Source organism: Acidianus infernus (genome assembly GCF_009729545.1).
GTDB classification, from domain to species: domain Archaea; phylum Thermoproteota; class Thermoprotei_A; order Sulfolobales; family Sulfolobaceae; genus Acidianus; species Acidianus infernus.
The window spans coordinates 955,801-1,071,143 of the sequence record NZ_WFIY01000004.1 but is presented as its reverse complement, the minus strand read 5'-3'; the positions used below and the strand labels follow the sequence as shown (position 1 = coordinate 1,071,143).

The window sequence follows — 115,343 nt, the reverse complement described above, 5'->3', positions numbered from 1 at the left end:
TTTTTTAGCAAATTCGAAAGTGCTTGTTCCTCCATTAGATAACATTGCAAATAAGTTTCCTTTAAATCCTCTATTTCTAAACTCTCTTTCTATTTTATCTAAGTATTCATGAATTTTTGGCATAATATAGGTGTTCAGTACTGCAGTATTAGTTCGCTCATATTCTTTCCATTCTCTCGTAATGTCACTAGATAAAGTAACGAATACCTTGTCATCAATTTTTTTAATTAACTCATATACTTTCTTTTCATGAATTGGGTTAATATATGAGTTAATTAAACTTACAGCTATTGAAGATACTTTCATTTCCAACAGCTTTTGGACGACGTCATTTACTTCCTCCTCATTTATTGGTCTTAGAATTTCGCCATTAGACTTAATCCTCTCACTTATTTCTAACCTTAAATATCTCGGTACAAATGGTTCAGGTTTTTTATATCTAAAATTATACATGTCACGCCTATTAGCTCGCTGAATTTCTAGAATATCTCTAAATCCTTTAGTTGTAATTAAGCCTACCTTTGCACCCTTTCTCTCTATTATTGTATTAATAGCCAATGTCTGCCCATGTATGATTAAATCCGCATTTTTTAGATCAAGGTTTAAACTTTCCACGCCTTTGATAACTCCTACGGAAGGGTCGTCTGGCGTAGTTTCTACTTTAGTCCATAGTAAGTCTCCAGAATTTTCGTCAAAAACTACTACATCAGTGAATGCTCCTCCAATGTCTATTCCAATTCTCACGCAAATACTAGTGATTGAATGAATATAAGTATTAAGTTTTTAATTTCTACGTCATGGATAGTCTATTAGAAAATTTTTGCTTACCTAAAGACTAGTTATTATGCTATGAAGAATTCTAATAGGCTACAAATTTTGTATGTCAAAAGAAAATGATAAATAATAGTTCTGCTTATAAAGCATAAAATGGTATGGGAAGAGGTATTTGGTAATAAGCTAGATGATAAAGATATTAAAATACTAAAAATACTTAATGAGGACGCAAATATCTCAGATGCGAAAATAGGAAAGCTAATAGGACTATCCAAGACTAGCGTTAGAGTTAGAAGAATAAGACTACAAAATAGTGGGATATTAAAAATTGTTGGAGTAGTAATATTACAGAATCTTAATATTCCATATGCTGATATCCTAGTCAAATTGAGAAATGATCTGGGCATGAGAAACGATTTCTTGCGTAGATTATTGGACAATGACTTAGTTTATGAAGTAACAGAATACATGGGAGATTGGGATCTTCTTATAAGAATATTCCATAAAGATGCTTCTAGTCTAAAGGAAGAAGTACTTAAGATAATAAATGACAAGGCAGTTGTAGATTATAGACTAAATTTAGCCGTAAAGACATACAAGGCGTGGGGAAAATCAGTCCTAATTTCTTCTATATAAGCTTTTCTCTAATTTGCATAGTCTATAGGGTATTGATGTTATAATCCTTTAAACCAAATAAAGATTACAAAAGAAGATTGATAATGCTAGGTTATAGTTCATTGTGTTTATCTAAAATCTTCTTCAAACTATAAAATACTTTTATTCTAAATTTATACTTTAGGATATATGGCAGGAGAAGAGAAAACAAAATCCAGATTCGATGATTACTCTATTAGACCAGTTCCCAAAGAGTCTAGATATGGATTCTACAATATCTTTCTAGTATTTTCTTCAGTATACGGAGCCATAGCGGTAATTTGGGCTGGAGGCGCTCTAGGCTACGAGCTAACGTTCTCTCAAGCAATATTGGCTGTAATCTCTGGAACAATAGTATTAGCTATATTAGGAGCTTTAATCGCTGCAGTAGGCTCTTACAGTGGTCTGTCAACTTATGTTATGTGGAGATTCCCTCTTGGTAGATGGGGCGGAAAAATTGCAGGGTTATTATTAATTACAATAACCACTGGAATAGGTTGGTACGCTGTAGAAACCTGGTTATTCGGTATAGTTATGAGTGAAATATTTCCTAATAACCCACTCTTCTCAGTAGGTGTGGCATCGATATGGGGCGGCATATTAATGATAATAATGACGTATGTAGGGTATAGAATGTTATCGTTCCTAAGTTATTTTACCATTCCATTTCACATATGGTTAATAGGAATAGGCATTGCAATAGTTTTAGCATTAAAAGGAGGAATACCTGCAGTATTTGCAGCATCCCCTGCTCACGAAACTAATTTGCTATATGGAATTTCTTCGGTAATTGGACTATATATTGCGGGAACAATAATTTCTCCAGATATAGCTAGATTTGCTAAATCGCCCAAAGACGCAAGCACTGCCTGGATATCACATATAATATTCCTTTATCCGTTCTTAATACTAGGCGGTGTGGCCATAGTATTAGTTACAGGATCGTATTTAATAACGAATGCAATGTTAGATTTGGGAATGGGTATAGGTGTACTACTAATAATAGTTTTTGGTCAATTTATTATAAACACCGACAATTTATATAGCGGGTCATTATCTTTAGTAAATTTATATCCAATAAGGCGTGAAATTGCTTCAATAATTAACGGAGTTATAGGTACAGCTATAGCGGCATATATAGGCTTTACTGCAGGCTCATCTATAGTTCCTTTTGAGAATTTCATATCATTACTGGGAGACTTCCTACCTGCAATGGGAGGAATATTAATAGCAGATTTTTACGTTGTAAAAAGCTTTCTAACTAAAATGAGGAATCCGCATGAAAGATATCAATTCATGCCGGGAAACATATATTACAACTTAAATATTGCAGGAGTTCTCGCATTAGCCCTTGGCTCCATAGTAGGATACTTTGTTAGCGTAGGAATACCCGCAATAAACTCCTTATTAACAGGATTCCTATCCTATATTATAATATATTACGTTTTCATAAAAATGGGTAGAAAACCCGAGATATTTCCATATGTTTATAGAGGTGGAGACTTAAAATGAATCTTAACATTCTTTTCAAGGACTATATAATTTATAATATAATAGCAGGTATAATTTTCTCAATATTGTACATGTTAGTTGATGGATTTGCAAAATATTATAATCTAATTTACGGCATACTTATCATTGGAATAGCAGCATGGAGTTTAGGTAGATATACGTTAAATAAGATTGAAGACGATAAAATAAGATCAGGAGTTCAGGCGGCTTGGTTGCTAGTGTCATTCGCACTAGGTTATGTTTCCATAATTTACGCCCCAGTACTATCTAGCTCTATTCAGATAACTGTTGTGGAAACCATATTGTCCCTAGTACAGATCGTATGGGGAGCAATATTATTAGGCATGTCTTATAAGAACGGGTATTCCATTATAAAGGTGTAACTAATGGAGACGTATTACATAAGAATAAATGACGTTGATAACCTAACAACTGGGGCGTCATTTTTAGGTTCAGGAGGTGGAGGGGACCCCTATATTGGCGGATTAATGTTAAAAAGAGAGCTTAAAAGTAAAGGGGAATTAGAAATCATAAGAAGACCAAAATCCAATAAAGCGTTCGTTCTAGGAAGTGCAATGATGGGTGCACCAATAGTTATGATAGAGAAAATTCCTAGTAGTTCTGAGGCTAAGAAAGCTCTCGAAATTTATTCATATGTAATGAATAAGTTGATCGATTATATAACGCCTTTAGAAATCGGGGGTGTAAATTCAACTATACCACTCATAACTTCAGCAAAGACGGGAATTCCGATAGTCGATGGAGACGGAATGGGAAGGGCATTTCCAGAATTACAAATGACTACGTTTTACTTTTACGGTGTAAGTCCTTCTCCTATGGTAATATTTGATGAAAGAGGAAATACTAGCGTGATACAAGGAATTGATGGATATTGGACAGAGAAAATTGCCAGGATAATAACAGTTAGATTTGGAGGAAGTGCATACATAGCACTTTACGGCATGAATATGGAAGACTATTTAAAAAATGCTGTACTTGACACGTTAACGTTAGCCTTAGAAATAGGTGAACTGCTAAATGATAAAAAATTAGATCAGGTTCTGGATAAGCTTAAGGCTGAAATCTTATTCAAAGGCAAAGTAATAGACGTATATAGAAAGGTTGAAAAAGGATTTTCAAAAGGATATGTAGTAATAGAAGGAATAGAGAGCTATTATAATAAAACTTTACAAATAGACTTTCAAAACGAATTTCTAATTGCTAGAACAAATAATGAGATTCTAGTTACTGTACCAGATTTAATAGTCGTACTTGACTTGTTTAATCAAAAGCCCATCACCACTGATAGACTAAAATACGGACAAAAAGTTATTGTAATCGGAGTTCCTGCCAATGAAAAATTAAGGACTGAGGAGGCTTTAAAATATATAGGTCCGAAAGCTTTTGGATATAATATAGAATACATTCCTATAGATAAGAGGTTATGAAAGTATGGGAATCAAAATCGGGATTGACATAGGCAGTACCCACACAGACGCAGTTGCCTTAGAGGGCAGGAGCCTAATAGCTGCAGATAAAGTAATGACAACTCAAGACTTAACTGAAGGTTTGATAAATGCTCTAAGGTCTATAATATCTAAATTAGGAGAGAGGAAAAACGAAATAACTTCATTAATGATAGGGACGACTCACGGGCTTAACGCATTACATCAAGCAAGAAACCTTAATAGAGTTGCTATAATTAGAATAGGTCTCCCTGCAGGAGAAGGAATACCACCTACGTTTGACTGGCCTGAGGCACTAGAAAGATACGTGACCTTTAAATTTATGGTTAGAGGAGGTCACGAGTACACTGGTGAAGAAATTACGGAGTTGGATACTAATAAAATAAGAGAAATTGCTGAAGAGATAAAAGACAAAGTTGACGCAGTAGCAATAGTATCAATCTTTTCTATAGTTAACAGAGATCATGAAATACGAGCTATGGAGATACTTAGAGAAAAAGGAATTACTACTCCCATAATACTATCTCATGAAATAGGTGGCTTAGGTTTACTTGAAAGGGAAAATGCTACAATTCTTAACGCATTAATATTGAACATTTTCAATAATCTTATAAGTAAACTAAAGAGCGTACTTAGTTCCATGGGACTGGAGAGCGTCAAAATTTATTTTGCACAAAACGATGGAACAGTAGCCTCAGAAGATTTTATAAGAAATTATCCAATTTTCACAGTGGCAGGACCAGTATCTAATAGTATTAGAGGGGCATATTTACTAACCGGAATAAAGAATGCAGTAGTTATGGACGTTGGAGGCACCACGACTAATGTAGGAGTTCTAAATAATGGGTACCCTAGAGAATCCTCAGTAGCAGTAGAAATAGTAGGTATAAGAACTAATTTCAGAATGCCAGATATTTATACTATAGCATTAGGTGGAGGCACTATAATTAACTGTAATAAAATAGGGCCAGAAAGCGTAGGCTATGCCTTATTTGATAAGGGAATTTCATGGGGTGGAAATATTCTGACTGCTACTGACGTCGCTATGGTTATAAAGAATTTTTCATTACCAAATGCAAATCCTAAGCTAGTCCTTGAAAAATACTCTGCGGAATACCTCAGTAAAGTCTACGAAAACATGAAAAGAATGTGGGAAGACGCAATAGACCTAATGAAAACTGAGAAAGGAGATGTGGAAGTTATAGCTGTAGGCGGTGGAAGTATAATGATTCCAGAAAAAATGATAGGCGCGTCAAAAATAGTTGTACCGCAAAACGCTCAATACGCTAATGCAATAGGAGCAACTCTCACTAAAGTCGGTGCTACTGTGGAGAGGACCTTCTCCTATGAGACAATAAATAGGGAAATTGCAATAAAATCTTTAATAGACGAAGCAAAACAACTAGCAATAAGGGCAGGAGCTATTGAGAATACAGTAGAAGTAAGAGAAATAGAGGAATTGCAAATGCCTTATTTACCTGGTAATGCGGTAAAGGTTAAGGTGAAGGTAGTGGGAGAATTCTCTTAATCTCATTCATAACGATTTTTTGCATAATTTCATAACCTCCTATTTCCCTCCATTTCTTATCAACGGAAATTGTAACAACTACTACTTTTAGTCCATATTTTAAAGAATCTGAAGTAATTACGTTACGGTGATTATAATCTAACAATGTTATTATCTCAGGGGATAGTACTTCACACTTAGAATCCTTCACGAAGCACAAATATTCATTTTTAAATATTATCGTTGCAGTACTCCCCTTAAATTCTTCTAAACCTTCTAACGAGATAAAACCAATATTAAAACCGGATACATTAAATTTCCTAACGTCAATTATCTTACCTTGAAAGACAATTCTGCCATTAGCATAACTTAGCATTTCGTCCAGTCCTTCTTCTGCTAACTTATTACCTATTTCGTAAGCCAAACTTACTGAACCCAATATAGCACCTTTAGTGTAATCTTCTCCATTTGTTGGATATATTGAAATGTATCCCCTACCACCAAATCTAACTGTAATATCCCTAGCTATTTTCTCTGCTAGTAAATTATCAGCAGTACTTATGATTGCATAATTACCCCTTTCATCAGTTATAGCCATTGGAGTAGCAGAGAACCCAGAAAAATGCATTGTAGTCATATATAATTCAGGGAAAGCCCTTCCCTCATAATCACCATCTATTACTGGAACCTTAGCAAATATAGACGCCATAAAAGGTACTAGTGAATTTATACCGCCAATTTCTATTGGACTAATCTTAGTAAACCTCTTCCTCATAAACTTAGATAATATGAGCATGGAGTTATAATATTCGTAACCTGCAGGTAATTTTTCAATTCCTATTAACGGAGATCCCATTCCCCCAACACCTATTATAAAATCACTATCGTCGATATCGTCAGTGGTTTCTACATAACTAAGATTATATTCTAACATTTTAGCTTTAAGAAGTTTATATCCCAAAAAAGGATTACCTCCTCCGCCAGAGCCTAATATTGCACTACCTATAGCGAGTTTGTATAAATCATTAATATAAAATCGCATAATATATTTTTCAAAACTAACATTAATAAGCCTTAAACTTTCTCATATACTCATAAACGGTATCTTAAGTCTCATTTTCCTACTAATTATATCCTTGTTCTTATGTATTACAGTTCTAAAGGTTATCACGGTATAGCTCATGTTACTAAACTCATTACGTCCTTTCCCGCCAAAACTAATCCCTTCCTATCTGGTTCGTCTTTAGGTAGAGAATACTCTTCATTCTCTTTCTCAATAAATCCCATGTTCACTAACCTATTTAAAATCTCGTAAATTCTTGGCTCCGGTACCTCACTTAATATTGAGCTAACAACCTTTGTTACATCGGCTACACTTCCTTTTCCTCCAAGCCTATCAAGAGCGAGTATTGCTGCTGAATACCTCTCGGGAGATTGCGTTCCTAAAATGAAGTCCTTTGCTTCCTTCCTCACTTCCTCTACAGCCATCTTCTCTATATCGTCCACATTTACTTGTTTTTCACCATGCCTAATTCTGAAAGAATATTCAGAACCGAAAAAGGTTAACCAGCCCGGAATTCCGTCAAACCTCCTCAACGCGTCGTTTATTACGTCTTCCTGCACTGTAATGCCTTCTTCTGCGAATCCCTTAAGCAGGAAATCTCTAGAAAGCTGTTCGTTAAACCTCTCTATCCTTATCCTTCTTATAAACCTGCCAAAGAATGGTTTTTCGTATTCTAGGCTTTTTAGCATGTTTTCCAGTATACCTACACTACTCCCCGTAAATATAACAGTAGTATTTCTGCAATAATCATAAATGTCGTGAAAAACTGAGGAGAAATTTATCCCGTTAACTTTCATCAACTCTTGAGCTTCGTCAAAAATAAGGACTAAAGTCCTCTTGTTGTCTCCAGCTAACAAGTCCAGTTCCCTAATCGTAGAGCTAACGTCCTCTCCCCTAAATTTCTTAAGCCTAGGCCTTATCTTGACTAGGTTAAAATCTATGAACGAATTCTCGTCTACGCCTAATACGTTAGAAACAAACCTAATTAGCCTACCGCCTAAAGTGTACTTCTTTACAGCCTCGTTAATGCTCTCTAGGAATAAGGACACGAAGAAGGTCTTAGGATATTTCTTCTTTTTAGGATCGTAGATCCTCATTAGGTTTAATTTAATTACTATGTATCTGGGGTCATTAACTGCAACGTTTACAACGCTAGTCTTTCCTACCCTCCTCATTCCGTATACTGCAATCCATACTTTCCTATTGACGCTTTCCTTTACCTCATCTACCTCTTTGTCCCTATCGTACAAGTCCTTCTTATCTTCCTTAGGTCTAACGTCAAATAGCATTATTACGCCTCCGTAATTATTACACCGGCGTAACATAAAAATTTATTGAGAAAATGATGAGTTAACCGCTCTCGATAAACTTCTAGCTCACTAAACTTAAAATGTCCCATCCCCGCAGTTGCATATCTCTCCTTTTTACTTCTTTATATTATTCAAAATATGTAATACAGAACTTAATATGAGTGAAGCTGTTAAAAATGTTCATCAATTCTCCTAAAGATTCTAAATAAAATTTACCATAATCTTGAAAGAAGAAAGGCTACGCCTATAATAAATTTTTCCCCAATAAACAAAGGCTTAACGTCTTATACTCATCTCTTGTTCTCGAGGAAAAATGATAAACATCTATAAACTAAACCTCGGAATAAGGTATGTAATAATCCTTTTAGGTTTAGGACTAGCAGCGCTCGGTTTAGCTCATTTGGTTACTAATGCAGAAATTAGCAATTCTGCAGGTATAGTATAAACACCTTACAAAGTTTTTAGATATTATAAGATCAATCTTTTTTAGTTTGAGTTTGAATTTTCCTCGTGTTAATCGAAAAGGAATATTTTAAGCTTTCTGAGATTTTGTATTATTTACAGAGATTTGGTGATTTAAATCCAAAGATAATTAGTGCCATTTCCAGAATAAGAGATGCGGATAAATTAATTCAATGGTTAAGGGAAAATTACCATTATAGGCTTGCCCCTATTCCTAGGTACGAAGCCTTGGGATTAAAGAAGTATTATGTCACAATTTACTCAAATTATTATAGGCTACCCCTCCTAGATTTTTATAACGTATTTGATGGTATAACAACTTTCATATTTAGAGACATTAATAATCCTCTTGTTATCAACATGACAATTTATTTTACATCAACTAGTTTTGATAAAGTTTTAGATTACCTACAAGACGAAGGAATAATATTCCATTATGACGTACACAAAGTCGATGAGGAGAAATCCTACCCGATAGAGTATTCTACTTTTAATTTTAATAAAGGAGTATTCGAAGGACTCTTAAGCTCATCTAGAGAGCCCTTTGAGTTACCTGATTTAACTGAAGGCTTCTCTCCTGACGATCTTGACGTAAAAATTTTAGGAAAGAAACAAGCAAGAGCCGATATTTCGCTTAAGGATTTGTCTTCACTGCTAGGGGTATCTTTTAAAGACACGCTTTATCACACTCAAGCGCACGTAATAGGTAAGGGATTAATAAAATTCTATAACGTTTATCTTTATAAGCCAGATTTTAGACTTGAGGTCAATTTTAAGGAGGAAGAAGTTCTGGAGGAGCTTACTAGAATTCCTTCCATGTACCACGTTTATAAGTTGGACGATAAAAGTTACGTAGCCCATATCCTAGACTCTTCGTCTACGTTACTTTCCTACCTTAAGTTTATCTCATCACTAAAGGAGAAGGATACAATAGAAACCTACTTACATCCTTACGATCAACAATATATGATAACTGCCTCAATTCCTTATGAGCACTTTGAGAAAGGAAGGTGGAATTTCAACACGGAAGTTATGATATTAAGGGCAGAGAAGTTAGTAAAGTTACTTAACAATGAATAAAGAAATAAAATACTCAATCTCCTTTTTGGAGTTATAAATTTTGAATCATCAATTGAAAACTGGCTTACATTATTTATAGGAAAAATTAAAGCTTAAAAATGAATTTACTTTAATTAAATATTGCACTTGTAGTATATTTTCAGGACGCTTCCAAATCTCTTAAAGCAATTTCAGGTTTCATTGGAACTTCTGTATTGTTTTCTACGGCTTTCAAAAACTCTCTGAGCTCAACCTCTATAGGATCGACCTTTTCAACCTCAATTCTTTCTCCGTTAAAAATTATGTCTCCGTACGGTTTACCTGGAACTCTACTGTTGGGATCTTCTATGAGGCTCCCATTCTCTCCATATATTTCGAAGGCAGGAACTCTAGGAGGGTTTTTAGTAGACCAACTATAAATTAATAATCCTAAATGTCCTCCCGTGAATTTAAATGACGCTATCGTAGTATCTTCTCCTTCCATATTTGAGAAATAATTTCCACAGAAAGACTTAATTTCCTCGTATTCTCCTCCAAAGTTAAGTAAAGTGTCAATGAAATGCACTCCACCGTCAATTAATGCTCCACCTCCCATTTTTTCCTTTACTGCCCTCCATCCCTTTGGTTGATTAAAGTGGGTTGACCTAACAAGTATTAGAGCCAGCTTACCCAAGTTGGGTAATAATTCCTTAGCTTTTCTAACCGTAGAGTCGAAATAATACTGTTCTAAAACCATTAACTTTACACCTTTCTCCCTAGAGAAATTTATTAATCCTTTAGCCTCTTCAACTGTTCTCGCAATAGGCTTTTCAAGCATTAAATGTTTACCGGCCTTCATGGCTTCTATTCCCATTTCAAAATGCTTATCGTGGCTTACTACTAAGTCTATTACGTCTACGTCTGACTTCAATACATCCTCGTATTTAGTGAAGTAAGCTTTTGCGTCGTATTTTTTCATGCATTCCTTGGCTTTCTCTTCGTCTCTGCTAAATACATAATATTCTGCCCCTATTTTCCTTAATGCGTGTAGATGAACTTTGCCCCAACCGTTACACCCTACTACTGCAACCTTCATAATATAATATTTTCTTGGACATTTATTAACTGACTGTATACAGAAGACCGGATACGTATTGTAGAAAGTGAGTTATAACTTATGACCAACTGAAGCGAATTTTAAACATATCCTATACGTAAGAGGAGGGAACAGTGGAAATTGATCAGTAAACCTCAAGTGAAAAACTTGTATTTAACTGAGAAAAAATGAGGAAGGATATTAAACAATTAAGTAGCTTGCGAAATAAAAAAGGTGTATTATTCTTTTACGTAAACCAAATAATGATAAAGGTTTATTGCGTAACCCCAGAGGAATAGTATTACTCCCAGATCGATCCCCGCATAAGTACTTTGTATACCTACGCTTGGTATCCTTGTAAGTAGGATAAATAGGAATATTGTTATTACGAATATTACTGGAATTCCTACGAATGCTGCTTTCTTACTTAGGGAATATCCTCCTCCCAGGTTTGCCGAATTAATTATCCTAACCATCCTCGTCACGTAATGATAAACCATTACACCTAGAGGTAGTAACATTAGCAAGCCGAGTAGTGAAGGATATATTAAGAAATCTCCTAAAGTCCCTGCAAAAAGCAATACTGAGACCGAAGTACCCAGAATTGATAAAGGCCCAAAAGGTTTGGTGGCACTTACTTCCTTCTTCTTCTTAGACGGTATTAAGTAAATTATGATAGCGAGAATGATTGCAGGTATTCCAATGATCTCTACCTGTTGGGTAAAAGGTGCAGGGACTCCGGGCTCTAGGTAACCCCAGATTGATAATGCAACTAGCGAATAAGCTAATACTGACATAACCCACGTCCAGAATTTTCTACTGCTTATGAACATTAGTTCGCTGTTCTCGAAAAATGGAATTAGCATTAATACTACAAGTCCTATAATAAGAATTGCTATGACCATTGACGGCAATAACGGCAGACCATTAGGCAATAGGAAGTCTACGAACTTGTAAAGGAATAGGAAGAACCATGGCGGGTATGGAGCAGTATGCTCGGCGGCAGTAGTAAAAGCTTGAGGAGCAGGATACGGGTTAATTACCAAGGGAAGAGTTATTTTATGCCCTAGAATTGTTGCCCCGTTTATGTTAGCTAAAACGTTAGGAACTATCAATATAACTCCCCAGGTCATTAAAACTACAGATAGCATGTAAACGAAGTTCCTAGGCCACCAGGGGTTAAACTTTTCCTGCTCTTCTTTAGTATAAAAAGCCGGGACTCTAGGCTTCTCCTTTGCTGAAGGTGTCATTCCGTACCTCTCTGCTAACATTAAATGGAACGCGAAGAGTAGGCCTATTAATGCTACCATTATAATGTGCCAACCCAATATCCTATCGAAGAACTCACTCCTCACTATTGGGTTGCTCGATTGCACGGCATCAATGCCCGGGCCGAATAGCCAACCAACTATAGTAGTTGCACCGGGGAAGCCCGTACCTATTAAAAGCGATGAGCCTATATCCACTGCGTCAATTCCCAGAACATCGCCTACTAGGCTATAACCGAAGAACGACGCCCCTAAGGTTAGGGCAAGTAGTAATACTCCGGTAACCCATTGTAATTCTCTAGGCTTCTTATAAGCTCCCTTGTAAAAGTTCCTGAACATGTGTATGTAAACTAGGACTATCATTATGTAAGCTCCGTAGAGGTGACTGAATAAAAGTACTGGGCCGTAAGGTACGTGATATATTATGTTTTCCGTCGAACAGTAAGCAGCTGCTGGCTCGTAAAGGAGGAGGAGAATTAATCCAGTTATTACAGTGTAAGCGAAAGCAGCAGTAACTAATGCCCCCAGCCAATAGGATACGTTATACATGTAATCCGGAGTCCTAAATAGAGGGGCTTCGTTTATTCCTATTCTATCTAATATTGAATCTAGAAATCCTTTCTTCCTCTCCATTTTTATCGCCTCATTACTCCAGGGGGAAATACTTGAGCAGAGATTGAGGTAGACGTGCTGACCTCGCTTTTGACGAACTCTCCTAGCGCTGTGGAGATTGTTAAGACTAAACCTGGGATTCCCACCTCCGCTAAAAACGATATTAACTCCATGTAAGGTACAAACATTGCTGGATAAGCTATTACTCTCCTTATTAAGCCTAAGTAACCTTCAATGCTCATTAAATATCCTATTGCAACGAATGGCACAGTCCACCATATTAAGCCTGCAACCATCAGTTTTCTTGCCTTAAGGCTGAAGTTTAGTGAGGGGTTTGTGCTCTTTAGCAAGTCTAGGAATACTCCAGTAAATCCTACCAGGATGAGAGTCCAAATTACTAAGTGAAAGTGACCTACTACGTAATATGTGTTGTGAACTACTCCGTTAATGATGTTTATCGGTAAAGGTAATGCCTGCACTCCGCCTATTATAAATCCAATTAAAGCTACAAGGAAAGCCATTCCTATTGGGTCTCTCCAATTATAACCTTTGGAGAAGAGGATTGTTAAGCCCAAGTTTAGGACTGTTAACCCTGAACCAGAAGCTAGGACAAGGGTTGAGACTGTTATCCAAGCCCTTAAGCAAACTGGTAACGGGAAAGTTTGTAAGTGGTGAACCCAAATTAGCATTGAACCTATTGCTAGTAGGAATATGTTCCACCTAGCCCACTTTTCACTGTAAAGAGGTCTTCCAGCGTATATTGGAATATAATAATATAAAGCCCCAAAGAGGGGGAAAGGAACGTAATATACTACCGGATGGCCGTAAAACCAGAATAGGATAACCCATAATAGTGGATCTACCTTAACCGAACCCCATATCGCTAGAACGTACCAAAGTTCTGAGGCAGTTAATGCAGGTAAAGTTAACGCAATGATTAACGCAAATGCCACGCCATAGGCGGCGAATATGTTGATCTTCTTATCTTTGGGTTTTGTTTGTACCGCATCTACTACAAGGATTATTGAAGCTATTGAGGCCGCGGCGCTGTTTACTGCTAACGCTAAGTATCCGGCACCCATTAGAGCTCCGTGGTAAAGCCTGAAAGCTTGGAATAATGAATTATCCTCTATAGCTAACGGAGGGTACATGTACCAACCCATGTCAGGACCGCCGAAAAGTGCAAAAGCTAAGCCTAAATTTGATGCCCAGAACATTGCAGTTATTTCCTTTGTGTGTACTATACTTAGCCCGGATTTATACATTGAATAAGCTATGATACCTAATGCGGCATCAGGAACTAAGCCTAGCATTGCCGACCATCCGTGAATTGTTAGCAATGTATAGTAAATTACTCCTACTTGTGGCGAATTTTGATTGTAAACTAGGTAAGTCCTCATGTTCATTGCTGCCGTTCCTAGAATTATTAACCATGCAAGTCCGCCTAGTAAGTAAAGCCAAACTACTCCTAATGTATCCTTTGGATAAGCTACTTTTGTAGCTCTCTCTTTAAATTCACTTAAGTTTATTCTAATAATCTTTATGACCTTGTTAATTACGGGATTCATCTCAACTCACCTCCAGCGTACCGGTCCAGTAGGAGTAATTATAGCAAGCGTACTCCGGTTCTCTCCAAGTGTAATTACCCGGGGAACTGGGTGCAACGAAATAGACGTAGCTAACGTATCCTGGGACTGCGTTAACGTTAACTACGCCGTCTGGTAGCCTTAAGAAGAATCCGGTAATAACTTGCGGCGAATTTAAAATTATTACAATAGGTTCATTTGGTTTTGCCTTTATCACGTCGGGGTGAAAGCCGTCAGGTTGGGTTACTGTCATGTTTACTACTAATATTCCGTTGATAACTTCACAAGAACTGTTAACTGGTGGATGAGAATCGAAGTATTTTACGGCGGTCTGGGCATCTTTCGGCATACCGGAGAGTAATGGTAGGCCGTATCTATAACTTGTACTGCTTCCGCTTATTATTCCTCTTATGTTCCATGCTACGAATACTGCAACTAGGATCATCATTACTATGAACCAACTTAGCTCTGCATGTTCCTTTATTTTGCCCATCATTTTTATCATGATATTTCTTGCTATGCAAACTTATAAACATATTTTTTAATAACTATGAAGTTTTCAATAACATCAAGAATATATTAAGAAATAAACTTTTCTAAATTTAATATATTAACTTTGGATAAGTAGATTAAACTGATTAAAACATTTTTATTTTTCAAAATTATCTCTATAAACCTAAATTAGATAAAATACGAAAAGTAGAAAAGTTTTTATTATCATAAAAAATAGTTGATCATGATGAACCCAGTTAAAATTATCATAAAAAGGGATGACTTCATCTTTGCCAAGAGACTTTTGTGGAAAATGAGGAATAAGGAAACAAGGTTCGACGAAAAGAAGTTCATGAAGGAGGGCAAGGATTACCTTATAGATTATGCGGAAAAGAACGTAGGCCCTCTAGACCCCTCAAAGAGGGCTTTCCTGAAAGGTCTATTAATTGGAATTGGTGTAATAGCCGTGGCCTCTGCAGTTCCGTTAATTAATTCCTTAAATCCTGAGGAAGTTACGCTGAAGAAGTTCCCTTGGATGATAATAGTAAATTCTGATGGAGTTCCTATAGAGGCTTCAAAGATTCCGGTAAACGATCCAGAAATATTACTTTTTGAATATCCGATGCTAGGCGATATAACTTTCCTAATCAACATGGGTGACGAGAATAATAACCCGGTAGAAATCCCGCCAACTAACGTTCTTATACCGCAGACCGGTAAGACGTATTATTTCCCTGGAGGGGTAGGGCCTCATAAATCGATAGTTGCATATAGTGCAATTTGTCAGCATTTAGGTTGTACTCCTCCTGAAATTCACTTTTACCCACCGCAGTATTTTAAGCCTGGAGGGGTAGTTCCAGACTTCCTACCTCCTTCAGCATATCAAGCTGCAATAAGTGTAGGAGCCAAGAGCGTAATACACTGCGATTGTCACGGTTCCACTTACGATCCTTGGCACGGTGCTGCAGTCATAACTGGACCAACCGTTAGACCTTTACCTTACGTTCAACTTTACTGGGATCCTAATACTGATTATTTATATGCGATATCAATGAATACTAATGCCCCGCCTATAATGGATCACACTTCGGATCTAGAGGGGGCAGCTTACTTAGATTCTTATAATGAAAATACCGAATGCCCAAAGTTTTTACTTTCAAAGGGTAAAAAGCCTACTGATTGTTATACTAAAATCCAGGATTATGGTAATCCATTCCAAGGTGAGTGACATGAGCAGGTTGGGTATTGCAATAGTTTCCCTAATATTCCTTGCAACTGCGGCTTTAGCAGCTTTCATAATTTATACTATCTTATGGGATTCGTCTCCAGTAAATCTGATCGCAACTCTTTTATAAGAAAATCTTATAAGTAACTTTATTTTTATATCTTTTTATGAATTTGAGACTTAATTTGGTAATAATTGTCATGATATTCTTCTTCATTATATCAATACCGCTTAACCTATTCCTGCCTTCACTGATAGGAGCCAATGACGCTACAATTGTTGATGCGGCAATTTATATAATTCTAGCATCGTTATCGTTTTTCTTTATATTCTTTAAAGATTTTTACTAACTTTTGAAACTAGACTTTTTAAGTTTAAATTCGATAAATATAATGATGAGCTCAAGGATATTAAACATGTACGAAAACGTGAGTAGTTTATTGTCTAGAAATTATTATACTCCGGCTTTAGCTTTAGGGGAATTGCTTAGCTTAATAATAACTTACGTTGCAGGAATGGAAATTGCAGTGTACAAATTACCGTTGTCAGGTTATCCTATAACTGCGCACATTTACGCTGCTGCTATAGATACTGTGCTGGCAATCTCATTATACGGCTCTACTACTAGGAGCAATAACTTAATTTTAAGGATTCTTGCAGTTCTTGATATCTTATCTGTCTTAGGTGCGGCGTTTGAAGGTCTATTTTACTTCGGAGGATTTTCTACTCCGTGCTATGCAATAGGCATGGGTACAGGGTTTGTTTTCACAATAGCATTTACTTCTGCATTATTCTTTTATTCTTTAAGAAGATAAATCTTTTTTAATTCGAAATTTTTGATGGAAGATTTATTTAATGGTTAATACAATTTTATCTAGAGGAGACATGGCTTCGCAAGTTAGTAGAAATAACCCAGTATTAATTGCTTCAACTATAGAAACAATCTTACTCATGGGGGCTTTCATAGCTGGAGTAACAACTTTACTCAACGACCAATTTCCAATAAAAGAAGCATGGATGGCTGCAATACTTTCTGCTCACTTAAGCCTTGCCTTACTTAGCGGGTTAGGTGCAATTCTTTTATTTTCTTTAACTTACTTGAGCAATAGGAAGGATTTATTTTACTTTGGATTAATAACCGCAATATTTGTTGGCTTAGCTGCTGCAGGCGGTTTAGCTTTTTACGCTACCTATAATTACGACTTCTCTTACTTAATGGCTATATCTTTCATGATTGCTATAATCTCTTCCGTAGGCGCATTAGTATATTCTCTTTAGGCGATAGGTTTGGTTCCAATAAATTTTATTTTAAACGTAATTCACGGTTTTTTCGGTATGATATATTATGGAGCGATCTTACTCTTTGGATTATTCTTTCCAAAATTGGAAAAGTTAGAAAGAGAGGAGGAAATTTTAACTTCATTGTTTCCGTCTCTTGTTTCATTTATAGAATCTACCGGTATGATAACAGTAGTTTTCGGAGCGGGAGAATTCATTCACTATATGATAGGATACTATAAAGACGGAGGTGTACAGGAAGTTCAGAAAGCTTTGCTTACTGGATGGGGATTTTCAATACTTGTAGGAGGTATTCTAGGTTTGGCAGGGTTTTTTATTGGGCTTAATATTGCATTTCTATTTGAGAGAATATTTAAGGCTTACAGGTCAATAGACCCTTCTTCAATTGAAGAGCTTAACGTGCTGAAGAGTAAATTATCTTTTTACTCTAAGCTCGGGGCAATATTACTAACTTTATCAGTAATTTTCATGATTCTAGGAGTATCTTTCTTACCATTACCTCAAATTAAATGAGAAAAAGAAAAAGAGTATCTTCACTACAGCCTATAGCTATACTTCGATTTTGATAAGACTAGCATAAAGACAGAAATTAGCAATAATATTGTGGGCGTGTAAAATCTGGGTTCTGGAGCGAAGTAATCCATATAGGGAGTAAATATTGCAAGGTAATACAATATTAACGACAAGACGAGTAATGCTATTCCTCCTATGAGCCATGATTTTACGTATGTATAGGTGGTAAATAGTTCCTGCCAATCGGCCTTTTTATTATCCACTAGGAGTGCTGTATCTTTCATAAAGGTTAAACTTTTTGTTGAGCCGAACATTGCGAAGCCGTTGATTTTATTAAATCCTAATTCTTTAGCTTCTTGATTACCTTTTTCTACATTAAATTTTAGAATTTTTGCAATTTCCTCAGCGTTATCTACGTTAGACTCTATAACCTTGCCTTCCTTATCTATTTTTACGTGACCTAAATAACCCTTAACTCTTTTCATACATTATCCCCTCCAAGGTTTTTATAACTAAATCCCAGTTGGTTTTAATTGCGTCTACTACTAGCAATACCCCGTTAATATAAGCAAATCCTGTATCATCTAAAATCATGGCAAAACCTTGTAAGGAACCCAGTCCTATTTTTTCTGCTTCTTCTTCTCCTATCCTCATGTTTTCCATTACTATATTGGTTAGTTTTTCTACGTCAACGTTAATACCTTCTCCTTCGACCTTAGTGAACTTGCCTTCTTGAAGTTTGTAAACTCCTAGTAATCCGGGTATTCTTGAGTAGTCCATGTCTACCAATATGTATATATGTATACTAAGTTAATAAATGTTATTATCATAAGTTTATCAGTTTAATAAGAAGAATTTAATAAACATTTTTTCTTGATTTTTAGATCTATCAATGATAATGAAATGTATAAAACTTTATATTTTTCGAATATAAATAAATCAAGAAAAGTTTAAATTCTTAACAGAGAATATTGTAATGATAATCATGATAAAAGCTTCCTTCGTTGGTATAGGAAAAATAGGTCAAACAATAGCTTATTCGGCAATAACTAGGGGAATATTTGATGAAGTAATCCTTTATGATATTATTCCAGAGCTTCCAGAAAAATTTGAACACGAACTTAGACATGCACTTGCTTCACTTAGAATTGACACTGAAGTTATAGGCACTAATTCAATAGACGACGTCACCGGCTCGGATATAGTGGTAGTTTCTGCAGGAAAGCCGAGAAAACCCGGAATGAGTAGGAGAGATTTGTTTGCCGATAATGCAAAAATTATTATTAACCTAGCTAAGGAATTGCCAAAAAGGAATCCAGGGGCAGTGTACGTAATGGTAACTAACCCTGTTGACATGATGGCTTCGGTATTTGCAAAGTATTCTAAGGAATACGTTATAAGCACTGGAGACCAAGTTGAGAGCATGAGGTTAAGGGCTTATATTTCAAAGATTCTTCACGTTCCAGTCAGTCAAATTGACGGTTTCGTGGGAGGAGAACATGGAGAGGATGCTGTAGTATTATGGAGCACGGTAACTGTTAACGGTAAACAAGTTGAAGATCTTCCTAAAGAACAGATAGAAAAGTACGTAAAAAGTATCCCAGGGGATATAATAAGGGTAATGGGCGGAACAACTTGGGGACCAGGAACGATAATTGCTGACATAATTAAGGCTATTGCGCTCAATGAAAATAGGGTAATGAGTATTGCAGTACCAAGACAGTACGAGGACGAGATAATTCATATTAGTATTCCTACAGTAGTTGGAAGTAAAATAGGCCCAACGCTAGAAGACCATTTAAGTGAGGATGATAGGTGGCATCTAATTGCTGCAATGAAGGACTATTATAGCGTATATAAGGATATGCTAAAGAGCATCAAAACTGAAGGAGAAATAGCAAGTTAAAAAGAGAAGAAGAGAAGAAATAATTTTTATTATTTTCCCTCTTTTCTTTCCTTCTTACTTATTTTACTCTTTCCTATACCTTTGTATTAAGCATTTGGTCTGCACATCTTTTTAAATCACTCTCAATTTTTTCTTCTATTCCTACTGGCAAATAATATATGTAGGTAGGTCTGCCTATTTTTCCGTTTTCCGATTTTTTCCTTATTACTAGACCTATGTCGACTAGCCTTTTCAAACTTCCGTCAATGGTAGTTTTACTAACCTTTAACATCTTTGATAATTCTTGCGAAGTTATAGGTCTTCTTACTTCAAGGATTTTTAGGAAAACATCTACGTCTGATTCACTAAGCTTATAACAACATTTAATATTGTGCCTTACATCTATTTGCGTTTCCATACGTTATATTTGTTAATCAACCTAAAAAACTTTTTTATCTTTTTTATTGAAGATTATACTAAGATAAATTATAAAAAATAATTTTTAACTAAAGTTAATAGTGGTCAGTAATAATTTAAAAAGTGATATGTGCCTTCACTTCAATATCTCTCTGGAAATTATCAACTTCATAATATTCAACGCACCTTCTGCACCTACTAGGTAAGACATAAGTCCCCTCATCCCTGACTCAATTAACGCATCCTTAGTATACCCATACGCACCAAACCATATCATTACGCTCTTGATTACTTCAAACGCCGTTTGAGGAGCAATTAATTTGGCCATTGCTGAGAACTTTGGTATTTCATCCTTGAACTTCTCTTCGTGATCTAACAGCCAAGCTGATTTATACACAAGTAGCCTTGCAATTTCTAATTTAGTATATAACTCCGCAGCCTCAAAGGCAATTGACTGTAAATCTTTCAGTTTTACGCCAAAAGCTTCCCTTTCTTTTATGTATTTTAAACCTTCCTCAAGTATTGCCTCAGCTGAACCAATACACGCAGAAGCAACTAAAACTCTTGCGTGATTAAAGCCGTCCATTGCGTAATAAAATCCTTTGTTTTCCTCTCCAACTAGGAATTTTTCATCAATCCTTACATTATCGTATTTTATTATGCCAGTAGATATTCCCATTCTCCCCATGTTTTCAATTTTTGAGACCGTTATTCCTTCAGAATTTATAGGAACGTAAAGCATTGATATTCCCTTATGTCCTTTACCTCCCGTTCTAACAAGCGTTAAGTGACCTCCCCCCATTTCTTTTGCTTCCATAACCCCGCTTATGTAAGCTTTTTCTCCGTTGATCACGTATTTCTCACCTTCTTTTTTAGCTGAAGTTTTTAGGTTTGCTACGTCACTTCCTCCGGAAGGTTCCGTAGATGCTATTCCGAGAAAATTCTCTCCGCTAGCAACTTTAGGCAAAACTTCCTTTCTTAGTTCTTCTGAACCGTATTTATCTAAGATGTAGCCCCAACTATTTTCTAGTAGGAAAAATACTGCAGTAGCCATAGTAAAATCTGCTCTTGCAATTTCTTCCGCTGCAATTGACGCTAAAGTAAACGATGCATGTTGCCCTCCCACGTCTTCTGAAAACGTTAAGGACCATAAACCAATTCTGGAGGCATCTAGTATGAAATCCTTTGGAATTCCTTTTTCATCGATTTCCCTTATTCTTGGTCTTAGAGACTTTGAAAAATAATCCCTGAGGTTTTCTTGGAATATTTTTTCCTCATCAGAAAATTCGAAGTCCATATCAAAAAGTAGTTTTGAAAATTAAATATTCATCCAATGCGAGTATAACTTTCAGACTCAGTCTACTTAGAGGAGAGGTATGCTCTTAACAATATAAATTGTAAAAACAACCTTCTCTATAAAAAATTATCTCTTAAGTTCAATCGTATTTATATACTCTATATATAATATAATATTATAAATTACTTATTTTTAAAATAAAACAATTCTTTTTACTCTCTATATTTCAACGGTATAAAATCCCTTTTTATTGGCCCAACGTATAGTGCCCTAGGCCTAATTAGCCTATGTTGTTCCTCAACGTACTCTATTATGTGAGCAAGCCATCCCAAAACTCTGGATAACGCGAATAAGGTAGTAAACATATATTCTGGAAATCCAAGAGAGTAAAATACTATCCCCGAATAGAAGTCAACGTTAGGATAAATTCTCTTCTCAGCAAAGTGTTTAATTCCCAATTCTTCCAGCTTTGTAGCTATCCTTAAGTACTTCTTTGCCTCAGGAGTTTTTGCAATTTCTTCAGCATATTTCTTGAATATTTTTGCCCTGGGATCGTAAGTCTTGTAAACTCTATGACCGAAGCCCATTAGTCTGTTCTTTTCCTTAATTATCTTTCTATCAAACCATTCTTCAATCTTACTTTCGTCTCCTATTTCCTTAAGTTGTTCAAACGTAGCCTCTGCTGCACCTCCGTGAAGAGGACCCTTGAGTGCAGCCAAGGCCGAAACCATGCAGGAATACATGTCTGAAAGAGTTGACGCTGTTACCAATGCAGCAGTAGTTGATGCTGGAACTTCATGGTCGGCATAAATTATTAGCGTAGCGTTCATCGCTTTTACTTCCTCATCCGAAGGCTTTCTTGAGAACGCAGTTTCTAGGAAAGTCCTTGCATAACTGTCTGAAGGTTCCGGCAATCTAGGCCTTAATCCCTCTTTTATCCTATAAATATTGGAAACTAAGGTAGAAGTCTTGGCTATTATTTCTATAGCCCTCCATTTGTTTTCATCTTTCTTCCAAGGATAATTGTAAAATGAACTTAGCATACTAAATGCAGTCTCCAACATTCCTACTGCATCGGCGTCGTGAGGAAGTTTTTCTAAAACCTCAAATACCTGATAAGGCACATTATAGCTCTCGTTTATCTTTTCCTTTATCTTCTGTAGTTGAGAAGCTGTAGGTAAATCTCCGAACAGCATGAGGTGAATTATTTCCTCGTATTCGCAATTTTCCACTAAATCGTTAATGTCGTACCCTCCGTAACGTAAAATCCCTGCCTCTCCGTCAATGTAAGTAAGTGACGTAGCCTTTATGAAAACGTTTTCTAAGCCTTTACTCACTTCACTCATTTTAATCGCTTCCTAACCATTCTTCCTGTGAAACGTTGGCCAATGCCTTTAGAACGTAACTTTCTCTAATGAGGTCTCTAATTGATATTACGCCCTTGAAATTACCTTCTTTATCTATAACGACAAGATGCCTTATGTTATATTTGTTCATCTTCTCTGCAGCTGTGTAAATGCTGTCGTCCTCGAATACTGTAATTAAATCCATTGTTCCAACCTTCTCTATTTTCTCAGTGAGTGGAATTCCCTTTGCGAGAGCTCTTATTATGTCTCTTTCAGTGATTATACCAACTGGTTTCTCTTTATCGGTAATTATAACAGAGCCTATGTTCATTGAAGCCATAATCTTAACAACGTCCTCTAACTTTGTTCCTTTTTCAGCTGTTACCGGTGTTTTAGATATTAGGAATTTAACTTTACTTGTCATAAATTATAATATACTTTTAGATAATTATAAAATTATCGCTAATTAACTATTATAGGAATTATTTTATACTTAATAAAAAGAAGGAAGAAAAATTAGCGTATTTCGTTTAATGAAGCGTAGAGAACATCTCTCTCAGTCACTATCCCCTTAATTCCGTCAACTAAAAGCGAACCTATTCTTTTCTCGTTCATTATTCTCACTGCCTTCATTATAGGGTCGTCACTCCTAACTCCTATTGGGTTTCTTGTCTCAATTTCGTTTACCATATGAAGACCTTTTGCTAACGCTTTAACTATATCCGCTGCTGTAATTATTCCTTCAACTTCTTTTCCTCTCACTACTGGTAACCTCCTAACGCCTTCGTATTCCATAAGTTTAGAAGCAAAAAGCAAGTCCACGTCTGAAGGAATAGTTATAACGTCAGTGCTCATTATTGATTCTACTAATCCGGAGAAGGTCATCCTTGAAAGAATCCTTATAACGTCCCTTTCCGTAAAGATCCCTCTCAATACCTTACCAGAGGTTATTACCAAACTGCCTATCTTTTTACTTGCCATAATCCTTACCGCATTTCCTACTTCCTCATTTTCGTCAGCAGTAATTACTCCTCTTGTGGCAATTTCGTCAGCTCTTGCATCAAAAACGTTATCCTCCATTTTTGAATATGCCTTAACTACGTCTCTGGAGGATATTATGCCCACCGGTTCATCTCCGCTCATTACTATTACTCTTCCAGAGGGCGTTGACGAAAGAGCTTCAATAACTTCTTTTCCACTGTCCTCAGGCCTCACCGTTACGACTATTTTACTCATTACTTCTCCTACTTTCATAATTATAATTATCTTTTTCCTCATTCATAAACTTTTATTTAATCAAGAGTTTAGTACAGTCCATTTATATTGAGATCTTAATTACTATTACCATAAAGTGCTAGCCATAATTCATTTTTTAAAATTGTTTAATCTCTAACTATCTTGGAATTTTAGGACATTAAGGTTTATGAAAAGGAAATCGCTGTTATTGATAATAATGCGTATCTCAACATTTTCCTTAAGATGTGTGAGTTTCCCCAAATTCTTGACGGATGTGGGTTGGGATTATCCCGCTAAATAGACAGAGGGGTTACTCTAATGAAGCCAAGGACTGAGGATTGGATACAAATTCATGTTTAATGAAGCCCAAACCCCGAAGTTAGAAATGAGTTTAGAGAAAATTATAAAATAGGAAGGCGAGCTCAAGGGTGTTATTAGCGCGCAAACTTTCCTCAAGAGGTTTATGAAGGGGAAGGAACTTACTACTATTTCCATATCTGAAAGACTAAGAAAAAGCTAGAAGCGATAAAAGGAAGTATGAGTTGGGATGAATTACTACTTAATCTAGCTGAGGATTAGAAAAAGAGAATAAAGGAGGGAATAGATGAGCTAAGAGAAATCATTTCAGAAGAGGATATAAAATTGAGGCGAGTCACAAAAAGATGCATGAGGAGTTTAAGCTATGACATTAATTGACACGTTGGTGTTAATAGATATATTAAAAGGGGAATTAAATGTTATAGGAGATTCTATATGTATAATCACACTCATGGAAATTATTAGGACATTAGATAAAAATAAAAGGCTAAAGTTTTAGAGCAATTAAAAAAGAAGACTTATCCAATATATCCGAATGTCGCTTTAGAGTATTCTGAACTATAAAATGAAGGAAAAAGGTAGTTTAATGTCCGAGATAGACTTAATAATAGCTTCGACTGCTAAGGTCATGAAGAAGAATTAATTACTAAAGATAAAGATTTCTTGCCTTTAATTGATTTAATAAAAATAAATTTGGTTAAGTAAATTGCAGAAACCTTCTGCGTAAAACGGTTTTCATCATATCGATTTAAATCGAGTCATGCAAAACAATTAATAGAGTCGATATTACTAAGATGGAGGATAAATTCTCTACTTGTGGCAAATTTAGCCTTATAATCTTTAGGAAGAGAGGCTTGAAATTTCTAATGATTATAATCGCTATCATTCTTGTTATTAACCCAACAAGTATGAACACCAGCAGGTAATTTAGTCCAAGTAGAGAAATGTACATAGGAAGTATAAAGTCCATTTTTATTATATAATTTATGACGTACCATTTCACAGCATTAGTTAGGCTAGGAATATAATTACTTGAGTAGTGATAATATTTCCAAAGAATTATCTTAGGTAAGTAAGATAACGCAAGGATTACACCAAGAACTAATAATTCGCTTTGCACAACAAGATAAAAGGAGAAGAAAATAAATAACACAGGGAGTAAAGAAGCTACTAGAATAAAAACCAAACCTTGTACTCTTTTTCCAAAATCTATCAAATAGGAAGAAAAAAGTATTCCCTTATATATGTTAATTCCCTCGATTACGCTAAGGGTAGCAGTAAGAATCAGAAGAAGCATCTCCACCACTTAACCTAACTTGGTGAGCCCTTGCTTCTCCAAAATCCACAAAGAAGTCCTTATCTTGGCTTAAACCTTCTTCGGAGTTAAGCTTTATCATCCACCCTCTTATTCCTTCAGGATAAAACTGGTTATCCCAAGTGCTGTATAACGAATTTGTTACGTAAATCCTTTTTCCGTCTCTACTTATTTCGAGCATTTGTGGGCCTCCAGTTTTACCGCTACCAATACCTCCAATTTTCACTTTACCTATGAGGACAGGTTTGAACGGATTACTTACGTCATATTTTCTAACTTCTCCTGTCCCCCAACAGCTTACGTAAAGATATTTGTCGTCAAGCGAAAGATCTATGTCAGTTACCAATGGAGGAATCATCTTAAACGGTTTTAAAATTTCAGGCAAGTTTCCTTCGCTTTTCTCTGCAGGAATCTCTATAACCTTTTCGGCGTTCCATTTCTTATCTTCATAATACCATAACCAAACGGAACTACTAAGATCTTTTGTGCTAACTACAATGTTTACAAAGCCCATTAATTTGGTAGGATCGTGGAATGGCCTTAATTCTAGAGCCATTCTATTTTCTTCTCCTAAAGTTAGGCTCTGTATTTTTCTCCTCTTATGTAAATCCCAAAAATGTATCCTATTTCCATAACCTTCCTTGAGGTCTTCTAACTTTAATCCGTTTTCTATAGTATTAGGCACTCCCCATTCGCTGGTAACCATTACTTCATTTGGCAAATTCCACCAGAAGTCATATGCAAAGTATTGGTCTCCTCTATCCATTTCCCATTTGCCTAAAACGTCAAAAGTGAAATGATCTAAGACTAGTATTCCTCCTGGGCCCTCACCTTCAGAATTACCTAGTGCACTTATATATATCCCGTTGGGTCCACAATGGACAGTGTGTAGCCTACTATATCCCGACCTTTCAATTACTTCTTTAGGTTCAACGATCTTAACTATTTTTGGCTTTACAGGATTTGTCTTTACGTCAATTATATATATTCTAGAAGATCTTAAACCAGGTACTACAAGATATCTTCTCTCCAAAGCCGGATTTCCGTTTGGGCATAACGATGAACTGCAGGCGTTCCAACCAAAGTGGTGCAATTCATCACCCTTATAAGGCATTTCTACTTTACCTATTATTTTCGAGTAAGTTGGAGACTTCTCGTCAACGTCGATTACGGCTATAAAGTCGTTCTTATCAACTCCAGTTCCTTCATATAGGCACGCAACGTAAGCTAGTTTTTCTCTTGGAGCTTTCATTGCTAATTTTGGCGACGGATAGAACGTTGGATCCAATTTTATGGGTATCATCAATTATATCTTTTAAAACCTAGCTTAAATATAATATGATTAGTGCAATTTTTGCATGTATTAAAATAAAAGATATATTTTTGTGGAGCAATTTTTCCTCGACGTTAACCAAGGACGAATCAAGAAAAATTAATTAATAAAAAATGATAGTAGCTTATACTCTTTGATCCGGGGGTAATTCTTCGTATTTCTTAAAGGCTAAATACCAAGCCTTTGCATTTGGTAATTTCATTCTTAATTCTGCTTCATCTAAAGTAGTTGGTGCAGGTATTATCACATCATCTCCTGGCTCCCAATCGACCGGTAAGGAGACTTTTGCCTTGTAATTTACTATTGCTGCTTTGGTTATTCTTAATAGCTCTTCTATTTTTCTTCCATATTCTATTGGATAATATGCCATAAACCTTATTGTACCTTCTGGATTGACTAGGAATACTGCTCTAATTGTTACTCCGGAGTTCTCATCGATAATGTCCAATGTTCTAGCTAACTTCTTATCGGGATCAGCGATTAGAGGGAAAGGAATTTTAATTCCATACCTTTGTTCTATATCGCTTAGCCAAGCTATGTGAGAGTATATGCTATCAACGCTCATTCCTACAAGTTCTACATTTAATCTCTTAAATTCCTCGTACGCCTTTGCGAAAGCTACAAATTCTGTAGTGCATACTGGTGTAAAATCTGCGGGATGAGCGAAGAGGAATAACCATTTGCCTTTACCGAATATGTCCTTATAAAAATCTATAACTCCTTTTGTAGTTAATACTTGAACGTCCGGGAACTTTTGATAGAGTTTCATGCTCTCTAGTTTATATAACACTTGTTAATAATATAAATTAAACTATTTGTGCAAATTTTGCATTAATCAATGTATGGATAAAAATGAAAGAATTTTATGTGGATTGCAGCTATTTTATACCACGATTTTTACAATCAACGTTATAAATGAAAAGTATAAAACATTAGTTTAAATCTCCTAAAATAGAGTTAATAGTATGGACAAAAAGTTTGAAGACCTCCCTTGCTCAGCCAAGCTTGTCTTAAAAGTAATAGAAATGAAAGGAAGGACTACGTTTAAGGAATTGAAAGAGGAAACTCTCTTACCAGATAGAACCTTAAGAGAAGCAATAAGGATATTAAAAGAAAGGGGCGCAATAAGGAGTAAGATCTGCCTAGACGATACCAGGACAAGGTACTATGAGATTTCGTGCTTAGAATTAACAGAACTCGTGGAGAAAGAAGATGAAAGAGAAATAATGGGAGAAGAAAGAAGAAAAATATGAAATTAGAATAAGTAAAAATTACTATATTACTAAACTTCTTTTTCCTTCAATATCTCATCAATTATGGTAGTAGGTTTTCCTTCTTTCTCTATTCTAACCTTTGCCGGAGGCAATATCTTATAACTTGGGCTTGCAGAAGATATCCTCTCCTCGAAGGTATCTCTTTCTTCCTTATAGAATATTCCTATGGGTATCCTATCACCCCATTCTAATGCCTTTTCCATTGCCTGCAAGAACTTTTTCTTCTTATCTTCTTCACTTCTCACTACCGGATCCCAATCAAGTTTGTAAATTCTCTTATCATACCATTCCTTAGTATTTATATCATTATAAGTTGGACAGGGCTGGAGAACATCTACCAAAGCCAATCCCTTGTGCTTTATAGCCTCCTTTATTAACTCCTTAAGATGTTTAACGTCGTAAGCGTAACCTCTTGCAACAAAAGTGTAACCGGAAGCCAAGGCAACGGTTAAAGGATTAATATCGTCATTTATATTAGGCTTAGGCAAGGATTTTGTTTTTACACCTTTCTTCAACGTTGGTGAAGCCTGCCCCTTTGTTAGTCCATATACTCCATTATCGTGAACAATCACAGTTATATCCACGTTTCTCCTACCTGCACTTACAAAGTGACCTACTCCAATGCCAAGTTGATCTCCATCTCCAGCGTTAACTATTACCTCAAGTTCTGGATTAGCTAACTTTATTCCTATTGCAAACGGCAAAGCTCTACCGTGGAGCGTATGCACTCCTGAAATTGGTATCCTAACGAAATGAGGTAGCTTCCCTGAACAACCTATTCCCGAGACAAGCACTACCTTCTTTAAGTCTATCCCTAGCTCGCTTATTGCTTGTTGTTCTGCATTAAGTATACCGAAATTACCACAACCGGGGCACCAATCGTTCCATTCAGCTACCTGCATTTAACACCACCCTCTTTTCTCCTTTAATTGCAGATAAAATTCCATCCTTTACTTCGTCCCTACCCATCGGCCTCCCGTTCCATTTAAGTATATAGTTAGTAACTTCTACTCCATGCAGCTTAAGTAAAGTACCTGCCTGAGCCTCGTAATTTCCTTCCACATCTATAATGAGATCCTTGTCTTCAAGCAATTTCTTTACACTCTTAGGGAATGGGTTGAACATCCTAAGTTGAATTACCGCAAACTTTTGATCCAACTCCTCAACGGCATCCAATACTGCACCCTTGGGCGAGCCCCAAGTTACTATGGCGTATTTTGAGTCCAAATCTCCGTAAACGTTATACCTCTTTTCTTCTGGAATTTCCTTATCTGCAGTCTCCAACTTTCTCATTCTCTTCTCGTACATTTTTACCCTATTTACCGGATCTTCCGATATGTGACCGAAAGTATTATGTTCATCTCCTGTATAATATACCGTGGATTCACCTAAAAGGAGCCTAGGAGAAATTCCGGAGTCAGTAAACTTAAACCTCTCATTATCATCGCCTATAACGCTTCTCTCAATTTCTATGTCTCCTCCCAACTCATCCATATCAACAATGGAGTATGCATTGGCCAACGCTTTCTCAACTAAATGAATTACCGGAGTCTGATATTTTTCTGCTAGATTAAAAGCCCATATAGCGTCCTTTAATGCCTCTACGTGGTCTCCTGAAGCTATTACTATTCTAGGAAATTCTCCATGGCTGACGTGCATAGCGAAAAGTAAATCTGCTTGAGAAGTCCTAGTAGGTTGACCAGTTGACGGCCCGCCTCTCATGTAGTAAGTTATTACTATAGGAACTTCGTTCATGCCAGCCCAACCTATTCCCTCGGTCATCAAGGAAAACCCTGGACCTGAAGTGGCCGTAGCAGCCCTCACTCCCGTCAAAGCTGCTCCAGAAGCCATATTCACCGCAGCAAGCTCGTCCTCTGCTTGAACCACAACTATTGTCCTTTTCCTCTTATCTCCAGTAACTGGATCTACATATAGGACTTCCTGATGAGCCTCTATAAACGTGCTTTCGTCACTTGCTGGAGTAATTGGATAATAAGATTGGAAACCGATACCGGCATATATTTTACCTATTGCAACTGCAGTATTACCGTCTATTTGAACTCTCCTTTTCTTCTGAGGTAATTCCTTCAGATCGAAAATGGGTGATAATTTAACTTTATCTGCTGCGCTAAGGTTTAGCTTTACGAAAGTTTCTTGTTTAAAAGTCCTTTTTAAAGCCTCGTATAAGTAATCTTTCCTTAAGCCTAAAAGATCGTAAGACGCTGATATAGCAACAGTATTCCTTGCTCTGTCTACAACGGAAAGCGGTAATTTCATTTCTTCAGCAACTTTCTTCAATATTTCGTCATAATCTATACCTATAGTGGTCACTCCTTTACTCTGCAAGTAGTCTATTACTTCCTTTACTGTCTTAAATGGTATTCTCTCTGCAGTTTCCGGTTCAATGCTTTGTATCCTGTCTTTCTCTACATTAAGTACTCCTTTATTATATATAATCACCTTCTGAACGTCTTGATAATGTTGAAAGACGGTCTCAGCGTCAAAAGAGGCTAAGATATCAACCTTATGCGAAATACTCCTAGCTTTTTCATCGCTTATTGTCAAGTTAAAATACGAGTGCCTGCCCTTAATATTGGAATAATACTCTCTATTACCGTAAATGTAGTAACCGGCTCTTGCTATTGCGTTACCGAAAATATTTGCGGAAGTGTCAACTCCAGTGCCCTGTGCTCCTCCAATCATCCAAGTAATTTTCATTGCTCCTCATCTATAATTATGGAAAAAGAATTATTTAAAACAATGTAATGAATGATGAGAAGTTTACTAAAAAAGTTTAAATAAATAACTATTATTACCAGACAATCTTAAGGTAAAATATACAGATATTATATTATATAAATAGACAAAACTTGATTAAAAAGAGTTAGATAGGACGAAGTAATGCGCCTATTTCCTTCATTCTCAGATAAAATCGAGTTCTATCATTTTATACTCCCCGTAACTTTCTTCACAAGACCCTTATTTATTAACTATTTGACAACTCAAGCTCATTCTCAGTCAAATTATTCATTTTCATAGCTACCCCACAAGCATATACTTGGATTTTAGGATCTGTTCTTTTCTTCGTTTTTAAAACTCCAAAAATTCCTGTTTCAGAATATACCACTTTCAACGTCTTTTTGATTAGCCATATTTTTTACTGCAACAAACGATAAAGGAATCTTTTCGCTTCCAGATATCTGAAATACTATTTTTATATTATACTATATACATTGAAGAAATATAAAGTTGCCTATAAGAATAAGGAAAAATATAGATAGAAAGTTAAATAAATAAAAACTTATTAAAATGAATATAATGTCGTAAAATCCGTACTTTCAAGTGTTATCCCAGAGGAATTTTTAGCTAAAAGATATCTTAAAGATCAAGACATCCATAAGGTAAACTTATTTCGTTTCCACCATTTTTACACAGAAGGATTCGAATACTGGTTTATACTACTTTCTTTCATTTTACTGTATTTTTATAGAAAAAGTGCGTTTTATTTCATATCAACTGGTATCGGTAAATAAAGTAATTTGAGTCTGTCCAACTATTTTGTTAAGTCACTATTTACAAAATAAATGAGTAAAACTTTCCTAATCTAACGCGTGTTTGTTAAAAATCTTGATAACACTCTTAAGAGTTATTAAATAACGTCGATCCGATGTTGATCTTGCATGTGTTTCAAATAATTTAAATTATTGGACGCACTCATCTTGTCTATCAAAGAATTCGTCTTCTTCCGTTAATTCTCTTCCTGAACTTTACCATACGGTACCGTAGTTTAAATAGTTATATGGACAGTCTGCAATTGTACTATATCTAAGGTATTTAGTTGCGTAATCTTCTTATATTAAGAGATATAATTTATCATTATGGATTCCTTCCTAGTTATTAAAAACAGATACAAAGATTTCATGAAGGCTTATGAAAATTGTAAAAAATGCATAGATTGTGAAGCGTGTGATGAGGCGGAGTTAACTGCTGACGAAATACTAAGCATAATAAACGACATGGAAGTAGATAAACTATCTGAAGAGGAGAGGAAAGAAGTTAAGGACATATTATTCACTGTTTCCTCAATATTTGATCAATTAAGAAAATCTAAAGAAAGATAATTTTCTATTATCGTTTTTCTAAATCTATTAGCTCGTTACTAGATTTATTTATAATAAAAATTGAATTTTTATGTATAATAATGTAATGAAAGTCAAGGAAAATGGATTTAAGGAGTACTTGAGGGATTTTCTCATAGATCTTAATAGGATTATTAAAGATAAGACCATAAAAGATATCCCAATTTACCTAAAAAATAAAGGAAAGGCTACCTACTCAGAAATTCTTAGAGATATGAAACTAAATATAGGAAAATTAAATTATTATTTAAAAATTCTCGAATCTTTAATAGAAAAAGGAAGGAGAGTATTATAAACTTAATGAAAAAGGTGAACAACTCGTTAGTATAATGTTGAAGGAGATAAGAACGAAACTCAGTACAATAGGATTTTACCATTAGCATTACTAGGTGTAGTTCTTCAGCTTCTATAAACACCAAGGTTCTCAGATTTTCTACGTAACTTACGTTATCTCGATTATTGCGTTAATTTCATCAGCATTTTTAGGTTACGTAATAGAGCCTAGCGGTTTTGAGAAATTAATGGTTATTTTATCCTTGGTAGTATCGTTTGCATAACCAACTTTCATGAGTTTCCAGTTATATTACCAAATGCTATTTGTGCGGATATTCACTCAAACTCCGCCTAGTATAATCTGTTTTTCGGAATTCTACCTAGGTAGGATATATAAATGAAAATGACGGCTCCACTGTTGATGGTCGAATGCGATAACCGGATTTCTTCTCAGATTATAGATTTAATGTTGTTACTAATGGACTTTAGTTTATATCAAAAAGGAGCGAAATAAAAGACTATTATTTCATTACTAGCTTTAGCATATCACTATTAATTGTTCATATTGTTTAAAAATTCTGTTTTCACTAGGCAACAAGAAAGGAAGGAAAGCATTACTCCTACCTTCTAATTACATATTTTTGAAAAACGTCTCTAGAAATTCTTACCAGGTCTTCTGGACCTAATTCTTCATCAGCGTTAAAATTTGGTTTCTCACTTAAGCTAATTAATCCTGCTTTAGGAATTCCGGCTCTTCTTATTCTCTCTATTGATTTTTCTGCTTCAGCTTTTGAAAACTCTCCCAATTTCACTTCATAACCTATAATTGGCTTCCCTTTATCTAATAACACAATATCTATGTCCTCATAAGGAGAATAAGCTAAAGTAGCGCTATGTTTTTCTGCTAAGAGATCACCTATAGAAAATTGAACTTCCCTACCTATAGGCAGTTCTCCAACGTTCTCAGTAAATGAGACGTTATACTTTGCTTCAGCATAAAAAATTAATGATATTATTGGAGATGAAATTTTATAATACCACCTTGCCCTCTTTTTCTCTCCATAAATAGGAATTTTCTCAACTAATCCCATATTCTGGAGAGTTTCCAAATAGCCGCTTACCGAAGAAGGAGTAACGTTAAATCCTTTACTGTTAAGAGAGCCTGCAATTATTGCAGTGTTCCACTCACCTTCTGCTAAAGATAATAAAATCGCCTCGTAAAGACTGGTTAACTGCCTTTCTTCCTCTTCAAAAATCTCTCCAATTAATGCTTTAGTGACCATGTAAAGCTGATAAGCCTTATCTTCCAAATCTTTCACGCTTTTAACGAAACTTAAAGTCCATGGATCTCTGTAAATCAATGATAGTAAAGGATTGCCTACTTGACTCAAAACGTCAGAATAATGGATAATTTCCAGCCTATATGGTAAAACAAGGCCTAAAAGTGGGCTTTGCCTATCTACCAACTTTTGCATGATCCTAAAGCTTGAGCCTACAAGGATGAGTTTACCATTAGGATGCTCAACACTAAGCCCGTCCCAGTATTTTTCGGGCATCCTTTGGAATTCGTCTATAACAACTGTTTTATTTTCCCTCAAAGCTTTAATTGTTAAGGAAAAAGCTTCATTAAGATTCCTAAAAGAATTGTCTGTAGGAAAATAAGCTTGTAAATCTCTAGTTATTACATAGTACAGATCATAATTTACGTACTTTCTAACTAGGAAGGATTTGCCAACTTTTCTTCTGCCGTAAACTAAAGTCCAAGAGCTGAAGTTCTTTACGTCATTATATTCTCTTCGCAATATTTCCATAAATATATTTTCACCATTATATAATTAGGAAAATATTATCAAAAATTTTTGCTCTCTAGCTAGGAAACTCGTGTAAAAGAAGAAATTTCAATTCTCATTCTCATTAACTTGTGAAATGATGAATAATTTTTAATCAAATTACGTGACATTCATTTTATTTTTTATATATAACCTCATAATACTTTTATATTCGTTGAAATAGTGTATAAACAATGATAAAGATTAAACGAACAAATAAAGCAAGCTTCCTTGAATATGAAGAGGAGCATTATAAGACTTTACTTTCAGATTTAGAGAGAATTCCAGACTTCTTTAAGTATGTACAATTAATAAATGAGTTAGCATATAGGGAGGGATTTACTTTCTATACTGGAAATTATTATAGATCAATAAAAATTGATCCTATACCTAGAATTTTGAAGAAAGAGGAATTCTGGAAAATTTATGAAGGTTTAAAAAGTAGGACAGAGGCAATAAATAAATTCCTTTATTCTTACTATCACGGAGATAAGGTAGTTGTCCCAGAAGATCTGATAGAAACCTCACCTTATTTTAGGCCAGAAATGATGGGATTTGATCCTCCTAAAGGAATATACGTTTACATATTTGGAGAGGATTTAGTTAAAGTGAAGGGAATTCCTTATATCCTAGAGGATAACGTTAGAATACCTTCAGGAATGAGTTATGCGATAAAGGCTCATGAACTTACAGAAAGGGTTCTTGGAGATAAATTTTCAGTTAAAGGAAATGAAGGTGACGGATTAGAAAAATTAAAGAAAACTTTGACCTCTGCTTCTGATACTAGGGATCCAGTAATTGCAATATTAACTGACGGTACATATAACTCTGCATACTTTGAGCACAAGTTCTACTCCGATAAACTCGACCTTCTTCTTGTTGAGCCGTCAGATATTAACATAAGGGAGGGAGAAGTTACAGTCTCTACCCTTGAAGGAGAAGTTCACGTTGACGTTATTTATAGGAGAATAGAGGATTTGGACTTTTTAACTCCAGGATTAATGAACGCTTATCTACGGGGTTGGGTTAATATAGTTAATGCTCCTGGGACGGGAATAGCAGACGATAAAATAACCTTTTGCTTTATGCCACAAATAATGGAGGAGTTAGGAATAAAAGAAGGAGTTAGGCAACCGTTCTCATTCCCTATAGGTACAACAAGGGAAGACATAGAGGAGAAGATAAAGAATATGGTAATAAAAAGGAGAGAAGGCTACGGTGGATCCGGAACTTTTGTTTTACACGATATGAGCGAGGAGGAGAAGAAGAAAGTGCTCAATGAAGTGAGGAAATCTCCTGAGGAATTCATGGCTCAAGAACTTCTTGATTTCGATACAGTAATATCCGCAATAGGCGATTCGTTTTATCAAGCTTATGCCGATTTGAGGTTCTTCGTTTTTGTTAATGACTCATCAACTTCAATCTTAAGTAGAGTAGCCCCAGTTGGCAGTAGAGTTACTAATAATTCCTCTGGAGGTTTGGTGAAGCCTGTATGGATAGTTTAAAGTTTCACGTACTTTATGAAGCTAGGTACGAGTACGAGGACGTTGTAACCAGTAATGATAACATTCTTAAGATAGTGCCTTACGACGGCGATAATCAAGAATTGTTGGAAGAGAACGTTGACACTGAACCTAAAGGATACAAGACAAGATACAAGGATATGTTCGGTAATATAGTGTATAGAATTAAGGTAATAGAACCTCATTATTCATTAGTAATTAGAAGTGAAAGTTCTGTAAATGTCAAGTTGAAGGAAATAGAGGATTGCGTGCTACCTTGCCAGATTGAGGACGGGATATTCCTAAATTCTAGTAGGTTAATAGATGTTGAATATTTTAAACCAATAGCTAAAGAGTTGTTAAAATCCTCCAAAAGTTTAGACGACTTAATTAAAAATACTGTGGAGTTCGTAAGAAATAGATTAAAATATAAAAAAGGAATAACAAACGTTGATACATCAGCAAAGGAAAGCTTTGAAATAGGAATGGGAGTTTGTCAGGATTTTGCTCAAGTTACCATAGGAATACTTAGGGCTTCCGGAATACCCGCTAGATATGTTATGGGCCTAGTTAACGATAATCCTATAAGTACTCACGCTTGGGTCGAATTTAAGTCACCTTCAGGTTGGATTCCTGTAGATCCTACAACCAGAAAGTTCTATAATATTCCCTATGTTAAGTTTGCGATAGGTAGGGATTATTATGACACACCCCCAATTCTAGGCACTTTTGTAAGTAAAGGAAAAGGTTGGCTTAAAAAACTCACAGTTATGGTGAGAAGAATTGATTAAAAGCCTTGCTTATAAGGTATTTTGGGCAGGAAGGTATTTAGAAAGAATTGAAAACATAAGTAGAATGTCGTTATTAGCTATAGATAAAGGCGTAGATATTTCCTCAACGCCTTCATATTTAGGGATAAACGATGACATACAGAAATATTTAATAAGTAATTTCGAAATTCTAAGGGAAAATATAAGGGCTTTTGGCAACGAAAAAGTAATGAATGCATTATCATCACTGGAAGGAGCAATATATTCTTCAACTTCAGACTTAAGGGGGTACTTCTCGGCGGTTTTAAAATCAACACTTTACTTAGGTGAAGTAATTGAAGACCAACTAAAGCCCGTAATCACTACTACTCTACCAAGAAAGCAAGAGGAAATAAAAACTCAATAAAAGTAGTTTTTACAAGTTTAAATCTTCATTTTTAGATTATAAAATTAATGAACAAAATTTAATTGAAAATAGATTTTATTATTTAGTTAACTCTCATGAATAAGGTTCTCTACTATTTCAATAAAGATCGTGCCAGCTCGATTGTTAGTAAGTTATTCTTTCTACTTTCTTATCTCTAACAAAAGTTCCCCTTCTTAAATCGTTTAATGCCTCAATAATTTGCTCCTCAGTATTCATGACTATAGGTCCATACCAAGCTATTTCTTCCCTAAGAGGTTTACCAGAAAGCAAAAGTAGCCTAGCCCCGCCTTTAGATTTTATGTAAATTTCATCCCCCTCATCAAATATTAACAAATTGCCTTCTCCTACTTTTACAGGGAAATCAATAGAGCCTTCTATTATAAACGCTAATACTGTATATTTAGTATGAACGCCATGACGAAATTCTCCTTCCTCCTCGAGTTTTATATCAAGGTAAGTAGGATCGACATCAATCCCCGCGTTTACTGGGCCTTCGACTCCCATGAATTCCCCTGAAAGGACCTTAACTTCGCCTTTATCTATTTTTACCTTAGGAATTCTCCTTATATCTCTATATATAGGAGATTTCATTTTCTTATTAGCCGGAAGATTTATCCACAATTGTAGTCCTTTATTTTCAGTAGTTAAAATAGGAGTGTGCAAAATGTCACTCTCGTCAAGAGGCTTTGGCATTTCTTGATGAAATATTCCGCTTCCCGCGGTCATCCACTGTGCTTCTCCAGGGTAAATAACTCCTTTATTTCCTTCACTGTCTTCATGCTCTACCTTACCTTGTAATAGATAAGTTACAGTTTCTATCCCCCTATGAGGATGCCAAGGAAATCCGTTAATGTAATCTTCTACGTTCGATGAACCGAAGAAGTCCAAGAGTAGAAAAGGATCTGTCAGATGATAAGTTGAAGTACCTCCGAAAACCCTGTATAGTTTTACTCCTGCACCGTCATAAGTATATTTACCTTGTATTAAGCCAGAAACTTTTCTTATCATGATTTAATTGTTAATTTATATAGTTATAAAAGTAGTTCAACATAGTTATGGTTATCTTAGATAGAGAAAAATTACACGAAATTCACAAGTAATGATAAATACTAATTACTAAAGAAGGAAAAGAGGAGAGAAAGAAGAAAAACAAAAATACTTCACTATTAAGCTTCTCACATCTCTTCCTTCAACTTGATGAACAGTTATTTATATAACCAATACTAATGTTACACCGTGAGAATTTGGCTTCAATATTCAGAGAAAACACAAGCAGAGAGTCGGGAAAGGACGTAATTCTTTCAAACATAACTGCAGTAAGGACTTTAGCCGAAATGCTAAAGACCTCCTTAGGACCAAGAGGATTAGATAAAATGATGGTATCTTCAACAAACGATATTACAATAACAAACGACGGAGCTACGATAGTTAAGGATTTAGAAGTTCAGCATCCAGCAGCAAGGATAGTTGTAGAAACTGCAAAAGTTCAAGATTCTGAAGTTGGAGATGGTACAACTACTGCAGTAGTCCTTTCAGGTTTCCTTCTAGATGAGGCAGGAAAACTTCTAGATCAAAATATTCATCCCACTACTATTATTGAAGGATTTAAGAAAGCCTTAGACAAGGCGTTAGCAATCTCGAAGGAAATAGCAATAAAAATAAATCCAGAGGATAGAAATTATTTAAGAGAAGTAGCATATACAACACTCTCAAGTAAGTTCTTCTCTGAAGGTGAAGAACTAGATAAGATAATAGACCTATCCATTGATGCTGTGCTCTCAGTAATGGATAAAGTAGGAGACGAATACGTCATTGATTTAAGTAACATAAAAATGGTAAAGAAGAGAGGAGAATCCGTAGAGGATACAGAACTGATTAAAGGTTTCGTACTAGATAAGGAAGTAGCACATGAAGGAATGCCTAGGAGGATTGATGAAGCTAAGATCGCAGTAATAGATTTTCCATTAGAAGTTCAGAAGACTGAAATTTCCTCAAAGCTAAGTTTGACCTCTCCTGAGCAAATTAAAGCTGCACTAGACGAGCAAGCAAAGTACTTAAGGGGTATTGTAGATAAGATAGCTGCTACTGGAGCTAACGTTGTTATATGCCAAAAAGGAATGGACGATATTGCGCAATATTTCTTAGCTAAAAAGAAGATCATGGGAATCAAAAACGTTAGTAGGAGTGACCTAGAAAAAATAGCAAAGACTACCGGAGCAACAATAATAAGTTCTGAAATGGACTTAGATTCCTCAGCTTTAGGCTATGCAAAGGTAGTTGAAGAAAGGACAGTAGGAAAAGATAAGGCAATATTCATTGAAGGAGTGAAAAACGCTAAAGTAGTTACCATATTAATAAGAGGAGCAACTGACATTGCTATGGATGAAGTTGAGAGGAGCTTAAACGACGTATTAAATTCGGTAAGGAATGTAATAATATATCCTTATGTAGTTGCCGGCGGAGGAGCATTTGAGGAAGAATTAGCAATGAGACTTAGGAAAGAAACATTACCGGGAAAGGAACAGTTAGCATTAGAGGCATACGCTAATGCATTAGAGGAAATTGCTGTGACTTTAGCAGAAACTGCCGGATTAGATCCTACAGAGGCCTTGGTTAACTTAAGGACAATGCACGCAAAAGGCTTAGATAAGAGCGGAGTCGACGTAATGCAGGGTAAACTAGTTGAAGACATGACTAAGATTAAGGTTGTTGATTCTCTAAAGGTTAAAGAACAAGTATTGAAAGGTGCTACTGAAGCAGCAACGGCAATATTAAAAATTGATGACTTAATTGCTGCAGCTCCTGCAAAGCAACAGCCGCAACAGCAAGAAGGCGGATATCCAGGAATGTCAGGAATGCCCGGAATGTAAGATAATTTTTCTATTTATTATTACACTTATGGTAAAAATTACTAAGATTGTAATTGAAGACAGTATAAATTCTTTAGGACATTCTTTAATAGTTGCTGATGTTTGAGACTTAAGACTGAGAGAGACTATAATAAACATAGCCGAAGACCATGTAAGAGGAGAAGTTGTAGGCAATGGGTATCCCTTTACGGGAGCTACTGCTTCTGGCAATAATCCTTGTTGAGAATGATTATATGCCCAACATAATAGTCTAATAGAAGAGTTGATCTCACCTTTTTCTGCATAATATAACGCCTCAAACAGTGTAGTAATAACCCAAGGAGGGCTGGGCTCACAACTATCATACAGAGACTCGGAATAGTGATAAAGGTCATCAGGGAATCTCGAAAGCCCTCCATTAACTGTTAGGTTAGAGACCACAGAGTTAAAGTCTTGATTAGTATAGTTCGAATCCAAAGGTAAATAACCCATATCTAGTGGTAGTAACGTTGACGAATCTATTGCAGGCGGTAATGGACATAATACTTCTACTTCTCCATTTTCTTCATAGAGCACAGATTCTCCTAGAGCTGAGGCGAAATATCCATTTTTCCAGAAATATTTCAATATACTTTCATTTAATAATTTTTCCTCATAACTAACATTAAATCCCAGTTTTTCCATATCGTACAGACCTAGATCGTTAAAGGATTGGGTCCAGAAGTGATAAGCTAACCTATCTTCCCACACGCTTAAGTCTTCAGGAACTAGGTGGAATTTAGATTCGAGAATTTCATAGGTTTGATACTTTATTATTTCGCACAGCCTAGGCTTAACCTCGTAGAGGAAAGAAACATTATGCGTAAGAATGTAAAAATTGTATACTCCAATTTCAAATAAACCTAGGCTATCTAATTCTGGTATTCCAAATCCTATGCAAGGCTTTCCAGAATAGAAGTTGTATCTCGTATACCATGTTCCGTTACCCATTGAAGTAGCATTAGCCATCCATAGCCAATATTTTAAAGCTGAATAATAATGTCCCGACTCTTGTAATGCTAAAGCTGCAAAAGAAGAGTCTCTAACCCATGAATAAAGATATATTGGAGAAGGGGAAGCTGCAAAATCTCCTAAATAGGGATTTTGATCGTCCTTTATTAAAAGTAAAGATAAATAATATTCTCTTAATAAAGATTTAGGTAAATATTTAGGGATAACGCTTTTATTCAACCACGATTTAACGACTTTGTTGTTCAGCAATAGTAGGTGAGATACGTTTTCGTAAGGAGGCACAAGTAGTGAGATCTCTACATAATACACTCCTGTCTTTTGGAAAGACAGAATTAAGTTAGTACGCTTTATTATTACACTCCCATTTGATATTAACCAAGAGATGTTATTCTTGAACTCGTTATCCTGCGCCAGCCAAGAGGAATTTGACTTTATAGTAATGTTGAAAGGAGTCTTCACGCCTAGAATGAGTAATAAATAACTAGTATAAGGAGGAAGTATTATACAGATCGAATTATTACATTCTAGCAACGCAGTGTTGTTAAGTTGAAGATAGGCTTTCGTTGTATTAATTCCAAGACAAACAGTAAGATTAAGTATACCTATTCCTCCTAGAAATATATTTCTTATTGATGCATTGTATTGTGGAAAGCCATTAAGTTCTCTATTTATAACTTGTATTCCGGTAGGAATCCAAACTGAAATATTTTTCCAGTTACTTAACAATAAATAAGATGGATAATAAGGGTTAGAATGGCAACTTTCAGAACTTGCTCCTATTACGAAAAAACCGGGAAAAGAAAGCAGAAGGACGAAAAACAATATTATAACTTCAACTATCCTCTTTTTTCTTTTATCCATTTTTAATCATCAAGTTGACTCCTGATTCTGCATCAAATAGTTCAATTCTGCTATAATCGAATTTCAACTTAACCTTTTCTCCTTTTTCCCTCTTTATGAATGCCTTATCAATTACCTTTATTATATCATTTCCTACTCTTACGTGAGTAATTGTAAAACTTCCAAGTTCTTCTACTAGCTCTACTACTCCTTCAATGTCACCATCTTGTGATATTTCGATATTCTCAGGCCTTATACCAAGAATTACCTTGTTTGAACTAATAATCCCTTTAAACCTCTCAGGCAAAGGTATTGCTTGCCCATCAAATTCAATTTTCTCACCAGCTATTTCAGATCTTATTAAGTTCATAGCAGGATTTCCAAGAAAACTAGCTACCCAAGAATTATTGGGCTGTCTATATAATTCAAGAGGATCTCCGTAAGCTTGTATTTTTCCATTATGAAGAAGTGCTAATTTAGTAGCTAAGCTAAGCGCCTCTGCTTGATCATGAGTTACGTATATAATTGTTGGCCCTAGCTTTTGTTGCAACTCCTTTAGCTCTTCTCTAGCTAATACTCTAATCTGAGCATCTAAGTTGGACAATGGTTCGTCCATTAGTATTATATCCGCATTTTTAACTAGAGCTCTAGCTATTGCGACTCTCTGTAACTGTCCTCCGCTCAGCTGTGAAGGCCTTCTATTAAGTAAATTATCGATTTTTAGCATTTCTGCTACTTCTAAGACTCTTTTTCTTATTTCTTCCTTAGGCACGTGCTCTATCTTTAATGGAAATGCTATGTTATCAAAAACGTTCATGAAAGGATATACAGCATAGTTTTGTGGTACCATGGCAATATTTCTATCTTTAGGCGACATATCGTCTGCCAATTTTCCTCTTAAGTAAACGTGCCCTTTATCTTGTTTAAGTAATCCAGCTATTATCCTTAGTATAGTAGTCTTACCTTCTCCCGAAGGTCCTAAAATGACTACGAAATCTCCTTTCTCTATCTCCAGATTTATGCCCCTAAGTACCTCAACCGTCTTCTTCTTTTCCTTATATATCTTCCATATATCCTCTAGCTTTACGTGAGCCATTTACTTCACCCCAGCTAAAGTACTATAAGCCCTAGTCATCATCCTTTGCGAAGCAATAAATAGTGCCGTTAATGGGATTCCCATTATAACAGAGCCTGCGGCAAAGAGGTTATATGCAGGAGCACTAGCGTAGTTTAAAAGCCCTGCAGCGTAATATAGTCCAATAGTTGCAGTCCAGTCACTTATATGTGGTAATAAGAATGCATAAGCTAATGCAAAATCTAAGTAAGCTCCTGAAAAGCTAAGTATAGCTGTTAAAGCAACTATTGGTAATGCAAGCCTCATAATAATCCTTAAAAATACTTGAAACCTAGAAAGTCCATCAACCATAGCTATTTCCTCATACGACGGTGGAATGGAATCTATTGCAAGCTTTGCTAAGAATGCTGCGAATATTGAAGTTCCTGGCGTATAGGCTATAATTAAACCTATATAATTTAACATATGGAATTTTGCAAACATTAGATATAATGGAACTGCTGTAGCAGTGTAAGGGAAAAACGTTACTATATAAATAAACGCTGCTAAGGTTTTCTTTGCTGGAATATTCAACCTAGACAGAGCGTAACCAGTTAGCATTGCAAGCAGAATTGAAATAAGCGCAGTAGAAGATGCTAAAATTAAGCTATTCCTAATCCATAAAGGAAAGCTTCCGCCATAGTAATTGACTGTTAATAATTCTCTATAAGCGGTAAAGTAAATATGTTTAGGAAATAAATCTGAAACGTCTAAGGATATTAAATTAGGAGCGTTACTTAAAGAGGTCATTATTATATAATATAATGGAAATACTGAAAAAAGAACCATGAATATTAAAATTGCATATGAAATAGCTAATCTAATATACTTAAAGAGTTTCATTTATATCACCTTAACTAAACGAATCTAGTATATGAGTATATTTTATTACAATTAAGCCTAAAATTATTACGAATATCGTAGATATTACTGACCATGCTGAAGCTAAGGCAAAATTACTGTAGTCAAATGCTTCTTGATAAGCATAAACTATGAACGTTTCTGTGGAAATTCCTGGACCACCACCTGTTAGGATAAATATTGGATAAAAGTTGTTCCACGTAAATACAAAACTCGTTATGAAAACGAAAGCTATAGTTCTCTTAAGTGAAGGCAAAGTAATCCTGAAGAATTTAGTTAATGTACCTGCTCCATCTAATTCTGCAAGATCGTAAAGTTCATGAGGTATGCTCTGCAGGGAAGAATAAAATACAGTCATAAAGTAAGGAAAAGATAGCCAATCATTGGTTAAAATTAATTCTATCCAAGCGTCAGTAGTTGAAATTAATGAATTAATCCTAGGTAAATGTAACATAGGTAAAATTAGCTTATTCATCATTCCGTAAGGATCTACCCATAGTCCCTGCCAAATTAGAAGAGATATAAAGCCAGGAAATGCCCAAGGTAAGATAAGGAAAGCATAAAATATTGATTTACCCTTGAGATCTCTCTGATTTAATATCAACGCTAATAAAAACCCTAGACTCATCATAGTGACCAAGCTACCTAAAGTCCAGATTAAAGTATTCTTGATTAGCTCCCAAAAGTATCCGCATTCAAAAATTATAGCGTAATTCTTTAATCCCACAATATTATAGTTGAATAAATGAAATAAATTCATATTAGTAAAGGAAATATATAACGCATAAACTAAAGGTAAAATAAAAACGAAAATTGTGAGAATTAATATAGGGAGAATGTATAAAAAACCATTATCTTCATTTTTACCATTTTTTGAGCTAGTCATAAAGCTTTCACCTTATATTTTATCTCTGGAATCATAAATACTGATAATAGCAAGAGTATTGCATCAATTAACGCTGGAGGTAATGGAAGTATTTCAAACGAAGAAGACAGTAAACCGTTCTTCTTTAAACAGTTGATAAAGTTGCTCTCCATAGTTTGAGCGGCAGTCTGCGCATTTATCTGCTGAGCGAAAAATTCACTGGCTCCTGTGTGGAATGAATTCCAATAATACGCCATTTGTGGTATATTGGGGAACTTTTGTGTATATTGGGCTTGCTCTAAAATTCCTTCCATTATTTGATCCAGGTAGGATGGCGTTAATTTTCCTGCTTTTAATTCTGCCATAGCCTCATTATAAGCTATTTTATTAGCTGGAATATCGTGGGCTATACACCATAGTCTATAATCGGATTGACAGTTAGTTACAAATAATATGAATATTAATGCTGCCTTAATTTGCAAAGATGTTGCTCCGCTAACTGATGGATTAGATATCATCCAACCAGTAGCTCCTAAGAAAGGCTCAGCCCTTATTCCAGTTTGACTTACTACTGGTAATGGTGCTGCGCCTAAGTTTGAACCTAAAGCTTGCAAGTAGGCGCTGAGATCCCAAGGTCCGTCAAATATGATAGCAGCTTTTCCAGCCTCAAATAATTCTCCTTCAGCTCCTCCAGCACCAGTAGATGGCGCTAAATAATTAATGTGTAAATCATAAGTTAGATTATACCAGAAGTTTAGTGCATCAACCATAGCTGTGGAATTTAATGCAGGAACTACTTGACCGTTTTGAGTAGTAAATATCTGTCCTCCAAATCCTGCAAACCACGCCGCAAATCTATATCCATACTCATCGCTCGCACCATATGCAATTCCCCATATATGATCTGTTGTATTAACTTCCTCAGCAATTTTTACCATTTCGCAAGTTGTATTTGGTGCATAAGGCACATATTGCTTGTTATAAAACATTACAATGTAGTTTATATCGTCTGGAAGACCATAAACAGCCTTTCCTATTGACCAATCGGATATAGAGCAATTAAGATATAATGAAAATACTTGAGGAGGTAAATATTCACTTAAGTTTAGTAAGAGCCCTGCACAGAATAATGCACCTCCAGAATTTGAAGTATCCCTATATACTATAGGAGCATCGTGACCTTTTGCCGCTTCTTCAAATTGAGAGCATCCTACGCCTACTCCATAAGTTACGGCTACATGTATCCATGGAAACTCTTTTTCAAACTGAGTTAAAGTTTTGTTGAAAGCTTGATTCTCGGAAGTGCTGTAACTATTCCAAACTGTTATGGTTACTGGCGAAGAAGGTGTAGAATTAAGACCTACTAATTTCATTAAGTCAGTAGCATTTGTTATATTTAAAGGTCCACTAATGGAAGGTTTTGGTGACGTAGTAGTTGGTGTTACACTTGACGGTGGTTTAATAAGCAAGTAAAATACCGCTACTGCAGCTATAATAATTATTACAACTATTACCGCAGCAGTTATTTTAGATAAGGCTAGCTTGGAATTCTTTCTATCTTTCATTAATTTACACCTACAAGAAAATTATGGGTATAATATGTTTTAAATTTTGTCGTATAAGTTCAGAACTATAACTATATATTAATGTTGGTAATTATTGTTGGAGCAATTTAATAGGCTATGTATCTATATAAACATATAACAAATTCTTATATAAAAAGTAAATAATGGAATGAAATTAGTTATTTTTATATAAGAAATCTACGATAAGTGTATAGGAATTCCCAAGATAAAATTAAAAACTTTATATAACCTATTAATTTACTTAACTTTTTGAAAGAAAACTTTATTTTCAATCCATTAAGTTTTACATGATGTAAATGAAGCACAGAATTTTTACATATATTATTTTTATGATTTTATTGGTAAGTTTATCATCTACGTTAATGCTAGCTCAGTCCCAAGGATACAAGGTAAACTTTAATGTAACTTCCTCTGGTTATGTTACAATCTATATATCCGGAATATGTAAATCTAATACTGTAATCTTACACTATGGTATAGAGAACGGTCCCCAACAATCATGGACGGAGATTTTTAATAAGGAAATGATATGGGACGGAAACAATTTTACAGCTACTATAGGCCCATTTAACAATGGAACGTGGATAGCGTGGGTATTTTATGATAATACTACAGGACAATGGATAAACTATGATTGTCATCCATTCTGGAATTGGAACTTAGAAGTGAATCCACAAAACGTAGGACAAACTTACGCTACCGTTCTTTCCAACGGTTCCATATTAATTACAACAATAGGTAGAGCTCCAGACAAACTTTTCATTCATTATGGATTATCTACTGGACCTCAAACAGGTTTACCGTGGAGTGATATAACTTGCGAGAAAATGCAATATAACCCATTATGGGGCAACTATTCTATTATTATAGGTCCATTCGAACGCGGTCAATGGGTTCAGTGGGTATATCACGATCAAACATTAAATGAATGGATTCATAATACGAGTTGTACTAACTTTTATATCCAAGATGTATATTCTCCAATTTTTATTATAAATTCTACATATAATAGATACGTATACGTAGAAGGAGAAGAAGCTACAATTTCCATTTATTTAAATAATGAGTATAATAGAGTAATCCAAACCTCTTTCTGTTTACTTATAAACTCTGCTTCACATACTTATATTGTTAACTTAAATCCTGGCATCAATATGGTAAATTTAACATTTAATACAAATTGCATTCCGCAAGGAATCTACTACCCAACATTAAAGATTTATTATAATAATTCCTTATGTAGGATTTCACAACTGCCCGCATTATATGTATTAAACACAACTGGCAAAGAACCGTTGAGCTTTGTACTTGTATGGAATATGCATCAGCCATTATATATAGCCCCAAACGGCACTTGGGAACAGCCTTGGGTATGGTTACATACGGGACAAGACTTCTATTGGAATGGACAACTTGTAGGTTCATACGAGTTACAAGCAATGCTTATAAATCAATTTAATGTTGCAGTAACTATCGACTTCACTCCCGTCTTGCTTTACCAATGGGAAACCATATTACACGAAAAGAATGCTTCATTTACCTCTAATTTTGGCGTTAATGTTACACATGATCTTCTTGCAGTCAACTATACTCTTAACCTCTTTAAGAAATTAGTAAGAGAAGGCAAAGTTGACGTACTTACAGTACCATTTTATCATCCACTACAACCTTTATTGTTAGAAGATGGTTATTGGAGTGACGTAGAAACACAAATATTAATGGGTAAGAACATGACCAAGACTGTATTTGGAGTTTGTGCTAACGGTACTTGGACACCAGAAATGGCGTTTTGCAATGCCCTTATAGGACTTTATAACGAAAGTAATATCTCATATACAATCTTGGACTGTGAAGCGTTTTTGCCTTACGTAACTATAGTTAACGGAACTATTAACCCAGATGAACCTTTCGTTGTAGAGAATAATTTGGGTCAGACGATTTATGTATTATTCAGAAATACTACACTATCTAACGAGTTTGGATTTAAGTTCTTCAGCCAATCCCCCCAGCTCACTGCAAGAGAATTAATACAACAATTGGCCCAAATTTACATGGCTCATCCAGGGGGAGTAGTTACTGTAGCACTAGATGGTGAAAATCCATTAATATTTAATCCAACTACGGGGCCTGCAGACCTTTATGCAATATATTCCTCACTATCTCAATGCCAAGGAAAATGGTTTATTACGCAAACTGCTTATGATGCAATAAAAACTCATAAGCCAACGGCAGTAATTACTAATTTGCCAGTTAACTCATGGGATCTTAATTTAGATTACTGGAACAATGGTTGTCCAGGTAAAATTGAAATTTGGAGGAACTTATCTTTAGCTAGAGAATATTTAGTAGCTTACACTGTAGCCTTAGGTAAAGAACTTTCGCCAGAAGTTCCACTATTATTTAATGACACGCCCAACTCTACTAACTTACTTTATTCATTATGGAACTACTTATACATAGCTGAAGGAAGCGACTGGACGTGGCAAACCGGTGCTCCTGCTCACGGTCCAGCATGGTTTAAGGAACAAGCACTACTTTACACTAGTATAATAATTAATACGGTTAAATCACAATTCTCAAAAATTAACATAGAATGCATAATAGAAGGATTTAATGGTGTAGTTATAATAATTAATAATGGATTGCAATATAAGATAACCTTAAACGTCGTAGCGAACAACGGAACTTATTGCGTTTGTAAGACCGTAAAACTATACCCTGGCATAAACGTCGTGCCACTAGAAGGAATTTCTGGAAAAATTGAAGTTTGCTTATATTCCCCAGTAACCAGTGGAGATGTAGGTGACGTGATAATACCTATCAATCACCATGGCTTCCTAATTCAGAAAACAACAGTTGAGCAAGGATTATGCTGTATAAAAGTAGATAAGGTAGAGTACAACACACAGCCAAAATTCATACTATTACCGTTAATTCTCTCAGTAGCAATTATAGCAGTTATTTTCGTCGAGAAAGGTATGAAGGAAATTTAATAATAAGGCATAGTCTTTTTATTTTTAATGAAGTTCGGGTTTTCCATTTCATCTTTTCAGTTTGAGGAGTTAAATCAGAACTCGGATTGGTACTTATGGCTAACTGATTACGTAAATCTTTCCAGCAAAAAAGTTGTTAAAGAATTGCCTACAAAGAACTTTTACTTGTCTAGATATAAGGAAGTGCACGACCTCGCAGTAAACCTAAACGCAAGCATTTGGAGGATGAACTTGAGCTGGGGCAGATTATTTCCTTCAAAGGATAAGGTTTCTCAAGAAACTCTATCTAAATATAAGGAAATATTAAAAGACCTTAAGGATAAAGGATTTGAAGTAATACTCTGTTTAAACCACTTTGATTTACCTCTATGGATTCACGATCCAATTGTAGCTAGGGATTCTTTATTAACTCAAGGTCCTTTAGGTTGGTATTCGTCCTCTACCGTAGAAGAATTTGTTAAATTTTCTAGGTTCATCCACGATAATTTTTCTGAATATGTAGATCTATGGTGTACTTTTAATGAACCTAATTTGCTAGTAACTTTTGCTTATCTTCAGGGAATTTTCCCTCCGGGAATAAGCAGCAGGAGGGCTTATGAGACTAGTTTGAATAATGTAATAAGGGCTCATCAAGAGGTCTATAATGAGCTGAAAGGTGAGAAGGTAGGAATAGTGTATAACATCCCTGCAGTACAAGGATCTTCGGCAGTTGAAAACGAAATCTTTGAATTTTTAAGGAAGATAGACTTTGATTGGTTAGGCGTAAATTACTATACAAGGTTGGTCACTGACGAGAAAGGCATTCCTCTAGAAGGCTATGGTCCCTTCTGCCAATTCGGGTCTAGGGAAGGTAGAGAGGTCTCCGACTACGGATGGGAAATTTATCCTGAAGGATTAACTGACGTACTTAAGAAGGCATCTAACTTTGGTAAGCCTATATTGATAACGGAAAACGGAGTTGCTGACGAGAAGGATAGGATTAGGCCTAGGTTTATAATAGACCATGTTAATGCTATTAAGAAGTCTGGGGTTAATGTTGAGGCTTATATGTACTGGTCCCTTTACGATAATTTTGAATGGAATTTTGGTTATAAAATGAAATTTGGACTTTATGATATTAACTTAAACCCTAGACCTAGTGCCTTCATTTTTAAAGAATTGCAAGAAATAACTTGATAGTCTAAGGTTTAATGCCAGTAACTTCTTCATATATACTTTCAAGTATTTTCTTATGCTCTTCAGCCCTCACTTCTGTAGTATTTAAGTGGTTATAAAATTCTGTAGTACTCTTGAACCTTTTACCGCAAACTGGGCATTTCATTCCGTTAGTTCTTAACAAGATTTCTAACCTAGGCATTATGACTTGGGTTATGAAAGCTCTCCTCACATCAATTAGACTTCCAGTAGTTATTTCCTCACTTTGTACAATTTCCTCTTTAGCTATGTCCAATCCTATTGACGCTAGGTATTCCAATTCTTTTCTGGAAATTATTCCTTCATTCACTAACTTATGTAAAACCTCTTTTTGAGTAGAAAGCTCATAAGTTATGTGAGGTAATCTTACAATCCACCTAACGTTAGGAATGAAGGTTACTGTAATAGTAACGTCTCCTCGCTTTAATGTACGAGGAGCAACTTTTTCAAAACCTATTAATAGAAGAGCCTTGAATAACGTCAAATTTGCCATATGCTATTTTCGTTCAACATATTTTAAATCTTAAGCCTACTTTCAGTTCGATTTAAGAACTCTTTGCGTTTACGAAATTTAATTCTCGTCTATTAGGTCAAAAGTTGTGCTCTCTAATAATACTCCTCTGGAAGTTTTAGCCAATAAATACCTTAAGAAGTCCAACGTAGAATAAGGTAAAGTAATAATTTCCTCCTTACCTTGTACGAAAACTTCAACTTTTTCCTTGTCGTGATCTACGTAAAGGATGAAGTTATTCTCCTCAAGTAAATCAACTAAGTCTAATACTGTGTAATCACCAACGGTGAGATGACCATAATTTTTTACAAAATAATTCAAATTTACTCCATCTAGCTCATAAACAATCATTGGCCTGGCAAACCTTATTTCCATTCCGTCCAAATCTTGCAACTCTTTCTTAACTTCTCTCACTTTTCCATCGAATAAAAATTTTCTATCTTTAGTTATGAATAAAAACTTGCCAGCCATAATATGTTTTTTCTCACTAATGAATTTAAGCTTTTATTATGAAAACTTCTGAATATATAATGTACATTATGTATATATTTCTCTATATAAGTTATATAAACTATATAGTAATATATAGTTCTGTAGATAATTTAGAGCGTGTATTAATCCTTAAAGATCGTGATTAAGGAAACACCGTTTGTATCCAAAAGATATTGCAGACCTTGTGGGTATAAAAGAAGAGATAACATCTTAATAAGAATAAAAGATGAAAGTAGAATAGAAATTCCTCTTAAGTAATGGAAAGAAATAACTGCTGATGAAATAGAAGAAGCTGTGGAAGAAATTCCGATCTCTTGGAATTTAGCTACCCTAATCTTTTAAGTAGAAGATTTAACTTAAGCTTATGAAGTTCTTAAGAGAATCCACGGGGCTAGTTAAGGAGTTCAGTGCAGTAGACGCTTTCGCATTAAACTTTTCCTTCCTAGGCCCTGCTGCCGGAGTTTCTTATCCTCTTTTCGTCTCAGCATTCTTGCCAAACTCCAGTTGGATATTATCAGTAATTCTTGGAGCAGTATTAATGATTCCGCTCGTTCTCAATTATTACTTACTTAATGCATTAATTCCTAGATCTGCAGGAGATTACATTTATGTTTCCAGAGCTTTCGGACCATTTGCAGGGAGTGTTCTAGGAATGTCTTTGTTGATGTCCTTTATGATGGGCTTCCCTGTGCTAGCAATGCTTGAAGTAATAATGGTCATAGTCCCAGGATTACAAGCAATAGGTTACAGCCTAGGCAATAAGGCGTTAATCGATTTTGCAAATTCAATACTTTCCTCTTCTTTGAATCTATTTGTAACTACTACTTTAATTGTGCTAATAGCTTTCCTTCTCTCATCTTCCGAAAGATATTATGCAAGGACTTTCCGTTATTTAACTTTCCTGCAGATAATAGGTACGGTAATAATGATTTATGGTCTACTTACCTTCCATTATGCAGGAATTAATAATAATTTAGATCCTAAATTAAACACTCAAACTTTTGCGTTGTCCTCTATCTTCGTACTATCATTATTTGCCTTCGCTAACGCTCCTTCGTTTTTTGCTGGAGAAATAAAGAAGAGTAGGAAAAGTTTTCTAGCCGGGTATTTATTATCTTACGCTACTGCCACAATTTTCGCATTACTTTTAATAATTTCTCTAGAAATAGGAATAGGCAAGGAAAATTACGTCTCGGCAGTTATCTCTGGCTGGAATTTACCAATTTCTACTTCATCCCTTCTTTCCTTCGGGGCTTTGCCTTTCATTCATTATCCTGCAATAGTCATGTTTATATTCGTGACGGCGCTTAGTTGGTACTTACTTTACGCGATGATAAACGTAGGCGCTTCCTCAAGGATTTTATTCTCCTTATCTTTTGATAGATTATTGCCCGCATTTTTAGCAGATGTCAAAAGAGGAATTCCCTTCAACGCTCTCCTATTTAGTTTTCTGGTTTCAATGATCTTCAATTACGTTGAAGTGTACTTAGGATATTCAGTAAGTTTCGCAATTGACGGACTTTGGTTTGTTATATGGAATTACATGATCGTCGCCATAGCATCAATAAAGTTTTACAAGTTAGATAAAAGAATACTTTACACTTCAATTTCTTCAGTAATTACACTTTCCACAGTAGTATTCATAACATTATATTATGGAATAGTTAACCCTACATTTGGGGGAGTGATTTTCGAAGGTAACTTTGCCTTTGACATAGTATCTATTTTCATTCCGCCAATTATCGGTGCAGTGACGTACATAATATCTCAAAAGGTTAGGAGTAAACAGGGAATAAAACTCTCTTTAATATATAAGGAAATTCCACCAGAATGACAATTTCAAGGAAAGATAATGATGCAAATTCTAGAAACATCTTAGACGTTTACTTAGAGGAGGCCGATGAATTGCTAGATAGATGGGATTTAGTGCAAGCCTAGGAAAAATATTACAAAGATACAGAAGAAGCAATAAAAGTTATCGCGTCTAAGAACTCAAAAGGTTAGAAGCTTTGGACATTGGAGTTAAAAATTTTATGCGATAGATGAACTTGAAAGTGTAAATCGCTTTGGATCTCAGCATGGATATTACACGTGGAAGGATTTCATGAAGTTGCTTTAGAAACAGCATAAACTTAAGTTAGACGTGGAGAATATCATGAAATTATTATAATGGAGTGTTATACGATTAAAAATATACCTTATATATTAAAAAGCTATTCCAAATTCATAATTTCCCAGTCTCTAATTTTAATAAATATTTAATAGTTTTTAATCAACTTTCAATCTTCTTTGGATTTAACTATTGAGCTATTATATTTTTAGTTTTCAAAGAGAGTAAGGAATATAGGATTTGCTACTCTATTAAAAAGCGAAAAGCCTCATAGGTAAAGAAGCTCTCTAAAAAATTGGGTTTTAGACGGAATGCTGGTTCACGAGAGAAAATACTCAGTGGAGGACGTTAAAAAGAAATGCTCATTGAGTCAAAGAATTTATTTACCTTTACTTACATTCCTCAATGAAGGCTATAACGTAGGAGTATTCCCTAGCCTCAGACTCAGGATCGGCTATTGCGTGTCCGGAATCGTTAACAAATAGCATGACGTCGTTTCCTAGTTTTTCTGACTTAGCTGCGTATTTTAATGCATGGGCAGGATGAACTCTATCGTCATTAATTCCGGTATACACGAATGTCTTTGGTAACTCTTTCTTCAGATTATGATAAGGACTATAAGAAAGTAAGTAATCTCTATACTTAGGATCGTTTGGGTCTCCGTACTCCTCAACCCAGTATTTTCCTACGTAAAGTTTATCATACCTCAGCATGTCCAGCACTGGGTGTCCAATTACTGCACAGTCTATGAGTTCAGGATATTCATTCTCCGTAGCACCTACCAAAAGCCCACCATTACTTCCTCCCATAGCAATAGTTTTACCACCTAAGCTTTTCACTAATCTAAGGAATTCTGAAAAGTCCTTGAACACGTTTTTCTTATTAAGCAACATTCCTGCCTTATGCCATTCTTCTCCGTTTTCGTAACCTCCCCTTAAGTTGGTGATTAAAACAGAGTACCCTTCATCAAGTAATATCCTTGTAAACATGGGGAATGAAGGGAGTAAAGAAATTCTGAACCCTCCATATCCATAAACTATAACTCCCTTGGGGTTATTACTCTTTGACAGGAGGAACCCGTGGAGTAATACGTCTCCTTTAACGTAGATGTCCGTAACTTTTACGTCATAATTACCGTACTGCATTATTGTTTCGCTTTTCTCCTTAACTCTCCTTGAGACCTTGAATTTGTAATTAAACGAAGTTTCTACCATAAATAGTGAATGTCCTTCACTATCCATAAACTGGATATTATCGTGTATTTCTTCTCCCACCTTGTCACCATTAATGCTGTAAAACAATAGTGGTGTCCTATAATCCTTTATAACCTCAACTGCCAAGGTTTCTTTAAGAGAAGAAACTCCTAAAATCGGATAATCAGACTTTATTATCTTCTTTTTATCTAGATGCACTGAATCGTTCTTCTGGTAGATTAAATTTCCTTGAATGTAATCAATAACGTCTATTACTTCCCCTTCGTCAATCTTTTTAAGAGAATCAAAACCTTCGCCAGCATAAAGTTCGCTATACCTCCAGCCTTTACTTCTGATCAGCGTTATAAAATCTCCGAAAGTTCTAATTGATACGAATTCTCCTGGCTTTAAATCCTTGCCGTAAACTATTTCATTACCGCAAAATACTCTGTCAGCAGGGTATTCTCCACCATCAGGAGGCGGAGAATAACGGTAACTCTTTATATAACACAGTTCACGTTTGAAATAGAAAGGAGATTCCACCATTTCTCCTAATTCCGTGGTTTTACCGTCGGGGGAAATTAGGAAAGTTGTAATCTTATCGCTTCCTTTCTTTTCTACGCTAACTCCTATTTCCTTAGAATTGTAAACTTTCCAGACCGAGGAGGCTACATAATCCTTTGGCGAGATGTAAATCACTTTATTGCCTAGGAGGACTTGGTTTTTCTCACCGTAGAGTAGGATAACAGGCTCATTTTCATCGTATGCAAACATGCCTAGAATGTATGGTTCATTGTAAATTTCTAAAAGCCTTGGATAAAGTTCCTTTGCTCTTTTACCTAGTTTCTCCTCAGTTTTCCTATTTTCCTTCTCTATAAATGATCTAGTTTTTTCATCGTTTAAATCTTCTAAATACTCAAATTCGTCCATAATATGTAAAAGATGAACAATATTAAAAACTTGAGGACTAGTTAAGTATTGCCTAGCAGTATGTATGAGAATGAATAGACAAACGAAGTTTAGTTATATTTTATAATGAGTAAAATTTCCTTCCAAGAGGAAGTCAGTTCCTCACATTCTATTTTCCATTTTTTATCTCCTCATTATTAGCTTTTCCTTCATCTATAATCACATAAGGAGTTTCTCTATACACTTTAGCAACAACGTGAGTGCTCGTTCTTTCAATTTCTGGCATATTTATCAATTTCTCTAGAAAATTCTTCATAAAATCTTCTCTGTTTTTGAACCTGGCTAACACTACAAAGTCCATATCCCCTAGGACAAAATAAACTCCCCATACTCCTGGAAGTTGCGAAAGTTTCTTGCCTAAACTATCGTGGTAGTCTTTTCCGTACCTTGCCCTAACTAGAGTAATAACTAGGTAATCTAAATTTAAGCTGGCTGGATCAACGTAAGTGAAATAACCCTTTATTACGCCCATCTTCTCCATTTTCTTTATCCTATAAGCTACTGTTGATTTAGGAACCTTTACCTCTTCTGCTATTTTTTCTAAAGGGTATTTTGCGTCGTTTTGAATTATCTTGAGTATCTTTAAGTCTACATCATCTAACTCCATAATATATATTTAGAAGAGGTAATTTAAACCTTATACATTTTATCGACGAATAACTTGAATATAATACCAAATAAAAAGGAATTAGCTTGGAAATTATACAGAGACTTTCTGAAGCAAGATTTAAACTATTGTACTTTTTACAATAACTGTCCTAAAATACTTAAATTCTGTCTAAACTACTAGTATCGCATGAATGAAGATATCGTTAAATTAGTTAAAGAACATACTTTCGGAACTTGGAAAGTTCAAAAAACTTGGAATCCTTTAAACGTCGATAAAGCTGAAGGAGTATATTTTTATGTTAACGGTAAAAAGATCCTTGACCTCTCTTCTCAGTTAGTTAACGTAAATTTAGGCTATGGAAATAAAGAGGTAATAAAGAGTATAGAAGATCAACTGGAAAAACTGCAATATATTTCGCCCGCATTTGCCACAGAAGTTAGAGCTAGAGCTGTAAAATCTCTTCTGGAAGTAATGCCGAGCAATTTAACTAAGTTTTTCTTTTCAACCTCTGGAACGGAAGCAAATGAGGCCGCAATAAAAATTGCAAGGTTTTATAAATCTCCTTCATACAAAATACTCTCTAGGTATAGATCGTATCACGGTTCAACTTTAGGTTCGTTAGCTTTGACTGGAGATTATAGGAGATGGTACGCTGAGCCTAACGTTGCTCCCGGTGTAGTTAAAATTCCAGAGCCTTACTGCTATAGATGCCCCTTCAAGTTGAAATACCCAGAATGTAATCTTGCCTGCGTGAACTACGTAGATTACGTGATAAAAAACGAAGGAAATGTTGCTGGAGTTATAGTAGAGCCAATAACTGGAACTAACGGTGTTGTAGTGCCTCCAAAAGAATACTTACCTACTCTAAGGAAAATAACGAGAGAAAATGATGTACTCTTAATAACTGATGAAGTAATGACTGGCTGGGGAAGAGTTGGAGAATGGTTTGCAGTTAACCTATGGGGAGTTCAACCGGATATTCTAACTACAGCAAAAGGAGCTTCGGCTTCATATGTGCCTATTGGTATAACTGCAGTAAGTAAGGAGATTGCGGACTTCTTTGAGGATAAAATGTTTGCGCATGGACATACTTTTGAAGCTCACCCAGTATCGTTATCCGCAATACCTGCAGTCGTAGAAGAATATAAAAGAATGGATTTATTAGCTCACGTAAAGGCTATGGGTAGTTACCTTGGCGAGAGATTAAAGGAACTCAAGGAGAGGCATAAGAGTATCGGAGACGTAAGAGGAGTTGGATTATTTTGGGCTATAGAGTTTGTTAAGGACGGAAAACAGACTCCTTTTGGCACCTATGAAGATAAATACGAAGGAAAAGTCACTGAAGTTGATGTTCTGGCAAAGAAATTGCTAGACGAAGGCGTTTACGTATTTAACGGACCTTCATGGTTTGTTATTTCTCCACCTTTAATCATAAAAAAGGAAGAAATTGATGAGGGAATAGAGAAATTAGATGAAAAAATAAAATATCTGGACGAAAAATTCCTTGGTTAACCTTTTATTTTCTTTATAAGCTTCTCTGCTTTCTGAGTATAACTAACTAAAGCGTTCCTTAAATCTTTAATACTCATGTTCTTTTGCTTTTCTCTTAATCCGTCAATTTTCTTTAGTAAGTCTTCAAACTCTTTCTGAATATCATCTATTTTCTTACCTTCTTTCTTAGCTTTTACAATTTCTGAATTTATTGTATTGTGAAGAATTGTGTAAAATCTAGTTGTATCTTTTAACACTGCATCTTTTGTATCATAAGCTTTCTTTCTTATTTCTTCCAAAACTTTTGAAAGTTCTTCAATAGGCATGGGAGGAATTTACATAAGAAAATTAAAAAACTAGCTAAGGTTCTCTTCAATAACTCTATAAGCGTTTCTCCAAAGTATTTTATCTTCATGACCTTCAATTAATAATTCCTTTATTTTAGTCACGTTTTCAAAACCTTGCGGAACTTCTGAAATTCCCAGAAAATCAGTACCAATGGCAACGTAATCCCAACCAAAAGATTCTCCTATGTATTTTATATTTTCTATAATCCCTTTCAAGGTCTTCTCAGGTAGTGTTGAGGTGATAGCAGTAATTCCTATTACTCCTCCAGTTTTTACTACGCATTCTAACTCCTCGTCATCGTAATTTCTTTCATGGTCTTTTAGACTCTTAGCATTACCGTGAGAAATTATTACTGGCTTAGATGTAACAGAGCATACGTCTAACACTGTCCTCTTGCCTGCATGTGCTAAGTCAATTATTATCCCTAGCTTATTAGCAAGCTTAACTAACTCTTCTCCTTCAGCAGTTAAGCCGTAGTCCTTTTTAGAGAAACAAGATGATGCAAATTTTGTATCATAATTCCAAGTTAAACCTAAATTAAGCACGTGAAGCTCTTTAAGGATATAAATATCCTCATACTCCTTTAGAGCGTCTGTTCCTTCAAGGGAAAGTAAAAATTTTATTCCAGGCTTTTTTAAATCTTCTTTACTCCTCACAATGCTTACGTAACCAGATCTTTCTAAATAATAATAAACTTTTAATTGTGATAATAAAATATCGAATGAAAAATTTGAAGATTTTATATGAAAACCGTATTTTGATGATAACTCTGCACTTCTCTCATTTATCACATCAATATGAGGAAAAATTGATGAGAATACTATCACGTTGTTATCAACGTTTTTTAGCATTTCTATACTTGATTGTTCTTTACCATGAATTATGTCCTTGCCCATTTGATTTGCATAAGCAAAATCCTCGTGAAGGTCTATAAACATACGAACATTAGTATCTCTTCCCAAATTAAAATCTTCGTTTTAGATTGGCATTTCTTAGAAAGAGTTTTAATTGATATTATTAAATTTAAACATGAGCATACTTGTATGTGCTTACATTATCTAGTTTATACTATTTAATAAAATTTAAAAAAGAGCGTCTCGTTATATATACTTAATGGCGCCCCAATCTGCACTCCAACAAATATTAGACCAGATAGATACGAGAAAATTGAATAAATTTTATTGGATAATAACTATATTAGCTGCTATAGGAGGCTTCCTATTTGGGTATGATACTTCAGTTATTGCAATTGCCTCTGTCTTCGTACCTTATCATTTTACTGGATTAGTTTACGGTTATGAAATAGCGAGCGCATCTTTAGGTGCTGCAATAGGCGCAATAATTGCCTATTTTTATACTGATAGATTTGGTAGGAAATCGTTGCTGATCGTTGACGCAGCAATATATACTGCCGCCGCAATACTTTCTGCATTAACAATTAATGGAATAATGCTACTAATAATGAGGACAGTAATAGGAGTAGCAATTGGTGCAGACTCGGCTGTAGCCACTGCGTACATTACAGAATACGCTCCAAAGGATAAGAGAGGTTCGTTAGCAATAATACAACAATGGATGATAACTATAGGCATATTAGGTTCTTATTTTGTAGGTAGTACAGTACTTTTCTTGGCTCCTAGTTTAGCTTATACTGTTGATTGGAGGTTAATATTAGGATTAGCCGCAATTCCAGCAATAATAGGTTTAATCTTTAGGTTTATGATGCCAGAATCCCCAAGATGGTTACTGCTTTCTGGCCAAGTTGATAAATTAAAGGATGCACTAAGGAGGTTTAGAGTTAACGTAAGTGATGATTTAATAAACAAGGCAATTAGCGAAGTTAGATATGAAGAAAGCCAGAAATTTGACACTGCAACTAAAAGGGCATTTCTAGTCGTAGCCTTATGGATAATATTCCAGCAAATTACCGGAATAAATGTACCATTCTATTACGGCCCAGCTATAATCCTTCAATTACACTTATTCGGAAGCACTTCTAACCCAGTTTATTCTGAAATATATTCTGTATTAGCTGCAACAATTTTAGCGGTAATTAATACTACTGCAACATATATTGCTTTCAAATACATAGACCGCATAGGAAGGAGGAAATTAGCCATCTCTGCTTATATAGGAATGTTTGCCTCAGACCTAATTGGTGGAATACTAGTAATGAACGGAATTCTAGTAGGTGCACTATTCGCATTTGCTGGCTTTATAATATTCTTCGCATACGGAGTTGGCGGTACTGGATGGCTAATTCAAGCCGAGTACTTTAAGACGGCAGTGAGAGGAAGAATGGCCGCTATAATTGCTCTATTAGATTGGTTAGCCAATTTTGTAATAATCGAAGTTTTCCCTGTAATGCTATCAAGTGTTGGGCTAGCAGGTTCAATGTTCATATTCAGTGCATTAGATGCAATAGCATTAGCAATAGTTTACTTCTTGCTACCAGAAACTAAGGGCTTATCGTTAGAGCAAGTAGTCAAAATGTTTGGTGAAACTCCAGTTTCTCAACTAAGGAAGGGAAGAGAACTAGTCTTACAAAAGGAGAAAAAGGAAATAGCAAGATGATATTAAGTCAATCTTTTCTTTTTTCCTTCTCTATCCTTTCCTAGTTTCCACTTAATGGTATTGTTGTTACAATCGTCATCATTACAGCACATTTTATTGTAGCTAAAAGAAGAACATTATAAGAGATGAGAACATAGACAACGCACTCCATACTTTCTATAAACTTTATAAACTATATAGATCTTCTTACAGTATGCGTAAATATTGGTTATTCCTCATATTTTTTGTGTTATTATCGATTTTAATAAAAATATTTGGTGAAGATAACCCAATAAACGTTTACCTTTTTGAGCTTATTAACTATCACCAGGTTAGTTATCTAAACGCTTTCATGGTTGATTTATCTAAATACGGCAGATGCTATGTATGGATTCCTCTTAACGCGTTACTTCTAATCTTCAAAAAAACTAGGAGAACCGGAATAACATTAGCCGGGTCATTTATCTTAGCAATAATACTAGGTGAGGCAAGTAAATACATAATGGCTGAACCTAGACCATTTTATTTTATTCACTCAAATTTACTAATACCTAGACCTCACGATTATAGCTATCCTTCTGGACATGCGCTAATTGTAGGAGATGGAGCAACAGTTTTAGCTTTGACTTCACCAAAATGGTTGTGGATCCCTCTTTTAATAGAGGCATTACTTGTTTCATATTCTAGAGTTTACGTCGGAGTTCATTGGCCTGCTGATATATTAGGGGGTTGGCTATTAGCCTTGTGGATAGCTTACTTTAGTGTAGAAGAGGAAAGGAAGGGATTACTAGCTACTATAGAGAAAATATTCAAGGCTTGATAAAATTCCTCAATTTATATATCAAGTAACAATTCAAAGAATATTGATTAAGAATAGAAATGAGAGAAAACATCGTTATCTCATTCCTTGAGAAAGAAAAGCTCTTTTACCATTTTAGGGCTTTCTATGATAATCGAAGAAATGTAGAAAAAGGCTTTAGAAATTGACCGACCTCCTGAGGATTGGTTAAAAGCTTTCACTTCAATGGATTGGGATTTCAGAGAGAAGGATTAAAAAGAGAATGGGATAAAATTCAACCCGGAGAATTCATTTTCCACCAATGAAGCCTATATATCAGCAGATCTGGAATCATAGGCATCGGAGTTGTTGGAGAAAAAAGAATAGGCATTAACGAAGAAGCGTAATTTGAGGATAAGAATCTAAGACCTTTAAGGAAAATCTGGTGGTTTGGAGAATATGAAAAGATTTTCACAGAAAAATTCACTATAAAGGCTAAAAAGGGTACAGATTTCTTAATTAGAGAGATATATTATTTGCTAAAAAATTGTATAACCTTCCAAGAAATGAGAGAACGGCTGTGTAATATCCACTCAAGGTGCTATCCAAAACGTAAGCAGAGAAAAACAACTTAGGCTAATAGAGTTATAAATAGATTGAGAGAAACCCATAATTAGAAAATAGAAAACTTTCAGCCAACTCCTTTTCTTTTTAAAATTTTCCTTCCTTACATGTACAGTTATGCGATAACTGAAAGACATGAAAAAAGTAAGGATGTGTATATTTTTGTAGTTGATAGTGAAAAAAACCCGTTTGAGTCTTACATAGTTAAGATAGAAGTGGGAAAAGAAAAAATTAGAGCTTCGTGTAGTTGTAAAGGTTTTGCGCTAAGGGGATATTGTAAGCATTTGGAGCTCTCAATGAAAAAGCTAAGAATTTATAGGGGACTCTATCTTCAGCGCTGGGAGAGAGGATCTGACAGCGATCTTATGGATAATGAAGAAGAAAACTGACGCAATTATTATATCATAAGGAAATGGCATTAAATCGTAAAGGCCGAATGGGCTAATGTACGATAATACTAGAGTACCGGAAAGTAATGGTATTGCCCAGGCAGAGAACTTACCTTCTGCTGAAGTTAAAATTAGATAAGATATTATTACAGTATCTATAATAATGAACGGAATAAAGTACCAGCTTGGCGAAGTTAACGCTGAAGTCTCGACGTATAGCTCGTAAGAATTTAATAATGCTATGACACCGCTTATTATACCTTTTACTCCTCTTTTATATAAAGATAATCCTAGGATTACTAACGTAACTATGTAAAATAATGTTGAGAATCCAGACCAATAAACTAGCAATCCTGCAAATATTGTTGCTAGAGGTGCTAGCACTTTTATATAACTTAAAACGTATGTCCTCTTAACATCGGGAGCAATTCTTCTCATGCTTTCTACTCCTATTCCTCCCATTATATATGTAAGCACTGTTGCAGAAGAAGATATTCCAACTATTTGGTACCAAGAAGGAATTGGTAAGAGGAATAATGCAGACGAGATTAATGATACGATCAGGGCGAGAAGAGGAATTCCCCTCTCGTTTATCCTAGTTAGAAACTTAGGAAAATAACCATTTTTTGCTGAGGCATAAATACTTCTAGCAGTAGTGCCTAGATATATTATTCCAGTACCTGCAGGAGAAATTATTGCGTCAAATAATAATATTCCTACCCAAAATGAGAAAACTACTGGTAGCATGTCTATTACAGAAATTAACGGGGCGTTAGCTAATGGGGAATTTAAAAGTTCAGCCCAATTACCATCAGTCTTAACTACTCCTAGGAATCCTAACTGCAGAGCGACGAATATACTCATGGAAATTAGTAAGGATGAAATCACCGCAAACGGAATATCTTTCTGAGGATTCTTTCCTTCACCACCGTATTCTATTGCTTGCCTAAATCCTAAGTATGAGAAAACTATTCCAGATGCAGGAATGGCATAAAGCATTCCGTTTAATCCTTGATAGCATGCTGTTTTACCGAAAACTACGTTTGAAGGATTAAAGTATGCTAATAACAGAACAGCAGTTGTAGTAGGTATTATAATCTTCCACCAACCTATGCCGTGACTTACTCTGCCCAGAAATTTAACCCCATAATAATTAATAAGGAAAAAGATTATCAAGAGGACGTAAGTTACCATTATTCCCTCAGTAGTAAGTTGATTTCCAGAGTATAAAGATGGGATAAAGTGTGAAATGTAGGTTGTAGTAGCCACTGCCTCAATTGCCACAGTAGATATTGCGGAAATTATGTAACTCCAAGCCATTATAAATCCAAGCGTTGAACCGTGGGTGTAATGAGGATACCTAATTATTCCTCCAGATTCTGGAAAAGCTGAAGAAATTTCTGCATAGGCTAGCGCTATCACTATCATCATTAAACCTCCTATTATCCAAGATGCTATTGAAAGAGGACCTGCATACGATGCTGCGGCTAATGGCGAAAATAACCAACCTGAGCCTATAATTCCACCTAAGGAAAGGAAAGTTAATTCACTTTTTGTAAGGACTTTTCTAAGAGACACAATAAAGCGTGCATAAGTAATCCGCTTAAAAGTTTAAACTTTACATTTGGTTTTATTTTATAACGCCGTTAGATTAAACGATACAAGATTTGTATGAACTTTATAAGTTAACGTTCTAAATTCGAATCACGTCAACCTAGTTATTTTTCTATGTGAAAATTAAAAATAGAAAAATTTGCAAAATTCTCATATTTTTATCTTAATTAATACTGAATTAGACTAAATATCTTGGCTAAAACTATATTTCTAGAAAATTTTATAAATTTAAGGGATACCCTAAAACTTAGAGAATATGATAAGCATACAAACGTTGTTAAGCCCTCCACAAGGTTTAACGCTCAGTGAAATACTTATTTTTTCATACATACTCGGTCTACTCCACGGAATAACTCCTGATGAACACACTTGGCCTATAACGTTCTCTTATGCGGTAGGTAAATATTCAACTAAGGAAGGAATGAAAGCCGGATTCCTATTCTCTTTAGGCTTCACTATTCAAAGGGCTTTCCTAACTACTTTAGGATTTCTAGGACTTGCGGCTATTTATAATGAATACAACTTGGACGGCCCAGTATACTTTGTAGTAGGTATTGTAATGGCAATAGCTGGTTCATATATATTAAAAGGAAAATATGTTCACCTTCCGTTTGATGAGTTAATACATAAGAGAAGGGAAGGAGAAAATTTACGCGATGTGCCATTAAAGATGACAATAGTACACGGGCTTATAGCAGGCTTTGGATTTGGAGCTTATGCTACTATAATAACTTTCCTCTTAGCTCCTCAAGTTCCAGGATTAATATTTGCACCATTACCCGGAGCAATGTTCGGACTAGGAACCATGACGATGCAAATAATATTAGGCGCAATATTTGGAAATATAATAAAGTTTAAGGGCTTAAGCGAAGAAGATGTAAGATATATAGGAATCAAAACTGCAGGCAGAGTGTTATATTATGGTGGAATTGTATTCTCAATAGTTGGTTTGTTAATAATTGCTATACCAATAATAGACTGTTGGGCAATTCCTACTGGAAATCCTATACCCAACCTTGACGCTATAAATATAGGCTTTCTTCTGGTGGTAGGTACGGTAGGCACGATAGGAATATCTAGTATAATACAAGCATATAGAGAAGTTAAAAAGAGTATAGAGAAAAATAAGACTGCAAAAGTTAAGAAAATTTAACATACAACAATTACTCTCAATTAGACGTTCAATAAGGAATTTTTATATATGAATATAGCATATTAATCATGAATTTTAAGTTTTCTAATAAATGACCATTTTTTTATCAATAAAGAAGAATTTTCAAATTGAAAGAACTACTAGATGCTCAATTATGGAATAAAATATTCTCTTTAACCTAGTACAAGACTCATCACCCTATCTATTTTTTCACTGAAAGGTATTTCCTTAACTTTTAATGTACTTTTTGAACTATTCATCACTTTCTCTTTTTGCTTTCTCATTTAACTATATCACTCACATAATTCATTAAAACTATTCATCTTTATCTCTTTATTTTATCGAAAGAATTTATCATTATTTAATCTTTAATGATTATACCTTTGTTTTTGTTTAAGATTTATCGTTTTTAAAAAGGAAAAGTTAACGATAGTTAATTTTATATAGATAATTCATGAAGAATCTTCAACATTTTTCTCCCATTATCTAACATCCAAAGATCATTATTAAAGAATACGTAAAGCTTCTCTGGATTCAATGAAATAGCTTTCTTAGCGTCTTCCCTTAATTCCTCTTCACTATAGTCATATAAATACCAGTTATCTCTTCCATGCATTCTTAAATACACTGTACCAGAATTATTTATAATGTAAACTCCTATCGGAGAATCTATCGAAACAATAGTTGCTTCTTCAAGATTTATATCTTTATTAAACCAACTCAAGTCTCTGAATTCTACAGCCATTTTCTTTCCAACTTCTTTTTCAAACTCCTTGACCCTCCTCAGATTATCTTCTGAATATTTGAAATTTGGAGGTAACTGAAAAAGATAAAAGTCTGGATTTAAATCATGAAATATTTCCTCAAATTTTTTCCAAAGTCCTACGTCCTTTAATCTTTTAACGTGAGTTATGATTCTATTAACTTTAACTGCCCACCTTATTTTATATTTCTTCCAGGATTCTACTTGCTTCCTAGTAGGAAAACGATAGAAGCTAGCATTTAACTCCACTGCATTGAACCCAGAATTTTCAACGTACCAAGATAAGTTCTTCTTAGGATTCCAATCATACATCCAACCCGAAGTTCCTACGTATATTTCCATAGAATATAATTCTTCCTTAGAGTATATCAGACAATCGGGCGTTCATCAATCTTCAGACACTGGCGGTTTCATCACAAAAGATAAAATTTCTGCGTACTAAAAATTCATGTGAATTGGAAAATAAAAAGTGAGCTACAGAAAATGATTATACAACTCTCTGAGGCTAAGAAGTACTTACCAGAGGATTATGTAATTTCCCATGAGGTAACAGAAGAAGAAAAGGAAGGCGAAAACAAGATAGAAATTGAATTACTTAACGACTTTAAACCAGTAGTTGAGCCATTAAGTTTTAGCCAAGAATTCAACAGTATAGCGTCTTTAGACTCATCAACAAGATACTTAAGAGACATAAGCGTTAACTTAGTAATTCTAGGGATGTCAATATATAGTAATAGGAAAGGATTTATTGATTTTCCAATAACTAAAGAAATCCCTTATATTGGAGTAAATACTTATAGGAAAATATTAGATAAAATTTCAACTGGAATGAATTTTATAAAAATGAAAAATGAAATAAATTATCCCTTTGATGAAAATTATAAATTAGATGACGTAGCAGATGAAATGAGGACTGAAGCTGAAAACATTGGACTTAGCGAAGTTATTATTGATCACGATCTAGTAATCTTGGATGGGCCTATATATCCTACCCCGCTTGAATTGACTGAAGAATTAGATTTAAGTAGTACTTCTAGATTATGTCATCAACTAGCTTACGCATCATTGGTTAATAAGAGAATTTCCTTATTGAGAGACAACGTTATTGGAGTGGTTAAAAGGTTAGAAAATTCCGGAAAGCTTTGGAAGGATGAGAAAATCATGGATGAGTTCAAGAAACGTGGGAAGAATATAAAAGGGCTTAAAGATCCTACAATTCTTGAATTAATAGATTATGAATTTTGCAGAAAATCTGGAAGACATTCTTATGCTTGTATTATCGGACCTTTCAAAATAGACTACAACCTGCATGTAGAAGGACCTAAAGATTGTCATAAAGCAGATGGTAACACAACTTACTTGAGTAATGTACCGGCAAAGTACGCATATTACGTGATTTTGAGAAAACCTTACGTACCAACTACTTATTTTAGAATAGAAGGGCTTAACAAGGACTTCCTAGAAAGAGGGATGAGGACTGCCCTCTCCCGCCTTTCTAATAGGCTTATTCCTACATTTATTGAACTTGTAGATAATAGGGCGAAAAGGATTTCTGCAGGATTGTTCATCACTGCCTACGAGGTTGCGTCGTCATATTTAAGCATAATACACGACGATAAATTGGCTTACGATACTATGGTATTAGAGTTTTTAACTGGATCCCAGCAAAATTTAACGAATTTATTATAGCTAATCCTGGAGTAGCGTGAAGCAGGAAGTCCTCGTAATTTTCCATTCCCATCTTTTTAATAACGTTTATGTCGTTCCTCATAACTATCTTAGTATTTGTTAGTTGAAGCACGAGAGGATTAAGATCGTCAGGCATATGAGTAGCTAAAATTACTCCAATTCTCCTCACTCTACCTAGCCTCATTATTTTATTTATTAACTCCTCAATTATGTCCTTAGCAACAGCTTCACTATTTCCTTGAGGGAAGTATTCGTGGGCTTCATCCATTATTATTAAGGTTAATTTATTTTCCGGACTCTTTTTGCTGTACAGCTCTGTTTTCCATTTAAATAGATCCTCAAGGATTTTATAAGCTATAGTAGCTACTGCCTCTATGGATGCAGAGTAGTTCATTACGAAGCTTAAGTCTACTATTATCTTATCGTTTAATTTGAAAGCTTTTTCTGGATCAAAGTCTACTGTGCCCTTTACTGTAAAAATACCGTAACCGTCGTAGGCTTTTAAAGTCCTAATTATTGCATCCTTAGTAGATGGAAATATATCTAAACCCTCCATTACGTCCTGAAATACCTTGTTCAAGGATATTGTTAAATTTCCTTGAGAAAATGAGACAAAGGACGTTGAGATATTCTTACTATTTGATTTTAAATTCAATTCATTAAGTAAGGTAGGCGAAATGCTAATTTTATTTCCTATCTCTGCTAGAGAACCTGGAGTCACCTTATCCCTTAAAATCTTATTAAGGATATTATCGTCAATGCTATTGTTGAAAATTTTGTTCAAGCTAGATTTTAACAGTTCAAGAGTCTTATCAATTATCGGTTCCCAATACATTGAAGCCTTTGGAGTAAAATAAGGCGTTAATTTATGGAAGTTCCTAATGTTATCAAAGAAGTTTATTGAATAAGGTATTACGTCAACTTCAGTATCATTGCAAATTAATGCTCCGCTTTCATACTCTAACACTTTGCATCCATATGTTGAGGCAAAAGTGTCTAGAAAGTCCTTTGCTGAATTACCCATCTTTGAAGTTACTGGCATTAATACTGTAAATTTTTCTTTCTTTGAAATCAAGAAATTTACAAAATCTCCTTGCCTATCAAAGACCATAGTTTGTTTATCTAAATCTTTGCTGTAAAGGATGGACTTTAAGAGCGTTGTTTTTCCAGATCCGGTAGTCCCTAAAACTAAAGTATGATGAACCAAAGTGTTCTCGTCAAGCCTCACCTTTGCATCAGTTTCTTCTCCGCCCGAGAATATCCTACCTATTGTTATTCCTTCCTCTGGAATTCTTAGGACTTTCTCCAGAAGTGACGGAGTAGGTATGAAAACAGGGCTTTGAGGATCTATAGGAGTAACTGCTGGTCTAACTATGTTTTTCTCTTCATCAAGCTCAGATATTGGGTCTATTCCTAAAAACGTGTCAGTGATTATTGAAGCTGGGTCTCTCCTAGAATTAACTTCCCTTATACCAATTTCTGCCAAAATGTCAGAACGCGAAATTGAAACGACTTGACCTACTATGACGACTGGACGGAGGATAGTCCTTATTGCCAAATATTGACCTCTGCTCACATTACTCCTCATGTAATCCTTAAATGATATATCAACGCCAATTAACTCCTTTTCCTCTAACCTAACAGTCCTATACCTTGTCACCCTGCCTATTATCTCACCGTTCTTTCTTGCGTCTTCCTCAGCGGCGTTCAGTTTATTTTCCAGATCTTTGATAATACCTTCCTCGTCTAAATTTCTCTCTTCCACAAAATTTTTATTGACTGACAAATTATAAGTTTTAAATCTGCGATAGTAGGTACTCTAATTCACGTTTAAAATCCTTAAGTCTAGATTTAATTTTTTCAACGCTTCCTTCCTCAACTGCCTTATAATACTTCTCACTAGCTTGAACAACTTCACCCTTCTCAAGAAGCTCGTCGGCATCTAATAGCAACACGTCCGGTACCGTTAAAGTCCTTATCACAAGTATACTATAAGGTAAAAATACTTAAACGCTTATACTTGTGGTATGAGAATCGCAATAATAGGCGCGGGCAAAATAGGTTTTACAATACTATCAGCACTTAAGAAAATGCCCAACATAGAGTTAATAGCCACTGGGAGGAGCAGTTCAACTCTGGAGAAAATAAAGTCAATAGGAGTTGAGGCTACTACAGATAATGATTACGCTGTTTCCTCTTCTGACTATATCATACTCAGTGTGAAGCCACAACACTTTCCTTCGGTATTAAAGTCTGTAAAGAGCTGGGAGGGTAAAAAAGTAATTTCAGTCATGGCTGGAATAAGGATCTCTACACTTTCCTCATTCTTAAAAGGAAGTAAAGTGTATAGAGCAATGCCAAACATTAACGCAATGGTTGGAAAATCTACTACTGCACTTGCAGAGGAAAGGGATGAGACTGTGGAGAAAATCTTTTTGCAAATAGGTAAGGTTTATTGGGTTCCAGAGGAGTTGATGGACGTTTGGACTGCTTTAATAGGTAGTGGTCCAGCATTCATGGCTGAAATAATTGATGCCTTATCTTTAGGAGCAGTAGAGTGCGGAATGCCGAGAGAACTTTCATACAACGCTATCCTAGACATGATAGAGGGCACTGTAGAACTTTTGAGGAAATGTAGACACCCAGCGCTATTGAGGGATCAAGTGACTACTCCAGCTGGCACTACGATAAGGGGACTCATGACAATGGAGAGTGAAGGGATAAAATCTGCGTTAATAAAGACAGTTGAAGCTGCATATAAGAGGTCTGTGGAAATTGGAGAGCAAATTGATAGGAAGCTAAGAACTAGTTTCCCAACATAAACCTTGAGACTTCATCCATTCAATAAATTCCTCTTTCCTACTCATAGCAAACTTGTAAGCCAATTCTCTTACATCGTAAGATGCCTTTATTCCCTTAGTCATTCTCTCTACTAGTATTTCCAACTTTTTACGATCAAACCCAACGTCATCTATTAAGAAGACGTTATTGTTTATAATCTCCTTCTTTACTCCATCTTCTACTGGAACCCTACTTATTACTACCCCTCCTTTCCTAGGCTTATATATAGCCTCATAAAGTTCTATTACCTTGTACTCCTTAATCCTCTTAGATTTACCCTCAGAGAACGAAGGCAAATCCTTTGCCTCAACTCCCAATATTTCAGCAAATCCCTCATAAAGGCCTTTCAACCATCTTGCTCTCCATTCATTACCGTCAAGAGGCTTATAATCCTTTAAATACCTCCACCTCTTCCACCAATTAGGTAACTCCTTGTATTCAACAATGTAGTCCGGTCTCTTAATAGGAATATCTCCTTGAGGGTCTACTATATTTATTTCAGTTCCTTCATATATTAGCATATCAGGCCTAACTAAAGAGTAGAATTTCCATACTTTCTCTAAATCTCCTCCGTCTTCCCAAGTTATCGGCCTTGGAGCTTCAAGAAAGAAACTGAAAGACGCTACAACATTACCTAAAACTATATTAGGAGGAATTGTTCCTGATTTTTGCTTTCCACTTCTGTCAAAGTCCAAATATCCGTGCTCTGGGTAAATTAATTCGTAATTACCTTTTTCTGCCAGAAGTAGAACTATTGAAGCCAAACCCCACGATTGATAAATAGACCTCATGTTAGAATTGAAAGAACTAACAATAGCTTGCCTTCCTTTTACTATAAAATCGTCTACCGAAAGTTTTCCTCTAATTAAATCGTGATAATAAATAAATAACTTCTTGACTAAATGTCTTCTAGGGTCTTCCAAGAAGCTCTTCATTTCCCTGCTGAATAACATTCCCTTTACTTTTAGCCTCTCTTGCAATTCTTCAAAGACTTTATATAATTCGTTAATCCAAATTTTTGCTTCTCTCAGTTTATCTTGCATTACTTCGTCAACAAATTCGTATTTTATCTTCTCAGCCCATTCTGGAATGTTTTTACCATATTTATCTATGCCGTAAACTTCCTTTAGTTTTTCCTCTATCACAGTATTACCTAGTAGAAAATCTTAAAAATATTTTTAGTGCAGACCATCTTCCAATACTTTGCTTTCATTCTTATTTATAGGTAGGAGTATATAATACAACAAAATTTACGGTAAAATATTTTGAACATATAAAGTAAAACTTTGCCCATGAATAGTTAACTGTAAAATTTATGCCTAGTATAGTTAAACAATTTTCTGGAATTTCGTAAGATTTCTTATAAAAAACCTCGAGTTTTGTCTTCTTGTGGATAGATTTAATAAGATTTTCATAATAAATAATGGATTCTCAGCTTTCGGTCTAAATTTAATAGATATGACGCTCCTTTGGATTCTTTACTTGGCATTAAAGAATCCAATACTTTATATCCCAGTAGCCTCTGCAAATCCTGTAGGTACTTTATTACTCTCCAGTTTTATTGGATATATAGCAGATAAATATGATAGGAAGAAATTATTAATAATTTCTGGAACTATACACAGAGTTTTACCAATTTTTATAATATATTTCGTAATAATATCGTTTAACCCCGTCCTTGCAGTAATTTTATACGTTGTTAGAACCGGTCTTATGATAGTAACTAGTAATACGATAACGCCTAGTTTCATTCAAAATTTGCCAGAAGATAAAATGAAGAAAGTAATGTTTTATAATAGGATAGTTAAGGAGAGCTCAACTATATTATCAATAGTAATTTGGCCTTTGCTTTATACATTTTACAGCGGGTGGACAGTTATCCCGGGAATAATTTTAGCAACAATAGGTTTTATACTAATTTCTACATTGCCTTTAGGAGGCAAAGGAGGAAACAAAGTTAAGTTTAGAGAAGCCTTAAAGGAATATAGAAGAAGGGAAATCTTCTTTATATCAATGACTAATGCAATTAGCCAAGGGGCTTTAGGAATGGTTTATTTGTATTCTGCAGCAATAATTCAAATACTTCACGGTAACACTATTCAATACACTCTAGCACAACTAGGATTTTACTTATCCTGGATCATAGGACCCTGGATAATGACAAAATTTAACAATGTAACAAAATTAGTCGTAACGAGTTTTGCCATGTATTTCCTAGTATTTATAGTGTTGTCATTAAAGAATCCTTGGTTAATAGGCTTAAGTACTGGAAGCGTAGGAATTGGAGACTCTTTAACCGAAATAATTTGGATAAAAGCAATGAGGATGGCAAGGCAAGAATTAATGGCCAGCGTTCTAGGAATAGACGAATTCATTACCGCAGGCTTTAGGCTTGGGTATGGAAGTATTGCTGGAACTTTATATGCTACTGACTTTCTTGTAGTGCCTATTATAGGAGTTATTACAATAGCTGGAGTTGCCTTAGCTTACATAAAGAATGATGTATGGAAAATGAAAATATGACTTTAAATTTTCTCCATGCTTTATTTCATCATGATAATCGATTTATCCGTGCCAATAGAAAACGGGATGCCATATTTCCCAGGAGATCCTCAGCCTAAAATAGAGAAGATTGAAAAAGAAGATTATGTTATACATTCCTTGCTTCTTTCAACTCATACTGGAACTCACGTTGATGTTCCTTTTCATTTCATAAGTAATGGGAAAAAACTTGATGAAATAGATTTAACAAGGTTCTCCGGAAAGGCTTACGTCCTTGATGCTGAAGGTAAAAATATTCACTCCATAGAACTCCCTTCCAACGTTGATATTTTACTCATATACACTGGGACTAGTAAACTCTGGAAAAATGGATGGACAATGGATAATTACGCAACAATTGACGAAGAGTTTGCTAAGCTACTTGTAAGGAAAGGTTACAAGCTTGTCGGAATAGACTCCCCAAGCATAGGAAATTCCAAGGTTCATAGAATATTATTATCTAACGACGTTCTTATAGTAGAAAATCTCTCTTCAAATCTTGAAAAGATAAAAGGGAAGGTAGTGGACTTTATCTCATTACCTTTACCTATTAAAGGAGTTGACGGATCACCTATTAGAGCTATTGCTGTAGTGAGAAATGATGAAACTCATCCTGGTAAATGATAAATGACACAATAATATTGTTAGCTCTCTTCTTATAATTCTCAACGTCAATGTTAACCTTTCTACCTTCGCACTCCATTTTAAGAATTTCATCCCTTAAATCTCCCATTTCCTTGGCTAAATTAGATAGTTCTTTATTTTTATATCCTAAAGATTCTACAAGGTTTCTAGCAGTTCTAACTATTTTTCTTAACTCATGGAAATCTTCCGTTTTCTCTATTTTCTTCTGAAGTGAGAGAATTCTATTAAAAACTAGAAGTCTACTACCGTAAACTTTGGGCAGGAAACAGTAATTCATTACGTGAATTTTCTTTGAAACTCTCTCTGCTAGTTTATCCCTATTAGGTTGATAGCATATTACGTCCATATCCCTTATTACTCCTAACTTATGAATTAGATCCTTTGCCTTCAGTAGGCAATCTGGATTTTCATAAACTGGATATAGCGAATACAACACGTCAAAATATTTCCTTAGTTTAACCCTCCTATCGTGAATATCTTCTTTTGAAATTCCAGATATTGATAAGGCCTCTCTTAAGTTTTTATTGGCGTAGTCTTCAGGCCTCAAGTTTTTCAATTTCACTCACTATCTCCTTATTTACTTCATTAAAATCCCTTGCAGTATTTATTACTTTGGATGTGATAGATAATTCTACAAGGTATTTTTGGAACCTCTCTATATATTCATTATAAGCGCTGAAAACATCCTCTTTTACGCAAATATCAATTCCTGCACTTAAAGGATCTAAATAACCCCTTTTCTTTATTATTCTCTTCATTATTTCTTCCGGAGTTGAAACCAGAGAGAAGGAAAGCGAAGGTTTAGGAAATATGCTTAGCACTTCACTCATCCACTCTTTTTCTAATCCTCTAGCAAGTCCGTAAGCCATCAAGGTTAGAACGTAACCGTCTGCTAATGCAATGAATCCTGAGTCTATTGCTGGCTTAACCACGTTCTCTATTTGATCTGCCAAGTCTGTAACGTAAGCCAAGAATAGTGTTCTCCTCTCGAAGACTATTTCCTTTTTAACTTGAGCTATTCTTTCTCCTATTAGCTTTGACATTTGTATTCCGAAAGTGACTACTCCGTAACCTTCCTTCTCTAGATATCTCTTAACTGACTCTAAATGAGCTGTCCTTCCTGAGCCTTCTATTCCTTCAAAGGCTATTATCAAGAATTTCACCTAATACTTTCCTAATTTCCATTTGAATTTCCCTAGGAGTTTTGTTACCGTCTATTACGACAAAATTTTCCTCCTTAGCTATTTTATCATAGGCGTTAAGTATCATTGTTTGATATTTTAAGAATCCCTCTTCTGGAGGCAAATTAGGAAAAACGTCATAACCCGCCTCTTGGGGTTTTATATTCCTCCTAGCCTTCTTTATCCTTTCTAAAGCAACTTCTGCTGAAACTCTTATATAAAAAGTAACGTCTGGTTTAACTGCAAAGGAATAAAGTTTCTTAACCCATTCAATATCTACTCCTCTAACGCTATCTCTAGCATAGGCTGTGTAAATATATCTGTCACTTATTACTACGAACCCTGTCTTTAACATAGGTAATATAAACCTCTCATACCTATCAGTAAAATCTGTTGCATGAATTAAGCTGAAGGTAATAGGAGTTAACAAACCTTTTTTCTTAGCCTCTTTTATAATGTCGTGAATCCACTCTGAGGAGTTCCATTCAGTTAAATATGCGTCTCTTTTCATTTCTATCCAATCCTTTAATAAACTAGCTTGACTTGATTTACCTGAGCCGTCTATACCCTCAAAGGCTATTAATATACCCTTCAACCACTCCACCTAACGCCTAAAGGATAAGTTTCTACTATTTCTTTAACTATTTTACCATATTCATATAACTCTTTCTTTTTAAAATCTAAACCCACTGATTTAATATTCTTCTTCTTAATTTTACCTTTTGCAGCTTTACAAATTAATCCTATAGTTAATATTTCCTTCTGAGTAAAACCTGGAATGATAGCTGTCCTAGTCATTCTATAGCAGGCATCATAAGGATTAAGATATTCCGACATTTTAAACACTGAAGAAATGAACGCTGCAGAACCGACGTAAAATCCCATTTCTCCTTTTACCTTTTTTTCTGAATCGTAAAATACATCCCACGGAGGATCGAGATAATGATAAAAGGCTATTGCTTCTAACCATTTGTATCTATCAAGTTTTACTCCATCTGTCAATACTCCCTCTCTCATTCCAAAGGCAGAAACCATTACTTTGTCAGCATTAAAATGTTGTAAAAGCTCGTCAATAATCACAGCACCAGAATGAATAGTATAAGCCCTCTCCTTACTAATCCCGGGCAATGCAGATCTTTCTTCTATATCTAATGAAAAGAGTACTTTGGCGTACTTGCTAATTTGCGAAGAAGGTACTACATATCCATGAATAGAGTCAGAAGGAAAACCTGAGATTTTTTCATCTAATTTAGCTAAAGCTCTCATATTTCCTCCAGAGCCAATAACAAGTTTTGAAGGAGTTATAGAAATTGTTGAAATTTCATCTGAAACTATCTTTCTTATTTCCTTTTCTGAGTAAGTAGCCAATTTTAGCGCTCCTATAGGTAATTGATATACTTTAGTAATATTTCCAGCTTGTATCTTGGCTATTTCTAATGACCCACCGCCTATTTCAAAGATTATTGCGTCCTCTGTAATTGGTAAAGTATTAATAACTCCTGTTGCTGAAAATCTTCCTTCTTCTTCTCCAGAGATTATCCTTAAATCTTCACCAAGTATTTCAGATAACTTGTCAGAAACTTCCTCCCCATTTAATGCATATCTGAAAGCACTCGTCCCTACAGCTTTAACGTTCTTTACACCTTTAGTATTTATAAGGTTTTTAAATGCGATAAAAGCTTTTTCTGCAGTCTTAATCTTATCATCAGAAATTTTACTTCCTTCCTTAATACCTTCGCCAATCCTTACAAAATACTTCAATGAACCTAAAAGTCTGAAAGTATTATTCTGAAAAACATCATAAATTGAAAGTCTGAATGAGTTGTATCCTGCATCTATTACCGCAGAAAGCATTCAAATCAGCTTTAACACCTTTTGAGTTAAAAGCATTTTTAAAACTCCTTTGCCTTCAACTGGATTATAATCAACGATTGCAACTCCTCCTTTCTTAAGTTCTACATTACCTCCAGTTATTGTTCTAATTAATGAAGATAAATAAGGCTCATGTCCAACGACTAGTAATGTTGTATTATCCATTTCCTTAAGTTTCTCAATGAAAGCAGAAGGCTCTTTTTCCGGTGAAAGCTCGTTAAAAGTTTCAATTTTTTTATCATTGACTCCTAATTCGTCAAGTATAGCTTCAGCTGACTGATAAGCCCTAATGTAAGGGCTACTTAAAACTCTATCAAAAGTATAATCAAGCTCATCCAAGAAATTGGCTACTCTTCTCATTTGCTTTAAGCCTTTCTTAATTAATTTTCTATCTTTATCGTCTTTTCCATCTATCTGAGGCTCAGCTTCTCCATGCCTCACAATTATTAAAGTTATCATTATTACTTAATGTCAAGCAAGGAATTTAAGCATTATCTCAAAGAGCCTATGGACAATCCTCATTTAAGGTCTTTATACTCATATCGTCAACGTAATCTATTACACAGAAAAACTCTAATTCGTCTTCAGCAATAATTGCATGCTTAACTTGGCTATCGATAAAAATGTAATCTCCCTCCTTCAGCTCAAATTCCTTATCTGCAACGCAAACTTTACATTTTCCCTTAGTTATTATAACAGTCTCTTGGTACTTGTGTACATGCATTGGTATTACTCCCATCTTTTCTAAAGAGAATTTCCTTACTGCGTAATGTGCACCTTCATTTTTTGTTATTAACCATTGTATTTTAGCTCCTTTAGCACCTTTTATTGGAACTTCCTCCTTATCGACTTTAGAGATATTTGATAAGTAGAAATCCATATGAAGAAGGAGATTTTGTATTTAAAAAATTTATACCTTAACGTATTGATTCTCCATTGACGATTCTTCTAAAGGTTTTCCTTTAGTTTCTGGTATGAAGAAGTATGTTATTGCTGCCGCAAGGAAAGTTAACAAGCTAAGTATTAATGTTAATCCATCTACTCCTACTGAAGGCAATATGATTGTTGGAACAATCAGTCCAGCAATTGTTGCGCCTGTTCTTCCTGCTGCAACAGTAATTGATTGTACAGTGCCTCTAACCTTAGTAGGAGCTAATTCAACTCCAAGCATTCCTGCTGCACTAATTGAACCCGGCCCTGCCTGCATGAAGAAATTATACATTCCATAAACTGTTAATGCTAGAAAAGCAGGCAATAAAGGTCTAAAGAACGAGAATGACATTAACGAACCAGCCATTCCAACAAAGCCGATTATTTGCATTGGCCTTCTTCCTACTCTGTCAATTGTAGCTAAGGCTAATAATCCTCCCGGTACAGTGAAGAAGAACTCCATTACAAATTGGAAAACTGCAGGATTGTTTATCCCAACGCTTTTGGCTATTGTTGTTGGGCCAAATAATATTCCAGTGTATGCCGAGAGGTCAAACAAGAACCATAGTGAAGCAGCTGCTATGAAAACCTTCCATTGCTTTTCAAAGTATTCAGAAAATGAATTTTCATCCTTTAAATTTTCAGCAACTCTAACCTCTTTTCCTGCAACTTGCTTAACCACGTTCTCAAAGGCTTTCATATCTCCTTTTATTCTCGCCAAGTACCTAGAGGTCTCTGGTATTTTCCTCCTTAAGTAAATTACTGACGCTGCTGGAATTGCTCCTGCAGCTAGCACTACTCTCCACACAATATCTAATGAATATCCAAGGCTAGTTAATACAAGGTAAATTCCTGCGGCAACGGTAGCACCGAAGCCCCACATTAAACCAAAACCTAAGGCTATAATCTTACCTCTGTCCTTAGCATTAGCGTGTTCAGCCATTATCATTGGAGATAATACGTAATCTGCACCGACTCCAAGACCTAATAATCCCCTAACTAAAACTAGTTCAAGAGGGGAAGAGACGAAAGCTTGTAAAATTGCTCCTATGCTTAATAATGCAACATCTATTCCATAAAATGTTTTTCTTCCTTTATTGGCTAAAATTCCGAATATTATTGCTCCTATAGCTGCTCCTATTAATGCTGAAGACGAAACCAATCCTTCCCAATAATTATATTCTGGTGTCTTACTGTGTAGTCCGAAACTCGCTAATACTGCGCCTATTACAATCCCTATTGAGGATAAATCGTAGCCATCAGTAAAAACTCCCATTCCTGTAGTTAATAAGCTCTTTATGTGGAACATGTCAAATTTTTTATCGTCCAACGGTTTGAATACGTCGCTTAACTTCATATGTCTATGTAGTTATGCCATTTTTTAAACATTCTCGACATAAAATCGATAGGACTATATTTGCATATATTTACTCTAAAATCTATATAGATTTGTTAATGTATAATGTTAATTTTTAGATAGAAACTGACATATTTTCAACTCGTTCCTAAAATATGTATGTTACGAAAGTACTAGTCCAGGTTTCAGAAAAATACCTCTATCTTATGTGGTAATTAAAACATGGCGTCAATGAGCGACATGGAAAGTATATATTCAGAGACTGGAATTTTCGGGGTTACAGAAACGGGGGTTAAGGGGGAGGAAAGGGGATAGGTAACGCAAGAAAGTTTAAAAACTTTTAGTGACGCTAATGACGCTTCTCCTCAGCATTTTGAAAGCTCCTCACTCTTCCAATGCTCTGAGCCACCCGAATCGATGAACTCCCTTGGGAGGGAACCCTTCTAGGAGGAAGTCAGAAATAACCACGAGAAGGAAATAGAAGATCTATTATCAAATCCAGAAAAGTATACGCTGAAAGAAAACAATTTCACGGAAAAGGCTAAGGAAGTGAAAGTTACCCAATAAGCTTTCACGAGATAGCAGAATTGACAAAAAGAAGGCTATATTATACTTAAGAACGTGATTATAAAATAAGTAATCTCATCTTTTTTATCAATAAAATTAAAATTTATACTAAAGATGTAATTGTTATGTGTAACTAGTTAATCTTAAAACAACAACTAGGACAAAATGTAAGAAGAGCTTGTTTAAATTCAAAATATAAATGGAATTTCAATGACTATCTATATGGTTATCATGAATAAAAATAATTCCTATTTATAATTTAATATTCAAAAGAAAAAATTATAAAATTCAATATTTAATTAATTTTATATATTATTCATTATCTTTATCAAAAAGATCAAAATCCTAATGAAGTTGAAATGATAGATATCATTCCATCTATTATTCTTTCCTTTACTATCGAGAAGTTACTCCATGTAAATATTGAGGGTTCTAAATAGCAAGATAGCGCACATTTATTACAACTTTCGTATTTTTTCCAGTCATAGCTTTCCCAAAGGGATTTAATATCTATTTCCCAAATTCTTTTACTACCAGTGTACTCGTTAAGGACATAGCAGGGTAAAACTATCCTGCCTTGAGGATCTATATTAATTGTAAGCCAAGGTTTACAAGTCCAAGGAACACCTTTATACCACGAATTGAGTATAGCTTCAAAATACTCTTTCGTATTCATTATTGGTTTACCTTCTTTCTTCAAATAAAGAAGCCTCTCTAGGACTTTCCTTAATTTCTCTTTTTCTGGACTCATTTTGTCTGCTGTAGAATAATCATACGCTACTTGGAAATTAACTAAAACATCTAATTCCTCAGCTAAATTAACAATTTTTTCTGCCTCATCAAGATTTTCTCTAGTTAAAGTCGTAGAAATTGCTAAGGATACTTCCTCTTTTGCAATTTTTATACCTTCTAAAGTCTTATTGAAAGAGCCTTTAACGCCTCTTATTTCGTCATGAGTTTCTCCAATTCCATCAAGAGATACGAAAAGGTAGTCCAAGTATTTCTTTATTTCGTTAAACCTTGCTTTTAGTAGTAAACCATTAGTAACTAATGAAGTATGAAACCTTTCATGAGATTCTTTTAGAATTTCAGGCAAATCCTTCCTTAGAAGTGGTTCTCCTCCTTCAAAGCCCATAAAAATTACTCCGAGTTCCGATAGTTTTCTTAACATCATTCTCTCTTCTTCCAATGTTAATAATTTCTCATCTTTTCTTCTCCAAAATGGACACATTTTACATTTTAGATTACACGAGTAAAGCAACTTATGCCCTGCAATTACTGGTAATTTCTTTCTGTTAAATAGCCTTAAAATACCAGTGGATATAAAAGGTTTAACTTTAGCCATTGCAATTATTATTTTTAATATATACCTTTACCTTTATTTAAATGTACTTTCTTCCTTAGAGAATGAAATTGCCAACAAAGCTAGAGCCGCAGATCCATATTTTAGAATATCCTCATCTAGTTTAAACATAGGACTATGCGTAGGATATATACATCCTTTTTCCAGATTTCTAGTACCTATGAAGATATAACAACCAGGCTTTAATTGAAGATAACGTGAAAAATCGTCAGCCAGCATAACCGGTTCAATTTCTACTATCGGTCTTCTTAAGTTGCTAAGGATATCCATAGCCCTAGAAGTTATCTCTGGATAATTTATAAGGGGAGGACAATTGTCACTAAAGGTAACTTCGCAATCTGCATTAAAGCTTTTGCAGAGAGAGTCTACTAAGCTTTTTATTTTTGATTTAACTTTCTCGATAGTAAAAACGTCAAAACCTCTTACTGTACCTTCCATTACTGCCTCATCTGGTATAATATTGCTTTTAGTCCCGGAATGTATAGAAGTAATTGAAAGAGTAAATCCATCCAATGGGTTAACAATTCTGGAAGTTAATCCGTGAAGAAGGTTAACTATTTGTGCAGAAATAAAAATTGGGTCTAAAGTTGAGTGCGGAGAAGATACGTGACCTCCTAATCCCTTAACTCTTATTTTAAAATTTGAAGATGAGGGCATTAAAGCTCCTTTTCTAGTAGCAAAAAATCCCGAAGGAATAAAAGGCGATACGTGTAAGCCGAATACGTAATCTACATCGTCTAATTCATTATTAGAAATAACCTCTTTAGCTCCTAAATCTTCCTCTTCGCCTGCTTGGAAAATAAGTTTAACTTTCCCAGATAATAAATCCTTATTCTTTACTAGCAGTTGCGCAGCTCCTAAAAGCATTGCTACGTTAGCGTCGTGACCACAAGCGTGCATAATGCCGGGAATTTTCGAAGAGAATTGTAAATTAGTCTTTTCAGTTATAGGCAACGCACTTATCTGTACCCTTAATGCTACAGTTTTTCCAGGTTTTCCACTGTCAATTAAACCTATTACTGTAGTAGAAAGCCTCCTTGTCTGTATTCCTAAAGACCTTAGCTTTTCCTCTATAAGCCTTGACGTATTAGTTTCCTGAAACGGTAATTCAGGGTTCTCATGTAATATTCTTCTAATCGCTATTACATCATTCTCTATACTCTCGCTATCTTTCAAAAGTTTTTCAGCAATTTCTGTTATATTCATGTGGAGAGGTTTAATGAAAATGATATAATAAATTCATTCTAAATAATATGTAACAACAAACTTTTAGGATATCTATGAATTAAAGCATATTACCTTGTAGAAATAAATTATTTTATGCAAGTAGGACAGGAATTAAAAGAGAAAGGAATAGATATATTAAGATTTACTTGGGTCGGATTAGACGGTTATATAAGGGCAAAAGGTGCTTACGTAGATCACGTAGACGAAATGGTTAAGACAGGAATAGGGCTAACTAAGGCAATGTTTAGCTTTACTCCGATGGATACTTTATCTCCTTACGGTTCCTTCGGACCAGAGGACGAAGACGTATTCTTAGTTCCGGATCTCTCAACATTATCAATTTTCCCACCTTCTGCAATGGTGATCTGTAATCTTTATTCTAACGGAAAACCTTGGGAATACGACGTAAGGTCAACTCTAAAGTCTACGCTTGATAAAATTAAAGAAGAGTACGGATACGAATTTAGATCCTCTTTTGAGATTGAATTTTACTTGGTAAAAGATAAAAAACCTTATGACGATGCAAGGTGTTTTGATCCCTCAGCTTTTTACAATAATCCTGTAATTTCAGAAATTGCGAAATTAGTTGACGATAATGGAATAGATATACTGAGGATAATTAAAGAATACGGTCCGGGTCAATATGAATTTGACGTACTTCATAAGGATTCTTTAAGAAGTGCAGACGAAGTTGTAATTTTTAAGGAAATAGCTAGGCAAGTAGCTATAAGACACGGAATAGAGGCAAACTTTATGCCTAAGCCTTTCAATAAACTTGCCGGTTCTGGGCTTCACTTAAATCTAAGTATTTGGAAGGGGAATTCTAACCTATTTTTTGATGAGAAAGATAAACTTGGCTTAAGTGAAATAGCTTACAATTTTATAGCAGGTATTATTGAACATGCCAAAGCCTTAACTGCAATTGCCGCACCAACAATAAATTCTTATAAAAGGTTAGTTCCAGGGTCTTGGGCTCCAACGAAGATCGCCTATGGCTACAATAATAAATCGTCCATGTTAAGAATTCCAACACCTTATCCTGGTATGTCTTCAATTGACAGGAGAATTGAATATAGAGTTCCAGATCCTTCTACTAATCCTTATTTACTATTAACAGCATTAATACAAGCAGGAATGGACGGAATAGAAAGGGGATTAAAGCCTCCTTCTCCGGTTAATGAGAATGCGTATTATAGGAAAGACATAGAAGATTTACCTAGAAACTTGAGAGAAGCACTAAACGAGCTAAATAAGGATTCAATATTGAAGGAGAAAATAGGAAATAAGATTGTCGACGAATTCATAAAAGTAAAGACTGCAGAAGTAGAAGAATATGAGAGTTATGTAACGGACTGGGAATATGAAGTCTATAGAAAACTTTGAAATAGTAGATTCTCACTCTCATTGGTTCTCAGCAAAGGTTATGGACGAAAAAGAGTTCATGATGGCTTCTTCAGAGTCTTGGAGGGAAGAAGAACTACCTTCCTTATCCGATAGAATAGTTTCAATGAACTCTTGGAGACCTTTTTACCTAATGCTAAGAAACTATATGAAAAAATTACTTGGAGAGAATTTTATAGATGAGAGGAATAGAAGAATAAAAGACGATCCTGTTAATTATATAAAATTTTTAATGGAAGATGCTAAAATAAGAGCATTTGTTATTGACGAAGGTTTCGGTAAAAAAGAACAAGAAATACCCGTGAAGTATAGACTACTTTTTAGGATAGAGACCATAATAAACGAAAATCTCTTCTCATTACCCTTTGATAAGGCTATAGAAGTTTTTGAAGAGACTTTGAGGAGCAAAATAAAGGAAGAGAACTACGCTGGTTTTAAGTCAATAATTGCTTATAGGACAGGGTTAAAGATAATCTGTGACGAGAACCTTGCAAGAAACGACTTTTTAGATGAAGAAAGGGAATGGTTCGGAAGGAAAGCAAAAGGTTTCAGAGATTACTTATTTTGTAAAACCATGGAGATTGCGAAAGAATTAGATGTTCCGTTTCAAGTTCATACTGGAGCAGGGGATAGGGACATTAAGCTTGAACTTTCAAGACCTTCTTACTTAACAGATTTGGTTAGAAAATATGAAGGAAAGCTAGTTTTAGTTCACGCAGGATTTCCATTTCATAGAGAAAGTGCATGGATGAGTTACCTATTTCCTTCAGTATATTTAGACGTATCTCAAATCTTTCCATTTGCCACTACTGCAGGAAGAGATGTTTTAAGAGAGGTATTACAAATAGCTCCAGCAAATAAAGTAATGTATGGCTCTGACGCTTTTGAAATTCCAGAAATAGCTTGGATTTCCGCAAAATTATTTAGAAAATATATAACCTCAATTGTAGAAGAGATGGAAAATGAGGAAATTATTGACGAGAAGGATTCCTCGATGATAATAAAAATGATCGCAGAGGACAATGCGGCAAAGCTTTATGGCGTTTAAATTAGACCTTTAATTTCCATGTACCTTAATATGTCGTAGAGAGTCTTAGCCTTAATTTTTATCTCAGGATAAAAGTTAAACCTATCCAAAAGTATACCGTTAATAAACGCTCTCTTAGCTCCTATTACGTCAAGTTCGTAAATATCCCCTACATGTAGAAGAATATCTCCTACATATCTTTTAGCATAAGCAAATATCTTAGGATTTGGCTTAACTACGCCAATATCGCAAGAAGCTATTACTTTGTCTACGTACTTATCCAGTTCAAATTCTTTTACAATTTTATGTATTCTCTTAGTAGAATTTGAAACTATAACAACTTTGTACTTCTTTTTAACTTCCTTAAGAAAGTCGATAGCGTCCTCATAAAGGAAATAATCTTGGTACTTATCCTTGTTAGCAATTTCCTCTATTATTTTCCTACAAGGATGAATACCTAGTTCATAAAATAACTCGTGGAGGTTAAGGGGATTTAATCCTTCTTCATTGGCAAAGTTACTCTTCCCTAAGACTTTAACTAAAGCTCTAAAGAAAGTTCTTTCATCTATTTCGTACCCGTAATCCTTAAGTATTCCTATCATATATTCATAAGACCTTGGCCTAAAACCTACAAGCGTTTCGCCAAAATCTACGGATATTGCATAAGGCATGTGACTATATACTAAAGCGGAAAAATAAATATATCCTACTATTAGCTATATAGATCTATTTAGAACGGTAGACCTCCTTTCTGACCTCCAGGGAGGAAGGGCATTAACGCTGAAGCCATCTGCTGTGCAGTAATAGAGTGAATCCAAACCTTTCCTGGCCCTACAACTCTAACGAAATATAAACCTTCTCCCCCAAATAACATTGTTTTAAATCCTCCAACTCTAGTAACCGTGAATTGCATTCCTTCTTCTAACGCAAGTAAATGAGAAGCCTCTATATCTATGCTTTGCCCAGGCATTAAATTGATTTCATACAATCCGCCATAAGCATGCAGAAAAACTAGGCCTACACCGTTAAATGTAGCAAGAAATAGCCCTTCTCCTCCTAAAATTGCTGGAGCTAAAGGGGCAAGCCTAGCGTCATAGTTTACAGAATCTTCTGCGAATAAAAATGAATGAGATTCTACAAGAATTCCTTTACCATTAAGTTGTATTGGTACTATTTTTCCTGGAAAAACGCCTGCAATATTTACCTCTCCCGGACCTATAAGCTCAGTTACGAAAAATGTTGCCCCCGTTAATTCCCTTTTTATTGCAGAAAGAATTCCTCCTCTCATTTTTGCTTGAATAGTAACAGAAGAGCTCTTGGACATTATATGCCCTGCGTCAGCATAAATTTTCTCTCCAGGATTTAAGAAAACCTTAACGTATTGGATATCATCTCCTACAATTTGATATTGCAAAATTTCACCTTAAATAAGAAATAGAACGCAAAAATTAAGCCTTTTCTTCTTCTTCTTTTTCTCCTTTTAATTCTCCGGTAAGTTCTTCTAAGCTCTTCATTTTAGGCTCTTTTACGAATACAATAGTTATTACTGCACCAAGTATACTTAGTAATGATAGCATGATCAAAAGTTCCTTAAGACCCATTATTGTTAGCAAAGTTGGGAATAAGTAAGTGGTTATTGCTGCACCAATCTTACCTGCTGCTGCAGAAATACCGTGGCCAGTAGTCCTATAAGATGTAGGATAAACCTCGGCAGGGATAACGAAAGTTGTCGTATTTGGCCCAAAATCAATGAAGAAGAAGCTCAATGCATATAGCATGAACGCTGCCTCAGCTGGTATTAAGAACCCACTAACCTTAGGGCCTTTCGATGTGTAAGTAACTATCATTACGGCTGAAACTATGAGGTAAATTATTGCCATCATTACAAATCCTTGAGTTTGTATAACTTTCCTACCTAACTTGTCCATTAAAGCTACTGCAGTAAAGTATCCAAAGAAACCTACCATGAAAGGAATACCTGCAAATACTATTTCTTGACCTACACTTGAAGGCTGACCTAGAATTGATGAAACTATAGGACCGGAATAAATTCCTGTTCCATAGTATGCCATATCGAGTATTAGCCAAGTTCCTGCAGTTCCTATTAATAATTTCCAATATTTATCTAGAAACTCCGAGAAGGACATCTTTTTAACTTCTATTTTACTTAAATTCAACTTTGCACCCAAAAACGAAGCACTCTTTTCAGCTTCTTTCAAATCTCCTTTTACTAATGCGGCATACCTAGGAGTTTCAGGAACTTTCCTTCTCAAGTATATTACAGTTGCTGCAGGAATTGCACCAACTCCTGCCATAACTCTCCATGCAATGTCAGGAGGCAAAGTATAGGTAGAGATCGCTCCCACTGCCACTGCAACTAATGTTCCTATTCCTTGGTTAGCAAAGACTAATGAGATAAGTTTCCCTCTATCTTTAACGTTAGCGTATTCGCTCATTATTGTTGCCGAGATGGGATAATCCCCGCCAATTCCAACACCCATAATCATTCTAAATATTATTAACCATAGTAGATTAGGAGAAAAGGCACTAAGAAAAGCTCCTGCTGATAGTAAGCTTGCCTCTACTCCGTAAACTTTTTTCCTGCCTATTTTATCTCCTAGAATTCCAAATATTATTTGACCTAAAACGGCAGTTATTATTGCGGAAGAAGCTAAGATTCCCTCATAAAAAGAATTTAATTGAAAGCCAGGTAAGTTATACGCTTTAAAAATATCTATTATTGCGCCTATAATAAATAAATCATATGCATCTGTAAAAAATCCCATTCCTGAGGTATACCAAATTTTTATGTGATTGAAAGTTAGCTTCAAGCTGTCAATGCCGCTGAAAGGCGATCGGTTCATTAAGCCTCAAGCTAATATAGGATAACTAGGTTATATATATTACCTATATACATACGAGAGACTATATAGTGCTATATAGATTATGTATATTAGAGAATGAATAGAAAGTTAATAAAAACAAAAAATGATAATTACATTTATTAGGACTCTACACTTAGTAAATATGACCATTAAGGCATTCTTCAATTAGTTTTGCATCCTGTTCTGGTATAGGTCTCTTTAGATTTGCTGGAGCATTCCTAAGATACTTGGCTAGCTGTGCCTTATCTTCTATGAAAACTATCTTATCAAGTATTGACTTGAAATCACAGACTCCAATTATTACTGGCTCTACCCTAACTCTATAAGGAAAGAGTGCTCTATTCCTCACTTTCTCTTCTGGGAAAATTGGGGTCTCATCGCGGTACCATTCTGTCAAAACTTTTACTATGCCTACTATTTTTCCTCCGTAAACTTTAGCGTAATATTTACTTACGTAGATTATTAAATAATCTCCCTTGGCTATATATTGGCTTAAGTCTTGTTTATAACCGTAAACTCCTTCGTAACGAATAGTATCCCACATGTCCTCTTGAATCGGTATTAGCCAGTAGGTCACGGTATGCTATATAGTTTTATTACTTATAAATGTTGCTTGGCAAAGTTCAAATATTAATAAGAATAATTATTGTGATGAAATTAAGAACTCATTACGTGTTTTCTTTAGGCTTGTTATCATTACTTGACTCCCTTCTCTTGAGTAACTCCCTTGAAGTCATAATAATCTCAGGGATTATTTCCGTAACTGCAAACAACGTCATTGATTACTTAGGGCATGAAATAAAAGGAAAATACATATCTAGGACTCCTAGGACTCATACTCTACCAAGAAGCATTGGTTGGGGGTTATTAACTACTGTGCCAATCATCGTCGCTCTGTATTTCCTATCATCTACTGAACTGATCTTAATAACAATCCTAGACGGGATTATAGTAGGCCCTTCTCACATGCTCCTAGACATCTTCACTGAGAGAGGAATTTACCACAAGATTAATGGAAGGTGGAGGAGGATTGCCTTAGCTCACTTCTCTTATGACAATCCCGCAGTTAATGGTTTGGCAATACTGTTGGGAGTACTTATGCTGTTTGCGGCACTTCATCATTACTATTACGACTATCACTATTACCATTATTATTCCTGAAGAGATATTAAAAGAGGAAAAATAAAAATGGAAAAGCTTTTAAGCCTATTTTGCAAAACTAGAAAACGGGAAAGGGAGATGATGAGCCAGCCTAAGACAGAATGACTGCCGTGTGATCTAACCTTTCCCTCTAATTATCTTTAACCGTTATTAATTTTACTCCTTTTTTGTTGGAACGCAACCGGAAAATTGATTAAACTCCCCAGTTTATTGATAAAAAATTCTATCTATTTCACTTTCTTTTCCAACTCCTCTATCCTCGGGAAAATTTTTCTAATGGGTCAAAGTTAGCTATAAATACGTTATGAGTATTGAAGCCCTATACCCATTATATTTCTCTAGATATAAACAAAATTCTATTTTGCATTCTACCTTATCATCTTTCAAATCTATTTATGATGTATGTTTTTGAATTTTTGCTCATTATATTGCAAAAATATGTTTATTCTACACGTTAAAACATTCGTGATTGCTTATGAAATTGAAATGGTAGAATAATATATAGAACCCCCATTACTTTTTTGGATACGAAAACGTCATTCTACCCATTCCACTAATTATAGAAATAATACGCAAAACGAGAAGCTTAGAGTCAGGTCTTCATCGTGACTAAATGGCCTCCTCCCCGCTCTAAAGGGCGAGTTTGTCGTTTATCAGTAGAATGTTTGAAAAAATTAAAACTTTCTTGGGATATCCATTCCCTAGGCTTTCCGCCCCCTTAATCCCCATCTCTGTAAACGTTCCTTTTTAATTTTCTTAGGTAACATATATTCACTAATCACATCTTATCTTGAAGGCAAATCTTTTATTATCTAGCAGAATTTCTACTGAATATCAAAACCGTTATAGGAAAATGAGTGAAGAAGTAATGCAGTTTTAACTATTAACTGAACGTCATAGCCTAGCTTTTCTAGATCGTATGAATAAGACCGGTTGTGGGAGCAGAATAGCCTACTCTCTCGTACCAATCCTTTTCCTTCTCAGATTTAGATTTTAAGATATTATCAAAATTTTTTACTACTAAAGCACTGATTATTGCTTTAACTGCTATGAAAGCTTTTGAGGAAGCATTAGTAATCATTCCTTTTCTCAACATCTCTAAAGCGAGCTTACTCTCCATAAGCCCTTCCATCACTTTTACATAAATGTAAGATTTAGGATCCGTCTTATAGTCTAACATACATTAAGAATTAATTATGAGGAGAATCTTTAATAATTATTCCAAAACTACCATTAGTTACCCGTTTTTATTATATACACATTTTTATTAATTTTTAATCTTAACTAAGAAATAGCCATCTAGCATATGCGTAACTTTAGACAACATTTATTTGCTATTCTTGTAACTTATGTTTCATTGACTAGAATTAAAGATGTAATAAACATGGTATTATGGAAATATAAGGACAAGGTTTCAGAGTTTACTCTAGTGATCTCTGATAGGTTTCTCGTTAATGCTGAAATTCCTTTTGATAAGATTGAAAGAGTTGACAATTATTATATTTATTTAACTGATGGAGAAACTGTAATACCAATTCACAGAGTACTTGAAATAAGAAGGAATGGGAAAACGATATGGAGTAGAAAATAATTCCTTTTTTAATTTTCTGAGCTATTTACTCTTATGTTAAAGGAAATACTAAATAATTCCTCAATTTCAGAACTCCTCCAACAAGGAAAGGAAATTGACTGCACAAGAGAAGAATTCTTTTCTGAGCTAGACGAAATTATTGCTAAGGCTTCTGCAGAAGGATATAAGGTTGAAGGACCTACTCTCTCTTACGATAAGGGCTTAAATAAGCTTACCTACGACGTCAAGAAAGATAACAAGAAAGTTGGAGAAATTTCACTCTATTACGGAAATTTTTATAGGAAATATATTCAATACGTTAAATTCTCTAAATCGTAGTTATTCTTGCAATTAATTCGTCTGGCAACTCTATAGCCTTCCACGTCTTAGGATTTATTGAGGCTTGAACTACGTAACCTTCTGTAGTCTTTTCTCCGTCCTTGAAGATATTCATATCAAAGCGTATAATCTTCTTAGAGATAGCCTTTGGTGAAAGAACTACCGAAATCTTATCTCCCAACCTTAGAGGCCTCTTATAGACAGCGTGAGATTCAACAATCACGAACCAAAGGTCGTCGTTTACTATAGGATATTTTATCCCAACTTTTTCTTGCATGTATTTTTCTATAGCATTAGTGAAAAACCGGTAATAAGAAGCATAATGAGCTATTCCTTGAGTATCGGTATCATAAATTCTTACAGTCTCCTCAAATACGAATTCTGCTTGAGCCATATGATATTTTCTAAAAAGTGAATATTAAGGTTTCATTTGAGATTTAACCCAATTCCTTACAATTTCACTCATCTTTATGCACTCTAAAGCTTTCCTCTTATCGTAGCTTGTCGCTATTGAAGATCTTGACATAGTGTAGTGCGGAGTTAAAAAATCGCAAGCTTGATAAACTTCTTCTGTAGCCTTTACTCCTAGAATTTTCTCAACTTTTTGCAATAGTTCACTAAGGTCGTGAGTAAAAGTGTGAGAGCCAGTGTATTTCATTTCTATCCCTTTTAGCATAAACTCTACACTTTGTTGTGAAGCAAAGCACGAAAACCAATAATATCCTCTTTCAACCATTTCTTTGGCAATGAAATTCGTCACTCTTGTGAAACCAAAACTTTTCTACCACAACGCTCTTTTTCCTTTGAGAGCTTTAATATCTTGTGGAGAAAATAGTTGAAAATTTCGTGGAGAAGGTAAAAGAGAAATATGCAGGCAAAGTTACAATAGTATTATTCGGCAGTAGGGCTAGGGGAGATTATTGGCCCTCCAGCGATTACGATTTCATTATCTTTCTAGAGAAAGTTGAAGATAAGATAAATGAAGCGTACGAGCTGTACAAGTTGAAGAAGGGGTTTTCGGCAGATATAATAGTTTTTTCCAAAGATGAATTAAAAGAGAAAATTGTGGAAAAGATGTTGGAGAATAAGGTCGTAATATATGATGGGCTTGGACTTTTTAACTCAGATACTAAAGGATTTAAGCCTTAACTGGCTATACTATATTCAGTGATGACGCCGCGCTTTTATGAACGGTGAAGAATCCTTGCGCTGCTGATTCTAAAAGTCAGTTTCTAGCAAAAACATCATTTTTCAGTAGCCCTCCAACTCTTCATGGGTCGGACCCCCTATTCCACGACCGCCGACAGTCTAGGGTTTACCCCGAGCCTACCTCTGGCCGGTGACCAGTAAGCGCTGACGTCCGGGTACTGCTGCCCCCTTCCGGATCTAGCAGATTCCCCCGGCAAGTATGGTTCCCCTCCTCCCTCCAGAGGAGGAGACCATAGCCGCCAGCCCTACTGGGCGGCCTTCATTGTTCGGCTCGGCCCGTAGACTGCCACGTGTCGTGGAATAGGAGTTACTGGTGCCCGCTTTACGCCATGCGGGAACAGGAGGTGGCGGGACTCCCCACCCTACCCGACCCAAGAATAATCTATATAGTTAATCTAAAAAAATTTAGGTATGCCTAAAAGAACGTCTATGTCTATCCCTAAACCGAGGACTATTGAAGAGTAAATATTATAATAGAACGCAGAACCAAAGTTTCCTCTATTAGCTAAGAAGTATGCATAAGCCATTATTAGTCCGTGAGCAATAGTTGATGCATAAGCTATTGGGCCTAAATTATACATAAAGTCGGCTAAAAAGTCTAAAATAACTGAAGCGAGCTGATTTAAGCCCGCAAATTTTAATGCAAAACCGCCCAGTAAAACAGCGAAGCTATGCAAACCCATTTGCTTATCAAATTCTGCATCAGGAATGTGGTTATATAAATCAAAGCCTAAAGCCCAGAATATTGTAGCGATTACAAATGGCCAAGGTACAGCTTTTAGAACACAATATAATGAATGATAATAAAGTCCAGCGCTGGCTACTGCACCGCTAAATACCGCTAAGCCTTGTATTGAAGCAAGATGATAATTAGCAAATGCGGTGTATCTTTTCATGTAAGGATAAGTCATTACTATTAATGCTACTATAGGAGAAAGAACAAAAGCCCAAATATTAACGAAGTATGCTGAAATGAAAAATCCCGCTAATCCTATTATTATCAGAGCTTTAGCTTCCCATACCTTTATCGCTCCAGTAACTAAAGGCCTAGTCCTAGTCCTAGGGTTTTTAGCGTCAATTTCTCTATCAGCTAAATTATCATTAGTCATTCCAGCAATCCTTAAGAAAAAGAGGGCTGAGAAGATGAGTAAGATGGTTTGTATCGGTGGTATTCCTCTTATTGCTACAAAAGCCCCTAGATAAGCCATTGGTAAGCTAAATAGAGTTTGTTCTATCCTAAGAAACCTCATTAAAGTGTAAAACTTTCCTTTATTTGCCGAAGCGGCTCCAGGATCCCAGTTCACACTATTAATTGAGGATTTCGGTTTTTAACTTCTTGCTAACTTGGAGATAGTAATCTAGACCGTCTATTAAAGCTATAACTGAAGCCTCTATTACGCTAGTTGAAACTCCTTCAGTCCTCCAATTATCTTTACCGTCAGTAAATTCTATAGTTACTCTAACTAAGCTTTCAGTGTTCTTTATTTCCCCGGGTAATACTACTCTATAATCTATTAGCTTAACGCGTGAAAGCTCTGGATAAACCTTTTGTAAAGCATTTCTTACTGCCATATCCAAAGCGTGAACGGGCCCTACACCTTCTGACGCTTGTAATTGAGAATTCACTTTAACTACAGCAAGTGATAAGTTCCCGCTTTCGTTTATAACTTTCCAATATTGTAAGTCAATGAACTTCGTATAAATTCCGAGTTCTTTCAAAATCTGAAGTACTGCAGAGGCAGGAGCTAAATCGAAGCTGTAACCCTTATTTTCCATTTCCTTAATTTTTTGTAATGCTTTTCTTAGTCTCTCGTCTTTTTTATCTACTTTTATTCCTATTTTTTCTAGATAGTTTAGTAAGTTGGAAGAGCCTGCTAATTCAGATATCACTATCCTTCTTTGGTTACCTACTAACGTTGGATCAATATGCTCGTAAGCTCTAGGAACTTTCATTACTGCGTCAGCGTGAACTCCTGCCTTATGAGAGAACGCATTATCTCCAACGAAGGGTTGATACGGATTAGGATGCAGTCCAGAAAGTTCGTAAACCAGTCTAGATACTTCTTTTAATTTCGTTAAATCTGGAATTACTTTAAAGCCCATTTTAAGTTGCAGATTTGGAATTACTTGGACTAAATCGGCATTACCTGTCCTCTCCCCTAAGCCGTTTATTGTACCTTGTACATGCCTAGCCCCTGCAAGAACTCCCATTAAAGTATTTGCAACGGCACAGCCAGAGTCGTTATGCATGTGAAGTCCTACTTTTATCTTCAGCTCTTTTACTACCCTCGACGTAATTTCGTAAATTTCATGAGGTAATGTACCTCCGTTAGTATCTGCAAGAGCTATTACAGAAGCCCCAGCTTCTTCGGCAGTTTTTATTACTTCAAGGGCATATTCTTCGTCTTCTTTATAACCTTGGTAGAAATGCTCTGCATCAAAAATCACTTCCAATCCATGGTCTCTTAAGTACCTTATGCTATCATATACTAACTCTAGGTTCTCTTCTTTACTTACCTTTAAAACGTGAGTAACGTGAAGAGTCCAAGATTTGCCGAAAAGTACTGCAACCTTTACTCCGGAGTCTATTATTGCATTTAGGTTCTTATCCTCATCGGCTCTTACTCCTTTTTTCTTAGTACTACCGAAAGCTGCAACTTTAGCCTTTAGCGAATATTTACTTATTTCCTTGAAGAATTCCTCATCTTTAGGGTTTGACCCAGGCCATCCTCCTTCAATATAATGCACTCCTAGGTCATCTAAAGCTAAAGCTATCCTTATTTTATCATTTAACGTGAAAGATACGGAAGTAGTTTGCGCTCCATCCCTTAATGTTGTGTCCAATACCTCAACTAATTTCTTGATCAGCCATATGCTTAATGTTTAGAATAATTATAAAAGCTTGATTATAGAATAACACGCTATGAATTTTAAGGTAATCCTTATAGGCGTTATAATTTTTCTAATAGGATTAGCTGGATTACTACTCTTACCATTATATTTCCCAAATTATTCAATAGTTAACAATCAGTATGTTAAACATTATTCAACAGTTACTATTCCCGGAAATGCAGGTAAGATAGTTTTAACATTTAACATTACTAAAGCGAATAATTCCATTATAGCGTTTATAAAATCTGGTAATGCAAATATATCAATACTTAATGGTACTTACTTTTCACATGTGATTTGCAATAAGCAAAGTATGGTTAGTTTAATCTTATCGCCAGGTTGCTATGAAATGGAAATTATAAATGACGAAAGTACCCCTCAAAATATTACATATACTTACGGAATTTTCAATGCAGGTTTTATCACCAGCTTTTACAATGGCCTTGGAATAATAACTACAATAATGGAAATAATAGCCGTGGGTGGAATAGCTTTGGCGTTCATTTCTTTCATTTACGAGCTACTATCTATTAGGAGACGTAAAAAGTGACCTTAACCAAGGTATCGAATCTAAGATAAAACTAGGGCCCATATGAGCTAAATAATCGCCTTTAGTAAATACTAGCCTAGCTCTAAATTGTTGTAAACCTCTTTCTTCCATCTTTTTTAGAAATCTTTCCTTCTCATATGCTGTAAGCCTTTTTGGTTCATAAATGAATAAGTCAGGATTTCTGTTCAAGATTTCTTTATCTTCGGGAGTAAAATACGCCTCGTCCTTATCGTCGAAAATATTTTTTCCTCCTACTATAGAAATCGCATCACTGACGTGACTAGGAAAACCAATAGTTATTGGCCCCCCCAAATCGAATTCTACGTAAACTTTTATATTTCCAGGATTATAGTTTTCTGCAATTTTTTTCCTTAGCATATTTACTAATTCTCTTCCTTCATTTTTTCTGTCCACCACTTCGGCTATAATAATTACATTATCTATGATCTTACTTACGCTAGTTGCTACTTGCATAGGATAAACTGTAAAACCCAAGTTGATCAATTTTTTAGTTAAATCCTTCTGGGCACCCATAGTAGAGAATATTAAATCTGGCCTGTTCTCCTCTAAAAAGTCCAAGTTTACGTGAGTATAACTGCCTATTTTAGGCAATTTCCTTGCCTCTTCTGGTCTGTAACTAAAAGCGTCAGTGGCTATAATTTTATCCCCTAAACCTAAGAAAAACAATGTTTCAGTAGTAGCAGGATCGAGACTTACTATCTTTTTTAAAGGCCTCTTAATTTCTACGTAGTCGTCAAGTACTGGATTATAAATTTTCATATTCTCTTCTCTTCTTTTTCCCTTCCATCCATTTAATTTTATTTTACTCCTAAGCATGTTAGTACTCCGTAAGCTCTCTTAGTTTTCTTTAATATTACTCTAGCATTAACAAAATCTAGGGAAGGCTCGCATGGTTGCTTCTCCTTAACGTAAATAACCGTAGAATTAAAGGACTTTGCAATGTCTTGAATTTTCTTATCCCCATTTTTAGATTCTGAGGTAATTATGAAGTTTACAGTACTCCTAAGAATGTTTATGGATTTCAATGTGGAAATTATTGAATAGTAGATAGCTTCTTTAGGAGTATCCTTAGAATACGATAAAGCTATCACCAAAGATAAGGGCTTCATTATTATCCTTTTATCGTCAATTTCCTTATCTTCTTCCTCAGTATCTGTTTTAATTATAATGTCAGCATCTTCTTCCTTCCTTGTCAATTCGTATCCTTCAACAGTATGAATATCTATATTATTAGAATAAACCTTAAGCTTTCCTGAATTTAGCAGTTTTTTCTCCAATTCATCAATTTTTTCTCTATTTATTATTTCTAAACCATTGACCCACGCAAACTCTTGAATACTATAGACGCCTTGTTGGGAAGTTCTTGAGGTTAAAACTAACTGAGAGCCCAAAAGGTCAGCAATAATTCCTGCTATAAAGGAACCGCCGCATTTTTCTTTGAACAAAGGAATAACGTAACTCCCGTCGTCAGTTACACCTATTATTACTGGAGTTTTAGTAGAGAACTTCTTTACTCTATAAATAATTTCCTCTATCGGATAAAAATAAACTTGTACTTCTTCTTTGCTATCTACTATAAAATATCCTAACTCATCTAAGCTGTTCCTAACCCTCTTAGCAAGTTCGTTAGAACTCTCTGCTATAATTTTTATTCTAGATACATACAACCCAAGTAAAAATTATTTTCGAGGTTTATTAGTTCTCATGTAAATGGAAAACCTATGACGAGACTTAATAAATAGCCTATAAGCATGAAAGGAAGAACTGGGACACCCCACGCAACCCAAATATACGAATCTTCGCTAATCCTCCTTTCCTCAACTAGTTTCCTGAACTTCTGCTTCCACTCCTTATCGTCCTCTTCTATTGAGAAAGTACTCCTAAGAGTTACATTACCGTCATCATCAACTTGAGTTAGAGGGAAAAGAAAGCTAGAGTTAAGGAAATCTTTAACTTTCATTCTTTTGGCGCTTAAAGCTAGGATTATTCTCTTGCTAAACGGCATTCCCTTCGTGTATTTGAAATATTTTGCTAAATTATATAAACTAACTAGAAAGACGGAGATTGAAGAATAGAGAATAACAACTAGAGGCTCCATTCCTAACTCTGAAAAAGTTGGGAAAAACAATGGATAAACTGATGGATTTGACAAGCCTATAATTAAAATAGCCATTAAATCTGCTCCTCCCATGAGGGAAAGTTTATAAAACATATAGAGGACAAAAACAGAAACTCCTAGAGAATAGGAATAAAGGAATAGGTCAATCTTATGCACGTAAAAAATAAAGAATACAACTAAAGGAAGATAAATTAACCAAATTTTGAAATCCACTTCTCTATATTTTAAATCCAAGATAGAAACGTGGATAAGCATTACTGATGTTAAAACAATTTGAAGAAAATATATCAACACGGCAGGAAACCCTCTTCATCCTTACCCTCTGCGGGGCTGTCTAGGGCTAGATACCCCTTGTGATCATTTATGCTATTGTAGATTTTAAATCTATCCCCGATCTCTCATAAATAAAAACTGTAATCATGAATTATTACTTCCATAAGATAAGATTTAATATTGCTTATACTCTTTATATAACGAGATTTATGTTTGAACTTTCAAAAGAATTAGAAGAATATAGAAATAAAGTAAGGGATTATACACAAAAAGTTGTAAAAGATTACGCAAAGACCATGGATGAAACTAACGACGGAGGAGATAAAATAGTTAAGGACTTCGGGGAAATGGACTTACTAGGCATGAAGATACCAACAAAGTATGGTGGTTTAGGTTTAGGAGAAATAGCTTTTGCAATAGCAACTGAAGAATTAGGAAGCGAAAGTGGAGGAGCCTCCCACAGCCTTCATACTCAGCTTAATGCATTACAACTACTTTTGTCAATAGGGGGAGATTCTGCTAAAGATTGGATTGAAAGAGGCGTGAAAGCAAAAGAAATTTATGCAGTAGCCTTAACTGAACCTACTGCAGGTTCAGATCTAGGAGCACTTCAAACTACAGCTAAACCAGATGGAAATGAGTTAGTACTTAACGGAGAGAAAATATTTACAAGCGCTGCCTCATTTTCAACAAAAATGGTTGTTTTAGCTAGGACTAGCGGTAATCCCGGAGACAAGAACGGAATTTCACTACTATTAATAGACTCTAAACTACCCGGAATAGAAATTCATAAGTTAGATTTAATGGGCATTAGGGGAGCAGGAGTATCTTATGTTAAATTTAACAATGTTAGAATTCCTAAGGATTCAATAATAGGAAAAGAAGGAGACGCGTTTAGAGGAGCTATAAAAGCATTGATGATAAGCAGGAACGGCTATGCCGGAATAGCAGTAGGAATTGCCAGAGGTGCGGTAGAGGAGGCTATTAATAGAGCATCTACCAGAAAACAGTTCGGTAAGGCATTAATAGAACAGGAGTGGATAGGCTTTAACTTAGCTGACGCTTATATAAAAGTTGAGGCCGCAAGACTCTTAACTTGGAGAGCTGCTTCTCTATTGGATAAAGGAGTTGAGGCATTAACAGAGGCATCTATGGCTAAGTATTTTGCTGCAGTTACTGCTGCGGAAACTACTAGAACTGCTTTACATATTTTCGGAGGTCACGGATTAAATAGAGGTTCTAAAGTTGAGAGATTGTATAGGGATGCGAAAATAATGGAAATAGCCGAGGGGACTAATGAAATGCAATTGCTTGCAGTATCAAGGAGCTTCCAACAAAAGAAATAAGTAAAGGATAAAGGAATTTAATAAAAGTACCGGTAATGAGTAAGCTATAAATTCGAAAAATCCGAATCCTTTTCCTCCTCTATTTTCTGATGCTTCCGAAATTATTATATTACTTGCAGCACCTATTAAAGTAAGATTTCCAGCTATTGTACTCCCTGCAGCTAGAGCTAACCAATCGGCAATACTAGTTGAATGATATTCAAACATTATTGGAATGTAAATTGCAACTAGAGGAACGTTTGATAAAATTTGACTTAAAAGAATTGAAGATATGAATATGAGAAGAACTGATGTTGGCGGTGGCAAAAATTTTGACATTTCTGCAATTACACCCCCGCAGAGTATTCCTTCTGTAAATATAAATAAACCTATGAAGAAAATTATAGTGCTCCAATCTATTCTCCTTACAATATCTCTTCTCTCTGGGGATATTAAAAGTAAAATTGAAGATGTGATAAGAGAGCCTAGAAGTATATCTATACCGACGTAACTTAATGTGAAAAATAGAACTATAGTTATTAAAAGAAGAATAAAAGATGAATAAGCTAACCTTTTATTTTCTATTTCTATTTTATCAGGATTAAACGTAAGATTGGGCAAATATTTCCTAAACATCAGCCTTAAGATTGGATAAGTTAATACTAGGTTAAGTAGAGTAGGAATTGATAAATATTCTATAAATACTAGAAATGGATTCTTTATTCCCGAATCTAGAGCTATTAAAAGATTTTGAGGATTTCCAGTGGGAAGCATAACGCTTCCTATTGTTACACCAAAAGCTAATGCATAAAGGAAAGGTTTTTCGTCTATTTTCATTTCCTTCTTCATTTCCAAAATTACTGGGGTCCAACTTGCTGATAATCCGTCATTTGTAACTAGATTAGAGAGCAGACCAGAAGTAACTAGGACACTAAAGAGTACCTTATCTGGTCTTTTAAACTTAGAAATTATAGCATATGCAATGTATTTAAGAAATCCGGAAACTTCTAGAGATGAGGCAAACGTAAAAATGGTTATAAGGAAAAGGATTACGTCAAGGTTAATCGCAGATAAAGCCTTCTCTGGAGTTAATACTCCTAGTACTATCATTAATACTCCTCCAAAAAACATTGAAGCCCATGGAGGTATTTTAGTAATACCTCTGGTAGCTATTAGAGAATATGTTATAATCATCGCTGCTAAGGATAAATAATTCATCATGAGAAGGAACTTAGATTAAATTAAAGATTTTTCTCCTTGATTTGCAAATTCCTCCTATTTATAGCCTCCTGCCATAGCTTTTTCTCTACTTCAGTTTCTGGGTAATATCTAGGCATTTCCTTAGGTTTGCCTTCATTATCAACCCTTACATATGAGAAGTAAGCCTCCGTAACTTTTTCTTTACCGTTTTTGAAAACATTGATTAAAACGTCAAGTGATGTTCTGCCTACATAAGTTAAACCTGCGTTAATTTCTATTATATCCCCGAGCTTTATTGGGGAATAAAAGCTCATGTTGGATATTGCGACAGTAACCACGGTATCAGAGTACTTGTCATATCCTCTATAACCTATGAATTTTAAAGCCAAAGAACCACCTAAGTCGTCCATCATTTTAAGAAGTTTGCCGGCAGAGATTATTTTGCCATCATAAGTTAGGTCAGGAGATATATATACAGCATTTGTTATCCTAAACCTTAGACCTTTTGTTTGATCTTCATTACTTTTCATACTTCTTATCCTATTCTGTCTTCTTTTCATTGCCCTCTCAATTATAGCCCTCTCTTCCTCATTATCGTAGTCTATTACCTCACCAACTTTTTGCGGTCTAAAATTCTCGTCTATTTTAACGTAAACTCCAGTTGCAGTAACTATTTTCTCATCTCCTCTATATGCTGACATTTCAACCTCCATTGAGGTATTTCCAACATACGCTACGTAAGCCTCTACTTCAATTATATCACCTAGATTTGCTCCTTTTTTAAATACTACATTATCTAGAGAGGCTATTACACTAGTAGTCTTTGCAACTTTTATTGCAGAAAGCATCCCAGTGTCTACTAGAAATTTCAACATGTCGCCTCCGTGTAGTCTTCCCATGAAATTTGTTTGTTCATAATGTACAATATTCTGAGTCCTTACCTTAGTTTCTGAGAGCTTCAATTAGCTCACCTACTTCCTTAGCTAAGGAGGAGTATTTTTTATCTCTTCCTCCAAACTGCTCTAAAATAGATTTTAGTTGTTCTAGGACTTTCACGTAATCGATTTTTTCTATTAGTGTCTTTGGTATTTGATGAAATTCTATTCTCTTTTCGTTTGAAGAAAGATAAGGCAAATATTCATCTTCAGCCATTTGAATTAAACTAAAGCCGTTCCTATCAATAACGTATTCATAAAGCCCCATTTTGCCTAAAGAAATACTAACGTCATCTGATGGAGGCAATATTGATGATATCTTCTTAAGAAAATCTTCCTTTCTACCTTCTTTTATATACAAAAGAAGTTCTTCTTTAATCATTTTTATCACGTCTTTGACAAGTCATAATGCCCTATAGGTGGTGGAACAGGAACTTTAATTTTTACTTTTCCTTGTCTCAACCAAGGTGAAATTAAATAAGCAACTCCATTCCTTTCCCAACTAAGCATTTTAGCCTCTGTGGGCGTTAAACCAAGCTGTTCTGCAATTTCTTTACTTATACGGAAAATAAACTTTGTATTAGCTAATTGAACTATTATATCGCTCAAATCAGAAGGATTGTGTGTAGAAAATATGAATCCTATTTTTCTCCTTCTTCCTAACCTCATCATTGTGGCTATTTTTCCTGCAACTCTCTTTACGTAATTAGTATCTTCCTCACCGCCTTTACTCGATGGAAAGAATCTATGAGCTTCATCTATAATTATTAGAAATCTTCCTTTAATATTGCCTTCCCTCATTTGCCTTTCTCTATATGCAAATAATCTATCTAGGAAGTAGTAAGTCAGTATTTTCTGAGAGAGATCATCTAACTCTCCGTTATAAATATCAAAAATTATTAAACTTCCAGAATTTTTCACTACATTAACTAAAAGGTCTCTTTGAGCCTTTAAGTCAAATAGTTCTGTTTCTCTAAGTAAGTATAATCCCCTTAGAATATTTTCCCTTGTACTCTTGTGTAATTTAAACTTATCAAACTCGGAATCGTTCAGTAAGTCTATTAATTTCTCCAAAGTTTTACATTCCTTAGCTTCCTTACTTGAGGAAAATATTTTAAGGAAATGAGAAGCTTGCTCACTGAAGTAAGGATTAAGTTTATATAAGATTTTCCTAACGTCTCGGTACCTAAAGAAAAAGGGATGAAGATTTATCTTTGAATTCCACTGACTATTTGACAAAATTATTTGATTTCCTAAAACTGAGGAATATACTTTAAGGCCTTTCATGTCAAGGTACTCCAAAAGAGGTTTGACGTATAGCTCATGATATGCCGAAGTAATAGATTCTATCTTTCCAGATTTAGCGTATTTTCTAACCCAGGTCTTTGTTATGGGGAATATTACATCTGTTTCTAGTTTATTTAATTTGCCATATAATTTCTCAAATTCTGCAATACCCTTCTTTACTCCTTTATCTGTAAAGTCTGGTGGTAAGAAAATGTGATAATAATCACCAGTAGCATCTAATATGAATACTTTTGTACCTTCCTCGCCTATCATATATAAACCGGAAATTAAGTCTTTTATGAAGGAAGTCTTTCCTGCTCCAGTAGTTCCTATAATTAATGCGTGATAATTCAAATCATCTAGACTTAAACTAACTTTAACATCTAGATCTAGGTAATCTAAAGTCCCAACTTTTAATAGCCCTCTATTAAGGCTTAATGACCTCTCTATCAAGTCAGCATTTGGTAAAATGACTGGAGACTGAGGTTCTATTACAATATCTGCAGGAGATGGTTCAGATGATGAAAGTATATCTATTTTAGTTAACATTTCACATTTTAGTGTAACGTTATTTATCAAAGTCCCTGGAGTTTCTTCTTCAACATTACTCATGAAATTATTATCAAAAAGAAACGATTTTACATCACTCCTCTCGTATCCTATTACTCTTAATAAAATGAAATAAAGTGTTTTTATATCTATTGCGCCAAGAAAAACTCCTATTCTACCTAAAAATGAGTATTTATAATAAGTATAAGGATCCACAATAACGTTAACTGTATAGTTTTCCTCATCTATTTTATTTGGAGAATTTGGAGATACTTTTCCTATAATGCTACCTAGAGTTATTGCTAAAGCTTTTGCTTTATCAACTCGATCTTTAATGTTATTGATTAACTCATCGCTGGTCAAGCGAGCTCACCGGATAGCCTACTGTAGAAGCTAGCCTGAATTCCTAGCCTTTCTACTATGGATACTATGTATCTATAGAGAGCTAAACTGGTCTTCTTTGCTTTAAAGTCTGCCAAAGCTAATAATGGCGGAATTCCGTCCTTTGTTATCCCCATAGATGCTATCATTCCCAAAATTGTTGGATCTTTAGTTAGTGTCTCTATTCTTAAGATGGAGAATTTGGAAACGTAAGGATGAAAAGGAATAATTAAGTAATACATATAAACTGTCGTATTGTTGCATATTCTCTTAGAGAAAGGACCTAATGCAAGAATTTTGTAAGGTGGCGAATAATTAAACCTTACAAGATGAAGTATAAAGGACTCGTCGGAGAGGAATATTTTTGGGTCAATCCTAAATTTTTGGTAAATTATTGACCTTGTTCTATCATCTATTGAATCAATTAATACTCTAGATTTATCTAATCTTTTCACTATACCTATAAAATTACTATCTATTATCTTTTTTCTTTCTTCCAAAATTTTTTCCTTAAACTTTGAAGTTAAATACAAATAGGAAGGAAAAAGAGGGCCATCAACTATTATTTTACCTTTGCCTTTAACAACGTTTAGCGCCTTAGTTTCTAATACTGATCTTATTTCGCTTTCTATAACCTCAAATCCTTCAGTTGAATAAAAAGGATCTCCTGTTATTGAAATTGGAGAGACATAAGGACCAAAATATAGGTAAGGGTCAATTTTAGAATTCTCGGATACTGAGGAAGCTACGGCTATAAAAGGTTCTTTTAGTTCTAGCTCTTTTTCTCCATCTAAAGAAGGATAAACTCCATAAATAGGAATTGAGGAAGATGAAATCGCGACAGCTGAGACGCTTATTATACCTTTACCAGATACAAAGCTCCTGCTACTTCCATCTACTGCATAAATTTCCTGAGTAAAAGAAGAAGGATGAACTTCAAAGAATATATCCTCATTTTCTAAAACAGAAGGAGAAGTAGTACTGTTTAACTCTACATAATCATCAAGAGAAGTAATTGCTAGATATTTTGAAACATAATTTACAACAATACTATTGAGTATTTCCATAATATTTTGCTGAGATTGCATCTTCTATTAATGTTTAATAATCGAAATATTTAAATATGGCGTAATACCTATTCAGCTTTCATTAATTGCCTAGTCGCTATTATCACCGGATCCCATACTGTTGCTATAGCAGGTAAATATCCCATTTCCACGAAAAACGTTTCTTCAACTGTAAATCCTTTCATAATAATTGCAGCTAACATATCTATTCTTCCTAATACCTCTTCTCCGCCTATTATTTGACCTCCAACTATCTTATTACTTCCCTCTTCGGCAATGAGTTTTACATAAATGTCTTTTCCTCCAGGATAATACCTTGCCCTAGTCTTAGATTTTATCATTGCTGAATAAACTTTAATTCCGTAACGCTTAGCTTCAGCCTCAGAAATACCAGTTTTTGCTATAAAGTAATCCTTATATTTAGTTATCATTGTTCCAACTACACCAGGAAATTCCATTTCCTTACCTGCTATATTACTGCCTGCTACGAAACCCATCTTATTAGCTACTGGAGCGAAAGGCATCCAAATAGGTTTTTTAGTTACCATGTGAATGCTCTCTGCTACATCGCCTGCAGCATAAACATTCCTAACGCTAGTCCTCATGTGAGAATCTACCCATATAGCACCTGTCTCTCCAATTTTGAGCTGATCTTTTACCAGGTCGACGTTAGGTTCTACGCCTATAGCTATTAACGTTCCGTCTACTTCATACTTTCCTTTGTCTGTAATTACTAATCTTCCTCCTTCCTTAATTTCTTCTAAACTTTCATTCAATCTAAGCTCTACGTCCATGCTTGAGGTAATTACTTTGCCCATATCTTCATCTAGCATTTTATTAAGGACATATCCCCCTCTGTGAATGAGTATTACTTTCTTACCTATATTGGAAAGAGCTTCAGCCATTTCTACTCCGAGAATTCCTCCACCTATAATTGCTATTTTATTTAAACTCCAAAGAGCTTTTCTTAATTCTACTGCATTTGCTGGGTGATGAGCATAAAATATTCTATCTCCTTCTTCCTTTACTTTTTTAGGCTTAGAACCTAAAGTTATGACCAAGTAGTCAAACTCTACGTTTTTCCTTGTTCCGTTCTCATTAACTTTTACAACTCTAGAGGATAAGTCTACTTCTTCAACTTTCTCATTTATTTTAACATTTATCTTCCTTTTCTCTATAAAGAAAGAAGGCGTATAAGTCATGAACAAGTTTTCGTCATTAAAAAGCCCTTCAACAAAATAAGGAACCCCACACGGTGCATGACTTACCATCTTAGTTTCTTCAAAAACAGTAATTTCGGCCTCAGGATTAAGCCTTCTTACTCTTGAAGAAGCACTCATTCCTGCTGCTCCGCCGCCTAACACTACTACTTTGTCCATATTATTCCTAAAGATTAAGGATTTATATTTCATTTTATTATGAGTACTCATGATAGCCAAAGACAAGATAAGTTCTCTACGAGAAGAATTGAATAACTTAAGTGAAACTAATTTAAGTATAGCTGAGCAAGGAATATTACAATTTATCAAGGAACAAATAGATAAAGAAGAAGAATTGGTAAGTAACTTTGATAAAAGCACTTCTGAAAATAATTACGATAAAGCGGTCTCAGACTTTTTCCAACTTATTCAAAGAACTAATTTAATGTACGCTTACATAATGCAACCCTCTGTTCTTTCCATGCTATCAAACGAGAAATTTAGTAAGATCGTGCAAGATCTACTTGATTGCATTTCACAAATAATTTCTGATGTTGTACTTACCTTTAAACATAATATGAAACAATTTGGATTAGAGAGTGTTAACGTAAATATTACATCGAATCCGCCATCAATTAGTATATCCTTGGCGATAAAGAATGCTTGAAAATTATCTAAAATGGGACTCGCTCTTTGATCAAGCTATAAAAGAAGCTAAAGAAATAAATTTTGAAATAAAAACTGATCGCATAATATTTACTGGAATGGGAGGAAGTTACATACCAGGCAAGATTGCAGAGATCTTGGATTATAATGTAGACTATAGGGCAATTACTGGCATACCTAGGAAGGTCGATGAGAATACAACATTAATAGCAATGAGCTATTCTGGCACAACTAGTGAAACTATACAAGCAGTTAAAGAAGGCTTAGAAAAAGGCTCAAAAATAGTAGTAATATCCTCTGACGGTAATCTAGAAAAAATTGCAGAAGAGCACAAGGAAAAGATATATTTTATCAAGGTTAAAGGCCTATCCCAAACTAGGTACTCGTTCCCAGTACTTATAACACCTTTATTAAAAATATTGTCAACAGTTTCAATAAATAAGATAAATTTAGATGAATTAAAAGAAGGAATAATAGAAAATAAGGAAAAATACAAGGATCTTGGAAAAGAATTATCTTCCAAGATTATAGGTAAAATTCCAGTATTTTATGCTTCAACTTACCTCCCCATTGCAATAAGGTTTAAACAAGAAATAAATGAAAATGCTAAATCTCCAGCTTTTTATGGTGAAATTCCAGAAGTTAACCACAATGAGGTAGAAAGTTATGTTAGAGGAAAGGAATTACTTTTGCCAATAGTTATAGGTAATGACAGAATTGATGACGTTACAGCGGACGTTCTTAATGCTGAAAGAATAATGCCCCCATCATCATCTAAATTAAAGAATATATCTTCGCTGGTATTACTAGCTGGTTTAACTTCCATCTATTTAGCGGATACGTTAAAGGAAAATCCAGAAAAGCTCAGTATCATTCCCAAATGTAGAGAGCGTACATCTGTTATATTTAAAGGATAGTTTACCTCTTTTTACTTGTGATTAGAGTATTCAATACTTTAGGACGTAAATTTGAGGATTTTTCAACAGTAGAAAACGGAATAGTCAAAATGTACGTCTGCGGACCTACAGTTTACGACTACGTTCACATAGGTCACGGAAGAACTTTTGTTGCATACGATGCAATAGTTAGATACTTAAGACTTAAGGGATATAACGTAATAAGAATTCAAAATATAACAGACATAGACGATAAAATAATTAATAGAGCAAAGGAGACGGGAAAATCTTGGGAAGAGATTGTAGATTATTACGCAAAGGATTATCTAGAGAATCTATCACTACTAAAAGTTAAAATTGATTTGCATCCAAGAGTTACACAACACATAAAAGAAATTATTGACTTTATACAAGGGCTAATAGAGAAAGGTCACGCATATGTAGCCCCTAGCGGTAGTGTTTATTTTGATGTAGATACCTATCCTCATTACGGTGAGCTATCCAACACAAAGAAGGATCAATGGAATCAAGGGGAAGAATTTGTTAAGGAAAAGAGACATCCATACGATTTTGCCTTATGGAAGGCTTGGAAGCCTGGAGAGCCTTATTGGGAGTCTCCTTGGGGTAAAGGAAGGCCAGGTTGGCATATAGAATGCTCTACAATGTCAACTAGATACCTTGGGGAGCAATTTGATATACACGGAGGCGGAATGGACTTAATATTCCCTCATCACGAGAACGAAAGAGCTCAAACAGAGTCGTTAACCGGAAAACTCTGGGTAAGATACTGGATGCATGTAGCGTTCTTAAACATTAGAGGAGAAAAAATGAGTAAATCTTTAGGAAATATAATAACATTAAAAGATGCTCTAAAGAAATACGGCGCAGACGTTCTTAGATATTGGTATTTATCTTCTCATTACAGATCTCCAATAGATTTCAGCGAGGAGAATTTAGAGCAGAGCAAAGTTTCACTTCAAAGATTAAAAGATGCAGTAGCCATATTGAAAGACATACTTAAAGAGGGACCTAAAAGTTATTCTAAGGACGAAGATATTAAGGTTCAAAGAGAGATAATACAGAAGATCAGGGAATTCGATGAGGCGATGAGTAACGATTTTGACACTGCGACTGCATTAAAGAAGATTCACGAGATAGCTAATATCGTATTTTCCAAGTTGCAGAATAGTAGAGATTTTCTTGGAGCTTCAATAGCTTTAGACGGATTTAGAATATTTAATGAAGTATTTGGAGTAATGGACGAAGAAATGGGTTTAGCGTATGAAAGAATTTATGAAGTGATAGACGGAATAATTGAAGTGAGGAATCTATTAAGGCAAAAGAAGATGTACGATTTATCAGATCAGATAAGAAGCATACTAGAATCTCACGGAATAAAAGTATTAGACACCAAGGATAAGTCTACCTGGAGATTTCAGTAATAAATAATGGAATTCTTTCGCCCTCAAAATATCTCCTTATCATTTCTATCGTTGTTGGAGAAATGGGAATTTTACTCATCTCTTCTAATGAAAAGAATTTTGCATCTAAGGCGTCAGATCCAGCTTTAATCTCGCCAGATTTTATTTCGCAAATAAAATCTAGTATTACATAATGGAAACCTTCCTTTATTATTTCAATTACACCTAATAATTCCTTTGGTTCGACATTAACGTTCAGTTCTTCCTTCATTTCCCTTATCAGAGCTTCCTTCAATGTTTCACCAAATTCTACTTTTCCTCCTGGAATAGCCCAAGACCCTTTATTTGGTGGTTTACTCCTCTGAACTAATAATACCCTCTTACCAGAAAATATAACTCCACCAACGGCTACAAGTGGCCTTTCCATAGTGGGATTAAAGTTATTAATTAATATTTAACCGTGTCTATATGATGCTAAAGTATACATTAGTTGTCCTAGCCCTTCTAGTAGCAATACCTTTCACTCAAATTTTATCGTTTGCCTTACCTAGTTCTCCTCCACTTACAACAAATACTATAATTACTGAAATACCTTACTATTCACATTTAAAATACCTTATTTCTATTTATAATGAAACTACGGAAAACTCTACTATAAAAATGAAATTTATTGCAAATTATACTGCAGATTATAATGTAATCTCACAGTATAATGGGATAATAGAGGTTAATTATAGTATCAGTAAAATATTTTCTAAATATAATTTATCAACTTTTAACATGTCTAACATAACTTTCCTAAGACCGGGTATATTTAACGTAACTCTCTTGAATGACGCTTTATGTTTTCATTATCCATATATTTATCCTGGATTACTATATAATAGTAGTGCATATTATTTATATTTTGTAGCAACAAAATTTAATTTTCCTTTAGGATATGTTAACGAAACCAAAGTCACTATAAATAACCTTACCTTAATTGCATATAAATATCACAATTTATCTACATTCTCTACAATAAATCAGTACTTCTATGTATTGTGCAATGGTATAGGGTATAATTTCAATTACACATTTTCATACAAAATTGGGAATAAGACTTACAATTTATATGCAAACTTCCTTCTAAAATGCTTATCAGGAAACTCATCAACGCAACTAAAATATTTAGGTAATCAGCTAGAGGAAGCATTTAAACCATATGTATATCTAGACTGCACTTATTCTTCACTATATGCAGGATTAACTCCTAACACTTATAGGGAGATATTTTATCCTTATATCTTTGCCAATGGGTATTTTATATATAGGTATGCCATTCTTAGTTTCATTGCTGGTCAACCTGTGGAATCTTCGTATTTTGAACTATCATTAGTTATAGGAAATTATACTGACTTGCCAATAACATTCCTAGTTTGTAATTCGTCAAATATAATTTGGGAAAATGAAGAGTTTACTAGAGTTAACGTAACAAGTTTAAACATTCTGGGTAAAACTTATAATAATGTAATAGAATATGAAAATATTTCTACAAAGTCTTTTACTATACTTTACTTCTATAACGGAACTTTAATAGAAGAAGAATCTGGGAATATAGACGGTAATTCGTATAACGTTAATGAAAAAGTGGTATTTGTAGGCAACTCAATGATTCCTTTAAATCTAACTTATCCTAATTATTTCGATTACACTAATACTAACCTACCATATAAGGCAATAGATCCTTCGTTAGCTTTAGAAGTTTCAATTATTATAACAATGATAATTGTTGCATTAATTGTTCTTCTATACAAAAGAAAATGAGAATTTTTTAACGATTTAAACTTCTATCAGATTAGATTTTTATTATAGTAAGGTGAACTTCTCTATAATGGCTATAGAAGAAGTTTTGTCCTCGAATTTATATACTCAGCAAATAAAGAAATTATATAAGGTTGGAGAAATACTAGGCTTACAAGATGATCAATTAGAGGCACTGGCTACTCCAGAAAGAGTAATTCAAGTAAAAATTCAAGTTCCTAGCAGTAATGGAAAAATTAAAACATTTACTGGTTGGAGATCACAGCATAATAGTGCCTTAGGTCCATATAAAGGAGGAGTAAGATATCATCCTAACGTTACTCAAGATGAAGTTATTGCATTATCAATGATAATGACCTGGAAGAACTCATTATTACAATTACCTTACGGGGGAGGAAAAGCTGGAATAAGAGTAGATCCAAAATCTCTTTCTAGGACAGAATTAGAAATACTTTCTAGAAATTTCATAGATGCTCTTTATAAATACATAGGGAGCGACCTCGATATTCCTGCACCAGATGTTAATACTGACTCTCAAATAATGGCATGGTTTTTAGACGAATACATTAAAGTTTCAGGCAGAGTAGATCTAGGTGCATTTACAGGCAAACCAGTTGAATTAGGAGGAATATCTGTAAGAGAGTATAGTACAGGTTTAGGAGTTGCTCACATTACGAAACTAGCTGCAGAAAAATTCTTAGATGGCATTGAAGGAAAAAGAGTTATAATACAAGGATTCGGTAATTTGGGGTCATTTGCTGCCAAGTTCCTATCGGAAATGGGAGCTAAGATTGTTGGAGTAAGCGACTCTAAAGGCGGAGTTATAGATTATAACGGATTAGATTTTAACAAACTAATGGAAGTTAAAAAGACTACTGGATCAGTAATAAATTATCCAGAAGGAAAGAAAGTTACTAATGATGAATTACTAATTAGTGAATGTGATATTTTAATTCCTGGGGCTTTAGAAAACGTAATAAACAAGTTTAATGCTCCTAAAATTAAGGCAAAACTAATAGTAGAAGGTGCAAATGGTCCTTTAACTGCAGATGCTGACGAAATAATGAAACAGAGAGGAATTCCAGTTGTTCCAGATATTTTAGCAAACTCTGGTGGAGTTGTGGGAAGTTATGTAGAATGGGCTAACAACAAAATGGGAGAAATTATAGAAGAGGAGGAAGCTAAGAAGCTAATACTAAATAGAATGGAAAAGGCGTTCAGTGAGATGTATTCCAAGTATAATAAACTTGGGGATCAAGATCTTAGAACTTCAGCCATGGTAGTTGCTGTAGAGAGAGTAGTTAATGCCATGAAGGCTAGAGGCCTCATATAAATAAAGTAAAGCCATTATAATTACAATAACTAATGCAACAATTAGCATCCATTTTTCTATCTTTTTTGAGGATCCAAAAATTATAGGTATTGGTCCGATAAGAATTACGCCTCCGGCTTGAGTTTCTTTTTCCTCTCCTTCTTCTCTAGGTTTAAAAGCTTCATAAAGTATTCCTAGAAATACTATAAGAAAACCTAACATAATCAGTAATATACCAAGCTCTTCAAGGTATTGCGAAATCATAATTAATTATAAGTTTGCAGAGATTTTATTTTATTCCCTAATACTTCTACCTCTTTTGGTATTTCAACTGAATCTACTCTAGTAATTATATCACTTATTGAGGATCTTAAGTAATAGTAATCTAGGCCTCTCTTCTTCATAACGTTTATTAACCATCTGAGGTTATCGTCTTTGCTCAGATCTCTTAGCTCTTTTTCATCTGGATATATACCTATTAATTTTAATGCTTCCAATATCCCTGTCTTTGTATAATAAGATTCGATTTCTCTAGATAATGGTATGCAGGAATCTCTTATACTTTGATCTAGCTTATCACATAAACCAAAGAATATTATATCTAAATTTAGTATTTCTTTCAGCCTAAGCCATGACTGTAGTTCAATATCAGATTTTACGGCGTATATTGAAATTCCATTATATTCGGGATAAATATTCATCTTCTTTAGCCAATTATAAACAGCCGAGGGTTCTGCATTTTCTCCAGTAAGAATTATATACCTGCTAAAAAGAAGATCGCTAAGATTTACTTTCAGCAGGCTTAACATACTTTTTAATTCTTCATTAGGCTTAACGCTTATTGCTTTGGAGAATCCTCCTTCCTTCCTTCTTAAAATTATATAATTATCTATATCACTAGAGACTATAAAAGGAGAATGAGTAGTCATAAAGACTTGTAACATTTGATTGTCAGTCCAACCTTTAAGTAGTTTTGTAACTTTATACTGTAAAGTAGGATGCATGTTAACTTCTGGTTCTTCTAAAAGGAGAACCTTATTTCCGCTTAACCATATTACAAATAACATAAGGATTACTCTTTGGAATCCACTTGCCGCTAGATCGATATATATTGGCAAATTGTAAACATTTAGCACTAGTTTTCCTCCTTCCCATATTTCTAAGCCCTTAATTTCTGGAATTGTTGCACTTACTAGATTTACAAAATCATACCAGTATTTCCTTAAATTAATTGGAGACCTGCTTATTTCTATAATTCGTTTCATTATGTTATCAAAATATCCTTGGTCGAATATTGGAACGTATTCTACTTGTTGCGAGGCTAATTCAAATAACCTCCTTACGTCGTCAATTTCATCTCTAGTAGGTATACTATCATTTATCCTAATTGTGTCTAAATCCCATTTTACTTCCTTTCGTTCATATTTTAATTTGTTTATAATCTCTATTTCCATTCTCTTCCTTTTACCTATAGCTTTGGACACCTCATCTTCGGAAAAGTCTATTTTACCTCCCAAAGTTATCTCCTTAGAAGTATCATATCCTTGCCAAAGTAGTAAATACTCTTGATTATTGTCTTCAAAGGACCTCTTTTCAATTCCAGCGTTCAAATTCTTTATAAATAGATAAATAGAAGACAGAAAATTAGTTTTCCCGTAACCGTTAAACCCTACTACTGCATTTAAGCCTCCAATGTCCTTTATGCTAATATCACTTAAGCTTCTGAAATTATTAGTGTAAAATTCGAGTAACCTCAATACTCTTCACTAACAAGAAGATTAGGGAATACTAAATATAACAATTAGGTAAATAAGGAAGTGAATTTCTCTATTTAAAGAAAAAAGGGAGTATTATTAGCCAAAGAGATTTTAAAATATAGCCTTAAGATATCCTCCATCTACCGGTATTATTGCGCCAGTAACATAAGTTGATAGAGTTGATGCAAGAAATATTATAACATTTGCTATTTCTTCAGGATTAGCAGGCCTACCTAAAGGAACATCTTTAATGATTTCCTTTAATGCCTCTTCCTCAGTTTTTCCTTCTCTTCTTGCCTTATCTTTTACAAGTTGGTCCACTCTTTCTGTTAATGTCCATCCTGGCATTACACCATTTACCAATATCCCTTTAGGAGCTAGCTGTCTTGCTGCAGATTTTATTAAACCAGCTAAAGATAATCTGATTACATTAGATAAATCTAGATTATCCAGTGGTTGCCTTAACGTAATTGAAGTTGAAAGAATTATCCTACCTCCTTTGCTCATTTTCTTTGCAGATTGTCTTACTGCTACTACTGCGCTCATTAACAATAAATTAAAACCTTGATACCAATCTTCGTCAGACAGCTCAAAAATATTACCAGGCTTTGGGCTTCCAGTCACGTAAGCAAGGACATCTAATCCTCCTAAAATAGAAGAACCTTTATCTATTAGATTCTTAACTTCGTCTGGCTTGGTTAAATCCGCCTTAACGTAGTAAACTTCGTCGCTTATTTCCTTAAGTTTCTCATAGCTCTTTACCAAATTCCTTTCGTCGTGGGAAGATATAACTACCTTAGCACCTTCCTCTAAAAATCTTTTAGCAGTAGCAAAACCTATACCTTTGCTTGATGCAGTCACAATAACTCTTTTATTTTTTATTCCCAGATCCATTTTTCTCCAAGAAGTAATCAAGAGTAAATACTTTTGAGTTTAGCCTTTCAGAAATTTTCTTAAAATCTGAAAATAGCTCATCTCTAAGAGAAGGATTGTAAAGTGCTGCCGCAGGATGATACGTAGGGAATACTGAAATTTTTATATCGCCATAATTCCATGTAAAGAACTTTCCTCTAACTGCAGAAATAGACTTAACTTTTATACCAATTTTTCCTAGGATATAAGTAGTTGAATGCTTACCTAACGTAACGATTATTTTAGGTTTAATAATTCTTATTTGCTCGTCAAGATAAGGTGAACAAGCTATTATCTCGTCCTCTTCAGGATCTCTATTATTAGGAGGGCGGCACTTAACTAGGTTTGTTATAAAAACGTCCTTCCTACTTAAGCCTATCGAAGACAATAATTCTGTTAACAATTTTCCAGCAGCTCCTACAAATGGTCTGCCTTCCTCGTCCTCATTAGCCCCAGGAGCCTCGCCAATTAACATCACTTCTGCTTTTGGATTACCTTCGCCTGGAACAGCATTTTTCCTAGTTAAATGGAGTTTGCATTTAGTACATTCCCTTACTTGCTTTGCAATTTCTTCTAGTGACATAATCATTTACTTGTCGAAAGCTTCTTATATGTAATGTTGACCGAAAGCGAAGCTAGAATAGTCATAATAACTGCGACTATTCCAGATATAATATAAATTACTGAAAAGGAATAATCTGAAGGAATAGTTGTAACGATATAAGTTAAATGATTGTTATAAATAACTGGAAATTCTATAGCAGTTGTAAAAGTATCCATTATTGAGCCAGCTATTGCTGGACCAAGGCTTCCTCCAATTAATC

Annotated in this window: 116 protein-coding genes, 1 other RNA gene and 1 pseudogene (2 of these 118 only partly in view); 47 read left to right on the top strand and 71 right to left on the bottom strand. The window is 35.0% G+C overall.

From position 1 onward, the window contains the following. On the bottom strand, positions 1-744 hold the 5' end (the start) of the coding sequence (locus tag D1867_RS06435) for a hydantoinase/oxoprolinase family protein (RefSeq protein ID WP_338077991.1). The gene continues 1,293 nt to the left of window position 1, outside the view; the window shows 744 of its 2,037 coding nt (coding positions 1-744); it begins with the start codon at positions 742-744; its stop codon lies off the left edge, out of view. 183 nt (positions 745-927) lie between these two features. On the opposite strand from D1867_RS06435, the gene D1867_RS06430 reads away from it, so the two are divergent. The 5 genes from D1867_RS06430 to D1867_RS06410 all read left to right on the top strand — a co-directional run bounded on the left by D1867_RS06430 (position 928) and on the right by D1867_RS06410 (position 5,934). Beyond that, on the top strand, positions 928-1,410 hold the full coding sequence (locus D1867_RS06430) for an Lrp/AsnC family transcriptional regulator (RefSeq protein WP_155863267.1): 483 nt from the start codon (positions 928-930) through the stop codon (positions 1,408-1,410). A 168-nt stretch (positions 1,411-1,578) separates the two neighbouring features. Continuing rightward, positions 1,579-2,940: a purine-cytosine permease family protein gene (locus D1867_RS06425; RefSeq protein ID WP_155863266.1), complete on the top strand. Its 1,362-nt coding sequence runs from the start codon at positions 1,579-1,581 to the stop codon at positions 2,938-2,940. Then, a complete protein-coding gene (locus D1867_RS06420) occupies positions 2,937-3,323 on the top strand; it encodes a hypothetical protein (protein WP_155863265.1) in 387 nt (128 codons plus the stop codon). The genes D1867_RS06425 and D1867_RS06420 overlap by 4 nt, the downstream gene beginning before the upstream one ends. Positions 3,324-3,326: 3 nt before the next feature. Then, positions 3,327-4,388, top strand: coding sequence for a DUF917 domain-containing protein (locus D1867_RS06415; RefSeq protein WP_155863264.1), 1,062 nt, complete (start codon positions 3,327-3,329; stop codon positions 4,386-4,388). 4 nt (positions 4,389-4,392) lie between these two features. Further along, entirely contained in the window at positions 4,393-5,934 is a 1,542-nt protein-coding gene (locus D1867_RS06410; RefSeq protein ID WP_155863263.1) for a hydantoinase/oxoprolinase N-terminal domain-containing protein, read from the top strand. On the opposite strand, the gene D1867_RS06405 is transcribed toward D1867_RS06410, so the two are convergent. After that, entirely contained in the window at positions 5,903-6,955 is a 1,053-nt protein-coding gene (locus tag D1867_RS06405) for a DUF917 domain-containing protein (RefSeq protein WP_155863262.1), read from the bottom strand. The two genes, D1867_RS06410 and D1867_RS06405, sit on opposite strands and share 32 nt — an antisense overlap. A 137-nt stretch (positions 6,956-7,092) precedes the next feature. After that, positions 7,093-8,265: an AAA family ATPase gene (locus tag D1867_RS06400; RefSeq protein ID WP_155863261.1), complete on the bottom strand. Its 1,173-nt coding sequence runs from the start codon at positions 8,263-8,265 to the stop codon at positions 7,093-7,095. 334 nt (positions 8,266-8,599) lie between these two features. On the opposite strand from D1867_RS06400, the gene D1867_RS12620 reads away from it, so the two are divergent. After that, a complete protein-coding gene (locus D1867_RS12620; RefSeq protein WP_276608432.1) occupies positions 8,600-8,731 on the top strand; it encodes a hypothetical protein in 132 nt (43 codons plus the stop codon). Positions 8,732-8,796: 65 nt separating this feature from the next. Beyond that, positions 8,797-9,828 (top strand): AsnC family protein, encoded by a 1,032-nt coding sequence (locus D1867_RS06395; protein WP_338077990.1) that lies wholly within the window; start codon positions 8,797-8,799, stop codon positions 9,826-9,828. Positions 9,829-9,967: 139 nt separating this feature from the next. Here D1867_RS06395 and D1867_RS06390 read toward each other — a convergent pair whose 3' ends face one another. The 4 genes from D1867_RS06390 to soxA all read right to left on the bottom strand — a co-directional run bounded on the left by D1867_RS06390 (position 9,968) and on the right by soxA (position 14,844). Beyond that, complete coding sequence (locus D1867_RS06390) at positions 9,968-10,882, bottom strand: Gfo/Idh/MocA family protein (protein ID WP_155863260.1); 915 nt, start codon at positions 10,880-10,882, stop codon at positions 9,968-9,970. A gap of 239 nt (positions 10,883-11,121) precedes the next feature. Beyond that, positions 11,122-12,783 (bottom strand): proton pump complex cytochrome B SoxC, encoded by a 1,662-nt coding sequence (gene soxC / locus D1867_RS06385; RefSeq protein ID WP_155863259.1) that lies wholly within the window; start codon positions 12,781-12,783, stop codon positions 11,122-11,124. A 2-nt stretch (positions 12,784-12,785) separates the two neighbouring features. Further along, positions 12,786-14,330 (bottom strand): proton pump complex quinol oxidase subunit SoxB, encoded by a 1,545-nt coding sequence (gene soxB, locus D1867_RS06380; protein ID WP_155863258.1) that lies wholly within the window; start codon positions 14,328-14,330, stop codon positions 12,786-12,788. 1 nt (position 14,331) lies between these two features. Further along, the gene (gene soxA, locus D1867_RS06375; protein WP_240872328.1) at positions 14,332-14,844 is read right to left on the bottom strand and encodes a proton pump complex quinol oxidase subunit SoxA; all 513 of its coding nucleotides are present in this window, start codon (positions 14,842-14,844) and stop codon (positions 14,332-14,334) included. A 243-nt stretch (positions 14,845-15,087) separates the two neighbouring features. Between soxA and D1867_RS06370 the strand changes: the two genes are divergently transcribed. The 6 genes from D1867_RS06370 to D1867_RS06350 are packed head-to-tail and all read left to right on the top strand — an operon-like array spanning position 15,088 to position 17,877. Next, positions 15,088-16,068 (top strand): Rieske 2Fe-2S domain-containing protein, encoded by a 981-nt coding sequence (locus D1867_RS06370; protein ID WP_155864413.1) that lies wholly within the window; start codon positions 15,088-15,090, stop codon positions 16,066-16,068. A gap of 1 nt (position 16,069) precedes the next feature. After that, a complete protein-coding gene (locus D1867_RS12615; protein WP_276608431.1) occupies positions 16,070-16,195 on the top strand; it encodes a hypothetical protein in 126 nt (41 codons plus the stop codon). 37 nt (positions 16,196-16,232) lie between these two features. Then, on the top strand, positions 16,233-16,415 hold the full coding sequence (locus tag D1867_RS06365) for a hypothetical protein (protein WP_155863256.1): 183 nt from the start codon (positions 16,233-16,235) through the stop codon (positions 16,413-16,415). Between the two features lie 45 nt (positions 16,416-16,460). After that, positions 16,461-16,880: a hypothetical protein gene (locus tag D1867_RS06360; protein ID WP_155863255.1), complete on the top strand. Its 420-nt coding sequence runs from the start codon at positions 16,461-16,463 to the stop codon at positions 16,878-16,880. A gap of 40 nt (positions 16,881-16,920) precedes the next feature. Beyond that, positions 16,921-17,343 carry a hypothetical protein gene (locus tag D1867_RS06355; RefSeq protein ID WP_155863254.1) on the top strand — a complete coding sequence of 141 codons (423 nt, stop codon included), beginning with the start codon at positions 16,921-16,923 and terminating at the stop codon, positions 17,341-17,343. Between the two features lie 57 nt (positions 17,344-17,400). Then, a complete protein-coding gene (locus tag D1867_RS06350) occupies positions 17,401-17,877 on the top strand; it encodes a hypothetical protein (RefSeq protein ID WP_155864412.1) in 477 nt (158 codons plus the stop codon). Positions 17,878-17,900: 23 nt separating this feature from the next. Here D1867_RS06350 and D1867_RS06345 read toward each other — a convergent pair whose 3' ends face one another. Together D1867_RS06345 and D1867_RS06340 are read right to left on the bottom strand one after the other, a co-directional pair. Continuing rightward, on the bottom strand, positions 17,901-18,362 hold the full coding sequence (locus D1867_RS06345; RefSeq protein ID WP_155863253.1) for a hypothetical protein: 462 nt from the start codon (positions 18,360-18,362) through the stop codon (positions 17,901-17,903). Then, a complete protein-coding gene (locus D1867_RS06340; protein ID WP_155864411.1) occupies positions 18,349-18,657 on the bottom strand; it encodes a hypothetical protein in 309 nt (102 codons plus the stop codon). Before D1867_RS06340 ends, D1867_RS06345 begins: the two co-directional genes overlap by 14 nt. A 205-nt stretch (positions 18,658-18,862) precedes the next feature. On the opposite strand from D1867_RS06340, the gene D1867_RS06335 reads away from it, so the two are divergent. Beyond that, a complete protein-coding gene (locus D1867_RS06335; protein ID WP_155864410.1) occupies positions 18,863-19,783 on the top strand; it encodes a lactate/malate dehydrogenase family protein in 921 nt (306 codons plus the stop codon). A 73-nt stretch (positions 19,784-19,856) separates the two neighbouring features. Here D1867_RS06335 and lrs14 read toward each other — a convergent pair whose 3' ends face one another. The 5 genes from lrs14 to D1867_RS06310 form a co-directional block, all read right to left on the bottom strand. After that, on the bottom strand, positions 19,857-20,180 hold the full coding sequence (gene lrs14 / locus D1867_RS06330) for an Lrs14 family HTH-type transcriptional regulator (RefSeq protein ID WP_155863252.1): 324 nt from the start codon (positions 20,178-20,180) through the stop codon (positions 19,857-19,859). Between the two features lie 135 nt (positions 20,181-20,315). Then, positions 20,316-21,476 (bottom strand): acyl-CoA dehydrogenase family protein, encoded by a 1,161-nt coding sequence (locus D1867_RS06325; protein ID WP_155863251.1) that lies wholly within the window; start codon positions 21,474-21,476, stop codon positions 20,316-20,318. A 212-nt stretch (positions 21,477-21,688) separates the two neighbouring features. Next, positions 21,689-22,822: a citrate synthase gene (gene gltA, locus D1867_RS06320; protein WP_155863250.1), complete on the bottom strand. Its 1,134-nt coding sequence runs from the start codon at positions 22,820-22,822 to the stop codon at positions 21,689-21,691. Position 22,823: 1 nt separating this feature from the next. Further along, the gene (locus tag D1867_RS06315) at positions 22,824-23,246 is read right to left on the bottom strand and encodes a CBS domain-containing protein (protein WP_155863249.1); all 423 of its coding nucleotides are present in this window, start codon (positions 23,244-23,246) and stop codon (positions 22,824-22,826) included. A 92-nt stretch (positions 23,247-23,338) separates the two neighbouring features. Then, complete coding sequence (locus D1867_RS06310; protein ID WP_162309154.1) at positions 23,339-24,076, bottom strand: CBS domain-containing protein; 738 nt, start codon at positions 24,074-24,076, stop codon at positions 23,339-23,341. 664 nt (positions 24,077-24,740) lie between these two features. Between D1867_RS06310 and D1867_RS12610 the strand changes: the two genes are divergently transcribed. After that, entirely contained in the window at positions 24,741-24,875 is a 135-nt protein-coding gene (locus tag D1867_RS12610) for a hypothetical protein (RefSeq protein ID WP_276608430.1), read from the top strand. Between the two features lie 249 nt (positions 24,876-25,124). On the opposite strand, the gene D1867_RS06305 is transcribed toward D1867_RS12610, so the two are convergent. From D1867_RS06305 to D1867_RS06295, 3 genes are all read right to left on the bottom strand, one after another. Beyond that, positions 25,125-25,673: a hypothetical protein gene (locus tag D1867_RS06305; RefSeq protein ID WP_155863247.1), complete on the bottom strand. Its 549-nt coding sequence runs from the start codon at positions 25,671-25,673 to the stop codon at positions 25,125-25,127. Then, on the bottom strand, positions 25,642-26,994 hold the full coding sequence (locus D1867_RS06300; protein WP_155863246.1) for a selenium-binding family protein: 1,353 nt from the start codon (positions 26,992-26,994) through the stop codon (positions 25,642-25,644). The genes D1867_RS06305 and D1867_RS06300 overlap by 32 nt, the downstream gene beginning before the upstream one ends. 154 nt (positions 26,995-27,148) lie before the next feature. Beyond that, complete coding sequence (locus tag D1867_RS06295; RefSeq protein ID WP_155863245.1) at positions 27,149-27,793, bottom strand: peroxiredoxin; 645 nt, start codon at positions 27,791-27,793, stop codon at positions 27,149-27,151. Positions 27,794-27,989: 196 nt separating this feature from the next. Here D1867_RS06295 and D1867_RS06290 point away from each other — a divergent pair, with 196 nt between their 5' ends. Further along, positions 27,990-28,277 (top strand): hypothetical protein, encoded by a 288-nt coding sequence (locus D1867_RS06290; protein WP_155863244.1) that lies wholly within the window; start codon positions 27,990-27,992, stop codon positions 28,275-28,277. Positions 28,278-28,306: 29 nt separating this feature from the next. Here the strand turns inward: D1867_RS06290 and D1867_RS06285 are convergent, their stop codons facing one another. Together D1867_RS06285 and D1867_RS06280 are read right to left on the bottom strand one after the other, a co-directional pair. Further along, the gene (locus tag D1867_RS06285) at positions 28,307-29,200 is read right to left on the bottom strand and encodes a 2-oxoacid:ferredoxin oxidoreductase subunit beta (protein WP_155863243.1); all 894 of its coding nucleotides are present in this window, start codon (positions 29,198-29,200) and stop codon (positions 28,307-28,309) included. Beyond that, complete coding sequence (locus D1867_RS06280; RefSeq protein WP_155863242.1) at positions 29,187-31,016, bottom strand: 2-oxoacid:ferredoxin oxidoreductase subunit alpha; 1,830 nt, start codon at positions 31,014-31,016, stop codon at positions 29,187-29,189. Before D1867_RS06280 ends, D1867_RS06285 begins: the two co-directional genes overlap by 14 nt. A 1,160-nt stretch (positions 31,017-32,176) precedes the next feature. On the opposite strand from D1867_RS06280, the gene D1867_RS06275 reads away from it, so the two are divergent. Together D1867_RS06275 and D1867_RS06270 are read left to right on the top strand one after the other, a co-directional pair. Next, a complete protein-coding gene (locus tag D1867_RS06275) occupies positions 32,177-32,419 on the top strand; it encodes a hypothetical protein (protein WP_155863241.1) in 243 nt (80 codons plus the stop codon). A 70-nt stretch (positions 32,420-32,489) separates the two neighbouring features. After that, on the top strand, positions 32,490-32,732 hold the full coding sequence (locus D1867_RS06270; RefSeq protein WP_155863240.1) for a hypothetical protein: 243 nt from the start codon (positions 32,490-32,492) through the stop codon (positions 32,730-32,732). A gap of 598 nt (positions 32,733-33,330) precedes the next feature. Here D1867_RS06270 and D1867_RS06265 read toward each other — a convergent pair. Beyond that, positions 33,331-34,521 (bottom strand): AAA family ATPase, encoded by a 1,191-nt coding sequence (locus D1867_RS06265; RefSeq protein ID WP_155863239.1) that lies wholly within the window; start codon positions 34,519-34,521, stop codon positions 33,331-33,333. A 212-nt stretch (positions 34,522-34,733) separates the two neighbouring features. On the opposite strand from D1867_RS06265, the gene D1867_RS06260 reads away from it, so the two are divergent. From D1867_RS06260 to D1867_RS06250, 3 genes are read left to right on the top strand one after another with little or no spacing between them, the layout of a single operon-like run. After that, the gene (locus D1867_RS06260; RefSeq protein ID WP_155863238.1) at positions 34,734-36,044 is read left to right on the top strand and encodes a circularly permuted type 2 ATP-grasp protein; all 1,311 of its coding nucleotides are present in this window, start codon (positions 34,734-34,736) and stop codon (positions 36,042-36,044) included. After that, positions 36,032-36,832, top strand: coding sequence for a transglutaminase family protein (locus D1867_RS06255; RefSeq protein ID WP_155863237.1), 801 nt, complete (start codon positions 36,032-36,034; stop codon positions 36,830-36,832). The genes D1867_RS06260 and D1867_RS06255 overlap by 13 nt, the downstream gene beginning before the upstream one ends. Beyond that, positions 36,825-37,217 (top strand): alpha-E domain-containing protein, encoded by a 393-nt coding sequence (locus D1867_RS06250; protein WP_155863236.1) that lies wholly within the window; start codon positions 36,825-36,827, stop codon positions 37,215-37,217. The genes D1867_RS06255 and D1867_RS06250 overlap by 8 nt, the downstream gene beginning before the upstream one ends. A 144-nt stretch (positions 37,218-37,361) precedes the next feature. Here the strand turns inward: D1867_RS06250 and D1867_RS06245 are convergent, their stop codons facing one another. Further along, a complete protein-coding gene (locus D1867_RS06245; RefSeq protein WP_155863235.1) occupies positions 37,362-38,246 on the bottom strand; it encodes a pirin family protein in 885 nt (294 codons plus the stop codon). Between the two features lie 218 nt (positions 38,247-38,464). Here D1867_RS06245 and thsA point away from each other — a divergent pair, with 218 nt between their 5' ends. After that, the gene (thsA, locus tag D1867_RS06240) at positions 38,465-40,108 is read left to right on the top strand and encodes a thermosome subunit alpha (protein WP_420809276.1); all 1,644 of its coding nucleotides are present in this window, start codon (positions 38,465-38,467) and stop codon (positions 40,106-40,108) included. On the opposite strand, the gene D1867_RS06235 is transcribed toward thsA, so the two are convergent. From D1867_RS06235 to D1867_RS06215, 5 genes are read right to left on the bottom strand one after another with little or no spacing between them, the layout of a single operon-like run. Beyond that, positions 40,088-41,959, bottom strand: coding sequence for a glycoside hydrolase family 15 protein (locus D1867_RS06235; protein WP_155863234.1), 1,872 nt, complete (start codon positions 41,957-41,959; stop codon positions 40,088-40,090). The two genes, thsA and D1867_RS06235, sit on opposite strands and share 21 nt — an antisense overlap. Then, positions 41,952-43,034, bottom strand: coding sequence for an ABC transporter ATP-binding protein (locus tag D1867_RS06230; RefSeq protein WP_155863233.1), 1,083 nt, complete (start codon positions 43,032-43,034; stop codon positions 41,952-41,954). The genes D1867_RS06235 and D1867_RS06230 overlap by 8 nt, the downstream gene beginning before the upstream one ends. Then, positions 43,035-43,895, bottom strand: coding sequence for an ABC transporter permease subunit (locus D1867_RS06225; RefSeq protein WP_155863232.1), 861 nt, complete (start codon positions 43,893-43,895; stop codon positions 43,035-43,037). It abuts the gene before it with no gap. 10 nt (positions 43,896-43,905) lie between these two features. Continuing rightward, positions 43,906-44,799, bottom strand: coding sequence for a carbohydrate ABC transporter permease (locus D1867_RS06220; RefSeq protein ID WP_155863231.1), 894 nt, complete (start codon positions 44,797-44,799; stop codon positions 43,906-43,908). Then, positions 44,796-46,343 (bottom strand): extracellular solute-binding protein, encoded by a 1,548-nt coding sequence (locus D1867_RS06215; RefSeq protein ID WP_155863230.1) that lies wholly within the window; start codon positions 46,341-46,343, stop codon positions 44,796-44,798. Before D1867_RS06215 ends, D1867_RS06220 begins: the two co-directional genes overlap by 4 nt. 383 nt (positions 46,344-46,726) lie before the next feature. Here D1867_RS06215 and D1867_RS06210 point away from each other — a divergent pair, with 383 nt between their 5' ends. Together D1867_RS06210 and D1867_RS06205 are read left to right on the top strand one after the other, a co-directional pair. Continuing rightward, positions 46,727-49,357 (top strand): glycoside hydrolase family 57 protein, encoded by a 2,631-nt coding sequence (locus tag D1867_RS06210; RefSeq protein WP_240872179.1) that lies wholly within the window; start codon positions 46,727-46,729, stop codon positions 49,355-49,357. A gap of 27 nt (positions 49,358-49,384) precedes the next feature. Continuing rightward, entirely contained in the window at positions 49,385-50,533 is a 1,149-nt protein-coding gene (locus D1867_RS06205) for a family 1 glycosylhydrolase (RefSeq protein ID WP_155863228.1), read from the top strand. Positions 50,534-50,537: 4 nt separating this feature from the next. Here D1867_RS06205 and D1867_RS06200 read toward each other — a convergent pair whose 3' ends face one another. Together D1867_RS06200 and D1867_RS06195 are read right to left on the bottom strand one after the other, a co-directional pair. Next, positions 50,538-51,044 (bottom strand): C2H2-type zinc finger protein, encoded by a 507-nt coding sequence (locus D1867_RS06200; protein ID WP_155863227.1) that lies wholly within the window; start codon positions 51,042-51,044, stop codon positions 50,538-50,540. Between the two features lie 78 nt (positions 51,045-51,122). Continuing rightward, the gene (locus D1867_RS06195) at positions 51,123-51,533 is read right to left on the bottom strand and encodes a hypothetical protein (protein ID WP_155863226.1); all 411 of its coding nucleotides are present in this window, start codon (positions 51,531-51,533) and stop codon (positions 51,123-51,125) included. A 385-nt stretch (positions 51,534-51,918) separates the two neighbouring features. Between D1867_RS06195 and D1867_RS06190 the strand changes: the two genes are divergently transcribed. Next, positions 51,919-53,388 (top strand): amino acid permease, encoded by a 1,470-nt coding sequence (locus tag D1867_RS06190; RefSeq protein WP_155863225.1) that lies wholly within the window; start codon positions 51,919-51,921, stop codon positions 53,386-53,388. 665 nt (positions 53,389-54,053) lie between these two features. Here D1867_RS06190 and D1867_RS06180 read toward each other — a convergent pair. Then, positions 54,054-55,787 carry a prolyl oligopeptidase family serine peptidase gene (locus D1867_RS06180; RefSeq protein WP_155863224.1) on the bottom strand — a complete coding sequence of 578 codons (1,734 nt, stop codon included), beginning with the start codon at positions 55,785-55,787 and terminating at the stop codon, positions 54,054-54,056. A gap of 148 nt (positions 55,788-55,935) precedes the next feature. Beyond that, positions 55,936-56,433 (bottom strand): Lrp/AsnC family transcriptional regulator, encoded by a 498-nt coding sequence (locus tag D1867_RS06175; protein WP_155863223.1) that lies wholly within the window; start codon positions 56,431-56,433, stop codon positions 55,936-55,938. Positions 56,434-56,622: 189 nt separating this feature from the next. Here D1867_RS06175 and D1867_RS06170 point away from each other — a divergent pair, with 189 nt between their 5' ends. Further along, the gene (locus tag D1867_RS06170; RefSeq protein ID WP_155863222.1) at positions 56,623-57,948 is read left to right on the top strand and encodes an aminotransferase family protein; all 1,326 of its coding nucleotides are present in this window, start codon (positions 56,623-56,625) and stop codon (positions 57,946-57,948) included. Here D1867_RS06170 and D1867_RS06165 read toward each other — a convergent pair. Together D1867_RS06165 and D1867_RS06160 are read right to left on the bottom strand one after the other, a co-directional pair. Continuing rightward, positions 57,945-58,253 (bottom strand): hypothetical protein, encoded by a 309-nt coding sequence (locus tag D1867_RS06165; RefSeq protein ID WP_155863221.1) that lies wholly within the window; start codon positions 58,251-58,253, stop codon positions 57,945-57,947. The genes D1867_RS06170 and D1867_RS06165 overlap by 4 nt on opposite strands. Positions 58,254-58,283: 30 nt before the next feature. Next, entirely contained in the window at positions 58,284-59,213 is a 930-nt protein-coding gene (locus tag D1867_RS06160; protein ID WP_155863220.1) for a dipeptidase, read from the bottom strand. 175 nt (positions 59,214-59,388) lie between these two features. Between D1867_RS06160 and D1867_RS06155 the strand changes: the two genes are divergently transcribed. From D1867_RS06155 to D1867_RS12690, 3 genes are all read left to right on the top strand, one after another. Beyond that, on the top strand, positions 59,389-60,849 hold the full coding sequence (locus D1867_RS06155) for a sugar porter family MFS transporter (RefSeq protein ID WP_155863219.1): 1,461 nt from the start codon (positions 59,389-59,391) through the stop codon (positions 60,847-60,849). Positions 60,850-61,042: 193 nt separating this feature from the next. Then, positions 61,043-61,648 carry an undecaprenyl-diphosphatase SepP gene (gene sepP, locus D1867_RS06150; protein ID WP_155863218.1) on the top strand — a complete coding sequence of 202 codons (606 nt, stop codon included), beginning with the start codon at positions 61,043-61,045 and terminating at the stop codon, positions 61,646-61,648. Positions 61,649-62,337: 689 nt separating this feature from the next. Beyond that, complete coding sequence (locus tag D1867_RS12690; RefSeq protein ID WP_338077989.1) at positions 62,338-62,619, top strand: SWIM zinc finger family protein; 282 nt, start codon at positions 62,338-62,340, stop codon at positions 62,617-62,619. On the opposite strand, the gene D1867_RS06145 is transcribed toward D1867_RS12690, so the two are convergent. Then, positions 62,536-64,197, bottom strand: a complete 1,662-nt coding sequence (locus D1867_RS06145) for an APC family permease (protein ID WP_338077988.1) — start codon at positions 64,195-64,197, stop codon at positions 62,536-62,538. The two genes, D1867_RS12690 and D1867_RS06145, sit on opposite strands and share 84 nt — an antisense overlap. 292 nt (positions 64,198-64,489) lie before the next feature. Here D1867_RS06145 and D1867_RS06140 point away from each other — a divergent pair, with 292 nt between their 5' ends. Further along, complete coding sequence (locus D1867_RS06140) at positions 64,490-65,386, top strand: hypothetical protein (protein WP_155863217.1); 897 nt, start codon at positions 64,490-64,492, stop codon at positions 65,384-65,386. Positions 65,387-65,825: 439 nt separating this feature from the next. On the opposite strand, the gene D1867_RS06135 is transcribed toward D1867_RS06140, so the two are convergent. Next, positions 65,826-66,491 (bottom strand): DUF72 domain-containing protein, encoded by a 666-nt coding sequence (locus D1867_RS06135; RefSeq protein WP_155863216.1) that lies wholly within the window; start codon positions 66,489-66,491, stop codon positions 65,826-65,828. Positions 66,492-66,599: 108 nt separating this feature from the next. Here D1867_RS06135 and D1867_RS06130 point away from each other — a divergent pair, with 108 nt between their 5' ends. Next, positions 66,600-67,838, top strand: coding sequence for a DNA double-strand break repair nuclease NurA (locus D1867_RS06130; RefSeq protein WP_338077987.1), 1,239 nt, complete (start codon positions 66,600-66,602; stop codon positions 67,836-67,838). Here D1867_RS06130 and D1867_RS06125 read toward each other — a convergent pair. Beyond that, entirely contained in the window at positions 67,783-69,603 is a 1,821-nt protein-coding gene (locus tag D1867_RS06125) for an ATP-binding protein (protein WP_338077986.1), read from the bottom strand. The genes D1867_RS06130 and D1867_RS06125 overlap by 56 nt on opposite strands. A 31-nt stretch (positions 69,604-69,634) precedes the next feature. After that, positions 69,635-69,820 (bottom strand): PaREP1 family protein, encoded by a 186-nt coding sequence (locus D1867_RS06120; RefSeq protein WP_338077985.1) that lies wholly within the window; start codon positions 69,818-69,820, stop codon positions 69,635-69,637. A gap of 45 nt (positions 69,821-69,865) precedes the next feature. On the opposite strand from D1867_RS06120, the gene proC reads away from it, so the two are divergent. Beyond that, a complete protein-coding gene (proC, locus tag D1867_RS06115) occupies positions 69,866-70,660 on the top strand; it encodes a pyrroline-5-carboxylate reductase (RefSeq protein WP_155863214.1) in 795 nt (264 codons plus the stop codon). On the opposite strand, the gene D1867_RS06110 is transcribed toward proC, so the two are convergent. Next, a complete protein-coding gene (locus tag D1867_RS06110) occupies positions 70,637-71,824 on the bottom strand; it encodes a hypothetical protein (RefSeq protein WP_240872178.1) in 1,188 nt (395 codons plus the stop codon). The two genes, proC and D1867_RS06110, sit on opposite strands and share 24 nt — an antisense overlap. A 244-nt stretch (positions 71,825-72,068) precedes the next feature. Between D1867_RS06110 and D1867_RS06105 the strand changes: the two genes are divergently transcribed. Both D1867_RS06105 and D1867_RS06100 read left to right on the top strand, forming a co-directional pair. Next, complete coding sequence (locus D1867_RS06105; RefSeq protein ID WP_155863213.1) at positions 72,069-73,202, top strand: MFS transporter; 1,134 nt, start codon at positions 72,069-72,071, stop codon at positions 73,200-73,202. A gap of 30 nt (positions 73,203-73,232) precedes the next feature. Further along, positions 73,233-73,844 (top strand): cyclase family protein, encoded by a 612-nt coding sequence (locus tag D1867_RS06100; RefSeq protein WP_162309153.1) that lies wholly within the window; start codon positions 73,233-73,235, stop codon positions 73,842-73,844. Here D1867_RS06100 and D1867_RS06095 read toward each other — a convergent pair. The 9 genes from D1867_RS06095 to cpsA all read right to left on the bottom strand — a co-directional run bounded on the left by D1867_RS06095 (position 73,801) and on the right by cpsA (position 82,341). Next, positions 73,801-74,427, bottom strand: coding sequence for a CHAD domain-containing protein (locus D1867_RS06095; protein ID WP_338077984.1), 627 nt, complete (start codon positions 74,425-74,427; stop codon positions 73,801-73,803). The genes D1867_RS06100 and D1867_RS06095 overlap by 44 nt on opposite strands. After that, positions 74,402-75,019, bottom strand: coding sequence for a dTMP kinase (locus tag D1867_RS06090; protein WP_155863211.1), 618 nt, complete (start codon positions 75,017-75,019; stop codon positions 74,402-74,404). The genes D1867_RS06095 and D1867_RS06090 overlap by 26 nt, the downstream gene beginning before the upstream one ends. Beyond that, positions 75,003-75,641: a dTMP kinase gene (gene tmk, locus D1867_RS06085; protein WP_155863210.1), complete on the bottom strand. Its 639-nt coding sequence runs from the start codon at positions 75,639-75,641 to the stop codon at positions 75,003-75,005. The genes D1867_RS06090 and tmk overlap by 17 nt, the downstream gene beginning before the upstream one ends. Next, positions 75,638-76,900, bottom strand: a complete 1,263-nt coding sequence (locus D1867_RS06080) for a Ppx/GppA phosphatase family protein (RefSeq protein WP_155863209.1) — start codon at positions 76,898-76,900, stop codon at positions 75,638-75,640. Before D1867_RS06080 ends, tmk begins: the two co-directional genes overlap by 4 nt. Beyond that, positions 76,901-77,377 carry a phosphohistidine phosphatase SixA gene (gene sixA / locus D1867_RS06075; RefSeq protein ID WP_155863208.1) on the bottom strand — a complete coding sequence of 159 codons (477 nt, stop codon included), beginning with the start codon at positions 77,375-77,377 and terminating at the stop codon, positions 76,901-76,903. It abuts the gene before it with no gap. Positions 77,378-77,423: 46 nt separating this feature from the next. Next, entirely contained in the window at positions 77,424-77,798 is a 375-nt protein-coding gene (locus D1867_RS06070) for a cupin domain-containing protein (RefSeq protein ID WP_155863207.1), read from the bottom strand. Positions 77,799-77,828: 30 nt separating this feature from the next. Beyond that, positions 77,829-79,205: an MFS transporter gene (locus D1867_RS06065; RefSeq protein WP_155863206.1), complete on the bottom strand. Its 1,377-nt coding sequence runs from the start codon at positions 79,203-79,205 to the stop codon at positions 77,829-77,831. 904 nt (positions 79,206-80,109) lie between these two features. Beyond that, positions 80,110-81,117, bottom strand: coding sequence for a PTO1314 family radical SAM protein (locus D1867_RS06060; RefSeq protein WP_155863205.1), 1,008 nt, complete (start codon positions 81,115-81,117; stop codon positions 80,110-80,112). A 33-nt stretch (positions 81,118-81,150) separates the two neighbouring features. Continuing rightward, complete coding sequence (gene cpsA / locus D1867_RS06055) at positions 81,151-82,341, bottom strand: carboxypeptidase CpsA (protein ID WP_155863204.1); 1,191 nt, start codon at positions 82,339-82,341, stop codon at positions 81,151-81,153. A gap of 114 nt (positions 82,342-82,455) precedes the next feature. On the opposite strand from cpsA, the gene D1867_RS06050 reads away from it, so the two are divergent. Together D1867_RS06050 and D1867_RS06045 are read left to right on the top strand one after the other, a co-directional pair. After that, the gene (locus tag D1867_RS06050) at positions 82,456-83,745 is read left to right on the top strand and encodes a glutamine synthetase family protein (protein ID WP_155863203.1); all 1,290 of its coding nucleotides are present in this window, start codon (positions 82,456-82,458) and stop codon (positions 83,743-83,745) included. Next, entirely contained in the window at positions 83,723-84,811 is a 1,089-nt protein-coding gene (locus D1867_RS06045; RefSeq protein WP_338077983.1) for an amidohydrolase family protein, read from the top strand. Before D1867_RS06050 ends, D1867_RS06045 begins: the two co-directional genes overlap by 23 nt. Here the strand turns inward: D1867_RS06045 and D1867_RS06040 are convergent. From D1867_RS06040 to D1867_RS06025, 4 genes are all read right to left on the bottom strand, one after another. Then, positions 84,808-85,461: an HAD family hydrolase gene (locus tag D1867_RS06040; RefSeq protein WP_155863202.1), complete on the bottom strand. Its 654-nt coding sequence runs from the start codon at positions 85,459-85,461 to the stop codon at positions 84,808-84,810. The genes D1867_RS06045 and D1867_RS06040 overlap by 4 nt on opposite strands. A gap of 59 nt (positions 85,462-85,520) precedes the next feature. Further along, positions 85,521-86,207, bottom strand: a complete 687-nt coding sequence (locus tag D1867_RS06035; protein ID WP_338078107.1) for a TIGR00266 family protein — start codon at positions 86,205-86,207, stop codon at positions 85,521-85,523. Between the two features lie 31 nt (positions 86,208-86,238). Next, positions 86,239-87,654, bottom strand: a complete 1,416-nt coding sequence (locus D1867_RS06030; protein ID WP_155863200.1) for an MFS transporter — start codon at positions 87,652-87,654, stop codon at positions 86,239-86,241. A gap of 154 nt (positions 87,655-87,808) precedes the next feature. Further along, the gene (locus D1867_RS06025) at positions 87,809-88,252 is read right to left on the bottom strand and encodes an EVE domain-containing protein (protein ID WP_338077982.1); all 444 of its coding nucleotides are present in this window, start codon (positions 88,250-88,252) and stop codon (positions 87,809-87,811) included. A gap of 74 nt (positions 88,253-88,326) precedes the next feature. Between D1867_RS06025 and D1867_RS06020 the strand changes: the two genes are divergently transcribed. After that, complete coding sequence (locus D1867_RS06020; protein WP_155863199.1) at positions 88,327-88,836, top strand: DUF1286 domain-containing protein; 510 nt, start codon at positions 88,327-88,329, stop codon at positions 88,834-88,836. An 833-nt stretch (positions 88,837-89,669) separates the two neighbouring features. Here D1867_RS06020 and D1867_RS06015 read toward each other — a convergent pair. Further along, a pseudogene (locus tag D1867_RS06015) lies at positions 89,670-90,016 on the bottom strand (PaREP1 family protein); the annotation flags it as partial. A 177-nt stretch (positions 90,017-90,193) separates the two neighbouring features. Here D1867_RS06015 and D1867_RS06010 point away from each other — a divergent pair. Further along, positions 90,194-90,427 carry a DUF504 domain-containing protein gene (locus D1867_RS06010; RefSeq protein ID WP_240872177.1) on the top strand — a complete coding sequence of 78 codons (234 nt, stop codon included), beginning with the start codon at positions 90,194-90,196 and terminating at the stop codon, positions 90,425-90,427. 33 nt (positions 90,428-90,460) lie between these two features. Beyond that, a complete protein-coding gene (locus D1867_RS06005; RefSeq protein WP_155863198.1) occupies positions 90,461-90,745 on the top strand; it encodes a hypothetical protein in 285 nt (94 codons plus the stop codon). Here D1867_RS06005 and D1867_RS06000 read toward each other — a convergent pair. Together D1867_RS06000 and D1867_RS05995 are read right to left on the bottom strand one after the other, a co-directional pair. Next, positions 90,735-91,139, bottom strand: coding sequence for an acyl-CoA thioesterase (locus tag D1867_RS06000; RefSeq protein WP_155863197.1), 405 nt, complete (start codon positions 91,137-91,139; stop codon positions 90,735-90,737). The genes D1867_RS06005 and D1867_RS06000 overlap by 11 nt on opposite strands. Before the next feature lie 24 nt (positions 91,140-91,163). Next, the gene (locus D1867_RS05995; RefSeq protein ID WP_338077981.1) at positions 91,164-91,505 is read right to left on the bottom strand and encodes a HEPN domain-containing protein; all 342 of its coding nucleotides are present in this window, start codon (positions 91,503-91,505) and stop codon (positions 91,164-91,166) included. 62 nt (positions 91,506-91,567) lie between these two features. Here D1867_RS05995 and D1867_RS05990 point away from each other — a divergent pair, with 62 nt between their 5' ends. Beyond that, positions 91,568-91,894, top strand: coding sequence for a nucleotidyltransferase domain-containing protein (locus D1867_RS05990; RefSeq protein ID WP_338077980.1), 327 nt, complete (start codon positions 91,568-91,570; stop codon positions 91,892-91,894). Positions 91,895-92,019: 125 nt separating this feature from the next. Here the strand turns inward: D1867_RS05990 and ffs are convergent. The 3 genes from ffs to cimA form a co-directional block, all read right to left on the bottom strand. Then, positions 92,020-92,327: signal recognition particle sRNA (gene ffs / locus D1867_RS05985), an RNA gene on the bottom strand. Between the two features lie 22 nt (positions 92,328-92,349). Beyond that, positions 92,350-93,258 (bottom strand): 4-hydroxybenzoate octaprenyltransferase, encoded by a 909-nt coding sequence (locus tag D1867_RS05980; protein WP_338077979.1) that lies wholly within the window; start codon positions 93,256-93,258, stop codon positions 92,350-92,352. 4 nt (positions 93,259-93,262) lie between these two features. Further along, entirely contained in the window at positions 93,263-94,822 is a 1,560-nt protein-coding gene (gene cimA / locus D1867_RS05975) for a citramalate synthase (RefSeq protein WP_155863196.1), read from the bottom strand. Positions 94,823-94,877: 55 nt separating this feature from the next. Between cimA and D1867_RS05970 the strand changes: the two genes are divergently transcribed. After that, positions 94,878-95,396 (top strand): hypothetical protein, encoded by a 519-nt coding sequence (locus D1867_RS05970; RefSeq protein WP_155863195.1) that lies wholly within the window; start codon positions 94,878-94,880, stop codon positions 95,394-95,396. On the opposite strand, the gene D1867_RS05965 is transcribed toward D1867_RS05970, so the two are convergent. The 3 genes from D1867_RS05965 to D1867_RS05955 are packed head-to-tail and all read right to left on the bottom strand — an operon-like array spanning position 95,370 to position 97,791. Continuing rightward, positions 95,370-96,233 carry an ABC transporter substrate-binding protein gene (locus D1867_RS05965; protein WP_240872175.1) on the bottom strand — a complete coding sequence of 288 codons (864 nt, stop codon included), beginning with the start codon at positions 96,231-96,233 and terminating at the stop codon, positions 95,370-95,372. The genes D1867_RS05970 and D1867_RS05965 overlap by 27 nt on opposite strands. After that, positions 96,215-97,084 carry a cobalamin biosynthesis protein CbiG gene (locus D1867_RS05960; protein ID WP_155863194.1) on the bottom strand — a complete coding sequence of 290 codons (870 nt, stop codon included), beginning with the start codon at positions 97,082-97,084 and terminating at the stop codon, positions 96,215-96,217. Before D1867_RS05960 ends, D1867_RS05965 begins: the two co-directional genes overlap by 19 nt. A gap of 35 nt (positions 97,085-97,119) precedes the next feature. Then, a complete protein-coding gene (locus D1867_RS05955; protein ID WP_155864401.1) occupies positions 97,120-97,791 on the bottom strand; it encodes an A24 family peptidase C-terminal domain-containing protein in 672 nt (223 codons plus the stop codon). Positions 97,792-98,018: 227 nt separating this feature from the next. Between D1867_RS05955 and D1867_RS05950 the strand changes: the two genes are divergently transcribed. Continuing rightward, positions 98,019-99,155 (top strand): acyl-CoA dehydrogenase family protein, encoded by a 1,137-nt coding sequence (locus tag D1867_RS05950; RefSeq protein WP_155863193.1) that lies wholly within the window; start codon positions 98,019-98,021, stop codon positions 99,153-99,155. Here the strand turns inward: D1867_RS05950 and D1867_RS05945 are convergent. The 6 genes from D1867_RS05945 to D1867_RS05920 all read right to left on the bottom strand — a co-directional run bounded on the left by D1867_RS05945 (position 99,129) and on the right by D1867_RS05920 (position 105,932). Beyond that, positions 99,129-100,352, bottom strand: a complete 1,224-nt coding sequence (locus tag D1867_RS05945) for an ArsB/NhaD family transporter (protein WP_170283905.1) — start codon at positions 100,350-100,352, stop codon at positions 99,129-99,131. The genes D1867_RS05950 and D1867_RS05945 overlap by 27 nt on opposite strands. A 23-nt stretch (positions 100,353-100,375) precedes the next feature. After that, positions 100,376-101,296: an acyl-CoA thioesterase gene (locus tag D1867_RS05940; protein ID WP_155863191.1), complete on the bottom strand. Its 921-nt coding sequence runs from the start codon at positions 101,294-101,296 to the stop codon at positions 100,376-100,378. Beyond that, positions 101,277-101,651 carry a hypothetical protein gene (locus D1867_RS05935; RefSeq protein ID WP_155863190.1) on the bottom strand — a complete coding sequence of 125 codons (375 nt, stop codon included), beginning with the start codon at positions 101,649-101,651 and terminating at the stop codon, positions 101,277-101,279. The genes D1867_RS05940 and D1867_RS05935 overlap by 20 nt, the downstream gene beginning before the upstream one ends. Before the next feature lie 5 nt (positions 101,652-101,656). Further along, positions 101,657-103,468 carry an ATP-binding protein gene (locus D1867_RS05930; protein WP_155863189.1) on the bottom strand — a complete coding sequence of 604 codons (1,812 nt, stop codon included), beginning with the start codon at positions 103,466-103,468 and terminating at the stop codon, positions 101,657-101,659. After that, positions 103,465-104,553, bottom strand: coding sequence for a DNA double-strand break repair nuclease NurA (locus tag D1867_RS05925; protein ID WP_162309151.1), 1,089 nt, complete (start codon positions 104,551-104,553; stop codon positions 103,465-103,467). The genes D1867_RS05930 and D1867_RS05925 overlap by 4 nt, the downstream gene beginning before the upstream one ends. Positions 104,554-104,621: 68 nt before the next feature. Then, on the bottom strand, positions 104,622-105,932 hold the full coding sequence (locus D1867_RS05920; RefSeq protein ID WP_155863187.1) for an FAD-dependent oxidoreductase: 1,311 nt from the start codon (positions 105,930-105,932) through the stop codon (positions 104,622-104,624). Positions 105,933-105,981: 49 nt separating this feature from the next. On the opposite strand from D1867_RS05920, the gene D1867_RS05915 reads away from it, so the two are divergent. The 3 genes from D1867_RS05915 to cysS are packed head-to-tail and all read left to right on the top strand — an operon-like array spanning position 105,982 to position 108,756. Further along, on the top strand, positions 105,982-106,419 hold the full coding sequence (locus tag D1867_RS05915) for a hypothetical protein (protein ID WP_155863186.1): 438 nt from the start codon (positions 105,982-105,984) through the stop codon (positions 106,417-106,419). After that, positions 106,412-107,335, top strand: a complete 924-nt coding sequence (locus D1867_RS05910; RefSeq protein ID WP_155863185.1) for a bifunctional phosphoglucose/phosphomannose isomerase — start codon at positions 106,412-106,414, stop codon at positions 107,333-107,335. Before D1867_RS05915 ends, D1867_RS05910 begins: the two co-directional genes overlap by 8 nt. Before the next feature lie 17 nt (positions 107,336-107,352). Beyond that, positions 107,353-108,756 (top strand): cysteine--tRNA ligase, encoded by a 1,404-nt coding sequence (cysS, locus tag D1867_RS05905; RefSeq protein WP_338077978.1) that lies wholly within the window; start codon positions 107,353-107,355, stop codon positions 108,754-108,756. On the opposite strand, the gene D1867_RS05900 is transcribed toward cysS, so the two are convergent. Further along, positions 108,737-109,162: an NUDIX hydrolase gene (locus tag D1867_RS05900; protein WP_155863184.1), complete on the bottom strand. Its 426-nt coding sequence runs from the start codon at positions 109,160-109,162 to the stop codon at positions 108,737-108,739. The two genes, cysS and D1867_RS05900, sit on opposite strands and share 20 nt — an antisense overlap. 41 nt (positions 109,163-109,203) lie before the next feature. On the opposite strand from D1867_RS05900, the gene D1867_RS05895 reads away from it, so the two are divergent. Both D1867_RS05895 and D1867_RS05890 read left to right on the top strand, forming a co-directional pair. Beyond that, positions 109,204-110,541, top strand: coding sequence for a hypothetical protein (locus D1867_RS05895; protein WP_155863183.1), 1,338 nt, complete (start codon positions 109,204-109,206; stop codon positions 110,539-110,541). Between the two features lie 73 nt (positions 110,542-110,614). Continuing rightward, positions 110,615-111,871 carry a Glu/Leu/Phe/Val family dehydrogenase gene (locus tag D1867_RS05890; protein WP_338078106.1) on the top strand — a complete coding sequence of 419 codons (1,257 nt, stop codon included), beginning with the start codon at positions 110,615-110,617 and terminating at the stop codon, positions 111,869-111,871. Here D1867_RS05890 and D1867_RS05885 read toward each other — a convergent pair. The 5 genes from D1867_RS05885 to D1867_RS05865 form a co-directional block, all read right to left on the bottom strand. Continuing rightward, positions 111,809-112,114, bottom strand: a complete 306-nt coding sequence (locus tag D1867_RS05885; protein ID WP_155863181.1) for a TIGR00304 family membrane protein — start codon at positions 112,112-112,114, stop codon at positions 111,809-111,811. The genes D1867_RS05890 and D1867_RS05885 overlap by 63 nt on opposite strands. 2 nt (positions 112,115-112,116) lie before the next feature. After that, a complete protein-coding gene (locus D1867_RS05880; RefSeq protein ID WP_155863180.1) occupies positions 112,117-113,607 on the bottom strand; it encodes an ATP-dependent nuclease in 1,491 nt (496 codons plus the stop codon). A gap of 111 nt (positions 113,608-113,718) precedes the next feature. Continuing rightward, positions 113,719-114,501, bottom strand: a complete 783-nt coding sequence (locus D1867_RS05875; protein WP_155863179.1) for an SDR family oxidoreductase — start codon at positions 114,499-114,501, stop codon at positions 113,719-113,721. Further along, the gene (gene udg / locus D1867_RS05870; RefSeq protein WP_338078105.1) at positions 114,479-115,105 is read right to left on the bottom strand and encodes a type-4 uracil-DNA glycosylase; all 627 of its coding nucleotides are present in this window, start codon (positions 115,103-115,105) and stop codon (positions 114,479-114,481) included. The genes D1867_RS05875 and udg overlap by 23 nt, the downstream gene beginning before the upstream one ends. Further along, positions 115,105-115,343: the end of an MFS transporter gene (locus D1867_RS05865; protein ID WP_155863177.1), read on the bottom strand. It continues 1,216 nt past the right edge of the window; 239 of the gene's 1,455 nt are visible here — the last part of the coding sequence; the start codon falls outside the window, past its right edge; it ends in the stop codon at positions 115,105-115,107. Before D1867_RS05865 ends, udg begins: the two co-directional genes overlap by 1 nt.

Excerpts from the sequence above, each read along its gene's own strand:
- sixA (WP_155863208.1), bottom strand. The coding sequence starts at position 77,377 with ATGATAACTTTAATAATTGTGAGGCATGGAGAAGCTGAGCCTCAGATA.
- D1867_RS06415 (WP_155863264.1), top strand. The coding sequence starts at position 3,327 with ATGGAGACGTATTACATAAGAATAAATGACGTTGATAACCTAACAACT.
- D1867_RS05915 (WP_155863186.1), top strand. The coding sequence starts at position 105,982 with ATGATAGCCAAAGACAAGATAAGTTCTCTACGAGAAGAATTGAATAAC.
- proC (WP_155863214.1), top strand. The coding sequence starts at position 69,866 with ATGAGAATCGCAATAATAGGCGCGGGCAAAATAGGTTTTACAATACTA.
- D1867_RS06140 (WP_155863217.1), top strand. The coding sequence starts at position 64,490 with ATGATAAGCATACAAACGTTGTTAAGCCCTCCACAAGGTTTAACGCTC.
- D1867_RS05965 (WP_240872175.1), bottom strand. The coding sequence starts at position 96,233 with ATGCTTAGGAGTAAAATAAAATTAAATGGATGGAAGGGAAAAAGAAGA.
- D1867_RS06155 (WP_155863219.1), top strand. The coding sequence starts at position 59,389 with ATGGCGCCCCAATCTGCACTCCAACAAATATTAGACCAGATAGATACG.
- D1867_RS06430 (WP_155863267.1), top strand. The coding sequence starts at position 928 with ATGGTATGGGAAGAGGTATTTGGTAATAAGCTAGATGATAAAGATATT.
- D1867_RS06420 (WP_155863265.1), top strand. The coding sequence starts at position 2,937 with ATGAATCTTAACATTCTTTTCAAGGACTATATAATTTATAATATAATA.
- D1867_RS06270 (WP_155863240.1), top strand. The coding sequence starts at position 32,490 with ATGTATAATAATGTAATGAAAGTCAAGGAAAATGGATTTAAGGAGTAC.
- D1867_RS06315 (WP_155863249.1), bottom strand. The coding sequence starts at position 23,246 with ATGACAAGTAAAGTTAAATTCCTAATATCTAAAACACCGGTAACAGCT.
- D1867_RS06220 (WP_155863231.1), bottom strand. The coding sequence starts at position 44,799 with ATGACTAGCTCAAAAAATGGTAAAAATGAAGATAATGGTTTTTTATAC.
- D1867_RS06425 (WP_155863266.1), top strand. The coding sequence starts at position 1,579 with ATGGCAGGAGAAGAGAAAACAAAATCCAGATTCGATGATTACTCTATT.
- D1867_RS05935 (WP_155863190.1), bottom strand. The coding sequence starts at position 101,651 with ATGATTAAAGAAGAACTTCTTTTGTATATAAAAGAAGGTAGAAAGGAA.
- D1867_RS06060 (WP_155863205.1), bottom strand. The coding sequence starts at position 81,117 with ATGGCTAAAGTTAAACCTTTTATATCCACTGGTATTTTAAGGCTATTT.
- D1867_RS06195 (WP_155863226.1), bottom strand. The coding sequence starts at position 51,533 with ATGGCTGGCAAGTTTTTATTCATAACTAAAGATAGAAAATTTTTATTC.
- D1867_RS06020 (WP_155863199.1), top strand. The coding sequence starts at position 88,327 with ATGAAATTAAGAACTCATTACGTGTTTTCTTTAGGCTTGTTATCATTA.
- D1867_RS06400 (WP_155863261.1), bottom strand. The coding sequence starts at position 8,265 with ATGCTATTTGACGTTAGACCTAAGGAAGATAAGAAGGACTTGTACGAT.
- D1867_RS06265 (WP_155863239.1), bottom strand. The coding sequence starts at position 34,521 with ATGGAAATATTGCGAAGAGAATATAATGACGTAAAGAACTTCAGCTCT.
- D1867_RS06345 (WP_155863253.1), bottom strand. The coding sequence starts at position 18,362 with ATGAAAAGAGTTAAGGGTTATTTAGGTCACGTAAAAATAGATAAGGAA.
- thsA (WP_420809276.1), top strand. The coding sequence starts at position 38,465 with ATGTTACACCGTGAGAATTTGGCTTCAATATTCAGAGAAAACACAAGC.
- D1867_RS06205 (WP_155863228.1), top strand. The coding sequence starts at position 49,385 with ATGAAGTTCGGGTTTTCCATTTCATCTTTTCAGTTTGAGGAGTTAAAT.
- D1867_RS06215 (WP_155863230.1), bottom strand. The coding sequence starts at position 46,343 with ATGAAAGATAGAAAGAATTCCAAGCTAGCCTTATCTAAAATAACTGCT.
- D1867_RS06350 (WP_155864412.1), top strand. The coding sequence starts at position 17,401 with ATGATATATTATGGAGCGATCTTACTCTTTGGATTATTCTTTCCAAAA.
- D1867_RS05900 (WP_155863184.1), bottom strand. The coding sequence starts at position 109,162 with ATGGAAAGGCCACTTGTAGCCGTTGGTGGAGTTATATTTTCTGGTAAG.
- D1867_RS12610 (WP_276608430.1), top strand. The coding sequence starts at position 24,741 with ATGACATTAATTGACACGTTGGTGTTAATAGATATATTAAAAGGGGAA.
- D1867_RS06180 (WP_155863224.1), bottom strand. The coding sequence starts at position 55,787 with ATGGACGAATTTGAGTATTTAGAAGATTTAAACGATGAAAAAACTAGA.
- D1867_RS06335 (WP_155864410.1), top strand. The coding sequence starts at position 18,863 with ATGATAAAAGCTTCCTTCGTTGGTATAGGAAAAATAGGTCAAACAATA.
- D1867_RS06390 (WP_155863260.1), bottom strand. The coding sequence starts at position 10,882 with ATGAAGGTTGCAGTAGTAGGGTGTAACGGTTGGGGCAAAGTTCATCTA.
- D1867_RS05945 (WP_170283905.1), bottom strand. The coding sequence starts at position 100,352 with ATGAATTATTTATCCTTAGCAGCGATGATTATAACATATTCTCTAATA.
- D1867_RS06160 (WP_155863220.1), bottom strand. The coding sequence starts at position 59,213 with ATGTTTATAGACCTTCACGAGGATTTTGCTTATGCAAATCAAATGGGC.
- D1867_RS12620 (WP_276608432.1), top strand. The coding sequence starts at position 8,600 with ATGATAAACATCTATAAACTAAACCTCGGAATAAGGTATGTAATAATC.
- D1867_RS06370 (WP_155864413.1), top strand. The coding sequence starts at position 15,088 with ATGAACCCAGTTAAAATTATCATAAAAAGGGATGACTTCATCTTTGCC.
- D1867_RS05950 (WP_155863193.1), top strand. The coding sequence starts at position 98,019 with ATGTTTGAACTTTCAAAAGAATTAGAAGAATATAGAAATAAAGTAAGG.
- D1867_RS06210 (WP_240872179.1), top strand. The coding sequence starts at position 46,727 with ATGCTAGCTCAGTCCCAAGGATACAAGGTAAACTTTAATGTAACTTCC.
- D1867_RS06100 (WP_162309153.1), top strand. The coding sequence starts at position 73,233 with ATGATAATCGATTTATCCGTGCCAATAGAAAACGGGATGCCATATTTC.
- soxB (WP_155863258.1), bottom strand. The coding sequence starts at position 14,330 with ATGAATCCCGTAATTAACAAGGTCATAAAGATTATTAGAATAAACTTA.
- D1867_RS05955 (WP_155864401.1), bottom strand. The coding sequence starts at position 97,791 with ATGCTTATCCACGTTTCTATCTTGGATTTAAAATATAGAGAAGTGGAT.
- D1867_RS06290 (WP_155863244.1), top strand. The coding sequence starts at position 27,990 with ATGGACAAAAAGTTTGAAGACCTCCCTTGCTCAGCCAAGCTTGTCTTA.
- D1867_RS06300 (WP_155863246.1), bottom strand. The coding sequence starts at position 26,994 with ATGATACCCATAAAATTGGATCCAACGTTCTATCCGTCGCCAAAATTA.
- D1867_RS06260 (WP_155863238.1), top strand. The coding sequence starts at position 34,734 with ATGATAAAGATTAAACGAACAAATAAAGCAAGCTTCCTTGAATATGAA.
- D1867_RS06000 (WP_155863197.1), bottom strand. The coding sequence starts at position 91,139 with ATGGCTCAAGCAGAATTCGTATTTGAGGAGACTGTAAGAATTTATGAT.
- D1867_RS06365 (WP_155863256.1), top strand. The coding sequence starts at position 16,233 with ATGAATTTGAGACTTAATTTGGTAATAATTGTCATGATATTCTTCTTC.
- D1867_RS06225 (WP_155863232.1), bottom strand. The coding sequence starts at position 43,895 with ATGAAACTCTTTAAGTATATTAGATTAGCTATTTCATATGCAATTTTA.
- D1867_RS05895 (WP_155863183.1), top strand. The coding sequence starts at position 109,204 with ATGATGCTAAAGTATACATTAGTTGTCCTAGCCCTTCTAGTAGCAATA.
- D1867_RS05970 (WP_155863195.1), top strand. The coding sequence starts at position 94,878 with ATGAATTTTAAGGTAATCCTTATAGGCGTTATAATTTTTCTAATAGGA.
- D1867_RS06030 (WP_155863200.1), bottom strand. The coding sequence starts at position 87,654 with ATGAACCGATCGCCTTTCAGCGGCATTGACAGCTTGAAGCTAACTTTC.
- D1867_RS06200 (WP_155863227.1), bottom strand. The coding sequence starts at position 51,044 with ATGGCAAATTTGACGTTATTCAAGGCTCTTCTATTAATAGGTTTTGAA.
- D1867_RS06275 (WP_155863241.1), top strand. The coding sequence starts at position 32,177 with ATGGATTCCTTCCTAGTTATTAAAAACAGATACAAAGATTTCATGAAG.
- D1867_RS06305 (WP_155863247.1), bottom strand. The coding sequence starts at position 25,673 with ATGCTTCTTCTGATTCTTACTGCTACCCTTAGCGTAATCGAGGGAATT.
- D1867_RS06050 (WP_155863203.1), top strand. The coding sequence starts at position 82,456 with ATGCAAGTAGGACAGGAATTAAAAGAGAAAGGAATAGATATATTAAGA.
- D1867_RS06070 (WP_155863207.1), bottom strand. The coding sequence starts at position 77,798 with ATGGATTTCTACTTATCAAATATCTCTAAAGTCGATAAGGAGGAAGTT.
- D1867_RS06405 (WP_155863262.1), bottom strand. The coding sequence starts at position 6,955 with ATGCGATTTTATATTAATGATTTATACAAACTCGCTATAGGTAGTGCA.
- D1867_RS06310 (WP_162309154.1), bottom strand. The coding sequence starts at position 24,076 with ATGAAAGTAGGAGAAGTAATGAGTAAAATAGTCGTAACGGTGAGGCCT.
- D1867_RS06040 (WP_155863202.1), bottom strand. The coding sequence starts at position 85,461 with ATGCCTTATGCAATATCCGTAGATTTTGGCGAAACGCTTGTAGGTTTT.
- D1867_RS06295 (WP_155863245.1), bottom strand. The coding sequence starts at position 27,793 with ATGAAACTCTATCAAAAGTTCCCGGACGTTCAAGTATTAACTACAAAA.
- D1867_RS06065 (WP_155863206.1), bottom strand. The coding sequence starts at position 79,205 with ATGAAGTTAAGCGACGTATTCAAACCGTTGGACGATAAAAAATTTGAC.
- D1867_RS06170 (WP_155863222.1), top strand. The coding sequence starts at position 56,623 with ATGAATGAAGATATCGTTAAATTAGTTAAAGAACATACTTTCGGAACT.
- D1867_RS06285 (WP_155863243.1), bottom strand. The coding sequence starts at position 29,200 with ATGCAGGTAGCTGAATGGAACGATTGGTGCCCCGGTTGTGGTAATTTC.
- D1867_RS06340 (WP_155864411.1), bottom strand. The coding sequence starts at position 18,657 with ATGGACTACTCAAGAATACCCGGATTACTAGGAGTTTACAAACTTCAA.
- soxC (WP_155863259.1), bottom strand. The coding sequence starts at position 12,783 with ATGGAGAGGAAGAAAGGATTTCTAGATTCAATATTAGATAGAATAGGA.
- D1867_RS05920 (WP_155863187.1), bottom strand. The coding sequence starts at position 105,932 with ATGGACAAAGTAGTAGTGTTAGGCGGCGGAGCAGCAGGAATGAGTGCT.
- cpsA (WP_155863204.1), bottom strand. The coding sequence starts at position 82,341 with ATGAATATAACAGAAATTGCTGAAAAACTTTTGAAAGATAGCGAGAGT.
- D1867_RS06235 (WP_155863234.1), bottom strand. The coding sequence starts at position 41,959 with ATGGATAAAAGAAAAAAGAGGATAGTTGAAGTTATAATATTGTTTTTC.
- lrs14 (WP_155863252.1), bottom strand. The coding sequence starts at position 20,180 with ATGGAAACGCAAATAGATGTAAGGCACAATATTAAATGTTGTTATAAG.
- sepP (WP_155863218.1), top strand. The coding sequence starts at position 61,043 with ATGCGTAAATATTGGTTATTCCTCATATTTTTTGTGTTATTATCGATT.
- D1867_RS06135 (WP_155863216.1), bottom strand. The coding sequence starts at position 66,491 with ATGGAAATATACGTAGGAACTTCGGGTTGGATGTATGATTGGAATCCT.
- D1867_RS06230 (WP_155863233.1), bottom strand. The coding sequence starts at position 43,034 with ATGGCTCACGTAAAGCTAGAGGATATATGGAAGATATATAAGGAAAAG.
- D1867_RS06005 (WP_155863198.1), top strand. The coding sequence starts at position 90,461 with ATGTTAAAGGAAATACTAAATAATTCCTCAATTTCAGAACTCCTCCAA.
- D1867_RS06280 (WP_155863242.1), bottom strand. The coding sequence starts at position 31,016 with ATGAAAATTACTTGGATGATTGGAGGAGCACAGGGCACTGGAGTTGAC.
- D1867_RS06325 (WP_155863251.1), bottom strand. The coding sequence starts at position 21,476 with ATGGACTTCGAATTTTCTGATGAGGAAAAAATATTCCAAGAAAACCTC.
- D1867_RS06255 (WP_155863237.1), top strand. The coding sequence starts at position 36,032 with ATGGATAGTTTAAAGTTTCACGTACTTTATGAAGCTAGGTACGAGTAC.
- D1867_RS05925 (WP_162309151.1), bottom strand. The coding sequence starts at position 104,553 with ATGGAAATACTCAATAGTATTGTTGTAAATTATGTTTCAAAATATCTA.
- D1867_RS05910 (WP_155863185.1), top strand. The coding sequence starts at position 106,412 with ATGCTTGAAAATTATCTAAAATGGGACTCGCTCTTTGATCAAGCTATA.
- D1867_RS12615 (WP_276608431.1), top strand. The coding sequence starts at position 16,070 with ATGAGCAGGTTGGGTATTGCAATAGTTTCCCTAATATTCCTTGCAACT.
- D1867_RS06175 (WP_155863223.1), bottom strand. The coding sequence starts at position 56,433 with ATGGAGTTAGATGATGTAGACTTAAAGATACTCAAGATAATTCAAAAC.
- D1867_RS05885 (WP_155863181.1), bottom strand. The coding sequence starts at position 112,114 with ATGATTTCGCAATACCTTGAAGAGCTTGGTATATTACTGATTATGTTA.
- D1867_RS06190 (WP_155863225.1), top strand. The coding sequence starts at position 51,919 with ATGAAGTTCTTAAGAGAATCCACGGGGCTAGTTAAGGAGTTCAGTGCA.
- D1867_RS06045 (WP_338077983.1), top strand. The coding sequence starts at position 83,723 with ATGAAGTCTATAGAAAACTTTGAAATAGTAGATTCTCACTCTCATTGG.
- D1867_RS06410 (WP_155863263.1), top strand. The coding sequence starts at position 4,393 with ATGGGAATCAAAATCGGGATTGACATAGGCAGTACCCACACAGACGCA.
- D1867_RS06165 (WP_155863221.1), bottom strand. The coding sequence starts at position 58,253 with ATGCCTATTGAAGAACTTTCAAAAGTTTTGGAAGAAATAAGAAAGAAA.
- D1867_RS12690 (WP_338077989.1), top strand. The coding sequence starts at position 62,338 with ATGTACAGTTATGCGATAACTGAAAGACATGAAAAAAGTAAGGATGTG.
- D1867_RS06360 (WP_155863255.1), top strand. The coding sequence starts at position 16,461 with ATGAGCTCAAGGATATTAAACATGTACGAAAACGTGAGTAGTTTATTG.
- gltA (WP_155863250.1), bottom strand. The coding sequence starts at position 22,822 with ATGAGTGAAGTGAGTAAAGGCTTAGAAAACGTTTTCATAAAGGCTACG.
- D1867_RS06080 (WP_155863209.1), bottom strand. The coding sequence starts at position 76,900 with ATGCTTTCTGCGGTAATAGATGCAGGATACAACTCATTCAGACTTTCA.
- D1867_RS06245 (WP_155863235.1), bottom strand. The coding sequence starts at position 38,246 with ATGATAAGAAAAGTTTCTGGCTTAATACAAGGTAAATATACTTATGAC.
- soxA (WP_240872328.1), bottom strand. The coding sequence starts at position 14,844 with ATGATGGGCAAAATAAAGGAACATGCAGAGCTAAGTTGGTTCATAGTA.
- D1867_RS05875 (WP_155863179.1), bottom strand. The coding sequence starts at position 114,501 with ATGGATCTGGGAATAAAAAATAAAAGAGTTATTGTGACTGCATCAAGC.
- D1867_RS06355 (WP_155863254.1), top strand. The coding sequence starts at position 16,921 with ATGGTTAATACAATTTTATCTAGAGGAGACATGGCTTCGCAAGTTAGT.